General features: G+C 72.9%; 82 protein-coding genes and 2 pseudogenes (1 of these 84 only partly in view). 43 read left to right on the forward strand and 41 right to left on the reverse strand.

Going from position 1 to position 97,596, the window contains the following annotated elements; all coding sequences use genetic code 11:
* Positions 1-54, reverse strand: partial view of a hypothetical protein gene (locus ACIO3O_RS14230; RefSeq protein WP_401745154.1) — the 5' portion only. The gene continues 357 nt to the left of window position 1, outside the view; only the first 54 of its 411 coding nucleotides appear in the window; the start codon lies at positions 52-54; its stop codon lies off the left edge, out of view.
* 113 nt (positions 55-167) lie between these two features.
* Between ACIO3O_RS14230 and ACIO3O_RS14235 the strand changes: the two genes are divergently transcribed.
* From ACIO3O_RS14235 to ACIO3O_RS14245, 3 genes are all read left to right on the forward strand, one after another.
* Positions 168-584 (forward strand): hypothetical protein, encoded by a 417-nt coding sequence (locus tag ACIO3O_RS14235; RefSeq protein ID WP_401745155.1) that lies wholly within the window; start codon positions 168-170, stop codon positions 582-584.
* A 137-nt stretch (positions 585-721) separates the two neighbouring features.
* Positions 722-1,924, forward strand: a complete 1,203-nt coding sequence (locus ACIO3O_RS14240) for a PLP-dependent cysteine synthase family protein (RefSeq protein ID WP_401745156.1) — start codon at positions 722-724, stop codon at positions 1,922-1,924.
* Positions 1,921-3,231 (forward strand): MFS transporter, encoded by a 1,311-nt coding sequence (locus ACIO3O_RS14245; RefSeq protein ID WP_401745157.1) that lies wholly within the window; start codon positions 1,921-1,923, stop codon positions 3,229-3,231. The genes ACIO3O_RS14240 and ACIO3O_RS14245 overlap by 4 nt, the downstream gene beginning before the upstream one ends.
* Positions 3,232-3,343: 112 nt before the next feature.
* Here ACIO3O_RS14245 and ACIO3O_RS14250 read toward each other — a convergent pair whose 3' ends face one another.
* A complete protein-coding gene (locus ACIO3O_RS14250) occupies positions 3,344-4,981 on the reverse strand; it encodes a penicillin-binding transpeptidase domain-containing protein (protein ID WP_401745158.1) in 1,638 nt (545 codons plus the stop codon).
* 97 nt (positions 4,982-5,078) lie between these two features.
* A complete protein-coding gene (locus tag ACIO3O_RS14255; protein WP_401745159.1) occupies positions 5,079-13,421 on the reverse strand; it encodes a type I polyketide synthase in 8,343 nt (2,780 codons plus the stop codon).
* Positions 13,422-13,648: 227 nt separating this feature from the next.
* On the opposite strand from ACIO3O_RS14255, the gene ACIO3O_RS14260 reads away from it, so the two are divergent.
* Positions 13,649-14,281 (forward strand): TMEM175 family protein, encoded by a 633-nt coding sequence (locus tag ACIO3O_RS14260; protein ID WP_401745160.1) that lies wholly within the window; start codon positions 13,649-13,651, stop codon positions 14,279-14,281.
* A gap of 121 nt (positions 14,282-14,402) precedes the next feature.
* Here ACIO3O_RS14260 and ACIO3O_RS14265 read toward each other — a convergent pair whose 3' ends face one another.
* The 6 genes from ACIO3O_RS14265 to ACIO3O_RS14290 all read right to left on the reverse strand — a co-directional run bounded on the left by ACIO3O_RS14265 (position 14,403) and on the right by ACIO3O_RS14290 (position 22,126).
* Positions 14,403-15,638: a GNAT family N-acetyltransferase gene (locus tag ACIO3O_RS14265; RefSeq protein WP_401745161.1), complete on the reverse strand. Its 1,236-nt coding sequence runs from the start codon at positions 15,636-15,638 to the stop codon at positions 14,403-14,405.
* A gap of 107 nt (positions 15,639-15,745) precedes the next feature.
* Entirely contained in the window at positions 15,746-16,822 is a 1,077-nt protein-coding gene (locus tag ACIO3O_RS14270; RefSeq protein WP_401745162.1) for a peptidase C39 family protein, read from the reverse strand.
* A 113-nt stretch (positions 16,823-16,935) separates the two neighbouring features.
* Complete coding sequence (locus tag ACIO3O_RS14275; protein WP_401745163.1) at positions 16,936-19,056, reverse strand: iron ABC transporter permease; 2,121 nt, start codon at positions 19,054-19,056, stop codon at positions 16,936-16,938.
* Between the two features lie 14 nt (positions 19,057-19,070).
* Positions 19,071-20,138 carry an iron-siderophore ABC transporter substrate-binding protein gene (locus ACIO3O_RS14280; RefSeq protein WP_401745164.1) on the reverse strand — a complete coding sequence of 356 codons (1,068 nt, stop codon included), beginning with the start codon at positions 20,136-20,138 and terminating at the stop codon, positions 19,071-19,073.
* A gap of 79 nt (positions 20,139-20,217) precedes the next feature.
* Positions 20,218-21,081: an ABC transporter ATP-binding protein gene (locus ACIO3O_RS14285; protein WP_401745165.1), complete on the reverse strand. Its 864-nt coding sequence runs from the start codon at positions 21,079-21,081 to the stop codon at positions 20,218-20,220.
* Positions 21,082-21,235: 154 nt separating this feature from the next.
* Positions 21,236-22,126 carry a helix-turn-helix domain-containing protein gene (locus tag ACIO3O_RS14290; protein ID WP_401745166.1) on the reverse strand — a complete coding sequence of 297 codons (891 nt, stop codon included), beginning with the start codon at positions 22,124-22,126 and terminating at the stop codon, positions 21,236-21,238.
* A 441-nt stretch (positions 22,127-22,567) separates the two neighbouring features.
* On the opposite strand from ACIO3O_RS14290, the gene ACIO3O_RS14295 reads away from it, so the two are divergent.
* The 3 genes from ACIO3O_RS14295 (at position 22,568) to ACIO3O_RS14305 (ending at position 29,077) form a co-directional block, all read left to right on the forward strand.
* Positions 22,568-24,223, forward strand: coding sequence for an Ig-like domain-containing protein (locus ACIO3O_RS14295; RefSeq protein ID WP_401745167.1), 1,656 nt, complete (start codon positions 22,568-22,570; stop codon positions 24,221-24,223).
* A gap of 174 nt (positions 24,224-24,397) precedes the next feature.
* Positions 24,398-25,702 carry a DUF11 domain-containing protein gene (locus tag ACIO3O_RS14300; protein WP_401745168.1) on the forward strand — a complete coding sequence of 435 codons (1,305 nt, stop codon included), beginning with the start codon at positions 24,398-24,400 and terminating at the stop codon, positions 25,700-25,702.
* A gap of 525 nt (positions 25,703-26,227) precedes the next feature.
* Complete coding sequence (locus tag ACIO3O_RS14305; protein ID WP_401745169.1) at positions 26,228-29,077, forward strand: LPXTG cell wall anchor domain-containing protein; 2,850 nt, start codon at positions 26,228-26,230, stop codon at positions 29,075-29,077.
* Positions 29,078-29,117: 40 nt separating this feature from the next.
* On the opposite strand, the gene ACIO3O_RS14310 is transcribed toward ACIO3O_RS14305, so the two are convergent.
* Positions 29,118-31,094, reverse strand: a complete 1,977-nt coding sequence (locus ACIO3O_RS14310; protein WP_401745170.1) for an ABC transporter ATP-binding protein — start codon at positions 31,092-31,094, stop codon at positions 29,118-29,120.
* Between the two features lie 132 nt (positions 31,095-31,226).
* Entirely contained in the window at positions 31,227-31,907 is a 681-nt protein-coding gene (locus ACIO3O_RS14315) for an NAD(P)H oxidoreductase (protein ID WP_401745171.1), read from the reverse strand.
* Positions 31,908-32,011: 104 nt separating this feature from the next.
* On the opposite strand from ACIO3O_RS14315, the gene ACIO3O_RS14320 reads away from it, so the two are divergent.
* A complete protein-coding gene (locus tag ACIO3O_RS14320) occupies positions 32,012-32,950 on the forward strand; it encodes an AraC family transcriptional regulator (protein ID WP_401745272.1) in 939 nt (312 codons plus the stop codon).
* A gap of 32 nt (positions 32,951-32,982) precedes the next feature.
* Here the strand turns inward: ACIO3O_RS14320 and ACIO3O_RS14325 are convergent, their stop codons facing one another.
* Positions 32,983-33,429, reverse strand: a complete 447-nt coding sequence (locus ACIO3O_RS14325; protein WP_401745172.1) for an ATP-binding protein — start codon at positions 33,427-33,429, stop codon at positions 32,983-32,985.
* A gap of 378 nt (positions 33,430-33,807) precedes the next feature.
* On the opposite strand from ACIO3O_RS14325, the gene ACIO3O_RS14330 reads away from it, so the two are divergent.
* Complete coding sequence (locus tag ACIO3O_RS14330) at positions 33,808-35,067, forward strand: serine hydrolase domain-containing protein (RefSeq protein WP_401745173.1); 1,260 nt, start codon at positions 33,808-33,810, stop codon at positions 35,065-35,067.
* Between the two features lie 88 nt (positions 35,068-35,155).
* On the opposite strand, the gene htpG is transcribed toward ACIO3O_RS14330, so the two are convergent.
* From htpG to ACIO3O_RS14360, 6 genes and pseudogenes are all read right to left on the reverse strand, one after another.
* On the reverse strand, positions 35,156-37,075 hold the full coding sequence (gene htpG / locus ACIO3O_RS14335; RefSeq protein WP_401745174.1) for a molecular chaperone HtpG: 1,920 nt from the start codon (positions 37,073-37,075) through the stop codon (positions 35,156-35,158).
* Between the two features lie 91 nt (positions 37,076-37,166).
* A pseudogene (locus ACIO3O_RS14340) lies at positions 37,167-37,592 on the reverse strand (type III effector protein); the annotation flags it as partial.
* Between the two features lie 147 nt (positions 37,593-37,739).
* Entirely contained in the window at positions 37,740-38,333 is a 594-nt protein-coding gene (locus tag ACIO3O_RS14345) for a hypothetical protein (protein WP_401745175.1), read from the reverse strand.
* Complete coding sequence (locus ACIO3O_RS14350) at positions 38,330-39,364, reverse strand: DUF6286 domain-containing Asp23/Gls24 family envelope stress response protein (protein WP_401745176.1); 1,035 nt, start codon at positions 39,362-39,364, stop codon at positions 38,330-38,332. The genes ACIO3O_RS14345 and ACIO3O_RS14350 overlap by 4 nt, the downstream gene beginning before the upstream one ends.
* Positions 39,361-39,573: a hypothetical protein gene (locus tag ACIO3O_RS14355; protein ID WP_401745177.1), complete on the reverse strand. Its 213-nt coding sequence runs from the start codon at positions 39,571-39,573 to the stop codon at positions 39,361-39,363. Before ACIO3O_RS14355 ends, ACIO3O_RS14350 begins: the two co-directional genes overlap by 4 nt.
* A gap of 59 nt (positions 39,574-39,632) precedes the next feature.
* Positions 39,633-40,169 (reverse strand): Asp23/Gls24 family envelope stress response protein, encoded by a 537-nt coding sequence (locus ACIO3O_RS14360; protein WP_401745178.1) that lies wholly within the window; start codon positions 40,167-40,169, stop codon positions 39,633-39,635.
* A gap of 165 nt (positions 40,170-40,334) precedes the next feature.
* On the opposite strand from ACIO3O_RS14360, the gene ACIO3O_RS14365 reads away from it, so the two are divergent.
* The 5 genes from ACIO3O_RS14365 (at position 40,335) to ACIO3O_RS14385 (ending at position 43,963) form a co-directional block, all read left to right on the forward strand.
* The gene (locus ACIO3O_RS14365) at positions 40,335-40,958 is read left to right on the forward strand and encodes an RNA polymerase sigma factor (RefSeq protein WP_401745179.1); all 624 of its coding nucleotides are present in this window, start codon (positions 40,335-40,337) and stop codon (positions 40,956-40,958) included.
* Positions 40,949-41,704 (forward strand): hypothetical protein, encoded by a 756-nt coding sequence (locus ACIO3O_RS14370; protein ID WP_401745180.1) that lies wholly within the window; start codon positions 40,949-40,951, stop codon positions 41,702-41,704. Before ACIO3O_RS14365 ends, ACIO3O_RS14370 begins: the two co-directional genes overlap by 10 nt.
* Positions 41,704-42,081, forward strand: a complete 378-nt coding sequence (locus tag ACIO3O_RS14375; protein ID WP_401745181.1) for an Asp23/Gls24 family envelope stress response protein — start codon at positions 41,704-41,706, stop codon at positions 42,079-42,081. Before ACIO3O_RS14370 ends, ACIO3O_RS14375 begins: the two co-directional genes overlap by 1 nt.
* 154 nt (positions 42,082-42,235) lie before the next feature.
* Entirely contained in the window at positions 42,236-42,613 is a 378-nt protein-coding gene (locus tag ACIO3O_RS14380; protein WP_401745182.1) for a peptidoglycan-binding protein, read from the forward strand.
* Positions 42,614-42,685: 72 nt separating this feature from the next.
* Entirely contained in the window at positions 42,686-43,963 is a 1,278-nt protein-coding gene (locus ACIO3O_RS14385) for an MFS transporter (protein ID WP_401745183.1), read from the forward strand.
* On the opposite strand, the gene ACIO3O_RS14390 is transcribed toward ACIO3O_RS14385, so the two are convergent.
* Both ACIO3O_RS14390 and ACIO3O_RS14395 read right to left on the reverse strand, forming a co-directional pair.
* Positions 43,903-44,730, reverse strand: a complete 828-nt coding sequence (locus ACIO3O_RS14390; RefSeq protein ID WP_401745184.1) for an NAD-dependent epimerase/dehydratase family protein — start codon at positions 44,728-44,730, stop codon at positions 43,903-43,905. The two genes, ACIO3O_RS14385 and ACIO3O_RS14390, sit on opposite strands and share 61 nt — an antisense overlap.
* A 65-nt stretch (positions 44,731-44,795) precedes the next feature.
* Positions 44,796-45,599: an IclR family transcriptional regulator gene (locus ACIO3O_RS14395; RefSeq protein ID WP_401745185.1), complete on the reverse strand. Its 804-nt coding sequence runs from the start codon at positions 45,597-45,599 to the stop codon at positions 44,796-44,798.
* Between the two features lie 184 nt (positions 45,600-45,783).
* Here ACIO3O_RS14395 and ACIO3O_RS14400 point away from each other — a divergent pair, with 184 nt between their 5' ends.
* The 3 genes from ACIO3O_RS14400 to ACIO3O_RS14410 are packed head-to-tail and all read left to right on the forward strand — an operon-like array spanning position 45,784 to position 49,176.
* Complete coding sequence (locus ACIO3O_RS14400) at positions 45,784-46,734, forward strand: 5-dehydro-4-deoxyglucarate dehydratase (protein ID WP_401745186.1); 951 nt, start codon at positions 45,784-45,786, stop codon at positions 46,732-46,734.
* Complete coding sequence (locus ACIO3O_RS14405) at positions 46,731-47,987, forward strand: glucarate dehydratase family protein (protein ID WP_401745187.1); 1,257 nt, start codon at positions 46,731-46,733, stop codon at positions 47,985-47,987. The genes ACIO3O_RS14400 and ACIO3O_RS14405 overlap by 4 nt, the downstream gene beginning before the upstream one ends.
* A 4-nt stretch (positions 47,988-47,991) precedes the next feature.
* Entirely contained in the window at positions 47,992-49,176 is a 1,185-nt protein-coding gene (locus tag ACIO3O_RS14410) for a hypothetical protein (RefSeq protein WP_401745188.1), read from the forward strand.
* Positions 49,177-49,206: 30 nt separating this feature from the next.
* Here ACIO3O_RS14410 and ACIO3O_RS14415 read toward each other — a convergent pair whose 3' ends face one another.
* A complete protein-coding gene (locus ACIO3O_RS14415; protein WP_401745189.1) occupies positions 49,207-50,217 on the reverse strand; it encodes a hydroxyacid dehydrogenase in 1,011 nt (336 codons plus the stop codon).
* A gap of 355 nt (positions 50,218-50,572) precedes the next feature.
* Between ACIO3O_RS14415 and ACIO3O_RS14420 the strand changes: the two genes are divergently transcribed.
* From ACIO3O_RS14420 to ACIO3O_RS14455, 8 genes are all read left to right on the forward strand, one after another.
* Complete coding sequence (locus ACIO3O_RS14420) at positions 50,573-51,901, forward strand: extracellular solute-binding protein (protein WP_401745190.1); 1,329 nt, start codon at positions 50,573-50,575, stop codon at positions 51,899-51,901.
* Positions 51,898-52,875 carry a carbohydrate ABC transporter permease gene (locus ACIO3O_RS14425; RefSeq protein ID WP_401745191.1) on the forward strand — a complete coding sequence of 326 codons (978 nt, stop codon included), beginning with the start codon at positions 51,898-51,900 and terminating at the stop codon, positions 52,873-52,875. The genes ACIO3O_RS14420 and ACIO3O_RS14425 overlap by 4 nt, the downstream gene beginning before the upstream one ends.
* Positions 52,872-53,816 carry a carbohydrate ABC transporter permease gene (locus ACIO3O_RS14430; protein ID WP_401745192.1) on the forward strand — a complete coding sequence of 315 codons (945 nt, stop codon included), beginning with the start codon at positions 52,872-52,874 and terminating at the stop codon, positions 53,814-53,816. Before ACIO3O_RS14425 ends, ACIO3O_RS14430 begins: the two co-directional genes overlap by 4 nt.
* Before the next feature lie 151 nt (positions 53,817-53,967).
* Positions 53,968-55,314 (forward strand): alpha-L-fucosidase, encoded by a 1,347-nt coding sequence (locus ACIO3O_RS14435; RefSeq protein ID WP_401745193.1) that lies wholly within the window; start codon positions 53,968-53,970, stop codon positions 55,312-55,314.
* A 35-nt stretch (positions 55,315-55,349) separates the two neighbouring features.
* Positions 55,350-56,783 (forward strand): polysaccharide lyase 6 family protein, encoded by a 1,434-nt coding sequence (locus tag ACIO3O_RS14440; protein WP_401745194.1) that lies wholly within the window; start codon positions 55,350-55,352, stop codon positions 56,781-56,783.
* A gap of 202 nt (positions 56,784-56,985) precedes the next feature.
* The gene (locus tag ACIO3O_RS14445) at positions 56,986-58,431 is read left to right on the forward strand and encodes a polysaccharide lyase 6 family protein (RefSeq protein ID WP_401745195.1); all 1,446 of its coding nucleotides are present in this window, start codon (positions 56,986-56,988) and stop codon (positions 58,429-58,431) included.
* Positions 58,432-58,468: 37 nt separating this feature from the next.
* Entirely contained in the window at positions 58,469-59,263 is a 795-nt protein-coding gene (locus ACIO3O_RS14450; RefSeq protein WP_401745196.1) for a sugar phosphate isomerase/epimerase family protein, read from the forward strand.
* Positions 59,264-59,279: 16 nt separating this feature from the next.
* Positions 59,280-59,915 (forward strand): SGNH/GDSL hydrolase family protein, encoded by a 636-nt coding sequence (locus ACIO3O_RS14455; protein WP_401745197.1) that lies wholly within the window; start codon positions 59,280-59,282, stop codon positions 59,913-59,915.
* A 55-nt stretch (positions 59,916-59,970) separates the two neighbouring features.
* Here the strand turns inward: ACIO3O_RS14455 and ACIO3O_RS14460 are convergent, their stop codons facing one another.
* Positions 59,971-61,392, reverse strand: coding sequence for an oxygenase MpaB family protein (locus tag ACIO3O_RS14460; protein WP_401745274.1), 1,422 nt, complete (start codon positions 61,390-61,392; stop codon positions 59,971-59,973).
* Positions 61,393-61,445: 53 nt separating this feature from the next.
* Positions 61,446-62,243: a polyprenyl diphosphate synthase gene (gene uppS / locus ACIO3O_RS14465; protein ID WP_401745198.1), complete on the reverse strand. Its 798-nt coding sequence runs from the start codon at positions 62,241-62,243 to the stop codon at positions 61,446-61,448.
* Between the two features lie 353 nt (positions 62,244-62,596).
* Here uppS and ACIO3O_RS14470 point away from each other — a divergent pair, with 353 nt between their 5' ends.
* From ACIO3O_RS14470 to ACIO3O_RS14490, 5 genes are all read left to right on the forward strand, one after another.
* On the forward strand, positions 62,597-63,988 hold the full coding sequence (locus tag ACIO3O_RS14470; RefSeq protein WP_401745199.1) for a threonine/serine exporter ThrE family protein: 1,392 nt from the start codon (positions 62,597-62,599) through the stop codon (positions 63,986-63,988).
* 196 nt (positions 63,989-64,184) lie between these two features.
* Positions 64,185-64,340, forward strand: coding sequence for a hypothetical protein (locus ACIO3O_RS14475; RefSeq protein ID WP_401745200.1), 156 nt, complete (start codon positions 64,185-64,187; stop codon positions 64,338-64,340).
* 114 nt (positions 64,341-64,454) lie between these two features.
* A complete protein-coding gene (locus tag ACIO3O_RS14480) occupies positions 64,455-65,336 on the forward strand; it encodes a S1 family peptidase (protein ID WP_401745201.1) in 882 nt (293 codons plus the stop codon).
* Between the two features lie 170 nt (positions 65,337-65,506).
* On the forward strand, positions 65,507-65,902 hold the full coding sequence (locus ACIO3O_RS14485; RefSeq protein WP_401745202.1) for a PadR family transcriptional regulator: 396 nt from the start codon (positions 65,507-65,509) through the stop codon (positions 65,900-65,902).
* Positions 65,899-66,477: an HAAS signaling domain-containing protein gene (locus ACIO3O_RS14490; protein WP_401745203.1), complete on the forward strand. Its 579-nt coding sequence runs from the start codon at positions 65,899-65,901 to the stop codon at positions 66,475-66,477. The genes ACIO3O_RS14485 and ACIO3O_RS14490 overlap by 4 nt, the downstream gene beginning before the upstream one ends.
* A 76-nt stretch (positions 66,478-66,553) precedes the next feature.
* On the opposite strand, the gene ACIO3O_RS14495 is transcribed toward ACIO3O_RS14490, so the two are convergent.
* Both ACIO3O_RS14495 and ACIO3O_RS14500 read right to left on the reverse strand, forming a co-directional pair.
* Positions 66,554-67,600 (reverse strand): methyltransferase, encoded by a 1,047-nt coding sequence (locus tag ACIO3O_RS14495; protein ID WP_401745204.1) that lies wholly within the window; start codon positions 67,598-67,600, stop codon positions 66,554-66,556.
* A gap of 215 nt (positions 67,601-67,815) precedes the next feature.
* Positions 67,816-68,871 (reverse strand): Lrp/AsnC family transcriptional regulator, encoded by a 1,056-nt coding sequence (locus ACIO3O_RS14500; protein WP_401745205.1) that lies wholly within the window; start codon positions 68,869-68,871, stop codon positions 67,816-67,818.
* Between the two features lie 236 nt (positions 68,872-69,107).
* On the opposite strand from ACIO3O_RS14500, the gene ACIO3O_RS14505 reads away from it, so the two are divergent.
* The 6 genes and pseudogenes from ACIO3O_RS14505 to ACIO3O_RS14530 all read left to right on the forward strand — a co-directional run bounded on the left by ACIO3O_RS14505 (position 69,108) and on the right by ACIO3O_RS14530 (position 76,600).
* Positions 69,108-70,523 (forward strand): MFS transporter, encoded by a 1,416-nt coding sequence (locus tag ACIO3O_RS14505; RefSeq protein WP_401745206.1) that lies wholly within the window; start codon positions 69,108-69,110, stop codon positions 70,521-70,523.
* Positions 70,524-70,550: 27 nt separating this feature from the next.
* On the forward strand, positions 70,551-71,753 hold the full coding sequence (locus tag ACIO3O_RS14510) for a M20 family metallopeptidase (protein WP_401745207.1): 1,203 nt from the start codon (positions 70,551-70,553) through the stop codon (positions 71,751-71,753).
* A 198-nt stretch (positions 71,754-71,951) separates the two neighbouring features.
* Positions 71,952-72,041, forward strand: coding sequence for a K(+)-transporting ATPase subunit F (locus ACIO3O_RS14515; RefSeq protein ID WP_401745209.1), 90 nt, complete (start codon positions 71,952-71,954; stop codon positions 72,039-72,041).
* Positions 72,038-74,611 (forward strand): ATP-binding protein, encoded by a 2,574-nt coding sequence (locus ACIO3O_RS14520; protein ID WP_401745276.1) that lies wholly within the window; start codon positions 72,038-72,040, stop codon positions 74,609-74,611. Before ACIO3O_RS14515 ends, ACIO3O_RS14520 begins: the two co-directional genes overlap by 4 nt.
* Positions 74,612-74,918: 307 nt before the next feature.
* Positions 74,919-75,730 (forward strand): annotated as a pseudogene (locus ACIO3O_RS14525) (SDR family NAD(P)-dependent oxidoreductase).
* A 93-nt stretch (positions 75,731-75,823) separates the two neighbouring features.
* Positions 75,824-76,600: a GNAT family N-acetyltransferase gene (locus ACIO3O_RS14530; protein WP_401745210.1), complete on the forward strand. Its 777-nt coding sequence runs from the start codon at positions 75,824-75,826 to the stop codon at positions 76,598-76,600.
* Between the two features lie 38 nt (positions 76,601-76,638).
* On the opposite strand, the gene ACIO3O_RS14535 is transcribed toward ACIO3O_RS14530, so the two are convergent.
* From ACIO3O_RS14535 to ACIO3O_RS14545, 3 genes are all read right to left on the reverse strand, one after another.
* Positions 76,639-77,370: a GAF and ANTAR domain-containing protein gene (locus ACIO3O_RS14535; protein ID WP_401745211.1), complete on the reverse strand. Its 732-nt coding sequence runs from the start codon at positions 77,368-77,370 to the stop codon at positions 76,639-76,641.
* A gap of 301 nt (positions 77,371-77,671) precedes the next feature.
* Positions 77,672-77,884, reverse strand: a complete 213-nt coding sequence (locus tag ACIO3O_RS14540; RefSeq protein ID WP_401745213.1) for a helix-turn-helix domain-containing protein — start codon at positions 77,882-77,884, stop codon at positions 77,672-77,674.
* The gene (locus tag ACIO3O_RS14545) at positions 77,884-78,375 is read right to left on the reverse strand and encodes a DUF2975 domain-containing protein (RefSeq protein WP_401745215.1); all 492 of its coding nucleotides are present in this window, start codon (positions 78,373-78,375) and stop codon (positions 77,884-77,886) included. The genes ACIO3O_RS14540 and ACIO3O_RS14545 overlap by 1 nt, the downstream gene beginning before the upstream one ends.
* Positions 78,376-78,505: 130 nt before the next feature.
* Between ACIO3O_RS14545 and ACIO3O_RS14550 the strand changes: the two genes are divergently transcribed.
* Positions 78,506-79,195 (forward strand): HAD family hydrolase, encoded by a 690-nt coding sequence (locus ACIO3O_RS14550; protein ID WP_401745217.1) that lies wholly within the window; start codon positions 78,506-78,508, stop codon positions 79,193-79,195.
* A 48-nt stretch (positions 79,196-79,243) separates the two neighbouring features.
* Here ACIO3O_RS14550 and ACIO3O_RS14555 read toward each other — a convergent pair whose 3' ends face one another.
* A complete protein-coding gene (locus ACIO3O_RS14555) occupies positions 79,244-80,137 on the reverse strand; it encodes an NADP-dependent oxidoreductase (RefSeq protein ID WP_401745219.1) in 894 nt (297 codons plus the stop codon).
* 70 nt (positions 80,138-80,207) lie between these two features.
* Here ACIO3O_RS14555 and ACIO3O_RS14560 point away from each other — a divergent pair, with 70 nt between their 5' ends.
* The 4 genes from ACIO3O_RS14560 to ACIO3O_RS14575 all read left to right on the forward strand — a co-directional run bounded on the left by ACIO3O_RS14560 (position 80,208) and on the right by ACIO3O_RS14575 (position 82,145).
* Complete coding sequence (locus tag ACIO3O_RS14560; RefSeq protein ID WP_401745221.1) at positions 80,208-80,783, forward strand: TetR/AcrR family transcriptional regulator; 576 nt, start codon at positions 80,208-80,210, stop codon at positions 80,781-80,783.
* A gap of 203 nt (positions 80,784-80,986) precedes the next feature.
* On the forward strand, positions 80,987-81,256 hold the full coding sequence (locus ACIO3O_RS14565; protein WP_401745223.1) for a hypothetical protein: 270 nt from the start codon (positions 80,987-80,989) through the stop codon (positions 81,254-81,256).
* 129 nt (positions 81,257-81,385) lie between these two features.
* Positions 81,386-81,823, forward strand: coding sequence for a restriction endonuclease (locus ACIO3O_RS14570; RefSeq protein WP_401745225.1), 438 nt, complete (start codon positions 81,386-81,388; stop codon positions 81,821-81,823).
* A 139-nt stretch (positions 81,824-81,962) separates the two neighbouring features.
* On the forward strand, positions 81,963-82,145 hold the full coding sequence (locus tag ACIO3O_RS14575; protein WP_401745227.1) for a hypothetical protein: 183 nt from the start codon (positions 81,963-81,965) through the stop codon (positions 82,143-82,145).
* 61 nt (positions 82,146-82,206) lie between these two features.
* On the opposite strand, the gene ACIO3O_RS14580 is transcribed toward ACIO3O_RS14575, so the two are convergent.
* From ACIO3O_RS14580 to ACIO3O_RS14620, 9 genes are all read right to left on the reverse strand, one after another.
* Positions 82,207-83,640 (reverse strand): beta-propeller fold lactonase family protein, encoded by a 1,434-nt coding sequence (locus tag ACIO3O_RS14580; RefSeq protein ID WP_401745229.1) that lies wholly within the window; start codon positions 83,638-83,640, stop codon positions 82,207-82,209.
* 808 nt (positions 83,641-84,448) lie between these two features.
* Positions 84,449-85,900, reverse strand: coding sequence for an NADase-type glycan-binding domain-containing protein (locus ACIO3O_RS14585; protein ID WP_401745231.1), 1,452 nt, complete (start codon positions 85,898-85,900; stop codon positions 84,449-84,451).
* The gene (locus ACIO3O_RS14590) at positions 85,897-86,406 is read right to left on the reverse strand and encodes a phage tail protein (RefSeq protein WP_401745278.1); all 510 of its coding nucleotides are present in this window, start codon (positions 86,404-86,406) and stop codon (positions 85,897-85,899) included. Before ACIO3O_RS14590 ends, ACIO3O_RS14585 begins: the two co-directional genes overlap by 4 nt.
* Positions 86,407-86,893: 487 nt before the next feature.
* Positions 86,894-88,852 carry a putative baseplate assembly protein gene (locus ACIO3O_RS14595; protein WP_401745232.1) on the reverse strand — a complete coding sequence of 653 codons (1,959 nt, stop codon included), beginning with the start codon at positions 88,850-88,852 and terminating at the stop codon, positions 86,894-86,896.
* Positions 88,852-89,331, reverse strand: coding sequence for a GPW/gp25 family protein (locus tag ACIO3O_RS14600; RefSeq protein ID WP_401745233.1), 480 nt, complete (start codon positions 89,329-89,331; stop codon positions 88,852-88,854). Before ACIO3O_RS14600 ends, ACIO3O_RS14595 begins: the two co-directional genes overlap by 1 nt.
* A gap of 100 nt (positions 89,332-89,431) precedes the next feature.
* Positions 89,432-91,366 carry a VgrG-related protein gene (locus ACIO3O_RS14605; protein ID WP_401745234.1) on the reverse strand — a complete coding sequence of 645 codons (1,935 nt, stop codon included), beginning with the start codon at positions 91,364-91,366 and terminating at the stop codon, positions 89,432-89,434.
* Positions 91,366-92,088 carry a LysM peptidoglycan-binding domain-containing protein gene (locus ACIO3O_RS14610; protein ID WP_401745235.1) on the reverse strand — a complete coding sequence of 241 codons (723 nt, stop codon included), beginning with the start codon at positions 92,086-92,088 and terminating at the stop codon, positions 91,366-91,368. The genes ACIO3O_RS14605 and ACIO3O_RS14610 overlap by 1 nt, the downstream gene beginning before the upstream one ends.
* 52 nt (positions 92,089-92,140) lie before the next feature.
* Positions 92,141-92,563 carry a phage tail protein gene (locus ACIO3O_RS14615; RefSeq protein ID WP_189828657.1) on the reverse strand — a complete coding sequence of 141 codons (423 nt, stop codon included), beginning with the start codon at positions 92,561-92,563 and terminating at the stop codon, positions 92,141-92,143.
* A 52-nt stretch (positions 92,564-92,615) separates the two neighbouring features.
* Positions 92,616-93,071, reverse strand: coding sequence for a hypothetical protein (locus ACIO3O_RS14620; protein ID WP_401745236.1), 456 nt, complete (start codon positions 93,069-93,071; stop codon positions 92,616-92,618).
* Between the two features lie 88 nt (positions 93,072-93,159).
* Between ACIO3O_RS14620 and ACIO3O_RS14625 the strand changes: the two genes are divergently transcribed.
* Positions 93,160-94,011 carry a hypothetical protein gene (locus ACIO3O_RS14625; protein WP_401745237.1) on the forward strand — a complete coding sequence of 284 codons (852 nt, stop codon included), beginning with the start codon at positions 93,160-93,162 and terminating at the stop codon, positions 94,009-94,011.
* Between the two features lie 225 nt (positions 94,012-94,236).
* On the forward strand, positions 94,237-94,440 hold the full coding sequence (locus ACIO3O_RS14630) for a hypothetical protein (protein ID WP_401745239.1): 204 nt from the start codon (positions 94,237-94,239) through the stop codon (positions 94,438-94,440).
* Positions 94,441-96,339: 1,899 nt separating this feature from the next.
* On the opposite strand, the gene ACIO3O_RS14635 is transcribed toward ACIO3O_RS14630, so the two are convergent.
* From ACIO3O_RS14635 to ACIO3O_RS14645, 3 genes are read right to left on the reverse strand one after another with little or no spacing between them, the layout of a single operon-like run.
* Complete coding sequence (locus ACIO3O_RS14635) at positions 96,340-96,495, reverse strand: DUF6760 family protein (RefSeq protein ID WP_401745241.1); 156 nt, start codon at positions 96,493-96,495, stop codon at positions 96,340-96,342.
* Positions 96,492-96,980, reverse strand: coding sequence for a hypothetical protein (locus tag ACIO3O_RS14640; protein WP_401745242.1), 489 nt, complete (start codon positions 96,978-96,980; stop codon positions 96,492-96,494). Before ACIO3O_RS14640 ends, ACIO3O_RS14635 begins: the two co-directional genes overlap by 4 nt.
* The gene (locus ACIO3O_RS14645) at positions 96,980-97,426 is read right to left on the reverse strand and encodes a phage tail protein (RefSeq protein ID WP_401745244.1); all 447 of its coding nucleotides are present in this window, start codon (positions 97,424-97,426) and stop codon (positions 96,980-96,982) included. Before ACIO3O_RS14645 ends, ACIO3O_RS14640 begins: the two co-directional genes overlap by 1 nt.
* Positions 97,427-97,596 lie beyond the last annotated feature (170 nt).

Consider the following 97,596-nt stretch of genomic DNA (forward strand, 5'->3'; position numbering starts at 1 on the left):
GGACGGGTCGTCCGTGCCCCCGTGCGCCAGTGAGACCTCCAGGCCCGGAACCATTCCCGGCCTCCCTTCGTCGTGGGGCCGGATGCCCTGACCGTGGCAGCCCATGCGTCTCGGGAGTGCCGCGACCGTCGGGCACGCACTGCAATCGCACGGTTACGATGGGTGGCGTGTGGGAGTCGGTGGGTACGCGTGGTCCCCGGCCCGTGCTGTGGCGGCTGGTGCTGATCACGGTGCTGGCCGGGCTGCTGCACGTGCTCGGATGCGCCCACGGGCCGCAGTTCTCCGGAGCGGTCCCGGCCGACACCGTGACCGGTGCGGCGTCGTACGCGCAGGAGGTGTCGTACGCCCCGGAGGCTTCCCCGGTGTGCACGCACGGCGCGGACGCGGGGTGCGCCGGAGACGACGAGCCCGCTGCCTCGACGGGGCGAACGGACCTTCCCCTTCCGGCTCTTGGCGAGGGCTTGTCGATGCCCTGGAGCGGTGCGGGGCCGTGGGGGCAAGAGGGCTCGGCAGCTGTGGTGCTCGGCAGCTCACCGGGTGACCGGGGGCGGGCGCGGGCCGTACTGGGAGTCTGGCGGACCTGAGCGGCCCCGTCGTGCGGTCCCGTGCGTGTGGTGCGGGACCGGGCGGCTTCACGTACCCGACGGTTGTGCCCCTCGAACACCCCCGGCTGCCCGACCCGCGTCGTCCATGCGGCGGTGGCCGGTTGGAGAACTGTGCGATGAACCCCTCCCTGCTGTCCCTCCCCTCCGCCGTGCCGCCCTTCGCGGTGGCACCCGCTGCCCTGTTGCCCGGTGTCACCGGCCGCGCCCACACCCCCGCCGCGCTGGTCGGTGACACCCCCGTGCTGTGGGTGGGTGCGCCGTTCACGGCCGACGGGCGCGGCTTCTGGGCCAAACTGGAAGGCCGCAACCCCGGCGGCATCAAGGACCGCACCGCCCTGTACATGGTGGAACGGGCCCGCGAGCGCGGTGACCTGCTGCCCGGCGCGCGGATCGTGGAGTCCACCTCCGGCACGCTCGGCCTCGGTCTGGCGCTGGCCGGGATCGTCCACGGCCACCCGGTCACCGTGGTCACCGACCCCGGCATGGAACCCCTGGTGAGCGGCCTGCTCACCGCGTACGGGGCCGACGTGCACACCGTCCGGGTGCCGCATCCGGTGGGCGGCTGGCAGCAGGCCCGCCGCGACCGCGTCGGCGAACTCCTGGCCGCGCACCCGGACGCGTGGTGCCCGGACCAGTACCACAACCCCGACAACGTCCACGCCTACGCCCCACTGGCCCACGAGCTGGTGGCCCAACTGGGGCGGATCGACGCCCTGGTGGTGAGCGTGGGAACCGGGGGCCACTCGGCGGGCGTCGCGTCGGTCCTGCGCCGGTACTTTCCCGCCCTGAAGGTGGTCGGCGTGGACACCTGCGGCTCCACGATCTTCGGCCAGCAGGCGACGCCGCGGCTGATGCGCGGGCTGGGAAGCAGCATCCACCCGCGCAACGTGGACCACTCCCTGTTCGACGAGGTGCACTGGGTGGCGGCCGGGGAAGCGGTCTGGGCGGCGCGGGCGCTGGCCCGGTCCCGGTACGCGAGCGGCGGCTGGAGCGTGGGAGCGGTGTCCCTGGTGGCGAAACACCTCGCGGCGACCCTCCCGGCCGAGTCGAGGATCGCCGCGGTCTTCCCCGACGGCCCGCACCGCTACACCGGCACCGTCTACGACGACGCCTGGTGCCGGGCCCACCACCTGCTGGACCGCCTGCCGGCCGAGGCGCCCGACGAGATCGGCCACCCCGGCGAGCGGGCGGTGACCCGGTGGACGAAGTGCCGGACCGTGACGGACCCCGTGTCCGGTCGGCCGAGTGCGACGGACCCCGTGTCCGGTCGGGCGGGGGCCGTGTCCGGTCGGTCGAGTGCGGCGGGGGCCGCCCGATGAAGGCGCTGTGGGCCTCCACCCGGAGCTTCTCGCCCGCGGTACAGGTGCTGATGGGCAATCAGTTCGCCATCAATCTCGCGTTCTACATGCTCATGCCGTACCTCGCCGCCCACCTCGCCGGTCCGCTGGGCCTGGCCGCCTGGGCCGTCGGCCTGGTCCTGGGCGTACGGAACTTCTCCCAGCAGGGCATGTTCCTCATCGGCGGCACGATTGCCGACCGCTTCGGCTGCAAGAAGCCCATCATGGCCGGATGCCTGCTGCGCACCGCCGGGTTCGCCCTGCTCGGCATCGTGGACAGCCTGCCGGTGCTGGTGATCGCCTCGGCGGCCACCGGGTTCGCCGGAGCCCTGTTCAATCCGGCCGTACGGGCCTACCTCGCCGCCGAGGCCGGGACCCGGCGGGTGGAGGCGTTCGCCACCTTCAACGTCTACTACCAGGCCGGAATGCTGCTGGGCCCCCTGGTCGGGCTCGCCCTGCTGGCCGCCGACTTCCGCCTGGTGTGCCTGGTCGCCGCCGGGATCTTCGCAGCCCTCACGCTCCTCCAGGCGCGCGCCCTGCCCACCCGGCACCCCGGCGAGAGCGGCGGCGCGGAGGGTGAGAGCGGCGGCACGGCGGACGGGAGCGGCGGCGCGGCGGACGGGCGCGGGGTCTGGGCCCAGTGGCGCACGGTGGTGGCCAACCGGCCGTTCCTGCTGTTCTCCTGCGCGATGATCGGTTCGTACGTCCTCACCTTCCAGGTGTACCTCGCGCTGCCCCTGGCCGCGGACGAGGCGTTGCGGGCACGCGGGGCGCAGGTGACGAGCCTGCTGTTCGTGCTCTCCGCAGCCGTGGCCGTCGCCGGACAACTGCGGCTGACCGGATGGGCGAAGGCCCGCTGGACGCACGAACAGGCGCTGGTGCGCGGCCTGGCCGTGATGGGCCTGGCCTTCCTCCCGCTCGCCCTGTGCGCCGCGCCGGGCACGGGCGTTGCGGGCGGAGTGCAGGTGGCGGCGCTCGCCGTCACGGTCGCCGCGCTGTCGGTGGGCAGTGCGGTGGTCTACCCCTTCGAGATGGACACCGTCGTCGCCCTCTCCGGCAACCGCCTCGTGGCCACCCACTACGGCCTCTACAACACCGTCTCCGGACTGGGCATCACCCTGGGCAACCTGGCCACCGGAGCCCTGTGGGACTACGCCGCCCGCCACCAGGCCCTGTGGCTGGTCTGGGCGGCGCTGGCCCTGACCGGTGCGGCCTGCGCCGGGGCGGTGCTCGCCCTGGCCCGCACCGGCCGGCTGACGGCGTCCGCCCGGCTGCCCGCTGCCGCCTGATCTCGGGGCGGACGTGCCCCCGGAGCAGGGAGGGCCCTGCTCCGGGGCCGTGCCGGACGGTCCATCCGCCGTGCCCCGTGGGGTCCCACGGGCCGCCCCCGCATGCCGCCTCTCACCGACCGGTGTCGACCGCCTTCAGGACCGCCGCGACCAGTGGCCCCGCGGATTCACCGCCCCGGCCGCCGCGCTGCATCACCGCGGCAGCGGCGACGTCACCGTGCCAGGCCGCGAACCAGCCGTTCGGCTTCTCCTGCCCGATCACCTCGGCCGAACCGGTCTTGGCCCCGACGTCACCCGTCAGCCCCCGCATCGCGCCGGACGCCGATCCGGACGTGGCCGTCGTGTGCAGCAGGTCCTTCAACTGCTCGTGCGCGGCGGCGTCCAGCGGGCGCCGCGCCGTGGCGAGCGTCCGGCGATCGACGGCGGGCGCGATCAGGTGGGGCTGGGCGAACCGTCCCGTACGGGCGGTGGAGATGACCGACGCCATGGTCAACGGGTTCATCCGCACCTGGCCCTGGCCGATCATCGCGGCCGCCTTCGAGGCGGCGTGCTCCACGGGCACCGACCCGCTGAACGCGGGCAGGCCCACCGTCCACGGCGTGCCGATCCCGAAGACGTCCCGAGCCTGCCGGGACAGATCCGCGTCCGCGATCTTGGCCGCCTGGCTGATGAAGGCGGTGTTGCAGGACGCGGCGAAGCTGCTGCGGAACGTACCGCCGGCGATGTCGAAGTCGTCGACGTTGTGGAACTGCCAGCCCCCGTACGACGCCGTCTTCGGGCACGGATGCGACTTGTCCGACGCGGCCAGCCGCTTCTCCAGCAGCAGCGACGCCGTGACCATCTTCATCGTCGAACCGGGCGCGAGACGCCCTTCGAGAGCGGTGTTGGGGCCGCCCGCACGGGAGTTGGCGACCGCGAGGATCTCACCGCTCGACGGCTTCATGACCACGATCGAGGCATCGGCGCGCAGAGCGACCTCCCGCTCGGCCGCCTTCTGCACCCCGGCGTCGAGGGTGGTGCGCAGCCGCCCGGGCGCGCCCGCGGCGACGGACAGCAGCACCGCGTCGCCGGGCGGTGCCGCGTCCGTGCTCGTCACCGCCGTCGGCTCGATACGGAGTTGGACCCCCGGCCTGCCGCCCGCCGCCTTCGCGGACGTACGCCGCAGACCCTCCACGACCGGGCCGAGCGAGGGGAACTCCCGTACGTCCAGCACCTGCCCGTCCCGGGCCTCCGCACTGACCGGCGCGTTCCCCGTCTCCCGCACCGCGAGCCGCTCGCCCTTGTCCAGCCGGGGGTGCAGCACCCGCGGGTCCCAGTGGACGACCGCCCGGCCGTCCCCGGCGCGCCGCACGACCGTGAGCGCCGTGTCGTACGTCAGGGCCGCGCGCGCCCCCTCGTACCCGAACTCGGCCTTCACCGCGTACGGAACGCGCGCACCGACCGGTGCACCCGCCCGGAGGTCCCGCGCCGCGAGACGGCCGCGCTCCGTGAAGGCGCGCAGCGCGGCGTCGGCGGCCGTCGCGTCGTCGGTCTGCTCTGCGGCCGCCGCGAGGTCACCGTCCGACCACGCGGCGAGGAACGCGTCGGCCGTGGACCTGACCTCCGACGCGCTCGGCGGACCGGTCCGCGGTTGTTCCTCGCTGCCGAACGCCGTCCAGAGGCCGATGCCCGCACCGGCCAGCCCCAGCGAGGCCGCACCCGCGATCACCAAGGTCCGCCGCCTGCCGGTGTCGCGCCGCTTGCCGCCCACGGGGTCTCCGTCCTGCCGCTGTTGGGTCCCAAAGGTTCACAGTAGGGCGGGCCGCCCGCGGCCTCCCTGTCGGCATGAGCCGTTCAGGGTGCGGGCCTCACCGGGTGTCCTCCCGAAGCTGTCCGGCAAGCCAGGTGTGGACGGCCAGTGCGGTGGTGCGGGAATGGTCCTCCAGCACGGTGAAGTGGTCCCCGGGCACGGTGACCTCGGCGTACGGCAGGCTCCACGCGGCGGCCGGTTCGATGCCGGGGAGCGGGTCCGAGGCCCGGACGAACAAGGTCGGGGCCGACACCGCGGTGGGCTTCCAGCCCGCGTACAGCTCCAGATAACCCGCCATCGCGGTGAGCCGGTCGGTCTCGGGCGAGGCGAACCGCGCCGAGTTCTCCAGCATCCCGAGGGTCATCGCCGAGAGCGCGGGCCGGTCGCCGCCGCGCTCGCCGAGACCGTTGTCCTCCCCGGGATAGGTGTCGATCAGCACGACGGCGGACGGCCGCACCCCCGCCCGTTCGAGCTCCTCCGCGACCGCGTGCGCCACCCATCCACCGGCGGACCGGCCCAGCAGGACAAACGGCTCGTCCCCCGCGCAGGCACGCACGGCGGCCACCTGCGCGGCCACGAAGACATCCCGGGAGGCGGGCAGCGGTTCACCCGGCAGGAAGCCCGGGTTCGGCAGCACCGACACCGGACGCAGACCCTGGAGAGCGGGTCCGAAACGGGCGTACTCGTGCGGCCCTGACAGCGCGCTGAGGGCCGGGAAGCAGATCAGCCGGGTCGCGGGGCCCCCGGCGGCCAGGGTGACGGGCGCGGGCGGCGACACGAGGTCCGAGGAGGCCTCGAAGACCTCGCGCAGCCGGGCCGCCATCGTCAGCAGCGCCATCCCCTCCCACGCCTTGCCCCGGGAGCACGCGGTACGGAAGAGCGCAGACAAGGAGTCGCCTTCCGTGGTCCTCGTGGCCGGTGATCCTTCCGACACACTGTCCTGCCGCCCAAGTGCGGAAGGTTCGGCGGTCTCCTGCGCGGCGTGGATCTCGGCCAGGCGGGCGGCGACGCCGCGCGGTGTCGGGTGGTCGAAGAGGAGCGTGGTCGGCAGGGACAGGCCGGTGAGGGCCGCGAGACGGTTGCGCAGTTCGACGGCGGCCAGTGAGTCCAGGCCCAGTTCCGCCAGGGCGCGGTCCGGTTCGATCGCGGCGGCCCCCGAGCCGTGACCGAGCGCCAGGGCCGCTTCCGTACGGACGAGGGAGAGGAGCAGGCCGCCGCGTTCGGCCGGCGGTGCGGCGTTCAGCCGGTGGCGCGGGGAGTCCTCGCCGTGGTCGGCGGTACCCGGTGCGGCGAGCTTCCGTACGGGGCGTCGGCCCGGTACCCGGGAGAGCGGTGACCCGGGGGCGAAGGACGTCCCGGCACCCGCCGGATCGAGCCGAGCGGCGACCAGGACCGCGTCCCGGCCCGCGACGGCCGCGTCGAACACGGCGAGGCCCTCCTCGGTCCGCAGCGGCAGGAAGCCGGAACGGGCCATCCGCCGCAGGTCCGCGTCCCGCAGCCCGGCGGTCATGCCGCCGCTCTGCTGCCAGGGCCCCCAGGCCAGGGACGTGCCGGGCAGCCCGAGCGCCCTGCGGTGTGCCGCCAGCGCGTCCAGGAAGGAGTTCGCCGCCGCGTAGTTGCCCTGGCCGCCGGAGCCGAACACCCCGGCAACCGAGGAGAACAGGGCGAACACGCCCAGATCGCTGCCCCGGGTCAGCTCGTGCAGGGCGAGGGCCGCGTCCACCTTCGGCCGCAGCACCCGGTCGAGCCGTGCCCCGGTGAGTGCCGGGAGCACACCGTCGTCCAGTACCCCGGCAGTGTGCACGACTCCCGTCAGCGGATGATCCTCCGGTACGTCGGCGAGCAGAGCGGCGAGCGCCGTACGGTCGGCGACGTCGCAGGCCGCCACCGTGACCCGGGCACCCAGCGCGGTGAGTTCCGCGCACAGTGCGGTGGAGCCGGGCGCGTCGGCCCCGCGCCGCCCCACGAGCATCAGGTGACGTACCCCGTGCGCGACCACGAGGTGCCGGGCGACGGCCGCCCCCAGGGAACCCGATCCCCCGGTGACCAGGACCGTGCCGTCCGGGGCCAGTTGGCGCGGGATGCCGTCGGCCGTTGCCTCGGGCGCGGGGGAGACACGCACCAGACTCGGTACGTACGCGACACCGTCCCGTACGGCTGTCTGCGGCTCCGCATCGGCCAGCGCGCGGACCACGGCCGCCGCGGACGCCGTACGGTCGTCGATGTCGACCAGCGAGAAGCGGCCCGGGTTCTCCGTCTGCGCCGAGCGCAGCAGCCCCCACACCGGTGCGAGGACAAGAGCGGCCCGCCCGTCTCCGAGGCTTCCGTCCGCCTCTGTCCCGGTGAGGACGGCGTCCGAAGTGACCACGACGAGACGGGAGTCGGCGAGCCGCTCCTCGGCGAGCCACTCCTGCACGAGCCGCAGCGCCCACCCCGCACTGCGGTGTACGGCTGCCGCATGGTCGGGCCCGTCCGTCACGGTGGGCGGAGGGCAGGCCACCACGACGGCCGGTGCGTCCGCTCCCGCCGAGGCCGGATCGGCATAGGCGGTCGGCCGGATGCCCGACTGCCGCAGTGCCTCGCTCAGTTGAGCGCTGGGGGTGCCGAGGAACCCCCATGTGCCCGGCTTCTCCGGCAGCCCGTCGGCGGAGTCCGCCAGCGGTGTCCAGTCCAGGCGGAACAGGCTGTCCCGGGGCGTGCGTACACCGCTCAACTGCTCCGGGGAGAGCGGCCGCAGGGCGAGCGAGGCCACCGTGGCCACCCGTACTCCGGCCCTGTCGGTCAGTTCCAGCCGGGCGCTGCTGCCCTGCCCCCGGGACACCCGCACCCGCAGGGCACGGGTGCCGGACGCGTACAGCCGTACACCGTTCCAGGCGAACGGAAGCGACAGCGCCGCCCGGTCTGCGGACGTCCCGTTCCCGTCCGGGGCGGCCTGCTCCAGCGTCAGGGCGTGCAACGCCGAGTCCAGCAGCGCCGGATGCAGCGCGAAGGGGTGTGCACCCGGGGGAACGGCCTCCGGGAGTTCGACCTCGGCGAGGAGGTCGTCGCCGAGACGCCAGGCGGCCCGCAGGCCCTGGAAGGACGGCCCGTAGCGCAGCCCGTCCTCCGCCAACGCCTCGTAGAAGCTGGCCCCGGCACCGAGTGGCAGCGGAACGGCGCCGGGCGGCGGCCAGGAGGACGAAGCGTCGGGCGAAGGGAGCGGTGCGGGACGGCCGGGCTCGGTGGGGGACAGGACCCCCGAGGCGTGGCGGGTCCACGGGCGGTCTTCTGGCCCGGGAGCGCCGGGTCCGGGAGCGAGCGGCCGGGAGTGGAAGACCACCGTCCGGCGCCCGTCGGCGGTGTCCGCCCGCGCCACCTTCACCTGGAGCTCGACCGTCTCGTCGGGGGACAGCGGCAGCGGGGCCGTCAGCGTCAGTTCCTCCAGTACGGAGGCACCTGCCTGGTCCCCGGCATGAATCGCCATGTCGACAAAAGCGGTCGCGGGCAGGAGCACGGTGTCCAGTACCGCGTGGTCGGCGAGCCAGGGCTGGTCGCGCAGCGACAGCCGACCGGTCAGCAGCAGCCCTCCGTCGTCCGCCGTCGGCGTCACCACGTGCAGGAACGGGTGGGAAGCGGCGTCGCGTTCCGCGGCGGGTCCCGTCGGGTCGGCCTCCAGCCAGTACCGTTCGCGCTGGAACGCGTAGGTGGGCAGCGGGGTGCGCCGTGCGCCGCGCCCGGTGAAGACCGCGTGCCAGTCGACGTCCCTGCCGTGGGTGTGGAGTGCGGCCACGGCGGCGAGCAGCGCGCCCGTCTCCGGCCGTGGGCCGCGCAGGGTCGGCACGGTCACGAGGACGGGGCCGTCCCCGACGGGACCGGGGGCCACTTCTGCCGTGTCCGGCACGGGTGCCGGGCCGCTGTCGGCGAGGCAGTCCCGTACCAGGCCGGTGAGCACACTGTCCGGGCCGAGCTCCACGAAGTGGGTCGCCCCCTGCTCCCTCAAGTGGTGCACGGTGTCGGCGAACCGGACGGGTCGGCGTACGTGGTCCACCCAGTGGCCGGGGGAGCAGATCGCGTCGGTGCTCGCGGGCCGGTCCGCCAGCGCGGAGACGAGGGGAAGGCGCGGCGGGGAGTAGGTGATCTCCCGGGCGACCAGGCCGAAAGCGTCGAGCATGGGGTCCATGTGCGCCGAGTGGAAGGCGTGACTCACCCTCAGCCGGGTGGCTTCGCGGCCCCGGTCGCGCCAGTGCGCGACGGCCTCCAGCACGGCGTTCTCGTCGCCGGAGACGACGACGGAGCGACCGTTGACGGCTGCCACGTCCAGCCCGCGCACACCGTCGGCCAGGTACGCGGCGACCTCGCTCTCGTCCGCCCGCACCGAGGCCATCGCCCCTCCGGCGGGGAGGGCGTCCATCAGGCGGCCGCGGGCCGCGACCAGGGTGCAGGCGTCGGCGAGGGACAGCACTCCGGCGACGTGGGCCGCCACCAGTTCGCCGACGGAGTGACCCGCCACCAGGTCCGGGCGTACGCCCCAGGACTCCAGCAACCGGAACAGCGACACCTCCAGCGCGAAGAGCGCCGGCTGTGCGAAACGCGTCGTACGGAGCAGCCCGCCTGCGGGCGAACCCTCGGAGTCCTCCACCGCGAACACCACGTCGCGCAGCGGCTGCGGCAGCAGCGGATCAAGCAGCGCGCAGATCTCGTCGAAGGAACGGGCGTAGACGGCATGGGACGCGTACAGCTCCCGTCCCATGCCGGCCCGCTGGCTGCCCTGCCCGGTGAAGAGGAAAGCGACCTTTCCCGCCGGGCGGGGACCGCTCGTGCTCACGCCCGGCCGGTGGCGGCCCTCCGCCAGCGCGTCGAGCGAGGCGAGCAGATCCGCGCGGTCACCGCACACCAGCGCCGCTCGATGCTCGAACCGGGCGCGGGTCGTGGCCAGGGAGAAGCCGAGGTCCAGCAGGTTCGTTGCGGGGCGTTCGGCCACGTGGTCGCGGAGGCGGCGGGCCTGCGCCCGGAGCGCCGGGGCGGTCCTGGCCGACAGGGGGAACACCACGGCCGCCCGCGTTTCCTGGTTGGCCTGGTGCGCCTGTGTCCCGGCGTCCGCCTGCTGTGCCTGTGTCTCCCCGTCCGCCTGCTGCGCCCGCGTCTCCCTGTCCGCCTGCTGCGCCTGCGTCCCGCCGTCCGCTTGTTGCGCCCGCGTCTCCCCGTCCGCCCGCTGCGCCTGCGTCGCCGTCGGCGCCTGTTCGATCACCACATGGGCGTTGGTCCCGCTGATCCCGAAGGACGACACGCCCGCCCGCCGGGGCCGCCCGGTGCGCGGCCAGGGGACCGGGCGGGTGAGCAGCGACACCGCGCCCGACGACCAGTCCACGCCCGGGTTCGGCTGCTCGGCGTGCAGAGTGCGCGGCAGTACGCCGTGCTCCAGCGCCTGCACCGTTTTGATGACGGCGGCCATGCCCGCAGCGGCCTGCGTGTGCCCGATGTTCGACTTGACCGAGCCCAGCCACAGCGGGTGTTCGCGCGGTCCGGCGAAGGTCTCCAGGAACGCCTTCGCCTCGATGACGTCGCCGAGCCGGGTGCCCGTGCCGTGCGCCTCCACCGCGTCGATGTCCGCGGGCTCCAGCCGGGCGTCGGCCAGGGCCTGCCGGATCACCCGCTGCTGCGCAGGGCCGTGCGGCGCGGTCAGGCCGTTGCTCGCGCCGTCCTGGTTGACCGCGGAGCCGCGCACCACGGCGAGCACCCGGTGGCCCGCCCGCCGGGCCTCCGACAGCCGGGTCAGGAGGAGCATTCCGGCGCCCTCGGCCCAACCCGTACCGTCGGCACCCGCGCCGAACGCCTTGCAGCGGCCGTCGGGAGACAGTGCCCGCTGCCTGCTGAACTCGACGAAGGACTGGGGTGACGACATCACCGTGGCCCCTCCGGCGAGTGCCAGCGAGCACTCGCCCGCGTGCAGGGCCCCGGCCGCCAGGTGCAGGGCCACCAGGGACGACGAGCACGCCGTGTCCACGGTGACGGCCGGCCCCTCCAGGCCCAGGGTGTAGGCGATGCGGCCGGAGGCGACGCTGCCCGCGTTGCCGATGCCGAGGTAGCCCTCGACACGCTCCGGGGTACGGGCGAACCGGGTGGCGTAGTCGCTGTACATGAGCCCCGCGAACACCCCGGTGGGTGTCGAGCGCATCGAACCGGGGTCGATCCCCGCGTACTCGAACGCCTCCCAGGCGACCTCCAGCAGCAGCCGGTGCTGCGGGTCCATGGCCAGCGCCTCGCGGGGCGAGATCCCGAAGAACGCCGGGTCGAAGCGGTCGACCTCGGACAGGAACCCGCCCTCGCGTACGTAACTGCGGCCCGCCGCGCCCGGGTCCGGGTCGTACAGCCCGTCCACGTCCCACCCCCGGTCGGTGGGGAAGGGCGTGATGGCGTCGACCCCGTCCGCGACCAGCCGCCATAGGTCCTCGGGGCCGCGCACGCCGCCGGGGAACCGGCACGCCATGCCGATGACGACCACCGGGTCCTCGTCCGGACCGGCTGCCTCCGGGCGGCCGGGGACGGCCGGTGCCGTCCTCCCGGTGAGCCGCGAGGCGAGATGCGCGGCGAGTTCGGCTGCGGTGGGGAAGTCGAAGGGCGCCGCTTCGGAGAGGGGGAGGCCGGTCGCCGCCGACAGGCGGTCGCGCAGCACCGTCGACGTCAGCGAGTCCATGCCCAGGTCACGGAAGGCGGTGCTCCGGTCCACCTCGTCGGCGGTGCAGCCCAGTACGGCGGCGGCCTCGGCCCGTACCAGAGCCGTCAGCTCCGCCGTCCCGGCCGCCACCGGGACGGGATCGTCAACCGGCAGGGGGCGCACGGGCACGTCCGCGAGCGCGAACCGCTTCACCTTGCCCGACGCGGTACGCGGGATCGCGTCCACCTCGTGCAGGACGACGGGCACCTTGTGCGGGGAGAGCCGCTCCCGACAGGCGGCGAGGATCTGACGCCGGTCGAGGGCTCCGACGGCCGACGGGACCAGGTAGGCGGCCGGGACCTCACCGAGTACGCCGTCCGGGACACCGGCCACGGCGGCGTCCCGGACCCCCGGCAGCGCCAGCAGGACGGCCTCCACCTCGGAGGGGTGGACGTTCTTGCCGCCCCGGTTGATCAGGTCGCCGACCCGGCCCGTGAGGGTGAGCTCCTCCGAGGCGCTGATCCGGGCCAGGTCCCCGGTGCGGTACCAGCCGTCGCGCAGCACCTCCGCGGTGGCCTCGGGCTGCTGGTGGTATCCGGCCATGACGCCGGGCCCGGACAGCCACAGCTCGCCCTCGCCCTCGCCCTCGCCTTCGTCCGGGCCCGGGGTGCTGCGGCCGTCGCCGATACGCGCCCTCATCCCCGGCACCAGGTGCCCGCAGGAGCCCTCCGCGCGGTCCGCCGGGGGCGTACCCGGTGCCGTCATGGTGACGGGACCCGCCTCCGTACTCCCGTAGTGATCGAGGAACGGGACCCCGCAGGCCTCCTCGAAGGCCCGCTGGAAGGCGGCAGAGGCGGGCGCGCCCCCGCTGACACAGCCGCGCAGGGCCGGTGCTCCCAGCCCGTCGTCCCCCACGGCGTCGAGGAGCTTGCGGTAGGCCGCAGGCACACCGGCCAGCAGCGTGAAGGGGGGCTCACCGCCACGCAGTTGGTCCCGTACGTCCGTCACGGAGAACCGTGGCAGGAGCACGGCGGACGCGCCCGTCGCGGTCACCCCGAGGACGCACAGGACCTGGCCCATGGCGTGGTGGAGGGGGAGGGGCCAGAGCAGGCGGTCGTCCGCGCAGAGGCCGAGGACGGAGACGAAGGAGGACGCCACGGACGCGAGCCGGTTGCGCTGGGTGGACAGCACGCCCTTGGGCAGGCCGGTCGACCCGGAGGTGTAGAGGAGCCAGGCCACCTCGTCGAGCCCGAGGTCGTCCGGGGCGGGTGCGGGGGGATCGGTGGTGACCAGGGGCGCGTAACGCACCACGCTGTCGCTCGTCCCGGCCACCGGGGCTTCGTCCCGCCCACCGGCGTCCTCGACGAGGATCACACCCACCCCGGGGCGCTCCGGCAGCAACGGCCTCAACTGCCGCAGCGAGGAACGGTCGGTGAAGACGAACCGGGCCCCGCTGTCGTCCAGCAGATGCGCCAGCTCGGCGGTGGTGCTCCGTGCGTCCAGAGGCACCCCGACCCCGCCCGCCCTGGTGATCGCGAGGACGCTCTCGACGGCCTCCACCCGGCTGCCCAGCAGGACCGCCGCCCGTTCGCCGTGCCGCAGACCGAGGCGGACGAGGTGTCCCGCCAACCTGCCGGTGCGCAGCTCCAGTTCCCCGTAGGTCACGCGAGAGCGCTGATCCTGGAAGGCGATTTTGGAGCCGAGGTTCCGGGCATGTTCCCGGAGCAGGTCCGGCAGCGGGCGGAGGGCGGCCATGTGGGCTGTCACCGGGCGAACACTTCCTCTGGGTAAGGGAGTTGCTGCCACGACGATAGGTGATCGCTACAGGGGGCTTTGTGCTACGGCCGCGGGGTCGTGGCCGCCGGGTGGGCGAGGATGCCGACGACGTACAGGGTGACGGGGACGGTTGCGAAACGGACGTGATGCGGTCCGCGACTGTCGACGCCGGACTGCCTACCATCACCTGTACAGAGCCCTGAGGTATGGGAGTGCGGATGGAAGGCAGTACTCGCCCGGAGCCGGGGCTCTCCCCCGAGAGGCTCGTCTTCTTCACCGACGCGTTGTTCGCGATCGCCATGACGCTGCTGGCCGTGGAACTGGAACGCCCGGACGGGACGGAGTTGTCCTCGGCCGCCGAGCTGGGCCGCTTCCTGCTGGACCAGCGGGACTCGTACCTGGTGTTCGCCCTGGCGTTCGTCCTGTTGTGGTCGGTGTGGCGCCGCCACCACAGGTTGATGGACGAGGTCGTCGTCCTGTCGAAGTCCTTCGTGGGCTGGCACGCACCGTTCCTGCTGCTGGTCGCGTTCCTCCCGTTCCCGACTGCGGTCATGGGCGCGTCCGTCGGCAACCCGCTGGCGCAGACCCTGTTCGCCGGAACGATGGCGGCCATGGTCCTGTGCGAGGCCGTCATCAAGGAGATCGCCGCCGGCACCGGCCTGGTCGACGCGGACCCCGCGCAGATCCGGCGGCACGCCAACGGGTCCTGGGCGGTGGGCCTGTGGTTCCTGATCAGCGCGGGTGTCGCCTGGCTGGTTCCGTACGCCTTTGTCCTGTGGTTCCTCGCCCCGTTGGCCGCGCCGTACGGCGGGGGCCTGCTCTCCCGGCTGCGCGGTTCCCGTCCGGGGTAGCCGCACGGGGCAGGACGGGGTAGCCGCACGGGGCAGGACGGGGTAGCCGCACGGGGCAGGACGGGGTGCTGGGGCAGGCCCGCGCGTTCCCGGCGTACCCCGGTCAGAAGGCGTACTCCGGTCAGAACCAGTGCAGGCAGTGCGGGGGACGCTCGGCGGCGAAGAGCGCGTCCGCGAGGAGGGCGGCGCCCGGGTGGTGTGCCCGGACGTGTCCGGCGCGTACGAGCGTGCTCGGGAGAGTGCCGCCCAGGTAGAGCGAGCCCAGGTCGCGCACGTCCAGGGACAGGTCGGGCCGCCGGTCGGTGGGGACGCAGACGGCCCTGCCGTCGCGGACGGTCAGCAGGTGGCGGCCGTGCTCGCCCAGGAACGGGTCGTCGACGTCCAGGACGAGCTCGCCGTCCGTGCGCCAGCCGCGTGCGGTCAGTGCGCGCGGTACGTCGAGGAGGCGCACCCAGAGCCAGTCGGCGTGACCGCCGACCTCGCCGGCCCGGAGGTCGGCGAACTGCCAGCGCAGCGGGTGCTCGGGCGGGACATGGCGGAACACGACCTGGGAGACCAGGTCGTGGCCGAGGACAAACCGGGCCAGTGCCGTGAAGACCGCGTCGTCGACGGCGATCGTCTCGTCGACCGTCAAGGTGCTCCGGCCGTCCTGCTGGCCGAGGGAGTAGCTGGCGTAGCCGTCCGGGGTGCCGTCGGCGGCACGGTGGACGGCGACGTAGCGCGGCGCCGGTGAGACCGGCGCAGCCCCTGCTCCCCGGGCCCACCAGTGGTGCGGGCGGGACAGGGCGCCGGGCTGGGCGCGGCGGTACCGGTCGTAGACCTCTTCCAGGATCGCGCCGCAGTCGGCGCGCCGCAGCACGTCGACCGTGCCGTCGGCGGGAGCGGCGGCGGAGGCGTCCGAGTGCGCCCGTGGAGCGGCGAGGGCTGCCTTGTGGCGCTGCACCGTCAAGTGCGCGGTGGAGGTGGCGGGTCCGTAACCGAACCTGCCGTAGATCGGGGCCTCGGAGGCCAGCAGCACGGAGAGGAACTCGCCCCGGTCCCGCACCTCGGTGAGCTGTTGCCGCATCATCGCGCTGAGCACGCCCTGGCGCCGGTGCGAGGGCAGGACACCGACCGAGGTCACCCCGGCGACCGGGACGCGTGCCTGTCCGGGCAGGGTGAGTTCGAAGGAGTACGCGGCGGCGGTGCCCACGGGGCGGCCGTCCGGTGCCACGGCGAGCAGAGCGCGATCCATTTCGAGCGCCGACCACCAGCGCCCGCCCTCCCCGACGGGAGTCTCCGGGAACTGCCCGAAGGCCGCATGAACCGTGTCGACGAAGACCTCCAGGTCCTCGTCGGTGGTGGAGCGAATCTGCATGGCTTCCGTCCTCTTCTCGGGAGTTCGCGGGGGGTTCGCAGCTGTGCTGGTGGGCGGCGCGGACGCTGCGGTACGTGGAGTCGGGCTGTCGGAACGGGCGGGCCTGCTCACCGCTGCGGATGCCCGAGGGTCACCGCGCCGCGGAAGTCCCCGGGCGACATCGTCGACATCACATCGAGCGAAGCGTCCGGCACCGGCAGGAGGTGGGCGTCGACCCAGGTGTCCCCCGTCGCCGTGTTGGCCCAGGGGTCGTCGATCACGACGGCGCCGGGCACGACTCCGTGGCAGAGCACCCAGTGCGGCACGTCGAACCCCAGCATCGTCGCCAACGACAGCAGGAGCAGCACGTGCTCGCTCCGGCCGACCGCCTCCCGGATCCCGGACAGGGAGAGGTGGCGCGCGTCCACCGGTACGCCGAGGCGTTCGGCCTCCGTACGGGAGGTGCGCTGGAGCAGGGCGCGCCACTCCTGGTCCTCGGCCGAGAGGTGGTCGAGCAGGACGGGCCGGTCCGTGTCGAGGTGGACCGTGACCCGGGACGACGGCTGCGCCCTGCGCACGGCGACGCCCAGGCCGACGGGCTCGCACGCCATGAAGTTGGTCGCGTCGCGCCACAGCGTCAGCTCTGCCCGGCGGTCGAGCGCCTCCGGTGGCAGCACGCCCGCGTGCACCTGCGCGACCAGGGCGGTGACGGCGCCGCACGTGAAGTGGGTGCTCTGCCCGTAGTACGGGGGCGGTGCGGCCACGTCGTCGTGCACCCAGCGAACGTAACCGGCAGGCGGCCCGGCCGCGCCCTCCGCCCACGTGAGCGGAGTGTTCAGGGCGGCGAAGCCCGCGGCGGCGGCGTCCCCGGGGTGTGCCGTCCATCCCTCCCACTTCACCTGCGCGAGACCCTGACGGCGTGCGTGGCCGACGACGGCCGCGACGGCCGCCGGGACGTCGCCCACGGCGTCCACGATCTTCAGGTAGGCCGTGCCCGGACGTGCGGTCACGAGCGCGGCCGCCGTCCAGCCCTCCCCGTCGTCTCCGGGGACGGCCACGAGCTGCGGGGCCTGGGCGGACCGGTCGACCGCGCGCCAGCGTTCCGCCACGTCGCGGGGGACGAGCCCCGCCAGGTGGACCGGCCAGGCATCGGACGCGTACGGCACCACGGTGTTCCGTACGGGCATTTCCTGCGGGGACGACATGCGGGTGCTCCTGGCGGGTGAGAACGGGGGAAGGGACGGAAGCGCGCCGGAGGGCTCACGGCGGCCCGCCGGCGGTAGGGGTGGGGAGCCCGGGCTCCCCACCCCTACGGAGGTCAGGCGCGGGACTGCCGGAGCACCCACACGAAGTACGGTGCGCCGACCAGGGCGATCATGAGGCCCGCCGGCACCTGGGCGGGAGCGACCAGGGTGCGGCCCAGTGCGTCCGCCACGCACACCAGCAGTCCGCCGAGCAGCATCGCGACGGGGATCACCCGGCCCTGCCGGGCGCCCACCAGCGAGCGGGCGAGGTGCGGGGCGACGAGCCCCACGAAGCCGACGACGCCCACGGCGATCACACTCAGCGCCGCGAGCACGGCCGCGATCGCCAGCGCGGTGAAACGGGTGCGCTCCACCCTGACGCCGACGATCCGCGGGGTGTCCTCGTCGACGGCGAGCAGATCGAGCCGCTCGCGCAGCGACAGCAGTACGGGAAGGGCGAGCGCCAGGCCCACCGCGACCGGCACGACATCGCCGAACGTGCGGCCGTACGTGGTGCCCGAGAGCCAGGTGAAGATCTGGGGCGTGTCGTACGGGTCGGCGCGCAGCAGGAGGAAGGTGGTCAGGGAACTGAGCCCGTACCCGGTACCGATGCCGATCAGGACGAACCGGTCCGGCAGGAATCCGCCGCGCCACGCCAGCAGGGCGATGACCGCGAACGTGGCGAGCCCCGCCGCGACCGCGACCGCGACGAGCACCGGCTGTCCGCCGCCGAGCCCCGAGGTGACGACACCCGCCGCACCCAGCCCGGCGCCCGCCGTGATGCCGAGCACCCCCGGCTCGGCGAGGGGGTTGCGCACCGTGCCCTGCACCACGCATCCGGCCAGGCCGAGCGCCGCACCGGCGAGGACCGCGGCGGTCACTCTCGGCACCCGGTCGTCGAGCGCCTGTCCGATCAGGTCCGGGGCCGCGCCCTGGAGCCAGAGGACCACGTCTCCCGTCCGCAGCCAGAGGCTCCCCGCCAGGACCGCCACGAGCGCGGCCCCCGCCAGCAGCACCAGCGCGCCGGACACGACGAGCAGGTACGCGCGGGGAGTTCGCGCGGCGACGCGCCCGCGCGGGGGCTGCCGCAGCCGGCCCGTGTCACGCAGCCGCAGCGCGAGGACCACGATCACGACGGAACCGAGCAGCGCGGTCGGCACACCGGTCGGAATGGAGGCGGCCCCGTCCGCCCCCTGCACCGCACGCAGCACCGCGTCCGCGAGCAGGATGAGCAGCGCACCGAGCAGTCCGGCCGCGGGGATCAGGAGCAGGTGCCGGCGCAGCGCGCGCACCCGCCCCGCAATCAGCCGGGCCAGCACCGGGGCCCCGAGACCGACGAAGGCCATGGGCCCCGCGAGGGTGATCGCGGTGCTGGTCAGAAGTACCGCGCAGAGCACGGCGATCACACGGGTGCTGCGGATCGGCACGCCGAAGGTGGCTGCGGCGTCGTCGCCCAGGTTCATCACGTCCAGCCGCCGGGAGAGCGCCAGGGCGACCCCCAGCACCACGACGACCAGGGGGAGGGCCCGCAGGGAGGCGTCGATGTTCAGCTGGGAGAGCGAGCCGCTTCCCCAGGCGTAGAGACCGGTGGTGTTCTGGTGGAACAGGATGAGGAGCGTGCCGGTCGCGGCGTCCAGGGCCATCGCCAGCGCCGATCCGGCGAGGATGAGGCGGGTGCCCGCCGTGCCCGCCGCCCGGCCCGCGAGCAGGAGGACGAGTGCCGCCGCGACGAGGCCGCCGGCGAAGGCGAGGGTGCCCGACGCCCACAGCGGGACGGCGATGCCGAAGGCGGCGGCGAGCGTGAGGGAGAAGTAGGCCCCGGCCGAGACCGCGAGGGTGTCCGGCGAGGCGAGCGTGTTGTGCGTGACGGCCTGGAGCAGGGTGCCGGCGCAGCCGAGGGTGAAGCCCACCGCCACCCCCGCGAGCAGACGCGGCAGGCGCGAGCCGGTGAGGATCTCGCCGACCTGCGCGCCGCCGGGGTTCTCCCGTCCCCCGAGCAGGTGGCGCACCAGGTCGCCGACGCCGACTCCCGACGTCCCCTGGGTGAGGTGCCACAGGCCCACCAGGACGGTCGCGGCGAGGAGGGCGGCCAGCACGGTCGCTCCGGCCGGGCCGCCGCCGCGCTCGGCGCGCGGCAGCGACTTCTCCGCGGTCACCGCTGTGTGCCCGGACACCGCCGTGCGTTCGGATGTCACGGTCTTGACGGGGCTCACTTCTTGCCGAGTACGTCGACGTAGGCGTCGATGGCCTGCATGGTGGAGCGCGGACCGCCCGCACCCCACAGCCGTGCCGGGAACGCGTGGGCGCGGCCTTCCTTGACGGCGGGGAGGCCCTTCCAGATCGGGTTCTTCTGGATCGCGGCGACGTAGCCGCCCGCGCCGTCGTCGTTGGCGTAGAAGAGGTTGGCGTTGCCCACCGACGCGAGCCCCTCGACGTCGGTCTGCGCGAGGCCGTAGGCGGGGTCGACACCGCCGTCACCGTGCTTCTTGTTGACGTCGTCGGTCCACGCGGCCTTCATGCCGAGTTCCTTGCCCAGCTCGGTGAACAGGGCGCCGTCGCTGTACGGGCGGACGGTGAGGTTGCCGCCCTGGAGCCAGCCGTCGAAGAACACGAAGTCCTTCGTCGGCAGCTTGGCGTCGGTGACCTTCTGCTTCGCCGTCGCGAGGTGCTGGTCGAACTCCGTGAGCACCTGACCGGCCCGCTCGGAGCGCCCCGTCGCCTCGCCGATCATGCTGAACACCTTGCGCATGTTCCCGATCGGGTCCTTGGGGTCGGCCCCGCGCGTGGCCATCACGGGGACGCCCCGCTTCTCCAGCTTCTTGATCATCTCGTCCTTGGCGTCGAACGCCTCCACGACGACGAGGTCGGGCTTGGCCGCGTAGAGCGTGTCGAGGTCGGGCTCCTCACGGGTGCCGATGTCCGTCACGCCGCCGGGCAGCTTCTCCGCGCTGACCCAGGTGCTGTACCCCTTCGCGTCGGAGACGGCGGTCGGGGTGACGCACAGGGTCAGCGCGTCCTCGACCTGCTGCCACTCCAGGACCGCTATGCGCCGGGCGGGCTTGTCGAGCTTCACCTGGCGGCCGACGCCGTCGGTGAGGGCGACCGGCTTCGTGGAGGTCGGTGTGGTGTCCTGGGCGCAGCTCTTGGACGCGGGGGCCGCGGCGGGCCTGCTGCTGTCGGCCGTGACCTTGTCGACGTCGGTCGTACCGCAGGACGTCAGGGCGAGCAGGGCGAGGCCGGTCGAGGCCGAAGCCGCCAGGCAACGAACACGGTTCATGAAGGGTTCTCTTTCTGAAGCGAATACGTCGGAGCCGCGAACGCACGGTTCCGGGAGGGGGCGTCCCTTGCGGGGGAGTTCAGGACAGGTGTCGCCCGAGCGGATCGATGCGGAGCCGGCCGGTGCGGGCATCGACACCGACGTCGACCCGGATGTCGTAGACCTCGCCGATGTTCTCGGCCGTGAGGACCTCGGCGGGCGTGCCCGCCGCGTGGATCCGGCCGGCCCGCAGGAGAACCAGCGTGTCCGCGACCCGGGACGCCTGGTCGAGGTCGTGCAGCACGATCCCCACCGCGATGCCGTGCTCCTCGACGAGATCCCGCACCAGGTCGAGCGTCTCGAACTGGTACCGCAGGTCCAGGTGGTTGGTCGGCTCGTCCAGCAGCACCACGCCGGTGTCCTGGGCCAGGCACGCGGCGAGCCAGACGCGCTGCATCTCCCCGCCGGAAAGCTCCCCGACCTGCCGTGCGGACATGTCCCGTACTCCGGTGATGCCCATGGCGTGGTCGACGGCGGTACGGTCCCGGGCGGTCGGTCCGGCGAAGCCGCGGCGGTGGGGGTGGCGTCCGAACGCCACGACCTCCGCGACCGTCAGTCCCTGGGGCGCCGCCCTCGACTGGGAGAACAGCGTCACCTCACGGGCGAACTGACGGGAGGTGAGCAGGGCCGCGTCCCGCTCGGGCTGCCCGTCGGGGGCACCGAGCGTCACCCGGCCACTGGCCACGGGATGCAAACGGGAGAGCGCGCGCAGCAGCGTGGACTTCCCGCTGCCGTTGGGCCCCACGAGGGCCGTCGCACGGCCGGGCTCCAGGGTGAGGGAGACGCCGTGGACGACCGGCTCACCGCTGTGGCGCAGCAGCAGGTCGTGTCCGGTGAGCGCGGCCACCGTTCCGGCAGGTGCCGCCGGGGGAAGCGCGGCACGCCGCAAAGGGCTTGTGAACATGGCAGGTCCGGACGGTCGGAGGGAGTGACGAGGACTGCGGCACCCCTCCGCCCGGCCTTCACCGGCCGGACCGCACACGCTCCCGCGTACGGGCAGCACCGTGCACGGCGAGCAGCAACTAAGGGTTACCTAACTCCGGAACCATATATTCCGCTCAGCTGGCCGACAATCCGGTGTTCTGGCCACCCGATACGGAATTCCGGACACCCGCGCCCGCCCCGGCTGCCGTCTCGAAGAACGCACCCGGCGTGGTGCCCATGACGCGCCGGAAGGCGGCGATGAAGGAACTGGGCTGGGCGTAGCCGAGAACCTCGGAGACCGTCGTCACGTCGAAGCCGTCGGCCAGCAGCATCAGCGCCCGGTGCACCCGCAGCAGTTGCCGCCACTGCGCGAAGGAGAGACCCGTCGCCCGACGGAACGCGCGGGTGATCGTACGGTCGCTGCTCCCCAGCTCCCGCGCCCACTCCTCCAGGGAGCGGCCGTCGCCGGGATCGTCCAGCAGGGCCTCGGCGATCGCGTCGATCCGGGGGTCGCCCGGCAGCTGCAACGCGAGCTGGGGCTCCAGGGGCTCGATCACGTCGAACACGACGGATTCCGCCCGCAGCCGGGCCTCCTCGTCGAGATCCGTCCGGGACAGATGGGTCAGCAGGGACTCCAGCAACGGCGTCATCGCGATCGCTTTCGGTCCGTCGAACGCGAACGGCGTGCGGTCGGGAGCGAAGAAGGCATCGTGCAACCGGGCGCCTTCCGTCGCCCGGCCCGCGTGCACCGTTCCGGCCGGCATCCACAGCCCGTGACCCTCGAACACGGTGAAGACGCGGTCTCCCACCCGGGACGCCAGCGTCCCGCCGCGCACCCAGACGAGCTCGTGGGCGGGATGCGCGTGCGGCACCCACTCCGTGGGCGCGGGGACGATGTGGGACTCGGCGACGATGGCGCTGGAGGCCACCCGCTGCTCCGGGAGCGCCTCGGCCCGGCGCACCACGGTGCCCGCCTCGCGCCGCCACATCCCGGGGGCCGCCTCCCCACGGGACGATCTGATCATGCGGACGAGTCTAGCCCGGCCGCCGCCGGGGGAGCGGGCCGTGAATCCGCAGGTGAGCGGAGCGACACCGGCCGTCGCCCATCCGGGCCGAACTCGTCCGCGGCCGTCGGGCGGGCTCGTCGGCCGCGGGCCTACGCCATACGGAGCGAGTTTGAAAATACGATCAACGGTTCGCGTGATCTGGGCATCTATGGGCTGATGTGGTTCTGGGCGGCCGCGTGCCGACCGGTGACGACTTCCTTTCGCTACGGAGCTTGCGGGTGACGCCCTGTCATTCCCGCCTGAGAGAGAGGTGCGATGGAGATGCATCAGCCCGCGAGCCCGCCGACGCGCGAGGGACTTCGCGGCGAACCCCGCTGTCCCGCCAGGCCTTCGGCGGGGCGTACCGGTGCACGGCGCACCAGCGATCGCCGGCTTGCGTCCGTCCTCCTCGCGACCGCCGTGGTTGCCCTGCAAGCGGCAGCCGGTGTGGCCTTCACGGCCGCCCCGGCGGTTGCCGCGACCGCCCGGTGCACCCCGGGAGCAGGCTTCAACAACTGCCTCCGCTACACGTTCAGCGGTGGAGACCAGACCTTCACGGTGCCCAAGGGGTCCTCGCCCGTCCGGGCGAAGCTGTGGGGAGCCGGTGGTGCGGGTCGCACCGCTTCCAGCCGAGGGGGCGGCGGTGGCGGATTCACGCAGGGCACCGTCGGGCTCCTGACGGCCGGTCAGAAGCTCACCGTCACCTCCGGCGGCGCGGGCGTTCCGGCCGAGACGGTGAACCGCGCCTACGGGGGCGGCGGGCTCGCCGGGACCGGCCAGAACTTTGGCGGCGCCGGTGGCGGCATGTCGGCGATCTGGGCCGGGGCCTACGGCACGACGCCGCTGCTCATCGCGGGCGGCGGCGGAGGCGGCTCAGTGCTGCTGGCCGGTTCCTCGACCCGGTCCGGTGGCGGAGGCGGTGGTGGTACGACCGGGGCCGACACCGGAGTGGCCGACCCGGGACGCGGTGGTCCCGGCCAGCAGACCACCGGTGGAGCGCCCGGCACCGGCACCAACTGCCCGACCGCTCCCACGGCGGGCACCAAGTTCCGGGGCGGGAACGCCGGCTTCGCCCCCTTCGGCAACGCCTACTCCAACAGCGGCGGCGGCGGGGGCGGCGGCTGGTTCGGTGGCGGCGGCGGAGTCTGCGGCCCGAGTCAGGGCGCCGAAGGAGCGGGTGGCGGCGGCGGATCGGCGTACATCGGCGGAGCGGGCGTCAGCGCGGCCACCACCACCCCGGGCGGCGTGGCGTCCGGACCCGGCACGGGCGGCGCGGCGGGCGGAGCAGCCGACCCGCAGCGCGCCCCCGGCATCGGGGCCGGTGGCGCGCAGGGCAAGGGCGGCAACGGTGAAGTGGTCCTCCAGTTCACCCTGCCCGCCCCGGTCATCACCGGGCCGACCGGCACCGTCGGGGACGAGACCCCCACGATCACCGGCACCGGCGAGCCGGGCACCGTCATCACCGTCAGGGACAAGAACAACAGCCCCCTCTGCACCGCCACGGTGCAACCCGACAGGACCTGGTCCTGCACCGCCACCACCCCGATTCCGGCCGGACCGAACAGCTTCACCGCGACCCCCGTCGACCCGGACGCCCCCGACGCCACGTACCCCTCCAGCGCACCGGACAACGTGACCGTGGCACCGGAGGCCGACCTGGCGATGGTGAAGAGCACGGCGACCACCACCAAGGTGGCTCCCGGCGAGACCTTCGCGTACCGGCTCACCGTCACGAACAACGGCCCGTCCGTCGCGCGGAACGTCAAGGCGGGAGACCCGCTCCCGACGCCGTTGGGTTTCGTCTCCTCGGCCGACGGCTGCACCGCGACCGGGCAGCGCGTCACCTGCGGTCCGGAGGCGACGCTGGCCGTGGGCGCGAGCAGGACGTGGACGTTCACCGTCCGCCTCGACCCCGGCTACACCGGTGACGGCTCCGACGTCGGCAACGTGGCCACCGCCACCGCGGACACCGGCGACTCCCGCCCGGACAACGACTCCAACGATCCCGTCGGCCTGCCGGGCGGCGGCCCCGCCGACCCCCGGGCGGACATCGAGAGCGAGAAGAAGACCCCCTGAGCCGTGCCGTACGGACCTGAGCCGTGCCGTACGGACAGGAGCGGCGGCTTGCGGGACGCCGCTCCCGTCCCCGTATCCGACCGGCCCGTTCGGGCCGGGGACCGACAGTGTGGAAGGCAACACTTCATGCAGACGAATGCAGCAGCGCGACACCGACGGAGAGCCTCGTGCGCCGTGGCCCTCGCCCTGTGCACCGGGTTCTCCGCGTTCCCCCTGACCACGGCGGACGCGGCCGCAGTCGCCGAGTCCCGGGGCGATCGGGCCGCGGAGGGCATCGCGTACAGCGCGTCGGGCGGACCCCGTACCGGTAGCGTGCGGGCGATCCCGCCGGGGCAGCCGTTCACGTACACGCTGTCGGCGAAGAACAACGGGCCCTCGACGGCCCGGAACGTGAAGTCGACCGACACGCTCCCGGCGAACATCGAGTTCGTGTCCTCCGCCGACGGGTGCACGGCGGCCGGTCAGGTCGTCACCTGCGGACCCGAGCCCACGCTGGCGGTCGGGGCGACCAAGACCTGGACGTTCACCGCGCGGATCAAGCCGTCCTACACCGGGGACGGCAGCGACCTGGGCAACGTCACCACCGGTTCGTCGGACGCGGGCGACCCGGACCCGGGCAACGACGGGACGGACCCGGTCAAGCCGCCCGGCCCGTTCACCCCGCAGGCCGACATCACCACGCAGAAGGCCCACGTCGCCCCGGGGCCCGTCGCACCCGGGCAGGAGTTCGACTACCGGATCACGGCGTCCAACGCGGGACCCTCGGACGCGCGGCAGGTCAGCGCCACCGACGCCCTCCCCGCCGGGCTGACCTTCGTCTCCTCGGCCGACGGCTGCACCGCGGCCGGCCAGAACGTCACCTGCGGGGTCGAGCCCGCCGTCGCCTCCGGCGGAACCAAGGAGTGGCGCTTCCGCGTCAAGCTGGACCCGTCCTACGCCGGTGACGGATCGGACCTGACCAACGTGGCCACCGCCACGTCGGTCACCCAGGACCCGAACCCCGCGAACAACCCCAGCACCGCGGCCCCCGCCCCGACGATCGGCCGGCCGAACGCCGACCTGGCGACCACGAAGGCTCCCACGACGACCGCGAAGATCTCCGCGGGCGAGACCTTCGACTACGCGATCAGGGTGGTCAACAACGGCCCCTCGGCGGCCCTCAACGTCAAGGCGAGCGACCCGCTGCCCGCCGCGCTGAGCTTCGTCTCCTCGGCCGACGGCTGCACCGCGAGCGGCAGTACGGTCACCTGCGGACCGCAGGCGTCCCTCGCGCCGGGCGCCGCCAAGGTCTGGACGTTCAAGGTGAAGCTCGACCCGGACTACCTGGGCGACGGCTCCGACGTCCGCAACGTCGCGACCGCTTCCTCGGACACCGACGACTCCGACCCCGGCAACAACTCCAACACCCCCGCAGGGCTGCCGGGCGGCTCTCCGGCAGCGCCGAAGGCCGACATCGAAAGCGGCAAGACGGCTTCGTGAGCCGATCGGTCCCGCCTTCCTGACCGGGAGGCAATTCCCCTTTCCCTTCCCCTTTCCTGACCCGGAAGCAACGAGTACGGCCCAGAGGCTGCGGCCCCCGACGGGGGGTCGCAGCCTCCTCTCGTGCCGCGCGCTCCCGGCCGCCCGAAGGAGGCCCGGGGCCGGACACGCGGACGCACAGCCCGCCAACGTACGGCCAACGGCTCTACGTGATGCCACCGCCTTCCGCAACAGCGCGTCGGGCCCGTCCGCTCTTGGGCCGGTCCCGAGAGGGCGCGGATCGCGTGGTGAGCAGCGTCCTCCCGCGTTCGGGAGCGGGGTCGTGGTGTGCGGGGCGCGCCTTACTCCTCACGGGTGACTGAGGCTGTCGTACGAGTTGCGCCCCCACCTCATCCGTTACCGGACACCCCTGTACGTAAATACGCCTGACGACCAGTCACTGACCGTCCGCGTGCGCCTCAACTGTCCTGGTAGGTCGGCGAGCACCGTCACGGGTCGCTCGCAACGAAGGAAACGGTTTCCCACATGAGCAGAAACAAGCGGCGTTGGATCGCGCCCGGCGCCATGGCCGTGGTGCTGCTTCCGGGCCTCCCGGTGGTGCCCGCGCACGCGGTCGCCGCCCCGGGCGCTGGTGAGGAGGCGCCGAACGCCCGTCCGGCCGCGAAGAACGGCCGGATCGCCGCACCGGCGAAGGGTGCGGAACCGGCACGCTCGACGACTGCTCACGTGGCCCCGAAGGACCTCCCGAAGGCGCGACAGGCCCAGCTCACGTACGGCACGACCGGCGGCCCGCGGACTTCCTCGCGCCGCGCCGTGCCCCCGGGCCAGCCCTTCACGTACACGCTGACGGCGAAGAACAACGGGCCCTCGACGGCCCGGAATGTGACGTCCACCGACACGCTCCCGGCGAACATCGAGTTCGTGTCCTCCGCCGACGGGTGCACGGCGACCGGTCAGGTCGTCACCTGCGGACCCGAGCCCACGCTGGCGGTCGGAGCGACCCGGAGGTGGACGTTCGTCGCGCGGATCAAGCCCGCGTACCAGGGAGACGGCAGCGACCTGGGCAACGTCACCACCGGAACGTCCGACACCGACGACCCGGACCCCGGCAACGACGGGACCGACCCCGTCCTGCCGCCCGGCCCGTACACCCCGCAGGCCGATCTGGCGACCACCAAGACGGCCGTGGGCACGACTTTGAAGCGGCCGGGCGAGTCGTTCGACTACCTCGTCTCGGTCAAGAACAACGGGCCGTCCGACGCGGCCAACGTGAAGGTGACGGACACCCTCCCCACCGGGCTGACCTTCGTCTCCTCGCCGGACGGCTGCACGGCCGCCGGACAGGTCGTCACCTGCGGCCCGGCGGCCTCGCTCGCGGCCGGCGGCACGAAGAGCTGGACGATCCGCGTGCAGATCGACCCCGCGTACCGGGGCGACGGCAGCGACCTGGGCAACGTGGCCCGCGCCTCCTCGGACACCTCCGACCCCGACCCCGGGAACAACGACAGCCCGCCCGCGCGGCCCCCGGGCGACGTCGTCGCGAGGCCGAACGCCGACCTCGCCACCACCAAGGTCACGACCACCGACACACCGGTCCCGCCGGGGGACACCTTCGACTACCGGGTCACCGTGACGAACAACGGTCCCTCCACGGCCGCGAACGTCACCACGCGCGACCCGCTCCCCGCCGCGCTGAGCTTCGTGTCGTCGCCGGACGGCTGCACGGCGGCCGGGCAGGTCGTCACCTGCGGCCCCGAGGCGACCCTCGCCCCGGGCGCCTCCAAGACCTGGACTTTTACGGTCCGGCTCGACCCGGACTACACCGGCGACGGTTCGGACGCGCTGAACCTGGTGACCGCGACGTCCGACACCGACGACGACCACCCGGACGACAACACCAACCCGCGCCCCGGCACCCCGCTCCCCGGCGGGAAGCCCGCCCTGCCGAAGGCGGACATCGGGGTGACGAAGACTCCCGTCGGGAACACCCGGCCGACGCCGGGCACCACCTTCGACTACCGCATCGTCGTCACGAACGACGGGCCGTCCGCCGACGCCTACAACGTCACCGTCGGCGACAGCCTGCCCGCGCAACTGACGTTCGTCTCCTCGTCGCCCGAGGGCTGCACCGCCACGGGCCGGCAGGTCAGCTGCAAGCGACCCACTCCGCTGCCGGTCGGCGGCAAGCAGGAGTACCTGCTGAAGGTCAAGCTGGCCGCGGACTACACCGGCGACGGCAAGGACATCCTCAACACCACCAAGGTCACCGCCGACAACGCCGACCCCAACCCGGACAACGACGTCGCGACCGCCGGACTGCCCGGCGGCGGCGCGGGCGACCCGAGCGCGGACTTGACCACCAAGAAGGAAACGGTCACGAACGAGCCGGTCAAACCCGGCGAGACCTTTGACTACCGGGTGACCGCCACTAACAACGGCCCCTCGACGGCCAAGGGCGCCACGGTCGTCGACACCTTGCCCCGGGGGCTGTCGTTCGTATCCTCGCCGGACGGCTGCACGGCCGCCGGGCAGACCGTCACCTGCGGCCCCGAGGACATCGCCCCGGGCGCGTCCACGGCGTGGGTCTTCAAGGTCAGGCTCGACCCCTCGTACCTCGGCCGCGGTGACGACCTGGCGAACACCGCCTCGGTCGAGGCCGTCACCGGCGACCCCGACCCCGGCAACAACCCCAGCGACCCGACCCCGCCCCCCGGCGGCCAGACGTCCGCAGCCGACGCCGACCTCTTCCTGACGAAGTCGGCCCGGATGCCCGCAGGGGGTGCCGTCAAGCCGGGCGGCACCTTCGAGTACGTCCTCACCGTCACCAACAACGGTCCCTCCACTGCCGTCAACGTCCGGGCGAGCGACCCGCTGCCCCGCCAGGTCGGCTTCGTCTCCTCGCCCGACGGGTGCACCGCCTCGGGCGGGACCGTGAGGTGCGGCCCGGTGGCCGCCCTGCTGCCCGGCGAGTCGACGTCCTGGCGCTTCACCGTCCGGCTGGCCGCCTCGTACCGGGGCGACGGCACCGACATCCGCAACGAGGCCAAGGTCACCAGCGACACCTTGGACCGCGACCCGGGCAACAACACCAACGACCCCCAGGGCAGCCTGCCCCGGGTCAAGCCCGCACCGCCGGGCCACGTGCCGCCGCACGAGCCCCCGCCCACGCCCCCGGGCCACAAGCCGACGGGCCACAAGCCCACAGGTCACAAGCCCACGAGCCACAAGCCCACCGGCCACCACGGTCCTGCGCTCGCGGAGACCGGCTCCGACGGGCAACTGCTCGCGGTGGCGGGCGGCATGTCGATCCTGGGCGGCGCTCTCCTGTTCCTGACCCGACGCAGGAGTGCGGGACACGCCGGGAAGCGCCGGTAGCAGCACCACCTTGTCCCGCACCACATCGGTCCCCGAGAGCTCAGTCGGACCGGTACGCGGAGGCCTGGAGCGTGTAGAGCTCGTGGTACAGGCCGTGACGGGCCATCAGTTCGGTGTGCGTGCCGTGTTCGTGGAGACGGCCCTGTTCGAGTACGTAGATGCGGTCCGCCATCCGCACGCTGGCGAGCCGGTGCGTGATGAGCAGTACGGTGCGGCCGTGGGCCAGTGCCTTGATCCGCTCGAACAGGGCGTGCTCCGCCCGGGCGTCGAGGGCGGACGTCGGTTCGTCGCAGATGAGGAGCGGGGTGTCGCGGTAGAAGCCGCGCGCGATGGCCAGCCGCTGCCACTGGCCGCCGGACAGGTCGCGGCCCTCCTTGAACGATCGGTCCAGCAGCGTGTCGTACCCCCGGGGCAGCGTCTCGATGAAGCCGTCCGCACCGGCCTCCGAGGCGGCCCCGCGGACGCGGGCCTCGTCGCCGGGCGCGCCCAGGGTGATGTTGTCGCGGACGGTGAGGGGCCAGCGTACGAAGGCCTGCGGGACGGGGGCGACGAGGGAGGGCAGGCCGTCGCGGTCGGCCTCGGCCGTGGAGATGCCGTCGTAACGGACCTCTCCGGCGTCCGGGAGGTACAGACCGGCGATGATCTTCGCGAGGGTGGTCTTGCCCGACCCGTTCTCGCCGACCAGGGCCACGACCTCGCCGCGCCGCAGATCGAGGTCGACGCCCTGGACGGCGGGGGAGTCGGCGGCGGGGTAGGTGAAGGTGACGTCGCGGGCGGTGACGTGGGTGAAGGAGGCGGGCAGCGTGCGGGTGCCGTTGGTGATGCGGCGCGGGGCGATGTCGTCCCGCAGGGCGAGGAAGTCCGACACGTACAGCCCGTCCTCGTAGGCGGTGTTCACGGAGTGCGTGAGCCCGGTGAGGATCTGCTGGGCCGTGCGGACGGCGACCAGGGCGGTGCCCGCCGCGGCGAAGGGGATGCGGCCCGAAACCAGCAGCAGACCGAGCGCCAGGTAGATGGCGAAGGTGGCGATGCCGCCCAGGGCCTGGCCCTGGCCCTGGAAGCGGATCTGCTTCCCGGCCAGTTGCAGCAGCCGGTCGCACACCGCCTGCTGCACGCCGCGGAACTCCCGCATGAGGAAGTCCCGCATGCCGAACGCCCGCAGCTCGGCGGCCGGTTCCCGGTCGGCCAGGAGCTGGCGTACGACCTGCTCGCGGCGGTAGAGCGCGGCGACGCTGCTGTACATCCCGTAGCTCTCGCGTGCGGAGCGCACCGACGCCCACGCGGGCGGCAGTGCGGCCAGCAGGACAAGAGGCACCAGCACCGGATGCAGGAGGGCCAGGGTGCCCGCCACGGCGACCATCCCGAACAGGGCGGTCGCGATGGACAGCGTCACGCCGACCATCCGGCCGGTGCTGCCCGCCCCGCGTTCCTGCGCGCGCTGCACCTGGTCGTGGAAGTCGGGGTCGTCCAGGGCGACCAGATCGACCCGCCCGACGACGGCGAAGAGGGAGAGCAGGGCGGTCTGCTCCACCTGGGGGACCAGGCGCTGCTGGAGCCAGTCGACGGCCAGTTGGAGAGCGCCCCGCACCGTGATGATCACGGCGAGCCAGACGAGGGAGGGGACGGCCTCCTGGACCCGCTCGCGGGTGGGACCGCCGGTCAGCAGGGACTCCAGCGCCCCGTTGGTGGCGAGCAGCCCGAACGAGGTCAGTACGGCGGCGCTCACCCCGGCGATCAGGGCCGCTGCCGTGTCCCGGCGGCTCGCCTGCCAGGACAGCCGCAGACCGTGCCCGATGAGCCAGGGCAGGCGGCGCACCATCGTGAGGTACCCGGTTGCCCGGACCTCGGAGTCGAAGGCGTCCCAGTGGCGGCTCTCCACCGTCAGTTCCTGCTCGGGGAGCGCGCCCGAGGTGTCCGCCGGCTCCTGCTCGGGGAGCGCGTCCGAGGAATCCGCCGCGCTCGCCGGGTGGGCGCCGTCCGCCGCCTTCGCCGTGTCCTCTTCCCGGGCCCCAGACATGGGGCCATGATCACCCCCGGGCCACCGGCGGACCATTCGGAGCGCGCATCCGCGCGCGCCCTCGGGGCACGGTGCGGGATCTGCCCCGTGCCCCCGTCCTGGCCAGTACGCCCGCGCAGGCCGCCCCGCCGATCAGACCGCGACGAGTTCCTCGGCGACGAACCTGTCCACGAGCTCCTCCGCCCGGCGGTCGAAGTCGGCGTACTGCACCTCCCGTTCGGCACCCGCGACCGCGTCGCCGACCAGGAGGTTGCCCTCGGCGTCGACCCGCTGCGGCCGCTCCTCCGCGTCGGTGAGCAGGCCGACGGTGGACTGGGAGAACCCGCAGTAGTAGGCGATGCCCTCGCTCAGGTTGGTTTCGAGGACGGTCTGCATCCCCGCCACGATGGAGTCGTCGGACGTCGCTCCGGCCAGGCCCAGCCACAGCATGCGCTTGCCCGCGAGGCGGGGCTTGCTGCGGCCGTAGGCGAACCCGTAGTTCCATACACGGTCGATCCAGCCCTTGAGCAGGGCGGGCACGCTCTGCCAGTAGACCGGGAAGACGGCGACGACGACATCGGCGTCGAGGATGCGCTGCATATGGGCCTGCACTTCGTCCGAGTACGCCTTCTCCCGGTTGCCCCAGTCGGGTTCGTCCGCGACGTTCATCTGCGGGTCGAACCCCTCCGCGCGCAGGTCGAGGAGGTCGATGCGGTATCCGGCGGCTTCGAGCCGGGCGGCGGCACGGCGGGCCGTGTGGGCGGTGAGGGAGTCGGCGCGGTGGTGTGCGACGACGACGAGGGCGGTCCTGGCAGGGCTGTCGAGCTGAGTCACGGTCTCTCCCGGCTGGTGTCGTTCGGTGCGATGAACCCAGTACAGCCGCAGCGATGTAGATGATCCATGGGAGAAGCGCTACGGAACATAGGAGATCGTCTACGCTGTGGTCCGTGGACCCTTTGAGTACGCTCCTCAGCGGCATCCGGGCCGAGGGCTCGGTCGTCAGCCACGCCGTCCTGACGGCACCCTGGACCATCCGCTTCGCCGACGAGGCACCGCTCACCATGGTCAGCGTGCTGCGCGGCGGAGGCACCCTGCTGCTGCCCGACGGCACCGAGCGGAAGGTCGGCGTGGGCGACACGGCCATCGTGCGCGGCCCCGCCCCGTTCCACCTGGCGGACCGCCCCGGCAGCCTCCAACGCGCCTCTTCCGCCTACGAGATCGCCTGCTTCACCACGGACGCCGAATGCACCGCCCAGGAGCTGAGCGGAATTCGCTGGGGTACCGACACGGAGGAGGCGACCGCGCTGATCGTGGGCGCCTACCGTGCCTCCGGCCGCCGCCACGAGCGGCTGCTGAACGCGCTGCCGCCCGTCCTGGTGGTCACGGAGGACGCGGAGGTCTGCGGCTGGCTGGAGCAGGCCGCCGCCGACGCCGCCCAACTCACCGCCGGTTCCCAGGCGTTGATGGACCGGCTCCTCGACTGGGCCCTGGTGTGCACGTTGCGCAGCTGGTTCGACCAGGCCGGTGCCGACGCGCCGAGCTGGTACCGGGGCCTCGCCGACGACGTTCTCGGCCCGGCCCTCCAGGCCTTCCACGACCGGCCCGCCGAGTCCTGGACGGTCGCCTCGCTGGCCACCCGGGCGGGCGTCTCCCGGGCCCTGTTCGCCAAGCGCTTCACCGCACTGATGGGCCGCCCGCCCCTCACGTACCTCACGGAATGCCGCATGGACGAGGCCGAGACGCTGCTCACCGACACGGACCTCAGCATCGCCCAGATCGGAAGGTCCGTGGGCTATGCCGACGCGTTCGGCTTCAGCGCCGCGTTCAAACGCCACAAGGGCCAGAGTCCCCGTACGTTCCGCACCGCGGCGGCCTGAGACCGGAAGCTCGCCGACGGTCTTGTCCCGGGTCAGGCCAGGGGAATCTCCACCCGCACGCGCGTGCCGCCCGGTTCCTGCCGGACGTCCATCCGGCGGCTGAGGGCGGAGACGATCTCCAGACCGTGCTGGCCGACCCGGTCGGGGTCCGGGCGGTGGACGACGGGCGTGCCGCTCCAGCCGTAGTCCCGCATGGTGACCGTCAGCACGTCGGCCTGGACGCGCAGGTCGAGGCGGCAGGGCCCCGGGGCGTGCTTGCAGACGTTCGTGGCGAGTTCGCTCACCACCAGCCGGGCGATCTCCGCCGCGTCCACGGTGACCGGCCGACCGCCCACCGTCCGTACACGGCGCAGGAAGTCGCGCAGGAAGTCTCGGGCCCGGAAGATCTCTCCCGAGTCCATGTCGAAGGACATGGATGCCGCCACGACAGCGATGGCGGGATCTTTCCGGATGTCACTGTCGGGTGTGGTCTGCTTCATACCTCCGCCTGTGGGTCAGCGACATCGTCCGGCTCGCACCTGTTCGTGTTGCCCAGCCTGCACGGCCCACGTACCCCTGCTTCCCCTCTCCATGCGCGACACCCGCACCTCGCGTTCCACGAGTCCTGATGAGCCGTACGGGACCCGGCGAGCCCGCGGCGAGGCAACCGGCCCCGCCGAGGGGGGGCTCGTACCGGGACGTCAACGGGAATCCCTCGAACTGGATTTCCGCACCGCATGTCAGGAACCGACCCGCCGTCCGGGCCCTCATGATCGGTGAGGGCCCGGGGCCGCGCTCGGCGACCGTCCTCCCGGAATTCCCGGCGGCATTCCCCCAGGTGCGCCGCTCCCGCGACCAGTTGAGAACGAGGTTGTCCCATGCCCCTGTCGACGCACCGCCGTACGGCCGTCAGCGCCACCCTGATCGCCGCCCTGGCCTGCGGTCTCGCCCCCGCCACCGCGGCCGTCGCGGCACCGGCGGCCGCCACGGCCCCGGCCGCGGCGCAGACACCCCCCGCCCCCGACCTGGACGGTGTGACCGCGGCCCTGAACGCCGCCCTCGCCAAGGGCGCCCCGGGCGCGATGGCCCGCTTCACCGGCCCCGACGGTGTCCTTACCAGGACCGTCGGCGTCCGCGACCGCACGACCGGCGAGGCCATGAACACCCGGGCGCGCTTCCGCATCGGCAGCGTCAGCAAGACCTTCTCCAGCGTCGTCCTGCTCCAACTGGTCGACGAGGGGCGGCTGGAGCTCGACGCGCCCGTCAACCGCTACCTCCCCGGCCTGCTGCCCGACGACCGCATCACGGTCCGTCACCTGCTCACCCACCGCAGCGGCCTGGCCGACTACACCGACGACATGTTCGCCCGGACCGTGCCCGGCTTCGAGGCCGTCCGCAACCGGGTCTTCACCCAGCGGGAACTGGTCGGCCTCTCGCTGGCCCTGCCGCGCACCACCGAGCCGGGGGCCGCGTACAGATACTCCAACACCAACTTCGTCGTCGTCGGCATGCTCATCGAGCAGGCCACGGGCACCCCGGTCGCCCGGCAGTACGAGCGCCGCATCATCAAGCCCCTGAAGCTGCGGCACACCTCCTACGTCCACCCCGACACGCGGATCAAGGGCACGCACGTGCGCGGCTACCTCCACCCCGACGAGGAGGGCGCCCCGCTCGTCGATTCGACGGAACAGACCGTCTCCTGGGCCCAGGCGGCCGGTGCGGTCATCTCCGACCCCGCCGACCTCAACACCTTCACCTCCGCACTGATGCGGGGCAGGCTGCTCTCGCCGCGCATGCTGGACGCGATGACCACGGTCACCCCGACGGACACCACCCAGACCCGCTTCTACGGACTGGGACTGCGCCGTTACGACCTGTCCTGCGGCACCCAGGTCTACGGCCACACCGGTACCGTTCAGGGCTTCTACACCTACGCCTTCGCGACCCGCGACGGCCGCCGGGCGCTCTCCGCCATGGCGAACACCTCGAACCGGGGCGCGGTGAACACGGCGCTGGGCGGCACCCTGGAGGCGGCCTTCTGCGGCAAGCCCGCCCGGCCGACGGCATCCCCGACGACCCGGCAGCTCCACCCGCGCTCCGCCCTCCCGGCGGAGGCCGACCTGCCCGAGAACCGCTGAGGACCGCCCGGCCGGGACGGTCGGGCGGCGAGGACGGGACGGCGGGTGCGGCCCGGCGCATGAAGCTGCGCCGGGCCGCACCCGTCCGTCACAGAGCGCGGGTGAGGCGGTCGGTGAGCAGCCGGGTGAACCGGGCCGGGTCGGGCAGCTCGCCGCCTTCGGCGAGCAGGGCGCTGCCGTAGACCAGTTCGGCGGTCTCCGCCAGCGCCGGATCGTCTGCGTTGGCCTCGTGCGCCGTGCGCAGAGCGGTGATCAGCGGATGCGTGGGATTGAGCTCCAGGATCCGCTTCACCGGGGGCAGTTCCTGCCCCATCGCCCGGTACATCTTCTCCAGGGTCGGCGTGACGTCGTGGGCGTCACCGACGATGCAGGCCGCGGACGTCGTCAGGCGGGACGACAGGCGCACCTCCTTGACCTGCTCGGACAGCGTGCCGGTCAGCCACGGCAACAGGGCCGCGAAGTCCTGCTCGCGCCGGGCCTTGTCGGCGTCGCTCTCCTGGTCGCCGTCGGCGTTCTCGCCGAGGTCGACCTGCCCCTTGGCGATCGACTGCAGCCGGTGGCCGTCGAAGGCCGCCACCCGGTCCACCCACACCTCGTCGACGGGGTCGGTGAGGATCAGGACCTCGTACCCCTTGGCGGCGAAGGCCTCCATGTGCGGGGAGTTCTCCACCATGGCGCGGGTCTCGCCGGTCAGGTAGTAGACGGCGTCCTGGCCGTCCTTCATCCGCCCGACGTACTCGCGCAGCGTGGTGGGCTTCTCCGGGTCGTGCGTGGAGGCGGCCGACACCAGTTCCAGCAGGGCCTCGGTGTTGTCCGGGTCCTCGATCAGGCCTTCCTTCAGCGCCCGGCCGAACTGGGCCCACACCGTCGCGTACCGCTCGGCGTCCTTGGCCTGCATGTCCTTGACGGCGCCGAGGACCTTCTTGACCAGCCGTCGGCGTACGCCGCGGATCTGGCGGTCGTGCTGGAGGATCTCGCGGGAGACGTTCAGCGACAGGTCGTGGGCGTCGACGACACCCTTGACGAAACGCAGGTAGTTGGGCATGAGCGCGTCGCAGTCGTCCATGATGAACACCCGCTTGACGTACAGCTGCACGCCGCGCCGGGTCTCGCGGGAGAACAGGTCGAAGGGCGCCTGCGAGGGGATGAACAGCAGCGCCTCGTACTCGAAGGTGCCCTCGGCGCGCATGTGGATCGTCTCGGCCGGAGGCTGCCAGTCGTGGCTGATCTGCTGGTAGAACTCGTGGTACTCGCTCTCGGCCACCTCGGCGCGCGGCCTGGCCCACAGCGCCTTCATCGAGTTGAGGGTGTCCACGTCCCGGGTCGTGGTGCCCTCGGCGTCGGTGTGCTCCGTGGCCATCCGGATCGGCCAGCGGATGAAGTCCGAGTACTGCTTGACGATCTGACGGATCTTCACTTCGGACAGGTAGTCGGCGAGGCCGTCGTCGCTGTCGACGGGCTTGAGGTGCAGGGTGACCGAAGTGCCCACGGGCAGGCCGTCGACGGCCTGGAGGGTGTAGGCGCCCTCGCCGTCGGACTCCCACTGGGTGCCGGAGTCGGTACCGGCCCGCCGGGTGCGCAGGGTGACCCGGTCGGCCACCATGAACGCCGAGTAGAAGCCGACGCCGAACTGGCCGATCAGGTTCTCGGCGGACGCGGCGTCCTGCGACTCCTTGATCTTTTCGAGGAGTTCGGCGGTGCCGGACTTCGCGATCGTACCGATCAGCTCCACGACCTCGTCCCGGCTCATGCCGATGCCATTGTCACGGACGGTCAGCGTCCGGGCTTCCTGGTCGACCTCCAGCGCGATGTGCAGGTCGGAGGCGTCGAGCCCGGAGAGGCCGGAGTCGGTCAGCGATTCCAGCCGCAGTTTGTCCAGGGCGTCGGAGGCGTTCGAGATCAGCTCGCGCAGGAAGATGTCCTTGTTCGAGTAGATCGAGTGAATCACCAGGCGGAGCAACTGGCGTGTCTCGGCCTGGAATTCCATCGTCTCGACACTGCTGGCCACGGGGGCACCTTTCTCTGAGTACGTCATGATTTGTGGGGGACCGGGGGACCGGGGGACCGAGGGTCGGTACGAGCCGTACGGCTCAGCCGTCGTCGGCGGCGTTGGCACGGGCCCAGTCGGCGGCTGCGCGTTCGGCCGCTCTGGCCTGCCGGGTGGCCGTCACCCGCTGCTCGCCGGTGGTGCCGACGGCGCCAGGGCGGCCGCGCAGATAGCGGCGCTCGGCTGCCTGCCGGCTGGCGACGCCGAGCGGCCGGGCGAGCTCCGCCCAACTGGCGCCCGCGCTGCGGGCGGTCTCGATCAGGCCGGTCTCCCACCCCGCGAGCTCCTCACGCACCTGCCGCAGCAGGGTCAGGGAGTCGAGCGCCTGTTCGGCACCGGGCACGGCCGCGTCGGGAGTCTCGTGCCGGGCTGCGCGCAGCGCGTCGCTCATGGCGGCGAGGGCCGCCGCCGCGGCGACGAAGGATGCGGGGCCGTTGGTGCCGGTACGGCTGGTGGACGGCTGCCCGGCTGCGGTCACGGCCACCTCCCCCGACACTCGTTCCATCAATCACAACACCCCGATGTCATCCATTCGATGACATGGTACGACGATGTCGGGCCGCCGTTGCGTCGTACGGGGAACCGCGCTCCGCACTGCCCCGTTCCGCACCCTCCTGCTGCCCCCTCACCTCGTGCGCCGAGTCCCGTGCCGCCGGGCCCCGAGCCGCACCTCGGCCCGCACAGGGGTCGGCGCCAGGGCCGCCCGGACGCTGGACAGAGGCCCGGCCTCCACCTGCCGGAGCACCTCCTCCGGCAGGGCGTCCGGCTCCAGCGAGACGGTCATCCGGACGTGCACGACGCGTTTCGCCCGGCCCAGTGCGATCCGTGCCGCGCGCACCCCGGGCACCTGTGCCGTCTGTGAAGTCAGCGCGGCCCGCAGGGCGTTCGGCCGGAGCCACAGGCCGGGCCGCCCCAGCGGCAGGCGGGCGCGGGCGCGTGCCGTCCGTACCGCCAGGACGAGCATCCGTACGACTCCCAGCAGCAGGGCGAGCGACAGGGCCACCAGCACCGTCGGCGCCCACCAGGCACGCGTACCCGTCGCGCCCGCCTCGGCGCGCGGCAGCGGCCACCAGCCCGGCAGGTGGGAGCGCAGACCGCTCGCCGGGTGCACGGCGACATGGCCCACGACCAGCCACAGACCGGCCGCAAGGGACACGAGGGCCAGGATCAGGAGTGCGGCCCGGGTCGTGAACGTCGTCGCGGGCGTGGGCATCGTCATGTCCCTGTCTCCTCGGTACGGTCGGGCTCCTCGGCGCGGTGCGACGCGGCCCGCAGGCGGACGCGCGGACGCAGGGGCCGCGTCAGCCCCAGCGCGCCGACAGCCCCGTCGACCGCCGCCGTCAATCGGGCCTCAACGGCGGCGAGTTCGCCGTATCCGGCCAGTGCCCGGACCGTGGCGCGACGGCGGCCCGCCCGGACCCGGGCAGAGGTCACGCCCGGCACCGCGAGCGCCGTGTCGCGCAGCAGCAGAGCGATCGCCGAACGGTCCAGCACGGCGCGGGTGCCACCCGTCCGCACGGTCATCGGCAGGCGGTCGCGTCGACCCGGCAGCACGGCCGCACCCAGCAGCCACAGCCCGACGACGACCGCCACCAGACCCGCCACCAGCGCCGCCGGGTCCGCGAGGGACGTGGTCGCCACCCGGTGCAGCAGATCGGGCCGAGGCGAGCCGGGCAGCACGTGCCCGGTACGCCGGGCGACGCCCTCGGCAAGCAGGTAACCGCAGGCGGCCGTTCCCCCGCACAGGACCAGGAGCGCGGTGCCCCGGCGTGGGGACCAGGGGCGGCGTTCCGGCACGTCCGCCGCCGCTTCGACGGCACCCGGACCCTCCGGTGAACCCGCATCCGGTCCGCTCCCCGCCGCACCGGATCGCCGCGCGTCCTCGCCGCGCGGCCGGTCCAGTCGGCTGCCGGGTGCGGGCCCGGTCCCGGTCAGAGCGGCCACCCGTACCTCGGGAGGAGGCACCGTCAGGCCCGTCAGCTCGGCAGTGGTGCGTGCCACGTGCCGCTGGGCGGCTTGCGCGGTGCCGGCCAGATCGGCCGCGTACGGCAGGGTCACGCCCAGGGTGACGGCGGCGGTGCGGCCGCTGCGTACGACCGACGCCGACGGCAGCTCGGTGCCGCCGCCGGGTACGGCCTCCGCCCAGGACCGGGCGGCGATCCGGCGTACCGCCCGGTCCGTGACGGTGGTCGAACCCCGCTCGCCGGGCGGCACCGCTCCCGGCCCGAGCGGCGGCCGTGGCGCGCTCACCGGGTCCTCCGGCGGCCCTCGCCCGGTCCACCGGACCGGTCGAGCCGGTCCCACAGCCGCTGCCGTGCCTCCGCGTCCTCCAGGACGTGCCCCACGGCCCCGCCCGCGGCACCGCACAGCGCGACGACGAGGAAGGCGCCGAAGCCGCCGAACCAGCCCGCGAAACCCAGGGCGAGGCCCGCGAGAGCACCGATGTGTGACCTGTTCATGGTCCTGCCTTCTGTCCTTCCCGAGGACGGGAGGTAGCGCATGAGAAAGGGGGAGGGGATCAGGAGACGCGGGTCTCGGCGGTCCGGCCGTCGTCCTGGTCGTCCTCCGGGAGGTGGACGTCGTTGACCGTCACGTTGACCTCCACGACCTCCAGGCCCGTGGTCCGCTCCACCGCCGAGACGACGTTCTCGCGCACGTCACGGGCGACGTCGGCGATGGACACCCCGTACTCCACGACCAGTTCCAGGTCGATCGCCGTCTGCACCTCGCCGACCTCGACCTTGACGCCCCGGCCGACGCTCGGCCGGCCGACCGGAACCCGGTCGCGGACCGCGCCGATGGTGCGCGAGAGGCCGCCGCCCATGTCGTGCACGCCGGGGATCTCCCGGGCCGCGATCCCGGCGATCTTCACGACCACGAGGTCCGCGATGGCGGTCTTGCCCCGGGTGGCCGCGGGCTCGTCCGCGCCGGGCCTGCCGTGGCCCACCGGGGTGAGGTCCGGAGCGCCCCGGCCGGGGACGGCGGCCGGGGGAGTGCCGGGGCCCGTGGTGGTGAGGCCCGAGGTGGTGAGGCCGCCGGTCTGCTGCGAAGCCATGAGAAGTCTCCCGAAATAGCGCTGCTCTTGCTCGGTCACGTCGTTGGACTCCGTACCTGCCGATCCGTTACGCGCCGATTCCGGATTCCTTCTTTCCGCTTCTGTGCGTGACGGAACACGGCGAGCGGTGTCGAACACACGCAGGGCGAAGAGAGGAGTCGGCACGTGCCCGGAAACGGGGATGACCAGGGTGACGGCGGCATCGAAGGCGACACCGGCGGCGGTACGACCGGCGGCGGCAGGACGGACGCCATGCCCGACCGCCTGCTCGCCGTGCGTGCGGGCGAGGGCGACGAGGGCGCCTTCGAGGTCCTCGTACGACGGCACGGCCCCGAACTGCTGCGGCTGGCCGTCCGCATGCTCGGCAGCACGACCGAGGCGGAGGACGCGGTGCAGGAGGCCTTCGTGAGCGCGTGGCGCAGCCTGCCCGAATTCCGCGGCGACGCGGCGTTCCTCACCTGGATGTACCGCATCGTCACCAACCGGTGCCTGAACCAGCTCCGGACGCGTCGGCCCGTCACCCACCTCGACGCCGTGCCGGAACACGAGACGCCGGGACACGAGGGCTCCCCGGTGCGCGACGCCGAGGCGGGGGCCGCCCTGCGGGAACTCTCGCGGGCGCTGGAGGGCCTGTCGCCCGAACAGCGGGCCTGCTGGCTGCTGCGCGAGATGCACGGGCTGTCGTACGAGGAGATCGCGGATACGGTCGGCATCAGTCCGCAAGCGGTACGCGGCCGGATGTTCCGCGCACGCCGAGCTCTGATGGAGGCGATGGCGGCATGGCGATGAACGGACACGGCGGACCGCCGTACGACAACGGGCCCGGGAACGACCACGAAGGGGGTCCGGACGACGACCTGCTGCCCTGCGGACGGTCGCTGTACGAGGTGTGGGCGCAGCACGAGGCCACGCCCGACGCGTCCCCGCGCACCCCCGGTCACCCCGCCGACTGCGTCCACTGCGCGGCCGCGCTGGAGGATCTCCGTACCCTCGACGACTTCGTCCAGCGGACGCGCACGGAGGACGCGAACGCGCCCGCGCCGGACGCGTCGGCGGTCGCCTCCCGCGTGATGGACCTGGTGCGCCTGGAACTGCGGCCCGGTCGGACCCTCCCGCTCGGCGAACCCGAGGAGGACCACTGGATCGTGGAGGCGGCCGCGGCGAAGACCCTGCGCGGCGCCGCGGAGACGGTCGCCGGGGTACGGGCGGGAAGCTGCCGCGTCGCCCCCGCGGCCGGCCCCGGTGCGGGCGCGCGGGGCCCGGTGCGGGTCACCGTCGAAGTGGAGGCGGGCACCCGGCGCGCCCTGCCCGCACTGGCGGAGGCGGTACGCACGGCCGTGGCCCGGGCCGCCGACCGTGCGATCGGCATGCGGGTGAGTGAGGTGGACGTGCTGGTGGTGGACCTCTTCGACGAGGACGCCGCCGACTTCGACGAGGACGCCGCCGACCCTGACCAGGACGGCGCCGACGGTGACACGGCTGCTCCCGAGCGTGGTCGCCGCGACCTCCGGGGCGAGACGGATGAGGAGCTGTGATGACGGACGACGTGGGCGGGGCGGGCGAGGCGGGGAGCGGCGCCTCCCGCGAGACGGGCGAACGGCTGGCCCGGGCGGTCGCCTCGGCCGTTGCCGAGGTCCCCGGAGTGGCGTTCCTGCGCCCCCGGTTGGGCGACCTGCTCCGGGGCTCGGCGGCGGCCGCCCGCCTGCGGCGTACACCGGCGGCCGACCGGGCTCCGGCGGGCGTGCGGGTGCGCCGGGTCCCGGACACCGGGCACTGGCACGTCGAGGTGCAGTTCACGGTGCGCCAGGGCCACCGGGCGGTGGACGTCGCCCGCGCGGTCCGGGCCACGGGCGAGCGGGCGGCGGGCGGGCTGCCCGTGGAGCTCACGGTGACGGTCGCCGGGGTCGGGTGACCCCGGCCTCCCCGGCCTCCCCGGCCTCCCCGGACCGCACGGCGCTGCGGAATCAGGGGCGCCCCTGATGGAGTTCAGCCTCAACTCCCCGTACTCTACTGGGCGTTGATGCTCCGGTGCCGTAACCGGACGCACCGTACGGAAGGGCGGACACATGCAGCTGCGAAGGGCTCTGGCGGTACTCGTGGGCACGACCGCGTTGATGCTCCCGCTGACGGGAGGCATCGCCTCGGCCACGACGCAGGACGCGGCCGCCCTCCAGGTGTCCTGCCGGGGGGTGAGCACCGTCGGCTACTACTGCGGCTACTCCCTGTACGACAACTACCTGTCGAAGGGGGACCGGGGCTCGAACGTCAAGGAGTTGCAGGCGCACCTCGTCTGGCGGGGCTTCTCGGTGGGTTCCACCGGCATCGACGGCGAGTTCGGGACGGCGACGGAGAACGCCCTGCGCGCCTACCAGAGGTCCCGCGGCCTCGGGGCGGACGGGATCGCCGGACCCAACACCTGGAACAAGCTGCGCACCGTCCGCTGATCCTGATCCTGATCCTCTCCCGCTGTTCCGGAGACCGCACCACCGGAGCACCCTTCTGGAGCACCAGCGCCGATGAGTACGAGCAGCACGCCCGGACGGCGTGAACACGGCCGCGACTACCGGCAGTTCCTCCCGCTGGTGCAGGTCGCGACCCTGATCGAGTGGACCGGGACCGGCCTGTTCCTGGCCGTGTCGACCATCTATTTCGTCAAGGTCGCCCATCTCAGCACCTCGTCCGTGGGCATCGGACTGACGATCGGCGGCGCGGTCGCCATCGTCGCCGCCCTGCCCATCGCCCGGCTGGCCGGACGCTTCGGCCCCCAGCCCGTGCTGATCGGCGTCATGCTGCTGCGCGCCCTGGCCACCGTCGGCTACCTGGGGGTGGCCGGCTGGTGGAGCTTCCTTGTGGTCGTCACCCTCATCGCCGTCACCGAGCAGTCCTCGCCCCCGCTGGTCCAGGCGTACGTCGGCGCGCGGGCGCCGCAGAGCCTGCGGGCGAAGGTGATGGCCGTCCAGCGCACCGTCGTCAATCTGGGCATCAGCCTGGGCGGACTGATCGCCGGAGTCGCCCTGGGCTCGGGCTCGCCCGACGCGTTCCGGCCGCTGCTGATCGGCGGCGCGGTCGCCTATGTGATCGTGGCCGTGGTGTTCGCCACCGCACGCGACCGGGGCTCGGCCGACCCGGTCGGGACGACGGGTGTACGGGAACTGCTCAAGGACTGGAGGCTGTTGGGCTTCACCGCGTACAACGCACTGGTGTCGCTGTGGATGCCGGTGCTCAACGTGGCGTTCCCCCTGTGGCTGGTGACCGCCACCGAGGTGCCGGAGCGCTACGTCGGCATCCTGTACGCCGTCAACACCGTGCTCTGCATCACCCTCCAATACCCCCTCAACCGCTGCTACAACACGACCCGCCGGGCCTGGTGGTCGTACGCGACGGCAGCGGCGCTTTTGAGCGGCGGCGCCCTCGCGTTCGCCGCCGCGCCGGGCTTCGGGGCGGACGGCGCACTGCTGGTGCTGGGCGGCGCGGTCGTCCTGCTGACCTTCGCCGAGCTGTTGCAGGTCGGCGCGTCCTGGACGCTCTCCTTCGAACTGGCCCCCGAGGGGGCGCGCAGCGCCTACCTGGTGCTGTTCAACACCAGCCGCACCGTCGCCAACCGGGTCGCCGGCCCGGTCCTGATGACGGGTGTGGTGCTCGCCCTCGGCACGGCCGGCTGGATCGCGCTCGCCGGTGTGCTCCTGCTAGGCGCCTTCGTGCCCCTCGTGTTTCCGACCCCGGGGCGCGCCGATCAGGTCCTCCGGGGATCGGCTTCGCCGAGGGGGATCGTGACGAAGGGGCCGCCGACGTAGGTGGCGGCGGGGCCGGTGGGGGCCGCGGCGGTGATCAGGTCGGCGAACGATTCGGCGTCGTCCCGGGAGGTATACCCGAGGGCCTGCGCTTCGGCGAGGGAGTAGATGCGGCGTGTGTTGTCGGAGACGCCCCAGATGAGGCGGTAGCCGGGGGAAGGTGCGGCCAGGCAGGCCTCGAACAGGCGCGCCGCGTCGTCGGGGGAGAGCCAGGTGGCCAGTCCGCGCGGTCCGAGGTCCACCGGGGTCGGGAAGCAGGAGCCGATGCGGACGACGATGACGTCCATGCCGAAGCGCGCGTGGTAGAGGCTGCCGAGCGCCTCCACGGCCGCCTTGCTGACGCCGTAGTAGGTGTCCGGGCGGGCGGTGGAGTCGGCGGGCAGTCCCGACGCGTCGGCCTCGTCGATCCGCCGGAAACCCACGGTGTGGTTGCTGGAAGCCAGCACCACACGCGGAACACCGGCCGTGCGGGCGGCTTCCAGGACCGTCCGGGTGCCGTGGATGTTGACGTCGAGGATCTCCTCCCACGAGGTCTCGCGGCTGTGCCCGCCGAGGTGGATCACCGCGTCGACACCCGTGCACGCAGCGGCTGTCGCGTCCGGGTCGGTGACCGAGGCGTGCACCAGCTCGACGGCCTCACCGGGCTCGGCGGGCGGCTGTTCGGCGAGGTCCAACAGGCGCAGCACCCGGCCCTCGCGGCGCAGGCGCGGGCGCATGAGGCCGCCGACCAGGCCGGCCGATCCGGTGATCAGGATGCGTTGGTCCGCCATCGCAGTGCTCATTTCTCTACGTACCGACAGGGCGTGGGGAGGAACACGGGCCGGACGGGGACGACTCAGCGGATGCCCGCACGGCGCAGACGCCGCCCGAGTTCCGCGGTGGCCTCGGCGAGCAGTTCGCCGACGCGCTCCACGTCGTCGTCGGTGACCTGGTCGACGGGCATGGAGCAGCTCATCGCATCGGTGGCGGGGATGCGGTACGGAACCACCGCGGCCACGCACCGCACCCCGAGCCCGCCCTCCTCGACCTCGGCGCCGTAGCCGCGTTCCCGGGTCAGGGCGCACTCGGCGTGCAGGGCCTCGACCGAGGTGATCGTGTTCGGGGTCAGCGCGGTCAGCGGATCGTGCAGTACGGCTTCGATCTCGTCGTACGTCAACTCGGCGAGCAGCGCCTTGCCGAGGGCGGTGGCGTGCGTGGGCAGGGTCCGGCCGACGCGGGAGACCAGATGGGTGGACCTGGCCGATTCCCGGGTTTCCAGGTACACCACCTCCGCGCCGTCGCGGCGGGCGTAGTGCGCGGTGAACCCGGTCTTCTCGCGGAGGCTTTCGAGGGCCTCGGTCGCGTACGGGATCACGGGGTCCCGGTCGAGATACGCGGTGCCGCAGATCAGTGCCCGTACCCCCAGCCGGTAGCGCCCGGTGTGTGCGTCCGTCTCCAGCCATCCGGCGTCGAGCAGGGTGCGCAGCAGCCCGTGCAGGCTCGACCGGGGGAAACCGGTCCTCGCCTGCAGGTCGGCCAGCGACAGCCAGACCCCGTTGGCCGCGAAGGTCTCCAGCAAGTCGATGGCGCGGCGCGCAGATTTGACCCCCGCGGGCTCAACTGCCTTGTGTTCCGCCGGGGTTACCGCCTTCTGCGGCATGAAGCACTCCTCCGTCGAACCGTTGACACGTACGTCACGTCACATTAGCTTCTCGGGACAGCATTCGTAGACCTGAACGTCTATCACAAACGAAGACTCCGTTCACAAGCATGAACGCCCATGAGTGCCCATGAACACCCAGGAACAGTCGGGCACTTCGAGAACGAGAGAGTGAAGTGACACGTTGACGGCACACCCCCGGACCGAGCTCGACGGCCTGCTCGCGTTCCCCCTCACCCCCTTCACCCACGACTTCGCCCCGGACCTGGACGCGTTCGCCGAAACCGTCGAGGGGCACGTGGCGGGCGGTGCCGGAGCCCTGTTCATCGCCTGCGGGACGGGCGAGTTCAGCGCACTGGCGCCCGACGAGCAGGCGGCGCTCCTGCGCAGGGCACGCGAGGTGGTCGCCGGCCGGGTACCGGTCTGGGCGGGTGCGGGCGGCGGGGCGGCGACGGCCCGGGCCGGGGTCGCGGCAGCGCAGGAGGGCGGCGCGGACGGCGTACTCCTCCTGCCCCCGTACCTGGTGTCCGGGCCGCCCTCCGGCCTCCTCGACCACGTACGGCACGCCGTGCACGACACCACCGTCCCGGTGGTCGTCTACCACCGCTCCAACGGCGCATTCACCCCCGAGTCGGCGGTGCGGCTGCTCGATCTGCCCTCCGTGGTGGGCCTCAAGGACGGCGTCGGCGACATCGAGCTGATGACGAGGATCGTCACCTCGGTCCGCAGTGCGGACTCCCCCCGGGCCGGGGACTTCCTGTTCTTCAACGGCCTGCCGACGGCCGAGGTCTCGGCCCGCGCGTACCGGGCGATCGGCGTCGCCCGCTACTCGTCGGCCGTCCACTGCTTCGCCCCCGAGATCGCGCTCCGCTTCCACGGCGCCCTCGCGGCCGGGGACGACCGGACCGTCGACGCGCTGCTGGCGGGGTTCTACCTGCCGCTGGTGGCACTGCGCGACGAGACCCCCGGGTTCGCGGTCTCGCTGGTGAAGGCCGCCGCCCGACTGCGCGGGGACAGGGTCGGCCCCGTGCGGCCACCGCTGGCCGAGCCGTCGGCGGAGCAGCTCGACCGCCTGGCGAAGATCGTCGAGCAGGGGTACGCACTGCTCCCCACCCTGGAAGGTGACCACCGATGAAGATCGTCGACGTCGTCCTGACCCCGGTCGCCTTCCGCGACCCGCCGCTGCTCAACGCGATGGGCGTGCACGAGCCGTACGCGCTGCGCGGAGTGGTCCAACTGCGCTGCGAGGACGGCGTGGTGGGCCTCGGCGAGTCCTACGGCGACCTCGCCTTCCTCGACCAGGTGCGCAGAGTGCTGCCCGACCTCGCGGGCCACGACGTCTTCGACCTGCCCGGTCTGCGCCGCCTCGTGACCCGGGCGCTCGGCGGGGCGGTGTTCGCCGACGCGCACGGCCTCACCGGCGGCTTCTCCGTCAGCAAGACCGTCGCCAGCGTCTACTCCCTGTTCGAGGTCGCCTGCCTGGACGCCCAGGGGCACGCCCTGGGCCGCCCGGTGGCCGACCTGCTCGGCGGACGCGTGCGCGAGAAGGTCGACTTCTCCGCGTACCTCTTCTTCAAGTACGGGGCGCACGCCGACGGCACCCAGGACGCGTGGGGCGAGGTGCTGACCCCGGAGGCGCTGGTGGGCGAGGCGAAGCGGATGATCGACCGGTACGGATTCCGGTCGATCAAGCTCAAGGGCGGCGCCCTGGACCCCCGGCAGGAGACCGACGGCGTCCACGCCCTGGCCGACGCCTTCCCCGGCCACCCGCTGCGCATCGACCCCAACGCGGCCTGGACGGTGGAGACGTCACTGCGCGTCGCACGGGAACTCGACGGCGTCCTGGAGTACCTGGAGGACCCGACCCCGGGCATCGACGGCATGGCACGGGTCGCCGAACGGGCCACCATGCCGCTGGCCACCAACATGTGCGTGGTGCGCTTCGAGGACATCGAGGCGGCCTTCCGGGCCCGGGCCGTCGGCGTCGTCCTCTCCGACCACCACTTCTGGGGCGGCCTGCGCGACACCCAGGCACTGTCGAAGACCTGCGAGGCCTTCGGCGTCGGCCTGTCCATGCACTCCAACAGCCACCTCGGGATCAGCCTCGCCGCGATGGTGCACGTCGCGGCGGCGACCGAGCACCTGACGTACGCCTGCGACACGCACTGGCCGTGGCGCGAGGTCGACGTCGTCGCACCGGGCCCGCTGGAGTTCCGCGACGGCGCGGTGGCCGTGCCCGACGGGCCGGGCCTGGGCGTCGAACTGGACCCGGACGCGCTGGCCAGGGCGCACGAGGACTACCTCCGGTGCGGACAGACCAAGCGGGACGACGTGACGTACATGCGCAGGTTCGTCCCCGACTTCCAGCCCCGCACGGCACGGTGGTGAAGCGGTGCGCGTCGTCGGTTACGCCTACCCGTGGGACGTCCTGGACGCACCCGGCTTCGTGGACCGGGTGCGGCGGCTCGGGGCCGACGAAGTCGCCGTCGCCACGGCGTACCACAGCGCCCGCGCCGCCACCCCCTGGTCGCCCACGGGCAGCTCGGTGCTCGCCCGCCACGCGGCGCTCTACCGCCCGGTGCGGGAGGCGGCCTGGCGCGATGCCGTACTGCGCCCGGCCGCACCGGCCTGGGCGACGGCCCCCGACAGCGCGAGGGACGCCGTCCGCGCGCTGAACACGGCCGGGGTGCCCGCCGCCGCGTGGATCGTGCTCACCCATGACTCCCGGCTGGGCGCGCGGTTCCCGCGGTACGCCGTACGCAACTGCTTCGGCGAGAGCTACCCGTGGGCGCTGTGCCCCTCGCACTTGGACGTCCGGGCCTACGCGGCGACGTTGACCGCCGAGAGCGTGGCCGGGCTCGACCTCGCCTCGGTGGTTCTCGAAGCCTGCGGTCAGCTCGGCGCGGTGCACCAGCACCAGCACGAGAAGAGCGACGGCGTGTGGTCGCCCGCCGTCGAACGGCTCCTGTCGGTGTGCTGCTGCACCGCCTGCGCCGACGGCTGGGCCGCGTCGGGCGCGCTCCCGCAGGACGTCACCCGGGCCCTGCGGACCGAGATCCGCCGCCTGATGGACAGCGCCGACCTGAGCGTCCTGGTGGACGCCCTGCCCGCCGGGCTGCGGACCCTGCTCCTGGAAACCCGGCAGCGGGGCGCCGACCGGCTCCGACGCGGTGTGCTCGCCGCCGTCGGCCCCGGCACCAGGGTCGCCCTGCACGGATCGCTCGACCCCTGGACGACCGGAGCGCTGCCGGGCCTGACCCCGGCCGGGGCCGCCGGGGCCGATGCCCTGGTGCTGCCGAACTGGGCGCCGGGCCGGTCCAGCGCGGATGCCGTCGCACAGGCCCGACGGGACCTCCCGCCCGGCGTGGACGTCGGCAGTTACGTCTCCGCGGTGACGGCGGTGCCGGTCCCCGACATGACGTCGTACGTCACGGAACTGGCCGGGGCGGGCGCCGCCGAACTGCACCTCTACCACCTGGGACTGGCCGGGCCCGCCCGCTTCCCGGACCTGCTCGCCGCCACGGACGCCGCGCACGCGGCGAGTGTGCCGGGCCCGGCCGGAAGGAGCGGCGCATGACCCGGCACACCGGCCCCGAACAGGGCCGGATCAGGCCAGCGAAGCGGCACGGGCGGGGTCGACGGCGTGCTGGAGCGGCAGCCCCTGGACGAAGCGGCGCAGTTCGTCCAGGACGAGCAGCCCCAGACGTGCGCGTTCGGCCCCCGTCGCACCGCCGAGATGGGGCGTCAGGACGACGTTGGGAAGGTCGAAGAGCGGCGAGTCGTGGGCCGGAGGCTCCGGGTGGGTGACATCGAGCACGGCCGTGAGATCGGGCCTGGCGCGCAGCACCCGTACCGCCTCGGGCTCGTCGATCAGGGCGCCCCGCGCGGTGTTGATCAGCGTCGCGCCCGGCAGCAGGGAGTCCAGCAGCCCCGCCCCGACCGTGCCCCGGGTCTCGGGCAGCAGCGGCGCGTGGAGGCTGACGACGTGACAGGTGGCGAAGAGCTCCTCGACGCCGACGAGCCGGACGCCCGCCTGCCGGGCGGCTTCGGGGGTGGCGAGGGGATCGGTGGCGAGGACGTCCACGTCGAAACGCGCGAGGTGGGCCGCGACGAGCCGGCCGATGTGCCCGAGCCCCAACAGCCCCACCCGCGACTGGTAGGCACCCGGCACGGCGACGTCGCGCGGGTAGCGGCGACTGCCCGCCACCTCCCGCGCGACGCGGTGCACCTGCTTCAGCCCGAGCAGGACGTGGGCGAGCGTGAACTCCGCCACCGGGACGGCATTGGCCGCCGCAGCGGAGACGATCGGCATGCCGCGCTCCCAGAAGGCGGGCGTGGTCAGATGCCGTACGGAGCCCGCCGCGACCAGCACGGCCCGCAGCCGAGGCGCGTGCCCCAGCAGGGTCGCGTCCAGGACGGGCGCACCCCACCCCGTGAGCAGGACCTCGACCTCGCCCAGCACGGACGGGTCGGCGTCGAGCTGCTGCCGGGTGAGGGGCGGCCCCTGCCAGGCCACCAACGGGTCGAGCCGGGACATCACTTCGGGCGGATAGACGTCCGCCCGGCGTTCTTCCTCCATGACCAACAGGGCGGTCGCTGCGGTGGCCGAAGCGTTCATCCCGGGTGTCTCCTCTGCCTGTTCACGGGCGGCTGTCGGCCGCCGACGGCCCTGACCGGATCAGATGATCCGCAGGGACAATACATCGGATCTTTCGAGCGGTACCGCCCGAAGATGGAAGAGTCGTTTCTCGCCGGCCGAAAGAGCGGACCCGTTCGGGGATTTCCATGAAATGCCCATGTCCGCATCAGCTTCGGCCGCGTCGTTTCGTAGGGGAAAACGTATCCGCCGGACGTCTCGCTGAACAGTGAACGCCCCATATTCATCGGACTATTGACCACGGAAGCGGACGCCGTTACCGTCCGTGCAAGCGCTTTCTAGGCCCACTGTGCAGAGCCGCACAACAGGAGTTGTCATGCAGAGAACGCGATGGACCGGTGCGGGATTTCTCGCCTCCGCACTGCTCCTCACCAGCTGTACGTCCGGTCCTGCGGGAGTGGACGTCAAGCAGAACTCCAAGGCGACGCTGGAGCTCTGGACCAGGACGACACCGGGCGGACCGGGAGAGCAGGGAGCGCTCAAACTCACCAAGGCCTTCGAGAAGGCCACCGGCCACAAGGTCAAAGTCACGGCGATATTCGACGACTTCGAGACCAAACTGCAGCAGCGCGCCGCCCAGAAGAACCTCCCCGACCTCGTCATGAACGACGTCACGCAACTCGGCGCGATGAACAGCCAGGGCCTGCTCCGGGAAATCGACCTGAGCAAAATCAAGAACAGCAAGGACCTCATCGCCCAGGGCCTGGCCTCCGGAAAGAGCCTCGACGGCAAGCAGTACGCCCTGCCCTATTCCGCGCAGGCGTCCGCGCTGCTCCTGCGCAAGGACTGGCGGCAGAAACTGAAGCTCGACATCCCGAAGACCTGGGACGACTTCACCGCGATGGCCAAGGCCTTCACCACCCAGGACCCCGACGGCGACGGCAAGCAGAACACCTCCGGCCTCGCCGCCCCGCTCTCCACCAAGCGCGGCTACGCCTCCTGGTACTTCTCCAACTTCCTGTGGGCGGCGGGCGGCGACTTCCTCACCGAGACCGGCAAGGGCACGTACAAACCGGCCATGACCAGCAACGAATCCGTCCGGGCCATGCAGTGGTTCCGTGACCTCGGCTGCCGGGACAAGTCCGTCCAGCCGGGCTCGGTGACCATGGACACCCCGCCGACGAACGAGGCCTTCGAAGCGGGCAAGGCCGGCATGTTCGTCGTCGGCCCCTACCTGCTGCCGCGTTTCGACGCCTCGCTCGGCAAGGAGAAGTACGAGGTCGTGCCGATGCCCAAGGGCCCCAAGGACGCCACCGTCCTCGCCGAAGGGGGCTCCGTCTACCTGATGGCCGGTTCCGAGAACCAGGCCGGGCAGGACGCCTTCGTCGACTTCGCCATCTCCGCCCAGGGCCAGAAGGTCGCCATGGAGGGCGACACCGGCTTCGTCGTCCAGCTTCCCGTCAACAAGACGGTGAACATCACCCAGGTCCGCCCCGACCCCCGCTGGCAGACGTACGCCGACGTCTACCGCGACTCCGGCCGCTACGCGCCCTCCATCCCGAACTGGACCCCGGTGCGGCAGGCGACCGCCGACACCGTGAACGCACTGATGGCCGACTGCGGCCTGGACCTGCGCACCAAGCTGACCGAGCTCGACAAGCAGCTCGCCGGCATCCTCCAGGAGCAGGGGATAGCCGCGTCATGAGCCTCGACCAGGCCGACCAGGCCGATCCGGCCGCCCTCCCGGCGGCCGGCCCCGCCCGCCGGGCGGCGGGCCGCCGGGGCACGGGGGCCACCGGCCGCAGGAACGGCCGCAGGTCCGGCCGGTGGTGGACACCCTGGCTGTTCCTCGCGCCCGCGCTGCTCCTCTTCCTGTACTTCAAGTTCATCCCCATGGTCAGCGCGCTGACCATGTCCTTCCAGGACGTCCGGCCCTACCTGGGCAACACCTGGGTCGGCACCGCGAACTACGCCACCGTGCTCCAGTCCCTCGGCTTCCGCGAGGCCGCCTGGCACACCGTGGTCCTCGCCGCCGGACAGACGGCCGGTTCGATGGCCCTCGGCCTGGCCCTCGCACTGCTGATGGAGGGGCAGAGCCGCCGCCTGGGATTCGTACGCTCCGCGGCGTTCCTCCCCGTGGTGGTGCCCATCGCGGTCGTCGCCGAACTGTGGCGGATCATGTACCACCCGACCGAGGACGGAATGCTCAACTCCCTCCTGGGCCTGGTGGGACTCGGCCCCTCGGGGTTCATCAACGATCCCGACGCGTCGATGGCCTCGATCATGATCACCGGTATCTGGCGCGGCGCCCCCTACGACATGATGATCTTCCTCGCCGGTCTGACGGGCGTCGACCGGGGCCTGTACGAGGCCGCCAAGGTCGACGGAGCGTCCCGCTGGCAGCGGGTGCGGTACGTGACGATGCCCGGACTGCGCTCGGTGTTCTCGATCCTCTTCATCCTCGCCGCGATCCGTGGACTGCGGGTGTTCACCGAGGTGTTCCTGCTCACCAACGGCGGACCCGACGGCTCCACCGAGGTCGTCATGACCCTCATCTACAAGCTCGGCCTGGAGCAGAACCGGCTCGGCGTCGGCGCGGCCGGAGCCGTCCTGCTGTTCGTCGCGACGCTGATCCTGACCGTCGTCGTCCACCTGCTGCGGCGGAGGGAAAACAAGTGACCATGCCGACCGAGCGTGTACGACGGACCAAGGCCCCGCGGACCGGGCCCGCACCGGTGAAGGCCCCGCGGACCGCGACCGCGCCGACCGAGACCGCACTGGGCCTGTCCGAGAGCCGCAGCCTCGGCGGACGCGTCCTGAAGGCCGTCGTCCACCTGCTGGTCCTCGTCGTCTTCGCCGGACCGCTGCTCGCCCTGCTCGTCAGCGCCTTCGGCAACGTCAAGGACCCGACCCAACTGAGCGTCGTCCCCTCGGGAATCACGCTCGACAACTTCACCATCGCCTTCGACCAAGGCGTCCTCACCTACCTGCTCAACTCCTTCTTCGTGGTCGGCTTCGGACTGCTGCTCCAGGTCGCCGTGTCCGTCCTGGCCGGATACGCGCTGGCCCGCAAGGTCTTCCGCGGCATGACGCTGGTGCTCGTCGCCATCCTGGCCACGCTGATGCTGCCGGAGGAGATCCTGGCCCTGCCGCTCTCCCTGATCCTCGCCGACCTGCCGGTCCTCCACGTCAACCTCATCGGCACCCTGGCCGGAATGATCGTCCCGCTGGGCGCCTGGGGGTTCTCCATCCTGGTGATGACGGAGTTCATGAAGGACGTGCCCCGGGAGCTGGAGGAGGCCGCCCGCATCGACGGCGCGGGCGACCTGCGCATCTTCTTCCAGATCATCCTGCCGATGTGCAGGCCCGCCCTGGGCGTCATCGGGGTCTTCGGCTTCACGATGATCTGGGACCAGTACCTGCTGCCCCTCCTCGTCTCCGTCGACGCCTCCTCCTACACGCTCCCGCTGGCACTGCGGACCCTGCGCATCGACCCCGACGTCACCCCCGGCGTGGTGATGGCCGCCGCCCTGCTCGCCCTGCTGCCCTCCGTGATCGTCTTCCTGTTCTTCCAGCGCTCGTTCGTCAGCGGTCTGTCCTCGGGCGCGCTGAAGGGCTGACCGCACAACCCGCGTGCCCTCCGCGTACGGGAGTGAGTCCCGTACGAACCGGACCCCGGCCGGCGCCCACGACGCACCCGCCCCCCGACCCACCAGCAGCCCCCGGCGCACCGACCCCGCGCCGGACAGCGGCGAGAAGGAGCCGTCCCCCATGCCCCCGCACACCGACACCCCGCCGAACCGCCCGGCCGGAACCCCGGCCGCCGAAGCAGCCCCGGAGACGGCCTGGTTCACCACCGCCCGGTTCGGCATGTTCGTCCACTGGGGTCTCTACTCCCTCGCCGCACGGCACGAATGGGTCAAGAGCCGCGAGAAGCTGACCGACGAGCAGTACCAGGTCTACTTCGACCACTTCGACCCCGACCGCTACGACCCGGCCCAGTGGGCCAGGGCCGCCAAGGCCGCGGGCATGCGGTACGTCGTCCTGACCGCCAAGCACCACGACGGCTTCTGCCTGTGGGACAGCGCCCTCACCCCGTACAAGGTCACCAACACCCCCTACGGCCGCGACCTCGTCGGCCCGTTCGTCGAGGCGTGCCGCGCCGAGGGCCTCAAGGTCGGCCTCTACTACTCGCTCATCGACTGGCACCACCCGTCCTTCCCCGTGGACGGCACCCACCCGCAGCGCGACGACGAGGAGTTCAGGGCCGCGCACGCCGACCGGGACATCCGCGACTACCAGCACTACCTGCACGGCCAGGTCCGCGAACTCCTGACCTCCTTCGGCCGCATCGACTACCTGTTCTTCGACTTCTCGTACGCCGGACGGAGCTGGTGGGGCGGCAAGGGACCCGACGACTGGGACTCCCCGACGCTGCTGAAGACCGTCCGCGAACTCCAGCCGCACCTCATCGTCAACGACCGGGCGGGGCTGCCCGGCGACTTCGTCACCCCCGAGCAGTACCAGCCGTCCGGCCCCATGACGCAGGACGGGCGGCCCGTGCTCTGGGAGGCCTGCCAGACCCTCAACGGGAGTTGGGGCTACGACCGCGACAACCTCGACCACAAGAGCGCCGACCTCCTGATCCGCATGCTCGTCGACGGCGTGTCCAAGGGCGGCAACCTCCTGCTCAACGTGGGCCCCACCGGCCGAGGCCATCTCGACCCGCGCGACCTCGCGGTCCTCACGGAGATCGGCCGATGGACGGACCTGCACGACAGGGCGATACGGGGCTGCGGCCCCTCCCCGTACACCGCCCCCGCCGAATGCCGGTACACCCAGCGCGGCGACCGCCTCTACGTCCACCTCTTCGCCTGGCCCCTGCGCCACCTGCACCTGCCCGGCCTCGCAGGCACCGTGCGCTACGCCCACCTGCTCCACGACGCGTCCGAAGTCGTACGCGTCCACATCGACCCGGACCGGCCCGCGGTCAACACCGAGATGGGCGGACAGCCCGCCGGAACGCTCACCCTCCAGCTCCCGGTCCGCCGCCCGGACACCCCCGTACCCGTCATCGAACTCTTCCTGGACCCCTCGGCCGCACAGCCCACCCCCTGAGCCGACCCCGCTCCACCACACCTCACGGAGGCACCATGCGACGACGCACGTTCCTCACCGGCATAGGCATCACCACCGCCGCCGGAACAGCGCTCATCACCGGTACGCAGCATGCGGCCGCGGCGGCCCCGACAACCACCGTCGACTCACTGGAGGCACTCCAGGCCGCCATCGACCGGGCACGCCCGGGCGCCCGGATCGTCCTGGCCGACGGCACCTACACCGTCCCTCCCGGCCGACCCGTCGCCGTACGCGACAAACGAGGCACCCGGCACGCACCCATCACCGTCGCCGCCCGCACCCCCGGCCGCGTCGTCCTGCACGGCGAGCAGAGCTTCGTCCTCCAGGCCTCCGCCCACATCACGCTCAGCGGCTTCTCCTTCCGCCAGAGCAGCACCCTGGACATCCCCCCGGACTGCTCGCACATCAGGCTCACCCGCAACGACGTCCAACTCGCCGACATCGAAGGCCTCCACTGGGTGATGGTGCGCGCGGACGACAGCGAGATCGACCACAACCACTTCCACGGCAAGAGCACCCTCGGCATCTACCTCGGCATCGAAGGCGCGGGCGACACGGACATGGCCCAGCGCGTCCACGTCCACCACAACCACTTCTCCGACCACACCTTCACCGGGTCCAACGGCGGAGAGCCGATCCGGCTCGGCGTCAGCCCCCGGGCGCTCTCCCACGCCGGTGCGCTCGTCGAGCACAACCTGTTCGAACGCTGCGACGGCGACCCCGAGGCCGTCTCGGTGAAGTCCTCGGGCAACACCATCCGCCACAACACCTTCCGCGACAGCATCGGCGGGATCGTCCTGCGCCACGGCAACCGCAACCGGGTGGACGGCAACTACCTGCTCAACGGCACGGAAGGCATCCGCATCTACGGCAACGACCACGTGGTCGTCAACAACCACCTCGCCGGTCTGTCCGGCCGCGCCCTGGTGATCGGCAGTGGATCGGAGCGGGACCACCTGCCCGACGAGACGCCCGAGGCGCGCCGGGGCAACGACGCCCCCGACCGGCTCCTGATCGCGTACAACACCCTGCTGAACAACGCGGGCACCCTCTCCGGCGAGAGCCACCGCCCGCACGAGCCGCGCGACGTCACCGTCGCCGACAACCTCCTCGTCGCGGACACCGGTGACCTGGTCGCCATGGCCAACACCGTACGTTTCACCTGGTCGGGCAACCTCCTGTACGGTGCCGCCGCCGACGGCAACATCCCCGCCCACGGCGGTACCCGCACCGACCCGAAGCTGCGCACGGGCCCCGACGGCATCGCCCGCCCGGCCGCCGACAGCCCGGTCATCAACGCGGGCACACTGCGACGGCCGCCCGTCACCCACGACATCGACGGCCAGCCGCGCGGCCGTTTCCGGGACGTGGGAGCGGACGAATACTCCCGGCGGCCACCGCGACGCGGACCCCTGACGCGCACGGACGTCGGCCCCCGGGCCCGCTGAGCGCATCCCGTGCGCTACGGGGGCGTACGCGAAGCGCTCAAGGCCATCGGGCACGACGTCGGCACCGCGCACGTCGAGATCACGGTGACGGCGGGCCAGCCCCGCCTGGTCGAGATCAACGTCCGTACGGGTGCGCCCAGTTCGCCCCCCCCCGGCAGACCCGTCCACCTCACCGGCACACCCCACCTGCCCAGGAGGCACCATGCAACGCCGTACGTTCCTCAGAGGCACCGCCGTGGCGGCCATCGCCGCCGCACCCCTCACCACGTCCCTGTCCGGCAGTGCAGCGGCGGCCGACCTGCCGGTCGCCTCCCTGACCGCCCTGCAGAACGCGATCAACTCCGCCGCACCCGGCGACCGCATCATCCTCGCCGACGGCACCTACACCGTGCCCTCGGGCAGTTCGATCAAAATATCCGGCAAGAACGGCACCGGCACCGCGCCGATCACCATCGTCTCCCAGACCCGCGGCGGCGCCGTGCTGCGCGGCCAGCGCAGCTTCGTCCTCAGCAATTCGAGCAACATCACCATCAGCGGCTTCTCCTTCCGTCAGAGCACCACGCTGGAGATACCGGAGAACTGCCCGTCGATCCGGCTGACCCGCAACGACTTCCAGTTCGCGGACACCGGCGACCCGTACTGGCTCGTCGTGCGGGGGAACGGCGCGAAGATCGACCGCAACCACTTCCACCACAAGACCACCACGGGCATCTTCCTCATCGTCGACGGCCCCTCCGCACCCGGCCCGGACGGCCAGCCGCGCATGGCCCAGGGCGTGCAGATCGTCAAGAACCACTTCTCCGACCACGCCTTCACCGGGACCAACGGCGGGGAGCCGATCCGGCTGGGAGTCAGCGGCCGTGCACTGGCCGACGCCTCGGCGACGGTGGAGTACAACCTGTTCGAACGCTGCGACGGCGACCCCGAGGCCATTTCCGTCAAGTCCTCGGGCAACACCATCCGGTACAACACCGTCCGCGACAGCCGCGGCGGAATCGTCCTGCGGCACGGCAACCGCAACCGGGTGGAGGGCAACTACCTCCTCGACGGCAAGGACGGCATACGCCTCTACGGCAACGACCACACCATCGTCAACAACTACCTCAGCGGACTCTCCGGCGACGCCCTGGTGATCGGCAGCGGCTCCACCCGCGACCACCACCCCGGCGAGACCGAGCCCGAGAGGCGCGGTAACGACGCGTGCGACCGCGTCGTGGTCGCCCACAACACCCTGCTGAACAACAACAAGTCCCTTTGCGGCGAATCCCGCACCCACGCACCGCAGGACGTCATCGTCGCGGACAACCTGCTGGTCAGCGACACCGAAACCCTCGTCGCGATGGGCGCCACCACCCGCTTCACCTGGCGCACCAACATGCTGTGGGGCGCCGCCCCCAACGGCACCATCCCCTCGGGCGGCTTCCTGCGGGCCGACCCCCGGCTCACCCCCGGCGCGGACGGCGTCCAGCGGCTCTCGGCCACCAGCCCGGCCATCGGTGCCGCCACCCTGAGCCCCTCGGTCGTGACCGACGACATCGACGGCGACCAGCGCGGCAGCACACGCGACATCGGCGCCGACGAGTACACGACGACCCCTGCCCTCCGCCACCCCCTCACCCCGGCCGACGTGGGCCCCAACGCACCCTGAGCCCCCAGCACACCACCCCCGCCCGAAAGGCAGCGAAGTGACCGAGCACAGGAAGCACCACCCCGCGAACACGGCCCGGCTCGGCCTGTGCTCGGTCACCTTCCGCCGCCTGCCCGCCGCCGAGGTCGCACGGCACGCCGCCGACGCGGGCCTGGCGGTGATCGAGTGGGGCGCCGACGTCCACGCACCGCCGCAGCAGCCCGACATGCTTCGCGCGGTCCGCGAGGCCACCGAACGACACGGGCTCACCTGCTGTTCGTACGGCTCCTACTTCCGCGCCACCGCGGCGGACACGCCCGCCTTCCCCGCCGTCGCCCGAGCCGCATCGCTCCTCGGAGCTCCCCGCATACGCGTCTGGGCCGGCGGAACCGGATCGGCGGCCACCGCGCCCGACGCGCGTCGCACGACCACGGCCCACTTGCGTGAAGCGGCCCGGATCGCCGCCGACCACGGTCTGGAACTGGCCACGGAGTTCCACCAGCACACCCTCACCGACACCGTCGCCTCGACCCTGCGACTGCTGGACGAGGTGGCCGCCGACAACCTCCGCACCTACTGGCAGCCCCCGCTCGACACCCCCGACGCCGAGGCCCTGGCCGGACTCGCCGAACTCGGCGACCGGGTCGCCGCCCTGCACGTCTTCTCCTGGTGGCCGGGCAACACCCGCCGCCCGCTGGCCGACCGCGCAACCCTGTGGACCCGGGCACTGGCCCTGCGCGCGGGCCGGGACACCGACGCACTGCTGGAATTCGTACCCGACGACGACCCCACGGTCCTGCCCCGCGAGGCCGCGACACTACGACGCGCGACTGCCACCGCCCGCACCCGATGACCCCCGGACGGCACCCATGCACCTCACGGACGACGACACGCTCCTGTTCATCGGCGACTCCATCACCGACGCGGGCCGCGACCGGACGGACCCCGCCTCGCTCGGCAACGGATACGTCCACGCGATCGCGCAGACCCTGCACGCCCGCGCCCGCACCGGACCCGTCCCCTGCCCCCGGATCATCAACCAGGGCCTCAACGGCAACCGCGTCCACGACCTCGCATCCCGCTGGACCACCGACGTCACCGCCCACCGACCCACCGTGCTGACGGTCAAGATCGGCATCAACGACACCTGGCGACGCTACGACCGGGGCCTCCCCAGCCCGATCCCCGCCTTCGAAGCCTGCCTCTCCCGCCTCCTGGCCACCGCCCCCGCCGCCCACCTGGTCGTCATCACCCCGTTCCTGCTGCCCGCCACCCCGGAGCAGGAGACCTGGTTCGACGACCTGCTGCCCCGCACCGACGCCGTCCTGCGGGCCGCCCGGGCCCAGGGGGCCCACGTGGTGCGCGCGGACCACGTCCTGCACCACGCGTCACAGCAGCGCAGCGCCTCGGAACTCGCCCCCGACGGCGTCCACCCGAGCCCTCTGGGCCACCGGCTGATCGCCGACGCCTGGCTCGCCGCGATCGACGCCCGGCCCGCGTCATGACGCGGGCCGCACCCGGACAGCGTCAGGACGCGGGCCGCACCCGCAGCCCCTCGCCTCACGCCTCGGCGAGCAGCGGGTCGAACGGGGTGGTGCGCTGCCGCCCGGACATGAACGCCAGGAACTCCTTCACGAAGGCGCTCCGGGTGTACGTCGTCCCGTCGCCCCCCGAGGTGTCGCGGCGGAACGCCGTGCGGAACAGCGCACGGTACTCGGCGGCGTCGATGTGCTGGTTGCCGTCCTTGTCGGTCACGTCGAAGAGGACCTCGGCGACCCTGATGAGCGCGGGCCCGGCCAACGACGGCGCACCTGCCGCGTACTCCCGGGCGCTGATGCTGCCGTCGCCGTCGGTGTCCAGGGCCGCCTGGAGCTCCCGCCACCAGTCCGCGAACGCCTGGTAGAGCCTGGTCTCCTCGGGTTCGTCCAGGTCGAGGCGGCTCGCCAGCTCGCGGGCCATGGCGGCGAGGTCCGGCCAGTCCAGCGAGCCGTTGCCGGTCTGGTCCAGCACCTGCCGGAAGAAGTCCTCGGTCTCCTGCCGGTACGGGCGCGCCCCGGCGTCCGGGGCGGGTTCCGGCGGCTCGGGCAGCGGGGACAGCAGCCGGACCAGCGCACCGGCCCGCTTCATCCTGGCGTGCAGGGCCGCGAGCGTACGGGCGCGCGGGTCGTCGCTGTCGGGCGTCAGGGAGAGCAGGTCGATGACGTTCTCCGGCGCGATCCAGCGCGCGGGCAGGAAACGGGTCAGCCCGACGGCCAGATAGGCGCCCTGCATCAGCGTGTGCGCGCCGGGCAGTTCGGGCAGCCCCGCCCGGCGGCGGAACGGCTCGGGCAGCGAGGCCACGGCGATGACCCCGAGGACCGGGGCGACCAGGGCCCGGCCGGTCGCCCACAGCGTCGGCAGCCCGCTCAGCAGCGGGGGAGCGGGGAGGTGGTCGAAGAGCCGGTACAGGATGACGCGCATCGCCTCCGTGTTCTCCAGCTCCTCGGCCACCACCCTGTCGAAGTACGGCCAGAACTCGACCAGGGTGGCGGGCAGGTGGCCGGGCTCGTCGCCCAACGCGCCCAGCGTGCCCCGGAATTCGGCGTACAGCTCCTCCATGAACTCCTGCTCCAGGGGCTGCCCGCTCAGCCGGAACATCGTGACGGAGCTCTCGAAGAGGGTCGCCACCACCCAGGCCCGCGCGCCGGGGTCCATGGCGTCGTACGGCCGGTTCCTGGCATCGCTCCCCTGCATGCGGGCGTGCAGCCGGTTCAGCCGCGCCGCCTCCCGCTCACGCGCCTGCGCGTCGGCACCGACCATGCGCTGCATGCTCAGGTAGGTGTTGCGCAGGCGTCGCCACGGGTGCGCGACGAACGTGGAGTTCTCCACCAGCGCCGCCCCGATCGCCGGGTGCGCGGCCTCCAGCACGGTCGCCCGGACCATGGCCAGCACCCACAGGGGATCGTCGAAGAACGACGCGAACCGCGCGTCCGGGCCGGCCACGGGGCCCTTCCGCGGCTCGGAGCCGACGGAGGCAGACTCTTCCTGGTACGGGTTCACGGTCGGGATGCTCCGATCTCGCCCGGCAGCACGCCGCCGAAGCGGCGGTCGCGCAGCCGGTAGGCGTGCAGGCAGTCAACGAAGTGGGAGGCCCGGAAGTCGGGCCACAGGACGGGCGGGAAGACCCACTCGGCGTAGGCGACCTGCCAGAGCATGAAGTTGGAGATGCGCTGCTCCCCGGAGGTGCGGATCACCAGGTCCACGTCCGGCGTGTCCGGGTAGGGGAGGTGGTCCGCGAAGATCCGCTCGGTGACGGCGTCGGCCGGGACCTCGCTGCGCAGCAGCGAGCGCGCGGCCTCGACGATGTCCGCGCGGCCGCCGTGGTCGAAGGCCACGGTCAGCGTCATGCCCCGGTTCTCCCCGGTGAGCGTCATCAAGTCCTCGAAATCCCGGGCCAGTTCGGGAGGAATGCGGGGATCGCTCACGCCGAGGAAGCGGCAGCGGATGCCGCGTGCGTGGAGGAAGAAAGCGTGCTTGCGCACCACGCGCCGCACCAGCCGCATCAGGAAGTCGACCTCGCTGCTCGGCCGCCCCCAATTCTCGGTGGAGAACGCGTACAGGCTCAGCCACCCCACGCCGGCCGATCGCGCCGCCTCGATGACGTCGATCACCGACGCCTCGGCGGCCCGGTGCCCGAAGGTGCGCGGCTGCGCCCGCGACTGCGCCCAGCGGCCGTTGCCGTCCATGACACAGGCGACGTGCCGAGGCGTCCGACGCGGGGCCCCGGCCGCGTGGTGCTCTGCGTACGGAACGGCTTGGGGTGACGGCGTGTCCTCGTCGACTGCGTGCTGCACTTCCCTGCCTTCCCGGCGGTGTGATGCGGTGTCATGCGGTGCGGTGTGATGCGGTGCGGTGGGCTGATCCGATCAACGCGCACAGCATGGCACCGGAAGATCGCGGGGAGTGCGGACGGCCGACGGGTTCACTCTTGGCACGCCCGTCCGAGAGCACCGCTTCCTGTCCCGCCCCGCATTACACGCACTGCGCGCCGGTCGGCCGGAAATCGGCGGTCCGTGCCCCGTCGGCCCCGGCCCGAATACGCCACTCCGGTGTTCCTGGGCCCCGCCCGCCCGCCGCGACCGCCCGGAGGCGTGTCCCGATGTCATCGTCGTCCGCACGGCAAGGCAGGACGACACGAGGTGATCCGGTGGGCGAAGGGGAAGCGACACCCAAGGGCGACCGGGAGAAGGACGACGCCGAAGTCCTGGAACGGCTGAGGCACACGGCCTACCACGGCGAGGTGAAGACCGGCCGGACCGTGCTGACGGCCGAACAGGCCCACCAGGTACTCGACTTCGGGCTCCGGCTCGGCAAGGAGCTCACCCTCAGCGGCTTCGACACCCAGGCCGTCGAGTCCTCGGTGATCGCCGCGACGACCTCCCTCGGTCTCACCCACCTGGAAGTCGACATCGCCGCGCAGACCATCCACCTCCAGTACACCCCCCGGCGCGGCGCGCCCGTGTCGATGATGCGGGTGACGCGCGGCGCCGACACCCGCAACCTCCAGCGCATGGCCGCGCTGTACCGGCTCGTCGAGCGCATCGTCGACGGCGGCCTCGACGTACGGCGCGCGGCCGAGGCGCTGCGGCGGGTCCAGGCCGCCGAGCCGAGGTGGCCGTGGTGGGTGCGCGTCGCGGGCGGCGGCGTGCTGGCCGCCTCGGTCACCCTCCAGGTGGGCGGTTCCCTGTGGGCCGCGCTCGCGGCCTTCGCCGTGATGGCGGCGACGGACGGCACGGGGCGGCTGCTGACCCGCATCGCCCTCCCGTACTTCTTCGTGATGGCCGCCCAGGCGGCGCTGATCGTCGTGATCGGGGTCGTCCTGCTGGACACCGGCCACCTCTTCCCGTACGGCACCGCGGTGGTGGCGGCCAACCTGGTCGTCCTGCTGCCCATCGTGCCCCTGGTCGCCCTGCCCCAGGACGCCATCACCGGCTTCTCGCTGATGGCGGCGACACGGGCGGTGAACGTGACGCTGGCCTTCGCCGGGCTCATCACCGGTGTCGCCGTCGCCGTCTCCTTGATCGAGGAGGCGGGCAGCACCCTGTGGACGGTGGACATCGACCACTCGACGCTGCCCTTCGCGCTGGGGCTGCTCGTGTCCACCGTCGGCGCCGTCGGCAACTGCGTCTCCATGGGCGGCACCCGCCGCCTCCTGCCCGCAGCGCTGGCCGCCGGTCTGCTGGCGGGCGGGGTGAACATGCTCATGTCGCGGCTCTTCGACCTGGCCGCCCTGTCCGTGCTGTGTGCGGCGGCGGTGCTCGGGCTGCTCGCGGTGGTGTGCGGGCCGCGCCTGCGGATGCCGCCGGAGGCCTTCATCGTGCCGGGGGTGACGGGCGCGCTGCTGCCGAGCCTCCAGGTCTACCAGAGCCTGAGCCAGCTGACGGCCGGCCGCCAGGGCGCCATGAACGCCGTCCTCACGGCCCTGGTCGCGACGGCCGCGATCGGTGTGGGCCTCGTACTCGGCAAGGTACTGGGCAACAACCTCGTCCAGTGCGCCACACGCCTCGTGCCCCGGCAGCGCAAGAGCGCCCGGACCTGACGTCCTGGCCGGACGCCCTGGTCAGACACCGGACAGCCCTGATCAAACAGGTGACGCATGAGGCGCATGAGGTGCCGGGAGCCGGGCACATGATCGTCGCACCGCAGTGATCCCACGCCGAACCGGCGGGGCGCCGGTGCGGCCTCGCGGCCGGCACAAGGCCGTACGCAGCGAAGACTTGAAGATCGGAAACCTCATGATTGTCCTTGGCGTCATCCTCCTCCTCATCGGCATGCTGGCCCACGTCTCGCTCCTGACGACCATCGGCGGCATCCTCGTCGTGGTCGGCGCCGTGCTGTGGATCCTCGGCGCGACGGGCCGCGCGATCGGCGGCCGAAAGCACTACTTCTAAATCCGGCCGCGCGCCCTGACCCGCAGGGCACACCGCACCGAGGCCACGGGGTGGGGGGCTTCCCCCACCCCGCCCGGGCCTGCTGGCCGCAGTGCGGACAGGCCACTTGAGCGGATGGTTCCGCTCCTCTTGATCGCCGACGCTGGGCACACCACACCAGCTCGTCCGATCGGAGACCCCGTGTTCCGCCTCAACTTCTCCCGCCGCCCGATGGCGCGCACCGCCGCACTGGTTCTGGCCGGAGCCGCCTGCGCCGCTCTCACCACCGGCAGCGCCGAAGCCATCGTCAACGGGCGGGACTCCACACAGCGTTATCCGGCCATGGTGTCCATCCCCGTGTCGGGCGCGGACGACCCCGCCTTCCGGGGCGTCTGCGGCGGAACGCTGATCGACGCGCAGTGGGTCCTCACGGCCGCCCACTGCGTGGACCCGACCCTCGTCACCCTGGACGGCACCGTCCGGATCGGCAGTGCGTGGACGAAGTCCGGCGGCACCGTCCGGGCCGTGACGAAAACGGTGACCCACCCCGGCTACCGCCTGGGCACCCCCAACCGCCATGACCTGGCGCTGATACGTCTGAACCGCCCGGCCGCCGAGAAGCCCCTGCGCATCGCGGACCGGCCCGGGCCGCCCGGCACCCCGACCCGGCTCCTGGGCTTCGGCACCGTCGACGACGCACCCGACCCGGCGCAGTGGGTCTTCCCCGACCGGCTCCAGGAACTCGACGCGCGCCGGGGCGCGGTGTCCGCGTGCGCACCGGGCTACGCGGACCACACCCGCCTGTGCACGATCAGCCAGGTTCCCCGGGCCATGGCGTGCAACGGCGACTCGGGCGGCCCCCAACTCCAGCGCGACCGCAAGGGCCGCTGGGAACTCATCGGCGTCACCTCCGGCCCCGGCGCCCCGGGCGTGCGCTGCAGCGACGGACCGGGCCTGTACACGAGCGCACCCGCCCACGCGCGCTGGATACACGACGCGATGACCCGCAACGGCTGACCGGAAGCGCCATCCCTCCACAACTGCCGCCCCTCCTGCGGCAGTTGCTGGGACATCGGTCGACGCGGCACCGGGCACGGTCTCCCCGGCCGGAGCGGAAACTCCCCGGCCTGAGCGGAAAGCGGACTGCGCCCTTCCCGCTCCTTGCTCCGCCTGATACCTTGCATTGCATGGAACAGGGCGATCCGATGAAGCAGGCCCGCGCAGCAGCCCAGCTGCGCAAGGGCGTTCTGGAGTACTGCGTGCTCGCCCTGATGCGGGACCGCCCCCGATACGGCGTGGAACTCCTGCACGCCCTGGAGGAGTCCGGCGCCCTGGCCACAAGCCAGGGCACGGTCTATCCCCTGCTTTCCCGGCTCCGCCGCGACGACCTGGTCACCACCACCTGGCAGGAGTCCACCGAGGGCCCGCCCCGCCGCTACTACGCGCTCACCGACGGCGGACGGGCGGCGCTGGAGGAATTCACCCGCGTCTGGCCCGCCTTCCGCGATGCCGTCGACACCTTCCTCACCACCCCCCACGACCAGCCCAGCCCCCCGCATCCCCCCACCGGAGACCCCGCATGAAGACTTCCGCCGACCCCGTGCACGACTACCTCCACGCCGTTGAGCGCGAGGCCTCCGGGCTCTCCGCCGAGCGCCGCCAGGAACTCGTCGCCGACCTCGCCGAGCACATCGAGGTGGCACGCACGGAGCGCCCCGACGTCCCGATCAGCGCGATACTCGCGGAGCTCGGCGACCCCCGTCCGATCGCCGAGACCGCACTGGCCGAGGCGGGCCAGGCAACCCCGGCCCGCGCCGCCGCTCCCACCCGGCGGGGCAAGGTCCACCCGCTGATCCCGCTGGTGATGCTCACCCTCGTGCTGCCGTTCGCATGGGTCATCCCGGTCGGCCCCGGGACGCTGGTCAGCGTCGTGCTCCGGCTCGGCGGCGCGGTGCTGCTCTGCACGTCGGTCCACTGGACTCCCGTACAGAAGATCGTTGGCGTCCTGCTCACCGCGGTCCTGCCGAGCATCGCCGTCCGCGCCGTGAACGTGTTCGTCACGCCGGTCGGCGGCGCGGCCGTCCTGGTCGACGTCGCCGTACTCGCCGTCATCGCGGGCACGGCAGCATGGCTGTGGCGCGTCCGCCGCACCGTCTGACCGTCTGACCGCCTGACCGTCTGAAGGGAAGCCGCTCGGCAGCGGGTGCGCCGACGCGACACCTGGCGCAGGACTTCTAGGTGCGGGTGGCTTCGATGACGCACATGGGTCCCGCTGTCTCCCTGATGCCGTCGACGCGGAAACCGTTGCCGCCGAGGAGCGTGTTCCAGTCGCCGCGGGTGCGTTCGCGGCCGGTGAGCATGCCGAGCATGGTGAGGTCCAGGAGCGCTCCCACACCGGGGGCGGCGCCCGCGCCGAGGACGGTTTCCACCAGGAAGAGCCGTGCGCCGGGGGCCGCCGCCTCGTGGATGCGGGCGAGGATGCGCGCACACTGCTCGTCGTTCCAGTCGTGCAGGATGAAACAGGCCAGATACGCGTCGGCCCCGGCCGGCACGCCCGCGAAGAAGTCGCCGCCCTCGGTGTCCACCCGGTCGGCGACCTCGGCCCGTTCCAGGAGCGCGGGGGCCGCCGCCACCACGTGGGGCAGGTCGAACACGGTGCCGCGCAGCTCGGGATGACGCTCCGCGACAGCCGCCAGCGCGGTGCCGTCCGCGCCCCCCACGTCGACGACCCGGCGCACCCCGGTGAGATCCAGCGAGTGCAGCGCGTCCCTGCGCACGGCGCGCATCATCGAGGACATCGCCGCGCTGAACCCCGCCACCCGCTCGGGCTCCTGGGCCAGCCAGTCGAAGAACGGCATCCCCCACTCGTGCTCCGCCGCCGGCACCTCGTCGTGCAGGGTGGACCACAGGTGGGCGAAGGGACGGTAGTGGGTCTCCATCCACATCAGTGCCAGGTCCCGCAGGGAGTCGTCGGTATTGCTGAGCAGGGTGTGCCCGAGCGGTCCGAGGGCGACGGAGTCCTGGTCCTCGTCCCGTACGAAGAGGTGCTCCGTCGCCAGGGTGCGCAGCACCCGGCGCAAGGGCTCGGGGCGAAGCCCGGTGGCGCGAGCGACCTCGTCGACACGCAGCGGGCCGTCCGCGAGCAGGTCCACCACACGGGCGCGTGCCACGACGTACAGGGCCTGCGAGAGTTGGAAACCGCCGAGCAGACGCAACATGGCGACTGCCGGGTCGGTGGGGGGAGTCGGGGGAGCGGGGGCGGAGCTGTCGGGTGCGGCCATGGGCGGATTCCTACCAAACCCGACAGAGCGCGCCCTGCCGCCGCGCCGTGAATTCGATCGAGCGTGCGATGCGCTTCGGCTGATCGCGCGAGGGCGGCGCCGCGGAGACCGGGGCTCGCGCGTATCTACGGCGCTGAGCCGCACATATGTCGGCGCCACGAGCCTCCTCGTCCGCCTCACGAGCCCTCTGCCCCGCCATCGCGGACCTGTCCGCGTCAGGCGCCGGGGACGTTCCCCCAGACGTCCAGCGGCACCGCGTCCAGCCCCCGCCCGCCCGGGCCGATGCGGCGGCCCATCAGCTTGACCTGGCTCAGGGCGATGGCGCGGTCGAGCAGGGTCAGCTGGGGCAACCGCTCCGCGAGCTGTGCCTCCAGGCGCTGTACGTCGCCCACCGACCGCAGCCACACCGTGATCACCAGGTTGTGGGGGCCGGTGACCGAGGCGCACAGCCGGACCTCGGGCAGGGACACGATGCTGCGCGCGGTGGCCTCCAGACGGTCCGCCGGCACCCGCGCCCACAGTGTCGCCGAGACCGGCCACTCGGTCAGGTCGCGGGCCACCTCGCAGCGGAAGGCGAGTTCGCGGTCGTCGATGAGACGGCCCAGACGGCTGCGGACCACCCCTCGGCCGAGCCCGGTACGCGCGGCGAGTTCGACCGGACCCAGACGGCCGTCGTCGGAGAGCGCCGCCATCAGGGTGCGCTCGACGCCGTCCGGCAGCCGAGGACTCGCCCCGTCCCGGGTGCGACCGCGGACCGCGGAGGCCGTCTCGGCCAGTTCGAGCTGCTGCTGCTCGGACAGGGCGCGCAGCCGCCACCGGCTGCCCTCGCCGAAGATCCGGGTCGTCATCTGGGCGCGCGTGGACACGACCCCGGGGAGGACGCCGATGCGGTTCTGGAGCAACCGGCCCAGTTCACCCAGGTCCGGGGTGAACACGGTGAGGAGCAGGTCCCGCCCCCCGGCCATGTGCTCCACCGTCGCCACCCGCGGCAGGGCGCACAGGGCTTCGGTCACGGGCTCCAGCTGCCCGGCGTAACAGTCGACCTCGATCAGGGCGACCCCCATCCTGCGCTGGAGGGGCGGCCCCGGATACGCCGTGACCCACGCCCGTCCGTCCGTACGCAGTTGCTCCCAGCGCCGCGCCACCGTCACCGCGTCCACGCCGAGCACGGGGGAGAGCCGACTCCACGGGGCGCGGGGCGCGATCTGGAGGGCGTGCACCAGCTGCGCGTCGAGCGGGTCCAGGGGAGCGAGCGCGTCGAACGGCGTCATGGGGTCCATCGCTCTGCGCCCTGCCTCGTCCTGCCTCGTCGTGCCGTCCCGCTCCGCGCCATTTCCTGCACGAACCGAGCAACTCAGAACCCGAACCTGCGTCCGGGGCGGCAATTCTTCCCAGCTCCTGCCGCATCGGGCAGCGTCACCCCCGACCCCGCTGCCGCGCAACACCCTAACGCTCCGCCCGCTCCGGCCCGCCGCGGCCGAGCGGTGAGTGGAAAGGAGGGCCACCCATGACGACCGTGACCCGGGCGGACACCACCGCCGCAGCCTCCCCCGCCCAGGCCGACGCACGCGGCGGACGCCGCGAACTGCTCGCCGCCACCGTCGGAGGCGTCGTCGAGTCCTTCGACTGGACGATCTACGCGGTGCTCGCCCCGTACTTCGCCGCCCAGATGTTCCCCGGCGACAGCCCGGTCGCGCAGTTGCTGGGCGCTTACCTCGGCTTCGCCGTGGGCTTCGTCGTACGGCCCTTCGGCAGTTACGTCCTGGGCCGGATCAGCGACCGGCGCGGCCGCCGCTTCGGGCTGATGCTGTCGATGACCCTGATCTCGGGTGCCTCGTTCCTGCTCGCCGCACTGCCCACCGCCGCCTCGATCGGCGTCCTCGCGCCCGTGCTCCTGGTGGCGATCCGGCTGATCCAGGGGCTGTCGATGGGCGGCGAGAACCCGAGCGTGGCCGCGTACGTCACCGAGACCGCGCCCAAGCGGCTCCGCTTCCTCTACAGCGGCATCTCGTACGGCGGCATCGTCTTCGGCAACATCCTGTGCTTCGGCGTGCTGACCCTGATGCTCACCCTCCTCGGCCGGGACGGCGTGGAGAACGGCGGCTGGCGCATCGGCTTCGTCCTCGCCGGACTGCTCGGCCTGCTGTCGCTGTGGGTACGGCGGATGGCGGGGGAGTCGGAGGAGTTCGAGCAGTCCCGGACCCGGCAGAGCGACCCGGCGGCCGAACGGCGCAAGCGCACGCTGCTGTTCCGGCAGGCCAGGCCCAACATGCTCGCCGTGTTCCTGATGTCGCTCGGCACCACCGTCAGCTACTACCTGGGTACGACCTACCTGCCCCAGTACGCCGAGCGGCTCGGCCTGGTGCACGGCGCCCAGGGCACCGCCGCCATGATCCTCCCCCTCGTGGCGCTGATCGTGGCGATGGTCGCCTCCGGCAAGCTGGCCGACCGGTTCGGCGCGGCCCGGTGTTTCCGAGGCGGCATGCTGCTGCTGACCCTGCTCACGGTGCCGGTGTTCGGGGCGATGGCCACCGGAGCCCTCCCCGTGTGGCTGGCGACGCTGCTCCAACTGATGTGCCTGGCCGCTCCGTTGGCCCTCGCCAACGTGTTCTTCGCCCGCCTCTTCCCGGTCCGCATCCGCGTGGTCGCGATGGGCCTGCCGTTCACGCTCGCGGTCGGACTGTTCGGCGGCACCTTCCCGCTGGTCGCGGAGGCGCTTGCGGCGGCGGGCCGGATCGGACTGGTGCCGTGGGTCGCGGCGGGCGCGGCGGCGGTGTCGTTCGGCGCGACGTTCCTGATCCGCGAACCGGACGACAACGCGATGCCCGTCCGCGAACCGGACGAGAACCCGGCGCCCGTCCGCGAACCGGACAGGAACGCGGCCCCTGTTGACGCGTCGGACACGTCCCCCGACCCTCGCTGAGACTCCCCCCAACCCCAGGAGATCCCCATGCACCTGCTCGACGACGCCCACACCCTCCAGGACGACCTGGTCCGGCTGCGCCGCACCCTGCACGCCGCCCCCGAGACCGGGCTGCGCCTGCCCCGTACCCAGGAGACCGTCCTCTCCGCTATCGACGGCCTGGGCCTGGAGGTGACCACCGGCACCGCCGTGGACTCGGTGACCGCCGTCCTGCGCGGCGCCCGCCCGGGACCGACCGTGCTGCTGCGCGGCGACATGGACGCCCTGCCGGTCGCCGAGCGCACCGGGCTCGACTTCGCCTCCGACAACGGCGCCATGCACGCCTGCGGCCACGACCTGCACACCACGATGCTGGTGGGCGCCGCCCGGCTGCTCGCCCAGCACCGCGACCACCTCGCCGGCGACGTGGTGCTGATGTTCCAGCCCGGCGAGGAGGGCTTCGACGGGGCCCGGCACATGGTCGCCGAGGGCGTTCTCGACGCGTCGGGAACGCGCGCGAGCGCGGCGTACGCTCTCCACGTCATGTCGACGGGCTTCCCCACCGGGCTCTTCGCGGCCCGGCCCGGACCCGCGCTCGCCGCCTCCAATGTGCTGCGGGTGACCGTACGGGGCGCGGGCGGGCACGGCTCCATGCCGCACCGGGCCAAGGACCCCGTACAGGCGGCCTGCGAAATGGTCACCGCGCTCCAGGGCTGGATCACCCGCACCTTCGACGTGTTCGACCCGGTGGTGCTGTCGGTGGGCGTGTTCCGGGCGGGCACCCAGCAGAACGTCATCCCGGACTCCGCCACCTTCGAGGCGACCGTCCGCTCCTTCTCCCCGCAGACCCAGGCGCTGCTCAAGGACGGCACGGTGCAGGTGTGCCGGGGCATCGCCGCCGCGTACGGGGTGGAGGTGGACGCCGAGTTCGACGAGCTGTACCCGGTGACGGTCAACGACCACGCCGAGGCCGCCTTCGCCGCCCGCACCGTGGCCGAACTCCACGGCGAGGAACGGTACTTGACCATGCCGAACCCGCTGCACGGCTCGGAGGACTTCTCCCGGGTCCTGGACGAGGTGCCGGGCACGATGCTGGTCCTGGGCGCGACCCCGCCCGGCGCCGACCCGGCGACCGCGCCCAACAACCACTCGCCGCTCGCCGTCTTCGACGACGCGGTCCTCGCCGACGGCGCCGCCCTGTACGCGAGCCTCGCGGTGAACCGGCTGACGCGGGCGGACCCCGAACACTGACCGGCAGGACCGGCGTTCCGGCGCGGGCGAGGTCCTGGCGCGACCCGTACGGGGAGCGCCGGCCGGTGCCAGGGCCGCGTAGGGATTCCCCGGCGCGGCGTCAGTGACACGTCAAGACCGCGGCTTCTCCGCGTGCACCGGTCCCACGATGGACCACGTCGGCCAACTGGCCGCACCCGCAAGCACGTTGAGAGGGGAATGACCGTGGAGAACATCGTCGGGATCATCGTCGCCGTCGCTCTGGTGGGTTACCTGATCGCCGCCCGGGCCCACCCGGACAAGTTCTGAACACCGACGGCGCGGGGGCACGGCAGGGCGGGCCGGTACCCCCGCGGGGCAGGCTCAAGGTGTACCTGGGCGCCGCCCCGGGCGTCGGCAAGACGTACCGCATGCTCGACGAGGCCCGCCGCAGGGCCGCGCGCGGCACCGACGTGGTGATCGGTTCCGTACGGAGCCACGGCCGCCCGCACACCGAGGCGCTCCTCGACAGGCTCCTCGAAACGATGGAGTACGTCTCCCTCGACGACGTCCTGGTGCGCCGCCCGCGCGAAGTCCTGGTCGACGACCTCGCCCACCCCGCCGAGCCCGACGGTTCCCGGCCCGCGCACCGGCGGGTCGTCGAGGAGTTCCTGGCCGCCGGGATCGACGTCGTCACCACCCTCAACATCCAGCACCTGGAGTCCCTCAAGGACGTCGTCGAGAAGATCACCGGCACCCCGCAGCACGACACCGTCCCCGACGACGTCGTCCGCCGTGCCGACCAGATCGAGCTCGTCGACATGCCGCCCGACGCACTGCGCCGCCGCATGGCGCACGGCGACATCCACCCGCCCGAGCGGATCGACGCGGCCCTCGGCCACTACTTCCGCGAGGGCAACCTCACCGCCCTGCGCGAACTCGCCCTGCTGTGGGTGGCCGACCGGGTCGACGAGAAGCTGCGCGCCTACCGGTCCGAACACCGCATCGAGGGCGTCTGGCAGACCCGCGAACGCGTCGTCGTCGCCCTCCCCGGCGGTTCCGAGGGCGAGACCCTGATCCGGCGGGCGGCCAGGATCGCCGACCGGGCCGCGCACGCCGAACTGCTCGCCGTCCATGTCGTCCGCAGCGACGGCCTGGCCGCCGGAAGCTCGCACGGCGCGCTGGCCCGGCAGCGGCAGCTGGTGGAGAGCCTGGGAGGCACCTACCACTCGGTCGTCGGCGCCCACGTGCCTTCTGCGCTCGTGCAGTTCGCCCACGCGGAGAACGCCACCCAGCTCGTCCTGGGCACCAGCAGGCGGGGGCGGTGGGAACGGTTCCTCACCGGGCGGGGGACCGGGGACACCGCGGTCGCCCTGTGCGCGGACGCCGACATAGACGTCCGTACGGTCGCCCACGAGCGGGCCGGAGGGGGCAGGCTGCTGCCCTCGCGCCGCCGGACCCTGACCACCGCCCGGCTCGTCGCCGGGCCGGTCGCCGGGCTGGTGCTCCCCGTCCTGCTCACCTTCCTCCTCGACAGGTGCCGGGGCACGCTCAACCTCACCAGCGAGGCCCTGCTGTACCTGGTGACCGTGCTCGGCGTCGCCTGCATCGGCGGGGTCGCCTCGGCGCTCGTCGGCGCGGTCACCGCCTCCCTGCTGCTCAACTACTGGTTCATACCGCCGACCGGCCGGTTCACCGTCGCCGAGCCGGACAACCTGCTGGCGCTCGCGGTGTTCATGGTGGTCGCCGGGACGGTGGCGGCCATGGCGGACCGTTCGCTGCGGCTGTCGCGGCGGGCGGCGCGGGCGACGGCGGAGGCCGAGACGATGTCGGCGCTGGCGGGCAGCATCGTGCGGGGCGACCGGGCGATCGAGGCGCTCCTCACCCGGGCGAGGGAGACCTTCGCCGTGGAGACGGTCGAGTTGGCCGAGGAACGGTCCGAGCCGGACGGCCCCGGGATCACCCAAGTGCCGGTCGGGGACGGCCTGTTCCTCGTGCTGCGCGGACGCACCCTCGACGGCGCCGAGCGCCGCGTGCTCACCGCATTCGCCGCGCACGTCGCCGCCGCCGTCGAACGGGACCGGCTCGCGGAAGCCGCCGCCGAGGCCGAACCGATACGGGCCGCCGACCGGATGCGTACCGCACTGCTCGCCGCCGTCAGCCACGACCTGCGCACCCCGCTCGCCGTCGGCTGGGCGGCCGTCGGCTCGCTGCGCAGCCCCGACGTCGAGTTCACCGCCGAGGAACGGGACGAACTCCTGGCCACCGCCGAGGAGTCCATGGCCCGGCTCGGCCGCCTCATCGACAACCTCCTCGACCTGAGCAGGCTCCAGGCGGGAGCCCTCACCCTCGCCCTGCGGCCCACCGCGTTCGACGAAGTCCTGCCCGCCGCCCTGGAGGGGCTGCCGGAGGACGGGGCGGAGATCGTGGTGGTGGGTACGGAAGCGGCCCCGACGGTGCTCAGTGACCCGCCGCTGCTGGAGCGGGTGATCGCCAACGTGGTGAGCAACGCCGTACGGCACTCCCCGCCGGACCGTCCGGTCCGCATCTCCGTGAGCGCCCTGGCGGACCGTGTCGAACTGCGGGTGGCGGACCGCGGGCCGGGACTGCCGTACGAGGACCGGGACCGGGCCTTCGTCCCCTTCCAGCGCCTCGGCGACACCGACAACACCAGGGGAGTGGGCCTGGGCCTCGCCCTCGCCCGCGGCCTCACCGAGGCCATGGGCGGCACTCTCACCCCGGAGGACACCCCGGGCGGCGGCCTCACCATGGTGGTGTCACTGCCCGGGGCCGGGGGCCACGCGGTCAGTGCGGTGGACGCGACAGGGACAGCGGCAGCCGCACCGGACGAGCGGGGTCGAAGGCCACGAGGGCGGGCGTCATCAGCGCGTCAGGGATGAGCGGGAGTGCTTGCCCGGGACAGGGGCGGACCGCTTCCATGAAGGCGTGAACAGCGCGTGGCTTCTTCTGGACCGGCCTCCCCATCCGGGGTGCGGCCGCTCGCCCCGCTGCTCGTAACCGAGGACACCGCGCCCGCACCGGCTCGGCGCGTGCGCTCATCCCTCGCTCACGCCCAGGGACGCCGTGAAGCCTTCCGGCATGCCTGGGCCGGGAGCTCTGCCCCGACCCGTACCCCGGTCTCAGCGGCGTCGTACGACAACCCTCCGTCTCGACAACCCTCCGTCTCGACAACCCCTTGGAAAGATCATGGCTGCTGCCCCTCTCGCCTCCCGTACCGTCCTCGTCACCGGCGCCACCTCGGGCATCGGCCTGGAAACCGTCCGACAGCTCGCCGAACGCGGGGCCTCGGTGCTGGTGCACGGCCGTACGGACGACGACGCACGGGCCGCGGTCGACCGTCTCATCGCCACGTCGAAACAGCTCCAGGGCGCTCAACTCCACGCGGTGTCGGCCGACTTCGCCCACCTGGACGAGGTTGCCGAACTGGCCCGCACCGTCCTCGCCGAGTACCCGCACCTCGACGTGCTCGTCAACAACGCCGCCACCGCCGCCCCGGAGCGCTGCACCCTCACCGGCGACGGCAACGAGATCGCCTTCCAGGTGAACTTCCTCGCCCACTACCTGCTGACCTGCCTGCTGGAACCGGCCCTTACCGCCGCCCCGGACGGCGGCCGTTCGTCAACGTCTCCTCCTCCCTGCACCGCACGGCCGCCATCCAGTGGGCCGATCCGAACCGGACCCGCCGCTACTCCCGGCTCGCCGCGTACGCACAGTCGCAGCTGGCGCTGACGATCTTCGCCGCCGACCCTCGCGTGTCCGCCGTCTCCGTCCACCCGGGAGCGTGCACAACGCAGTTGCTCCCGCTGTACGCACACGACGGCGGAACCCCCGCGGAAGGCGCCTCCCACGTGGTGCGGCTCTGCGACCCGGCGACCGAGATCGTCAACGGCTCCTACTACGACCGGGCCGAACCGGCCCGACCGGCCGCCGCGGCGACCGAGGAGCGCACCGTCAAACGCCTCAACAAGCTCGCCGACCACCTGGTCGGCCGGTGCTGACCCCCACCACCACACAGCCCTTCCCAGAACGGAGCCGAAGGCACGTGCACCGAGGAATCAGCACCGACGACACGATCCGCAGGGCGGGACACGATGATTGAGCTGAAGGCACACCAACTCCCGCCGCTCGACGACTGGTTCCCCGCCGGACTGCCCGGCCCCACCTGCGTCGGCGAGCACGCCCTGTCCACCGGAACCGGACAGTGGTGGGCGGACCGGGCCGAACAGCCGCGGACGCTCGCGGTGTCCGTGGCCGGACACGTACTGCTGCGGGGCCGTCCCGCGGCGCTGACCCCGGAGGACCTCGCGCCGTTCGCCGATGCGTACGTCCACGCACCGGCCCGCTTCCTGCCCCTGCTCGGTGCGGCGTTCCCGAAGCTGTGCCCGTGGGAGCGGATGGTCTGGACCCAGCAGAGCGCACCGGCCCCCGCCACGCTGCCCCGGGGCGTACGGATACGAAGACTGGAGCCCGCCGACACCGACGCGGTGGCAGCGCTCGGCGTCCATGCCGCCTGGATACACGCCAGTTGGGGCGGTCCTCTGGGGCTGTGCGCCTCCGGGCACGGCTGGGCGGCGGTCCGACGCGACGGTGCGCTGCTGACCATCGCCTGCTCCTACTTCCGGGGCCGGCGGTACGAAGACGTCGCCGCCCTCACCACGCCGGACTACCGCCGCCACCGCCTGGCCCTGGCCTGCGTCACCGCCCTGTGCGCCGACATCCGGGAGCGCGGACGCACACCGGCCTGGAACTGCTCGACCCTCAACCGGCCGAGCCGCCTGCTCGCCTGGAGCGCCGGATTCCGCCTGGTCCAGGAGTACGTGCACTACGCGACCGGGGCGCTCGCCCCGGCCGCGGTGCTCCAGCACTGACCGCCGCACCGGCACCTCACCGCGCCGCGCGGGCAGGGTCAGCCGACGGGCGGCGTCGGCCTTTTCGCCGGTCGTTGGGGTGGCCCGTCCTCGACGGTGAGGGTGCCCGCGACGATGTCGGCGGCGACATCGGCGATGCGGCGCTGGTGGTGGCGTGCGTAGGTGCGCAGGCGCTGGAAGGCGGTGTCGGGGTCGGTGTGCTGGCGCGCCGTCAGGAACCCCTTGCACTGCTCGACGATGCTCCGGGTGGTCAGCGCCTGCTGGAGCTGCGCCGACAACGTGCGGTGGTGGTCCAGGGTGGTCTGCTGGAACAGGGAGATCGCGGTGGCGTCCGCGAGGGCGCGAGCCAGCTGCTGGTCGATTTCGGGCAGCGGGGCGGGGATGCGGCGGAACAGGTTCAGGACGCCGAGCGTCTCCTCGCGCAGGCGGACCGGGGCCGCGTACACCGACAGGTAGCCCTCCTTGTGGGCGCGGCCGGTGAACTCCGGCCACTGTCCGCTCACCGTGAGGTCGTGGGAGACCGGCACGCCGTCCTGGTAGGCGGCCAGGCAGGGGCCCTGTGCGGCATCCAGCTCGAAGAGCTCCACCAGCCGCACCCGCTCCGACGTCGCCGCCACCAGACGCAGCGGACCGCCCAAGGGTGCGAGCATGACACCCGCGTCACTGATGTCGAGCAGACTCGTGCAGTGCTCGGCCACCCGGTAGAGGAAGTCGACGGGGTCGAAATCGTCGACCAGAGTGTCGGCGAGGTCCACGAACGCGGCCGTCAACCGCCCCTCACGAGAAGATCCTGCACCCCCACCGGAGGGCCCCGTCTCGGGATGGGAGGGAGGCGGAGTGAACGAAGGAGACATGAGGGTTTCCGATCATCGGTTCTCAGCGACCGGGACCGGAAAGCACGCTACGGGGACTGGGTGGAACACCACCCGGAACCAACCACACTGAAGGACACCCAGCCTACGCCCCGGAACACGCCGAGGGCAGAGGATCCCGCCCTTCGACGTGACAGAAAGGCGCCGCGGCCGTGCCCGAACGCGCAGGACGGGTGGGGGTGTTCCGGTCGGGCGCAGTTCACCGGCCCTCCGCCTCCCAGCGGAGCAGGTCGCCCGGCTGGCACTCCAGTACCTCGCAGAGTGCGGCGAGCGTCGCGAAGCGCACCGCCTTGGCGCGGCCGTTCTTGAGTACCGCCAGGTTGGCGGGGGTGATCCCCACCCGGTCCGCGAGTTCGCCCACGGACATCTTCCGCTTGGCCAGCATCACGTCGATGTCGACGGCGATCGGCATCAGATGACCTCGTCCAACTCGGCCTGCAACTGCGTCGCTTCGGCGTCGCGGGCGACGGCCTGGGCGAGCAGCATCCGCAGGACGAGTACGATCAGCGCGACACCCAGGATCGCCAGACCGATCCCGCCCATGATGAGGGTGACGCCCGGGTCCTCCCGCTGGCCGGGCGCGTTCAGCGCCGTCACCGCGAACCACACCAGGGCGGCCGCGACGATCGCGCCGATGATGCGGTCCACGTACCGGAAGGCGGCGTGGGAGAACACGGTCCCGCGCCGCACCATCGTCACCAGCCGCCAAACGCAGACCAGGGCGACCTGGACCGTCCCGATGCCCAGGACCGTGATCACGCGCAGCGCGGTCAGCGGGAGCGACCCGTCCTCCGGGTCGTTCCCGCTGACCAACGACCACACCATCAAGACCTGCACGCCCACGGTTCCGGTGAGCACCACCGCGAGCACGGCGCGCAACGCGCGCACTGTCAGCTTTCCCATGACCCATCCTTCTATCGAGCTACGATATGAATCTATCGAATTTCGATAGGTAGGGCAAGGAGTGGGACGGGGCGGACCGAACCGCTCCCGCGGATCGACAGGGCGGCCCGACGGCCGTGAGACTGGACGGATGACGACCCGAACTCCCGCCCCCACGGATGTCCAGGCCGTTCTCCTCGACTCCGGTGGTGTGCTGATGCGTCCGGTCGGAGGCCGGTGGAACCCGCGTGCGGACTTCGAGGAGACCGTCCTCGCGCACGACCCTTCGATCACGGAGGACCGCTTCGCCGCCGCGATCGCCGCCGGAGACCGGTTCTTCGCCGACTCGCCCTCGACCCCCGACCACGACGACTACCACCGGGTGATGCTGCACAGCCTCGGGGCGGAGGCCACCCCGCAGCTCCTGGCCGACCTGCGCCGTGAAGTCCCCGCGGACAGAGTGCTGGAGCTGTACCCGGACGTGCGGAGCACTCTGGAAGAGCTGAGCAGGAGGCAGGTGCGGATGGCCGTGGTCTCCGACGCCTGGCCCGACCTGCCCGACCTGCGCGCCGCTCTGGGCATCCGTCACTTCTTCGAGGCGTACGCGATCTCCGCCGAGCTCGGCTGCACCAAGCCGGACCCGCGCATGTACCACCACGCCAGCACCGCGCTCGGCCTGACGCCCGGCCAATGCCTGTTCATCGACGACGATCCCGACCTGGTCCGAGCGGCCGTCGACCTCGGTTACGCGGGACGGGCGATCCACCGGAACCCCCCGCTCCCGGACGTCCCTCCCGTCCCCTCCATCACCACGCTGACGGAACTGCTGGAGCTCGTCTGAGCCGCTCGGGTGCCGCGTCGAGCGTTGCCGGGCGGGCAGGCGGCCTGTTCAGACGATCACGACGCGGCGCCCCCGGGTGTGGCCCGCGCGGCTGTCGGCGTGCGCCGCCGCCGCTTCCGTGAGTGCGTACGACTTCTCGACCGGGATGTGGAGTCTGCCGTCGGAGATCAGGCGGACGGCCTGGGCGAGTGCGTCAGGCACGCTCCCGGCCGTGCCGGAGAACCGGACGCCCCAGCGCGGCGCTTCGAGATCGGCGATGGAGGCGACCTTGCCCGGGTCGCCGGTCAGCCCGACGAGTTCGCGGATCACACCCGAGCCGGCCAGGTCGAGAGCCGCGTCGACCCGGCCCAGGCGCCGGACCCGTTCGACCCAGCCCTCCCCGTAGGTGGTGGCGAGGGCGCCCAGGTCGCGCAGGTAGTCCTGGTTCGCGGCGCCCGCGGTGCCGATCACCGTGATGCCGCGGGCGCGGGCGATCTGCAGCACCGCCGAACCGACGCCGCCCGAAGCGCCGCTGACCAGCAGCGTCTGCCCGGCGCGCACGCCGACCTCGCCCAGGATGCGCAGCGCGGTCTCCACCACCGAGGGGTACCCGGCTGCCTCCTCGAAGGTCAGCCGCTCGGGCATCCGGGCCCACGCCGACAGCACGGCGAACTCCGCGTACGTGTCCGTGCCTTCGCCGAACACGTGGTCGCCGACCTCGATTCCCTCGACGCCCTCGCCGACCTCGTCCACCACACCGGCGGCGTCCAGCCCGACCCCGGCGGGCAACTCGACCGGATGCGCTCCCAGGACCTGGCCCTCCCGGATCCGCCAGTCGACGGGATTGACGCCCGCCGCTCGTACGGCGATGCGTATGCGGCCGGGCCCCGCGTGGGGCTCCTCCGCTTCCACCAGTTGCAGAACCTCGGGGCCGCCGAACGCGGCGAAGGAGATCTTCTTCATGCGGCCGAACGTAACACTAACGGTTAGGAGTTCACAACGGTTGTGAATTCGTACCTGATATCGTCCGGCCATGACCGCCGTATCCGGGCGCCGTGAGCGCAAGAAGGCCGCGACCCGCCAGAACATCGCCGACACCGCGCTGCGCCTGTTCCTCGAGCGCGGATACGAGGCCGTCGGCATCCGTGACGTGGCGGCCGAGGCGGACGTGGCCGTCACCACCGTCTTCGCCCACTTCGCCTCGAAAGAGGCCCTCGTGTTCGAGCGCGACACGGACTTCGAGCAACGTCTCGCGCAGGCGGTGACCGACCGGCCCCCGCACGAGTCGCCCCTGCCCGCGCTGCACCGCGAGGTCCAGGCGCTGGTGCGGCACTGCACGGCGGAGGCCGGCGCCCCCGTCCGCCGCATGATCGAGGAAGCGCCCTCCCTGCGGGAGTACGAGGAGTCGATGGGCCTGCGCCACGCGCAGACGCTGGCATCGGCACTCGCGGCCGACCCCCACCTGTCCCGCAGCGCGACGGCGTGCCGGGCGACCGCCCGGTTCGTCATCGACGCCTACGCGCTCGCGTGTCGTGCGGACGATCCCGCAGCCACGGTGGACGAGGTCTTCCGCATGATCGAAGCGGCCTGGGAGGCCACCGCATCCTGAAACCGGGGGCCGGCGGCGCACACCGGCGGTCCCCTTCCCGGGCCGGCCGGCCGTCGTCCTCACCTGCCGGCGTGAGCAACTGACGGCCAGCGGACTGCCGTTCGGCCGCGTCCACCGGCCGCCGCCGGGCAGCGCCTCGCCGATGGCTGCGAGTTCCGGGCTTGTGGCTGATCGTCCGGCCGCTCACGGGGTAGACGCGCGACATGACAGCATCCCGACCTGCCACGTACCCCCTCTCCGTCCGCCGTGCCAGGGCGGTGCGGCACGCAGTGTGGACGTTCACCGCGCTCACCCTGGTCTGGGCCTACGCCGTCGTGTGGGGCGTACGGGCCGGGGAAGCGGTCGTGCCGAAGGCCGTCGCCCTGGCCGCGATGGCGCTCGCCGCGGCGGTCTCGGCCGTTCATCTGTACCGGCACACCACGGCGCTCCAGACGCGCACCGCGCACCGCGACTTCAGGACCCGGCGGGCCTGAGCGGCCCCGGGGACCCGACGGGTTCCCGGCGGCAGCCCGGTGGCACCAATCCGTGGGCGCCGCGGCTTCGAATCAGATGGGGAAGCCGGGCACTGGCCCGGCACTTTCGCATGCGGCGGGAGCGTACCGATGACCCTGACCCAGGGAGAAGCACCCGGCTCGTACAGCGTGCTGCACGACCCGGACGGCGAGCTCGTCTCGCGCATCCCGCTCGACCGCGCGCCCCACGAGCGCCTGGCCCGGCGGGTACTGGACTGGCCCAGACCCCACCACGGCCTGCGGCCCGACGACTACGCGCAGATCGCGTACCGGCTGCGCGCCCATACGCGAGCCGTTCTCGCGGACGTACGTCTGGGGCTCGACGCCCTGCCCGACGGCGACCCGAGACGTTCCCTGACGCGAACGGCCTTGACTGCTGCGGTGCGAGCGCTGTCCGCCCCGGTGGTCGGCACCGAGGACTGCACCCGCTTCCAGGCCCACACACTGTGCGCGACATACGCCCACCTCGACCTGCTCACGACGGAGCATCCGGCCGCCCGCCGCACGCGGACGACGCCCCCGGAGTGACCGTGCCGCAGTACCGGAGGGTGCGGTTCCGCCGGAGAGGGGCTTCGGACCCCCTGACGGCCCGGCGGTCCGATGAACGGCGATTTTCGGGGCATCCGAGGGGACGGAAAACGATGCGTCCGGACCCAGGGAGAGCGTCATGTACGAAGAGATCCTGCAGTCCTTCCCCGCCGGTTCGCCGCAGGCGGCCCGCCGCGCCGACGACTACGCCCGTGCGTGCCGATGCGAGGGGATCGTGGCCACCGTGGTGATGGACCTGGAGTCCGACTCCTTCCTGGTCCTGGCCGACCGGGTCCGAGAGGCTCTCCCGCTCGCGGCGTGATCCTGCCCGTACGCGGTGCGCCCGACGTCGGCCGGGCGCACCGCGTACGCGTACGGGTGGGTCAGGGGCAGGTGGCCAGAAGGACGGAGACGACGGTGCAGGTGGCGCTCGCGGTGTCGTTGGCCGCGTGGGCGTCGGTGGGCGCGGAAGCGGTGCGGGTAGCCGTGACCTTGACCTGGCCCAGCGTCAGCAGGCTCAGCGGGACGCGGAACGTCCGGTTGACGCTCGCACCGTTGGCGATACTGCCGTAGGTGCAGGTCACGGTCCCGGTGGCGGTGGTGCATCCCGCGGACAGGTTCGTCGCGCTCGCGCCCTGGGGCAGCACGGCCTTGAGGGTGGCGGAGGTGACCGGGGCGGGCCCGGTGTTGTGCGCGGTGAGCGTGTACGTGAGGTACGGGACGAGGATGCTGAGCTGCGGCTTCGCCGTGAGGTTCACGTCGATGTCGGCGGCCTGCGGTGCCGCCGGGGCCGGGGTGACCGCGACACTGGCCGGGGTGCTGCCGACCGGGACGGTCGCGGTGACGGTGTTGGCCGCCGTGTCGATCACCGAGGTGGTGTCGCCGCTCAGGTTGGTGACGTAGGCGCGGCTGCCGTCGGGGGTCGTCGCGACGCCGGTCGGGAAGTCGCCGACGGGGACGGTCGCGGTGACGGTGTTGGTCGCGGTGCTGATGACCGAGGTGGTGTCGCTGCCCGCGTTGGTGACGTAGGCGCGGGAGCCGTCGGGCGAGACGGTCACCCCGTAGGGCCGGCTGCCGACCGGGACGGTGGCGGTGACGGTGTGGGTGGCGGTGTCGATGACGGTGGCCACGGCGTCGTTCTGCGAAGTGACGTACAGACGGGCGCCATTGGGGGTCACCGCGACGGCGTTGGGCGTGTCGACGGGGACGGTCGCGATCACCGAGTTGGTCGCGGTGTCGATCACCGACACGGAGTTTCCGCCGCTGTTGGCGACATAGGCCTTCCCGGCGTCCGGGGACAGCACGACGCTCTTCGGCCCGTCACCGACCGGGACGGTGGCGGTGACGGTGTGGGTCGCGGTGTCGAGGACGGTGACCGTGTCGGCCGGGTCGTTGGTGACGTAGACCCGGGTGGCGGAGGCGGCCACCCCGTTCGGCCCGGCCCCGGCGGAAACGGTGGCGGTGACGGTGTTGCTCGCGGTGTCGACCACGGAGACCGAGGAGGAGGCCTCGTTGGTGACGTAGGCCTGGGTGCCGTCGGGTGTCACGGCCACCCCGGCCGGGGCCGAACCGACGGAAACGGCGGCGGTCACGGAGTTGGTCGCGGTGTCGATCACCGACACGCTGCCCGAACCGTAGTTGGCGACGTAGGCGACCGGGGTCGCGGAGAGCGCCGGTCCGGACGCGGCGGCCGGTGCCGCGCCCGTCGCGGACAGTCCGGCGGCACACAGGGCGGAGCCGGACAGCAGCGCGGTCAGCCGCCGTCGCAGCCGTCTGCGGGAGGAGAGGCGTTGGGCGGATCTGGTGCCAGAAGACATGGTGATCTTCCCCTTCTCGACGTCCGTGCCGACCGGCACGGACCGGGTGCCCCCGCGGCCTGCCCGCGGGGGCGGTTGCGCAGAGGCGGGTGCGCCCGAGGAGGAACCGGTGGGGGACGCAGGGCTCGCAGCCCCTTCGCCTCGACCGCCCGTCCAAGGGACGGAGCCTTCCCGGTCCGCGCGGCACGCACCGCCGACGCGGCGCGTCAGTCGCGCCAACGCGCCCAGCATGACAGCCACTTGTAGCGCAGGGGAGTCGATTGGTCACATCGGGAGACCTGTGCGCCGCGTGAGGTGGGGAGGTCTTCTTCACCGGAGTCCGATTCACCGGAGTCCGACAACGGCTTCGCGCCGCACGCTGCGGACGTCCCTGGTCCTGCCCCTGGGCGCGCTGGGCGTGCTGGTCGCGGCGGGTGCCTGGCGGCTGCTGCACGATCCCGCCCCGGACCCGGCGGACCTGCCGTACGCGCCGAGGTCCGGACCGAAGGCCACGCTCACCTGCCCGCGCACCGGTGTCGGGGGCACCGAGGACGAGGGCGTGCGCACCTTCCTCCAGGTTCTGGTGCAGCGCATCGCGGAGGGGGCACGAAGGGGTGAACGCCCAGGCCCAGGGCCCCCGGACGGCGTCGCCGTGCACCGGGAGCCCTCCGGCTTCCCGACCCCGTACGCGCCTTGGGCCCGCACGGCCCCGGTGTCCGTCCGCCTCTCCCCGACGACGGACGCCCACCTGCGACAGCCGGTCGGCAGCACGGCCACGGCCGACCTGACCTCCATCCGCCCGGGCGTGATCGCCCGCCCGTGCCGGGCGTCAGAAGCGGCCCGCGGAGGAGGGGCCGAAGAACTCGATCTCGGCGAGAGCCACCTGCTTCGTCGCCGAGGCCGCGTGGGCGGATTCCACCGTGAAGCGGACCTTGGTGACCTCGCCGACGCGGAACGGCCGGCGCTGGGCGCCCGCCCCTTGGTCGAGGACCAGGTCTCGGGTGGTGGTCGTGCCGTCCTTGCCGGTGATCGTCGCCTTGACCCGGTGGGGCAGTGCGGACTCGCCGATCTTCTCCGGGCGGCTGGAGACCCCCGGTGTGATGATCACGTCCAGCAACCGGGTCGGCTCACGGAAGCCGACCTCGATCCACTCGCCCTGGCCGGACTCCGCGCGCCCCGAACCCCACCAGGTGTTGCTCCTCTTGTCGAAGACCAGCTCCGGCTTGTGCCCCGGGAACGTGTGCGACGCGAGGACGGTGTCCGGCGAGACCGGGGCACGCTTGGCGAAGTGGTCGCTGGTGGCTCGGATGCCGTCCGGCAGGAAGACGGCGGCAAGGACCACCAGGGCCAGCGCCACCGCGATGCCGATCCAGGTGCCGACGCGGTCCAGCGCCCGGCGCAGCGGCGGCCGGTCGCCTGCCCACGGGGTGTCCTGCCGCCGACGGCCCAACAGCCGCCGCCACCAGGGGAGTCGGGGCGTCGCCTGCTCGTCCGCCTCCTCGGCCAGCGGCATCGCGCAACGGCAGCAGAAGTGGCGGCCGGGGCGGTTGGGCGTGGTGCACCAGCGGCAGGGCGGGCCGTCGCCGGTGTCCCGCCGGGGTTCCGGCGTACGGACATGGGGTCGCTCGGCGTCCGGCCGGCCGGGCAGGACGGGGGCGACGGGCGGCGCACCCCTCGGCGCCTCGGGCTCGGCCACCGGGACGAGCAGCGAGCGGGCGCGTTCGGCGGCAGCGTCGGGACCGGGGGCGTCGCGGGGGCCGGGGCTGCGGCGGGGGGAGGGGTCGGGAGCGTCCCGGAGGCCCGCGTGGTCAGCGGCCCCGGGCCGGGAGTTCATCGACGGGGCGCCGGTGGCCGGGCCCCGTGCGGGCACCGGGTCCTGGGGGAACGTGTCGTCGTCCGCCCCGGCGGGCCGGGCGTCGCGTGCGACCGGTGCGGGGACGTCCCACTCGGGTCGGGGCACGTCCGCCGGGCGGGAGTGCGCAAGGTCGGCGGCGTACCCCTGTTCGGAGTCGGTGGCGTACCCCTGCCCGCCGTCGCCGGGCGTCGGCCCGGTTCGCCGGGCGGAAGCCAGGCCCGTACCACCGGAACCCGGCCGGTCGAAGGCGTTCCACGGGGTGCCGCGCTCCGCCTCGGGGGCCGCCGGGGCGGCGGGGGCCGCAGCGGCCCCCGAGGCTGCCGGGCTGCCGGGCCGGTTCCAGCCGAGTACGGCGCCGCAGGCGTCGCAGAAGGACTGGCCCGGTTCCGTGCGGGTCCCGCACTCGGGGCAGTTCTGGGCGGTCATCGCTCCAAGGTCCTTTCGGAGGCGGTCACTTCGACCGTGTAGGGCATGTGGGCGGGGCGGGCCGCCGCGACCAGGGAGTCCAGCCGGTGGACGTCCGTCGTCGTCGGGGCGGGCAGCCGCAGGGTGACGTGCAGATGGGGGCGCGGTGCGCCGGGGAAGGGGCCGAGCGGGCGGGCGTTCCAGTCGGCGCCGCCGCTCTCGCTGATGTGGGGCACGACGCCGAAGGCGAGCCGTACCGCCTCGGAGAGACCCTGTCGGGTACCGCGCACCCGGTGCAGGGCGGCCGCCGAGGCGACCGCGTCCCGCAGCCGGGGCTCCGGTTCGGTGCCGTCGGTCTCCGCACCGACCCAGGTGCCGAGCCACTCGGCGAAGTCGAGGGGGGTGAGGGCGGGGTCGAAGTAGGTGTCGAGGCAGTCGAGCACGTGCAGGATCGGTGCGAGGACCTCGTCGAGTCCGGCGACGAAACGCTGGGCGAGGTCGTCGTCGGCGAACACGGCGGGGAGCATGGCCCCGAGCGGCGCGGACGACCCGAGGCCGTCCACCCCGGCCCGGCGCCCGGTCGGACGGCGTTCGTCGTCGCCCGGGGAGCCGGGCGAGCCCGGGGAGTCCGGGCCGCTCGTGTCCGCCGGACCGTGGCCGTCGCCGATGCCGCCGTTCACCGGCCACCTCCGAGGTGGGAGGCACACGGGGTACGCGGAACGTAAGCGTACGGCGGGACACCTGCCCGACGACGCGGAACGCGTGCCTCTGACAGCACCGGCACCGCCCGTGTGGTGCGGCGGCCCGGTGCATCCGGTGCGCTCCGCGGGGCCTGCGCGTCAGGTTGGGACCGGATGATCGGCGTGGCGCGCGCGATGCCCCGGACGTGCGCGGGCCGCGCGGTGAGCCTCCCGTTCAGCCGGGCGTACGGGCCGTACGCCCCGCGTGCCGGGCACGTGCCGTACGCGGAGCGGTCGTTGCAACCGTCACCGGCACCCCTCACGACGCGTCGCCTCACGACGTACCCCCCACGACCCGGACCCGGTGGTCGAAGGAGAACACCAGGGCCGGGGCCCGGAGGTCGATGCGGTCGGTGGGGTCGCCGCGTTTGCCGGTGAGCGGGTCGGCCGGGTGCAGGATCACCTCGTCGACGAGTTCGACGCCCGGCACGCGCTGGAGGACGGCGAAGATCTCACCGGCCTGTACGGGACGGCCGAACGGCCAGCCCCGGCCGTCCGCCCCGCCGGTCAGCGGGTCGATGTGGCGGAACAGCGCGTCGTGGGCCTGCCTGCGCACCCGGTCGGTGTCGACGCCGCGGAAGGCGTGGACGGTGGCGACCACCGTGACGCCCTGGTAGTAGGGCGGGCCGACGGCCAGGCGGGTGCCGATGAGGCGGCGTTCGTCGAGGTGGCGGGTGATCCGGCCGAGGAGGTCGTCGCCGGGGACGAGCTGCTCGAAGCGGAGCCTGCCGCCGGGGTCGGGCACGGCCTGCGGGACGACCAGGACCCGTACCGCGTACGCGCCGTGCTCGCCCTCCTCGCCGGAGAGGCAGGTGATCCGGGCGCACTCGGGGGCCGCCCGGCGGGCCAGCTCCTCGTAGTCCCGCAGGGTCACCGCGCGTTCCTGGGCGCGCAGGGTGATGGGCGCGCGCAGCTTCGCCTCCTCGACGGTCTCGCCGTCGACACCGCCGCGCGCGGCCTCACGGTTGACGACTTCGGAGACGTACGGGATGGAGGTGCGCAGCACCCGGACGGTGCCGCGCGCCACGTTGCCGGAGCGGCCGCCGCCGGTGCGGTAGCGGCGGGCCCGTACGACCGAGCCCTTGGGGGCGACGGCCCCGTACTGCCGCAGTGTGCCGTCGGGTTCGCGGACGGCGGGGCCGAAGGCGATCTCGCCGGTCGCGGCGTCGAGGGTCACGTGTGGGTCACCGGGGCCCGACGCGCCGAAGTGCGGCACGACCTGCCAGTCCACCCAGCCGTCGTACGCGGCGGTCTGGAGCAGCAGCGGCGGGTCGTCGCCGACGACCGGCGCGTGCTCCAGGCGCAACCGCTGTCCGGGCAGGCCGGTGGACTCGCCGAGCGCCTCGTCGTACACGGTCTCCGCGTGCACGGCGCGGACGGTGCCGCCGACGGTGAACGCGTCGGCGGCCCGCAGGGTGGGGGAGGTGGTGTAGAAGGGCTGGCCGGAGAGGGGTTCGGTGACACGGCAGCGCAGCCAGCCCGCCTCGTGGCCGCCGGTGCGGGAGAGGACGTGCCCGCCGGGGACGTGCAGCACGATGTCGCCGGGACGGTTGAGGCCGCCGGTGCCGTCCCGGTCCACCTCGCAGGCCTGCCAGCCGTCCTCGGTCCACGCCTCCCACGCCAGCGGTGGCTGACGCGGGTCGACGCCGACGCCGTCGACCCGGCTGTCGAGTTCGAGCGCGACGGCGCAGTGCGGGGTGGCGGCGGTCAGGCCGATCAGCATGCAGTCGCCGGGAACGGGCGCCTCGGAGAAGCACGGCAGGTCCTTGCCCTCGGCGAGATCGTCCGTCCGGTCGGCGACCGGGGCACCCTGGCGCTGCACGACGAGTCGGCCGAGCCCGCACGGCACGACGGTCAGGTCGTGCTCGGTGGCGAAGACGACGGCCTCCTCGCGGTCGGTGCGCTGGGTGGCGACCTCCGTGCCCGTCGCGATGTCGACGGGTTCGTCCTGCGGGGCGGACAGCCAGAACGTGACGTCGGTGCGGGCCGCCGTCGGCGGGAACAGCGTGATGCCCACCAGGTCGAGGAAGGCCAGATGGTTCTTCTCCGGGACCCGGTTGAGCCGGTAGACGATCTGGTCGGCCATGTGGGCGACCGTCTCCACCAGTGTGATGCCGGGGTCGGAGACGTTGTGGTCGGTCCACTCGGGCGCGCGCTGCTGGATGTAGCGCTTGGCCTCGTCGACGAACTGCTGGAAGCGCCGGTCGTCGAGGTTGGGGGAGGGCAGGGGCATCAGCGTTCGCTTTCGGGGAGGTTGCCGGGGCCGTTCGAACCGTGGGGGAGGCCCGGTCCTTCGGCGGAGTCCGGCAGGCCGGGCTCGTCGTGGGAGGGGATGACGTAGAAGGGGAAGACGAGGCTGCGCGGGTTGTTGGTGCCGCGGATCGAGTAGCGGACGTCGATGTAGAGCACGCTCTGCTCGCTGCCCGCGGAGACCTCCACTCCGTGCACCTCGATCCGCGGCTCCCACCGGTCCAGGCTGATCAGCACCTCGTGCTGGATGCGCCCCGCGGTCTGCTCGTTGACCGGGGCGAACACCAACTCGTGGACCCCGCAGCCGAATTCGGGCCGCATCGGCCGCTCGCCCGGCGCGGTCGCCAGCACCAGCCGGATGGCCTCCTCGATCTCCCGCTCGCCGCTGACCATGGCGATGCCGCCCGTGGGGCTGATGCGCAGCGGGAAGGACCAGCCGGAGCCGACGAACTGTTCGGCCATCAGTGAATCTCCCGTTCGTTTCGGTACGTCGAGTGGGGGCGCGGCGGTCGGACGCGGCCCGGTTGAGGACGCGGCGATCGGACGCGCCCGGGCAGCCCGGTCACGGGATCGGGTACGGCTTCCTGTTGACCATCAGCGGAGCCACGGTGTCGATCGTCGTCATGCCGCCCTTGAGCGCCAGCGTCACGGCCTGCACGCTCACGTTCGCCACCGAGTTGATCTGCACCGACCCGGTTCCGGTGAGCGTCGCCGCGGCCGCCGCGGTGAGGCTGAGCGCCGCCCCGGCACTGACGTTGAGCGCGGCCGCCGACCGCACGCTGACCATGCCCCCGCCCTGCACGGTGACCATGCCACCGGCCCGGATGCTGAGATTCCGGGTGGCGTTGAGCGTCAGGTCGGCGCCCGCCGAGACCGACACCGAACTGCCGCCCCTGATCCTGACCTCGCCCGCGCTGTTGACGGTGATCTCCGTCTTGGTGCGGTCCAGGTTGACGATCAGTTTGTCGTTGCCCGTGGCGATCCGCACGCCCTGCTTGCGCCTGCCGGTCTGCTCGCTGAGCAGGTCGACCCGGTTGCCCTTGCGGTCGGACAGGGTGTGCCGGATGGCGCGTTTGCGCAGTCCGTCGTGCAGGTCGACGTCCTTGACCTGCGTCGGCTTGTCCCGGCCGTTGTAGAGGCCGCCGATCACGAAGGGGTGGTCGAGTGCTCCCCGGTCGAAGCCCACCAGCACCTCGTCGCCGACGTCCATGGGGAAGACCCCGCCGCCGCCCTTGCCGCCCAGCTGCACGCTGCGCACCCAGTCGCTGACGTACGCGTCGTCCAGCCACGGGAAGGACAGCTTCACCCGCCCCTGCTCCAACGGGTCCTTCACGTCGACCACTTGGGCGTTGGCGACACTGGGCAGCTTCGCGCCGCCGCCGTCCGAGGCGCCGCCCGAGGCCAGCCCGTACAGCGAACGCCACTGTCGGCCGCTGACCGTCACCCACGACTCGTAGCGGTCCCCGTCGCCGAAGCTGTGCCGCACGGAGGTCACCGTGTACTTGCCCTCGAAGGGCTTGCCGACGGCGGCGAGCGCCACCGGGATGCCGGGCCGCAGTTCGGGGTTGCCGCGCGCGGCGATCTCCAGTTCGGCGAACGACGACGTGACGTCGGACGCCAGGGCCTTGGCCGCGTACCGGACGTCGGACTGCTGGTCGTACGGCACGTGCGTCTCGACGAGCGTGGCGGGCTTGAACTTGGCCGCGACCGTGCCGGGGGTCTCACCGATGGTGATGCCGGGGTCGGTGGTGATCGGCCGGCGCTCGACGAGCTTCTTCTTGGTGGTCACGTTCCAGCCGCGCGACTCGACCTTGCTGACCTGGTCGGACGCGGTGACGGCGGCCCGCAGCCGCAGGATGTCCTCGCCCGCCTTGAGGATGAAGGGGCTGCTGTCGGCCTTCGCCTTCGGCGAGGGCGCCCCGGACGACGCCTTCGGCTTCACGAACTGGAAACGCCCCTCGGCGTCCAGCGACATGACCCGGTCGTTCTCGTCCGCGAGGCGGGCCAGGAAGTCCCAGTCGGAGACGTTGGACTGGCTGATGAACTCGTACAGCCCGGGTGTGGCGTCGATCTTCCCGATCGGCACACCGTCCTGGCGGGCCAGCTTGCGTGCGATGTCGGACGCCGTCTGGTTGGTGTACGCGACCACCCTGCGCTGGCGGACCAGCCGGTGCCCGTAGTCGTAGCCGCGGATCACGGTGTAGGTGCCGGTGCCGTCGTAGTCGGCCTCAAGTCCCGTGATCTCACCGGTCAGCAGCGGCTTTCCGGCACCCTGGCCGTCCGCGATCGGGGTCAGGACCACCTTGGTGCCGAACGTGGCGTTCAGCTCGCCCAGCACCAGCCGCTTCGGATCGCGGAACGTCAGCCGGAACGCGGCGGGCACCCCCGCACCCTGGTCGACCCAGCCGTCCACGAAGTACGGCGCCAGTTCGGCGGTCAGCTTCTTCGCCCCGCCGATGCCGACGTGGATGATGCTGGAGAACGCGGGCTTCACCATCAGCGACGCACCTCCCCGGCGGCCGGCATGAGGAGTTCGGCCCCGGACGGCAGCCGGGACGGGTCGTCGATGCCGTTGGCCTCCGCGATGGCCCGCCACACCGTGGCGTCGCCGTACTCCCGCCAGGCGAGCGACTGGAGGGTGTCGCCCGCGACGACCCGGTGCACCCGCTGCGCGGTCAGCGCGCCGGACGTCGGATTCTGGTTCTTCTTGTCGCTGGGGACCTCGTTCAGCTGCATCCGGCAGGTCGCCCTGATGGGCACCCCCGTCGTACTGAACAAGGTGTACGAGGCCTCCACGGACGACACGTACGCCACGAACCTGGCGGTCGAGAACGCCCCCCACTCCAGCACCACCCACGGCGGCGACGGCTGGTCGGCGTTGATCGACTGCTGGGTGGTCTCGCAGCAGCTCAGCAGCGTCTCCACCTGCTTGAGCACGGTGTCCGACGTCGGCTCGGCGGAGGTGTCGAGGAAGATCTCCACGTTCATCTCCCGCGCGTCGGGCCCCAGGAACTCGGGCTTGGCGCCCTCCCGCACCGCCGGAGCGGTCGTCACCCGCCACTGCGCGCGGCGGCTGATGGTCAGCTCCGCCGGGTTGAAGGAGAACGGGAACGTCTTGATGATCCCGCCGGGCGTGGTGCTGGTGCCCAACGGCGGCTCGTGGATGGCGAGGGAGGCGCGTACCAGGCTCTTGCCCGCGCCCTTGCTGCTCTTGGCCATGTGCTCTCGGTGGTCTTCCTCTGTGGTCGTACGTCGTCGCCGGGTGCGGGGGTCAGTCGGTGAAGCCGTGGTGGGCGATCTCCAGGACCTCCGTGGCGACGGCCGGGCTGTCCGGGCTCAGCGACGGCCCCTGCCAGCTCACCGGCAGCACGTCGATCAGCCCCCAGCGCGCGACCTCGGACCCGTCCGCGCGCAGCGCCGCGATCTGGGCGGTGGGCCGTTTGATGCCGGTCTGCACCGAGGAGATCCACTTGGCGACTTTCGCGGTGTCCGGGGTGAGCGGGCGGGTCAGCCGGATGGTGGAGAAGGTGATCCGGGTCGGCAGCGTCCACACGAAGCCGTTGTTGCCGCCCTCCTGCCGGTGTTCGACCTCCACCTGGGTGGCCAGTCCGTCGCACCCGTTGAAGTAGCCGAGGCTCTCGCCGTCGATGGTCAGCGTGAACCAAATGGTGGAGCCCGGGTCCTGACGGGGCATCGGGGGCCTTTCTGTTCTCTCCGGGGTGGCGGTACGGGGGTGGCGGTACGGGTCAGCGGCGGGGGTCCCGGAGGCGGCCGACGCGTTCGCGGTCCATCCGCAACTCGGTGCGGACGTGCCGGGTGATGCGGCCGATGATCCGGTGCACCAGCGCGTCGAGCTGGAGGTCACTGAGCTTGTCCGGGTCGAACCCGCCGGGCGGCACCGGGGTGTACCCGGGCAGTGGCTCCCCGGCGGTGGAGGCGGTCGCTTCCGCGAACGAGGGCGGCGGCGGGTCCTGCGCCGCGCTCTCGCCGGAGGCGGGCGGCGGAACGGCGGGCGGGGCCTGCCGCGAGGACGACCGCGGCCGGAACCGCTCCAGCGACTGCGAGACGGTGGCCGCAGCCGCCGAGGCGAGCGCTCCGGTGACCCCGCCGCCCCGCATGCCGAAGGCGCGCTGGACGGCGTGCGTCTCGGAGCCGCCGGGTGCCGTGGGCGGCGCGAGGGAGGCAACGGGCAGCGGCGACAAGGCGGTTGAGGTGGTCGGATGACGGAGCGGTACGGGTGCCGTGGGCGGCCGGGTCGCCGTAGAGCGAGTCGCTGTGGAAGGTGCCCTGGTGGGCGCGGTCGCATCGGCCGCGGGGGCCATCGGCCCGGAAGAACCCGGGGTGAACGGCGGAGCCTGCGGCGTCGACGGCGGAGCTGTGGGCAGGGCGGCCGGGGCGGTACGGGTGACGGCGCGCTGCACCGGGACGGGGGCTTCGGTGCGTACGACGCCGACCGACAGCGGGGGCGCGGCGGCCGGACCGCCGAGGGGGGCGCTGTTGGCCGGGGGTGCCGGGAGCGGGGCTCCCAGAGGGGAACGGCGTCGGGCGGGCGCTGGCGTCGAAGTCGCCGACGGCGTCGGGGAGTTGGCCGGTGACGCGGGTGCGGTACGGGTGACGGCTCGCTGTACCGGGGCGGTTCGGGCCGGGCTCGGCATCGGGGGCGTGGCTGCCGGGACGGACGCGGCGGAGGTCCGGGCGGCGGGACCCGTGACGACGGCATCCTCCGGCTTCCGCGACACGGGCGCACCGAGCCCGGCACGCGGCGCGGAGGCGCTGCGCTGCACCGGGGTGCCGTGGCCTGCCGACCGGGCGGGGAGCGCCGGAGGGGTACGGTCCGCACCGGGCTCCGGCCGCTGGACCGGGGCGGCGGCGGGGGTGCTTCCTGCGGCGGGTGCGGGCTCCGTGCGGTGCTGCTCGGGCTCTCGGCCGGACGCGACGGAGGAGTCCCGGGAGACGTCCGCCGCACGGCCGTCGCTGCGAGGGGCGACGGGCCCGACCGGTGCTCCGGGTGCCGTGCGTGGCCCGGGTGCCGGGCGCGCTTCGGCGTCCGGCCGGGAGCCCGACGCCTGGACGCGCTGCACGGGGGCGGCGGAAGGCGCGCCGGTACGGGGCTGGGTGTCCGAGGTGGCGGAACTGGCCTGATTCGGACGGGAGTTGTGGAGCGATGTATTTCCGGCGGGTTGCTGCTGACGCGTTGGCGTGGTGGTGGACGTGCTGTCGGGCGTGCCGGACTGCCGCGCCGACGCGATTCGCTGTACGGGGGCGCTTCCGGACGCCTGCTCCGGGCGCGGCCCGGTGAGGGGGAGGCCGGGGCTGGAATCGAGAGCGGCCGGAGCCGGACCGGACGCCGCTCGGCCGGAGGGGGCGGTGTCCTGCGGCGCGGGCTGCGGGCGGCTGGACGGGGAAGAAGGCGCGGGGGTGGTGCTGTGCGCTGCGGACGCGGATGCGGAGCGCTGGACGGTGGGTGAGGCGGCCGGGCGTACGGGCGCGGCAGCTTCGGCCGGGGCCGGGGTCTGCCGTACGGGCCCCGTGTCCGACGTACCGCTGATGGGCGTCCCGCTGCCGGACTGAGCCGACGGCGGGGCACCCGGGGCCCGGGGGGCCGTAGGGGCAGACGATGCGGCCGGGCGCGAGGGCCCAGCCGAGGAGTCCTGCTTCGCGATGCGCTGTACGGGGGCGTTTGTGGGGTGCGCTGTGCTGGCGCTCTGCTGGAGGCCGCGCGCGGCGGTGGTGCCGGGGCTGACCGAGCCACCGGTGCTCGGTGTTTCGGTCGGTGCCGGTGCCGGTGCCGGTGCCGGTGCCGCAGCTGGGGCCGGGCCGGGCGAGCTGGGACGGGCGCTCGCTGTGCTGCTGGCGCCGGCTCGGCTGCCGGTACGCGGTGCGCTGCTCGGGCCCACAGGGCTGTTCGCGCTTGCCGGGGTGCCGGTGCCGGTGCTGGTGCCGGTGCCGGGCGCATTGTCCGGGCGGCCCGTGCTGCTGGTGCTCGTCGGATCGCTCGCCTTGCCCGGGCTCGCGGGGGAACCACTGCGGGGCGTGCTCCTGGGACTCGCCGTGCCGCCGCCCGTACTGCGTACGCTGCCCATCGAGCCGCCGTCCGGGCCCTGCGTCGAAGGCCCGCCGGTGGCGGAGTCGCGGGTCACCCGCTGCACGGGGACGTCGGTCGCCCTGGCGCCCGTCCGGGCTGCCGGGGTGCCACCGGTGGTGTTGCCGGAACGCGGAGTCGAGGGAACAGGGGAGGGCGCACCACCCGCAGGCCGCGGCGAGTTCTTCGCCGGAGGAACATCCGGACCCGCCGCCGTGCCGCCCGAAGGCCGAGCGGAAGAGGCCCCCGAGCTGTCACGGCCCGCGCGCTGCACCGGGGCAGCCGCCCGCTGCGCGGAAGGAACGCCAGCCCCGCCCGCCCCTGTCGCCTCGGTTCGGCGTACGGGAGAGCCACCCGACGTACTACGTGGCGCCCCCTCACGGCCAACAGCCTTGCTGCTAGCCCTACGTGACGAGGCGTCCGTTATCGGGCCGCCGGACGCACCCGCCCCGTCCCGCACCGTGCGCTGGACCGGAGTCCCGGCCCCGGATGCCGCCGCACCCGCCCCTCCACGTACCGGAGTCGTGGACGAACCGTCCACCACCGGCCGTACGGAACGAGAGACAGGAGCCGGAGCCCCGCCCGCAGGCTCCTCCGATTCGGGCGCGCCCGAGCCGCCCCGCCCGCCCTCACCGGACCGCGAGGCCGAAGCGGTCGGCGCGGTCGACGGGGCCGGGCCCGGCCGGGGCTCCGCAGTCCGGGGAGAAGCGGGCAGGGTGCGGCGCTGCACGGCCGTTCCGCCGCTCGGCGCCTGAGTCAGGACATGCCGGGGCCCGGCCACGGCGGCGGCCGGTACCGGAGCCACCCGCACGCCCCGCCCGGAAGCGGACGCAGGCTGCACAGCCGGGCCCTCGGGCGGCACCGGGCGCGCCCACCGCACCCGCTCGGCGCGCGGCCGGGGCGCGGCCGAGGGCGCGTCCGGCGTACCGTCCGCCACCGGAATCGCGCGCAACGGCGCGACCGGCATCCGTTGCACCGGCGGCGCGGACGGGGGGACCGGAGCCGTGCGCGGCAACGGCCGCGACGCCCGCTCCAGGCCCGTGGCCGGACGCGGCCGGGGCGACGGCGCGGTGAACGCGTCCGAGAGCAGCCCGGCACTCGCCACCGGGTCGAGCACGGCGGGCGACGACGTGCCGGTGAACGACGGGTTCTGCCAGGTGGGCAGCCGCCCGCCGAAGCCGGAGTCGGCAACTCCCGTACGTGTCAGGCCCGTTGACGGTGACATCGGCGGCATGCCGGGCCAGGCGGCGAGGCGGGCGGGCCCGGAACCCGTGTCCGCGGCGCCATCGACCGCAGCGGACGTCGCCTCCGGGGCAGGCGAGTTGGCGGGTTCGTTCGGTCCGTCGACGCCTCGGCCGCCCCGCAACCGGTCCAGGAATCCCACCGGTTCAGCCCTCCGCACCCCGCGTCACCAGGGACGCGATCTGTTCCGTGTACTGGCGCCGGTCGTGGTGTTCGAGGTCGAGGATCGACTCCAGGTCCCAGTGGAAGTGGTAGGCGACGTACGCGATCTCCTCGTTCAGCCGGTCGGTCGCGTACGTCACGATTCCCCCAGGCGGCTCCCGCCGAGCTCCACCTCGAAGGGCTCCGAGCAGTGCGGGCAGTGGACGGCCGCACGGGTGTGGCCCTCCGCGTTGATCTGCCGGTAGAAGTCCTGGAGGAACGCCAGGTCCGAGGCGAACATGTTCTCCACGATCCCGTCGTGCACCATCGGGAGCGTCCCCAGCTGGGTGATGACCCGGCCGAGCAGCACCACCGACAGATACGCCGGGTTCTCCTGGACGCGCACGTCGCGCAGCGGGACCAGCTCGTCGCGGGCCGTCGACAGGCGCATCACGCCGTGCTTGTGCACCACGTCGGAGTCGTCGACGTACCCGCGCGGCAGCTCGAAGGGGAACTCGGTGCGCAGCTTCTCCTGCCGCACCGGCGGGGCCGGTTCCGGCACGGGGGCCGGTGCCTCGGCCGACGACTGGTCCGGGACCCCGCTGGGCGCCGCCGCGCCCCGCGTCCCGGCGGACGTGCGCCGCACTACTCGATGACCAGTTCTTCGAAGACGATCGTGACGGTCTCGGTGAGCGCCGAGGCCTCGCCCGCCTTCACGGTGCTGGTGTCGATCTTGCTGCACCAGGCGTTGCGCAGGTTGTAGCGCTTGACCGGGTTGTCCTCGAAGTCCATCACGATGATGGAGGCGTTCTTGCGGGCCGTGGACATCCGGCCGTTGATCGAGTCGTTGATCCACGTGGTGAACGAGGACGACTGGGTCATGCCGCGCACGACGGTGCACTGACCGTCCTTCTGCGTGCCGGGCAGCAGCGACACCTCGCTCTTGCCGGTGGAGCCGTTGTTCTGCTGGTACTTGATGACGTCCATTTCCAGGGTGAGGCCGCTGACCTCGGCGAGGTACTCGACCATCACGCCGTCGATCTGCAGCCCGAAATTGTGTGAAGTGAGGGCGTCGCCCGGCTGGAGACTCATCTGTTCGCTGTCCTAGGAGATCAAGGAGTGGAAAGGGGGAGGGGTGGGGGGGGGGGGGGGGCCCCCCCCCCCCCCCCCCCCCCCCCCAAGGGCCCCCCCCCCCCCCCCCCGCCGCCCAGAAGCGACCCCCCCGCCCCCAACAAAACCAGCGCCCGGAGCCGGCCCGCGCC

This window comes from Streptomyces sp. NPDC087440, from assembly GCF_044744005.1.
In the GTDB taxonomy this organism is placed as follows: domain Bacteria; phylum Actinomycetota; class Actinomycetes; order Streptomycetales; family Streptomycetaceae; genus Streptomyces.

What these genes read in the sequence shown, in the direction of transcription:
- ACIO3O_RS14325 (WP_401745172.1), bottom strand. Translation starts at nt 33,429, where the DNA reads ATGAAGCAGACCACACCCGACAGTGACATCCGGAAAGATCCCGCCATC.
- ACIO3O_RS14345 (WP_401745175.1), bottom strand. Translation starts at nt 38,333, where the DNA reads ATGACGATGCCCACGCCCGCGACGACGTTCACGACCCGGGCCGCACTC.
- ACIO3O_RS14500 (WP_401745205.1), bottom strand. Translation starts at nt 68,871, where the DNA reads ATGACGCCGTTCGACGCGCTCGCTCCCCTGGACCCGCTCGACGCGCAG.
- ACIO3O_RS14555 (WP_401745219.1), bottom strand. Translation starts at nt 80,137, where the DNA reads ATGAAGAAGATCTCCTTCGCCGCGTTCGGCGGCCCCGAGGTTCTGCAA.
- ACIO3O_RS14370 (WP_401745180.1), top strand. Translation starts at nt 40,949, where the DNA reads ATGGCGATGAACGGACACGGCGGACCGCCGTACGACAACGGGCCCGGG.
- ACIO3O_RS14480 (WP_401745201.1), top strand. Translation starts at nt 64,455, where the DNA reads ATGGTTCCGCTCCTCTTGATCGCCGACGCTGGGCACACCACACCAGCT.
- ACIO3O_RS14415 (WP_401745189.1), bottom strand. Translation starts at nt 50,217, where the DNA reads ATGAACGCTTCGGCCACCGCAGCGACCGCCCTGTTGGTCATGGAGGAA.
- ACIO3O_RS14435 (WP_401745193.1), top strand. Translation starts at nt 53,968, where the DNA reads ATGCCCCCGCACACCGACACCCCGCCGAACCGCCCGGCCGGAACCCCG.
- ACIO3O_RS14540 (WP_401745213.1), bottom strand. Translation starts at nt 77,884, where the DNA reads ATGCCGATCGCCGTCGACATCGACGTGATGCTGGCCAAGCGGAAGATG.
- ACIO3O_RS14395 (WP_401745185.1), bottom strand. Translation starts at nt 45,599, where the DNA reads ATGCCGCAGAAGGCGGTAACCCCGGCGGAACACAAGGCAGTTGAGCCC.
- ACIO3O_RS14605 (WP_401745234.1), bottom strand. Translation starts at nt 91,366, where the DNA reads ATGGTGAAGCCCGCGTTCTCCAGCATCATCCACGTCGGCATCGGCGGG.
- ACIO3O_RS14375 (WP_401745181.1), top strand. Translation starts at nt 41,704, where the DNA reads ATGACGGACGACGTGGGCGGGGCGGGCGAGGCGGGGAGCGGCGCCTCC.
- ACIO3O_RS14330 (WP_401745173.1), top strand. Translation starts at nt 33,808, where the DNA reads ATGCCCCTGTCGACGCACCGCCGTACGGCCGTCAGCGCCACCCTGATC.
- ACIO3O_RS14265 (WP_401745161.1), bottom strand. Translation starts at nt 15,638, where the DNA reads ATGCAGATTCGCTCCACCACCGACGAGGACCTGGAGGTCTTCGTCGAC.
- ACIO3O_RS14645 (WP_401745244.1), bottom strand. Translation starts at nt 97,426, where the DNA reads ATGAGTCTCCAGCCGGGCGACGCCCTCACTTCACACAATTTCGGGCTG.
- ACIO3O_RS14455 (WP_401745197.1), top strand. Translation starts at nt 59,280, where the DNA reads ATGCACCTCACGGACGACGACACGCTCCTGTTCATCGGCGACTCCATC.
- ACIO3O_RS14545 (WP_401745215.1), bottom strand. Translation starts at nt 78,375, where the DNA reads ATGGGAAAGCTGACAGTGCGCGCGTTGCGCGCCGTGCTCGCGGTGGTG.
- ACIO3O_RS14425 (WP_401745191.1), top strand. Translation starts at nt 51,898, where the DNA reads ATGAGCCTCGACCAGGCCGACCAGGCCGATCCGGCCGCCCTCCCGGCG.
- ACIO3O_RS14440 (WP_401745194.1), top strand. Translation starts at nt 55,350, where the DNA reads ATGCGACGACGCACGTTCCTCACCGGCATAGGCATCACCACCGCCGCC.
- ACIO3O_RS14560 (WP_401745221.1), top strand. Translation starts at nt 80,208, where the DNA reads ATGACCGCCGTATCCGGGCGCCGTGAGCGCAAGAAGGCCGCGACCCGC.
- ACIO3O_RS14280 (WP_401745164.1), bottom strand. Translation starts at nt 20,138, where the DNA reads ATGAACCGTGTTCGTTGCCTGGCGGCTTCGGCCTCGACCGGCCTCGCC.
- ACIO3O_RS14290 (WP_401745166.1), bottom strand. Translation starts at nt 22,126, where the DNA reads ATGATCAGATCGTCCCGTGGGGAGGCGGCCCCCGGGATGTGGCGGCGC.
- ACIO3O_RS14475 (WP_401745200.1), top strand. Translation starts at nt 64,185, where the DNA reads ATGATTGTCCTTGGCGTCATCCTCCTCCTCATCGGCATGCTGGCCCAC.
- ACIO3O_RS14610 (WP_401745235.1), bottom strand. Translation starts at nt 92,088, where the DNA reads ATGGCCAAGAGCAGCAAGGGCGCGGGCAAGAGCCTGGTACGCGCCTCC.
- ACIO3O_RS14585 (WP_401745231.1), bottom strand. Translation starts at nt 85,900, where the DNA reads ATGACCGCCCAGAACTGCCCCGAGTGCGGGACCCGCACGGAACCGGGC.
- ACIO3O_RS14445 (WP_401745195.1), top strand. Translation starts at nt 56,986, where the DNA reads ATGCAACGCCGTACGTTCCTCAGAGGCACCGCCGTGGCGGCCATCGCC.
- ACIO3O_RS14490 (WP_401745203.1), top strand. Translation starts at nt 65,899, where the DNA reads ATGAAGACTTCCGCCGACCCCGTGCACGACTACCTCCACGCCGTTGAG.
- ACIO3O_RS14505 (WP_401745206.1), top strand. Translation starts at nt 69,108, where the DNA reads ATGACGACCGTGACCCGGGCGGACACCACCGCCGCAGCCTCCCCCGCC.
- ACIO3O_RS14515 (WP_401745209.1), top strand. Translation starts at nt 71,952, where the DNA reads ATGACCGTGGAGAACATCGTCGGGATCATCGTCGCCGTCGCTCTGGTG.
- ACIO3O_RS14580 (WP_401745229.1), bottom strand. Translation starts at nt 83,640, where the DNA reads ATGTCTTCTGGCACCAGATCCGCCCAACGCCTCTCCTCCCGCAGACGG.
- ACIO3O_RS14595 (WP_401745232.1), bottom strand. Translation starts at nt 88,852, where the DNA reads ATGCCCCTGCCCTCCCCCAACCTCGACGACCGGCGCTTCCAGCAGTTC.
- ACIO3O_RS14495 (WP_401745204.1), bottom strand. Translation starts at nt 67,600, where the DNA reads ATGGCCGCACCCGACAGCTCCGCCCCCGCTCCCCCGACTCCCCCCACC.
- ACIO3O_RS14240 (WP_401745156.1), top strand. Translation starts at nt 722, where the DNA reads ATGAACCCCTCCCTGCTGTCCCTCCCCTCCGCCGTGCCGCCCTTCGCG.
- ACIO3O_RS14355 (WP_401745177.1), bottom strand. Translation starts at nt 39,573, where the DNA reads ATGAACAGGTCACACATCGGTGCTCTCGCGGGCCTCGCCCTGGGTTTC.
- ACIO3O_RS14565 (WP_401745223.1), top strand. Translation starts at nt 80,987, where the DNA reads ATGACAGCATCCCGACCTGCCACGTACCCCCTCTCCGTCCGCCGTGCC.
- ACIO3O_RS14245 (WP_401745157.1), top strand. Translation starts at nt 1,921, where the DNA reads ATGAAGGCGCTGTGGGCCTCCACCCGGAGCTTCTCGCCCGCGGTACAG.
- ACIO3O_RS14405 (WP_401745187.1), top strand. Translation starts at nt 46,731, where the DNA reads ATGAAGATCGTCGACGTCGTCCTGACCCCGGTCGCCTTCCGCGACCCG.
- ACIO3O_RS14550 (WP_401745217.1), top strand. Translation starts at nt 78,506, where the DNA reads ATGACGACCCGAACTCCCGCCCCCACGGATGTCCAGGCCGTTCTCCTC.
- ACIO3O_RS14310 (WP_401745170.1), bottom strand. Translation starts at nt 31,094, where the DNA reads ATGTCTGGGGCCCGGGAAGAGGACACGGCGAAGGCGGCGGACGGCGCC.
- ACIO3O_RS14360 (WP_401745178.1), bottom strand. Translation starts at nt 40,169, where the DNA reads ATGGCTTCGCAGCAGACCGGCGGCCTCACCACCTCGGGCCTCACCACC.
- ACIO3O_RS14420 (WP_401745190.1), top strand. Translation starts at nt 50,573, where the DNA reads ATGCAGAGAACGCGATGGACCGGTGCGGGATTTCTCGCCTCCGCACTG.
- ACIO3O_RS14270 (WP_401745162.1), bottom strand. Translation starts at nt 16,822, where the DNA reads ATGTCGTCCCCGCAGGAAATGCCCGTACGGAACACCGTGGTGCCGTAC.
- ACIO3O_RS14485 (WP_401745202.1), top strand. Translation starts at nt 65,507, where the DNA reads ATGGAACAGGGCGATCCGATGAAGCAGGCCCGCGCAGCAGCCCAGCTG.
- ACIO3O_RS14600 (WP_401745233.1), bottom strand. Translation starts at nt 89,331, where the DNA reads ATGGCCGAACAGTTCGTCGGCTCCGGCTGGTCCTTCCCGCTGCGCATC.
- ACIO3O_RS14510 (WP_401745207.1), top strand. Translation starts at nt 70,551, where the DNA reads ATGCACCTGCTCGACGACGCCCACACCCTCCAGGACGACCTGGTCCGG.
- ACIO3O_RS14590 (WP_401745278.1), bottom strand. Translation starts at nt 86,406, where the DNA reads ATGCTCCCCGCCGTGTTCGCCGACGACGACCTCGCCCAGCGTTTCGTC.
- ACIO3O_RS14285 (WP_401745165.1), bottom strand. Translation starts at nt 21,081, where the DNA reads ATGTTCACAAGCCCTTTGCGGCGTGCCGCGCTTCCCCCGGCGGCACCT.
- ACIO3O_RS14570 (WP_401745225.1), top strand. Translation starts at nt 81,386, where the DNA reads ATGACCCTGACCCAGGGAGAAGCACCCGGCTCGTACAGCGTGCTGCAC.
- ACIO3O_RS14305 (WP_401745169.1), top strand. Translation starts at nt 26,228, where the DNA reads ATGAGCAGAAACAAGCGGCGTTGGATCGCGCCCGGCGCCATGGCCGTG.
- ACIO3O_RS14615 (WP_189828657.1), bottom strand. Translation starts at nt 92,563, where the DNA reads ATGCCCCGTCAGGACCCGGGCTCCACCATTTGGTTCACGCTGACCATC.
- ACIO3O_RS14380 (WP_401745182.1), top strand. Translation starts at nt 42,236, where the DNA reads ATGCAGCTGCGAAGGGCTCTGGCGGTACTCGTGGGCACGACCGCGTTG.
- ACIO3O_RS14390 (WP_401745184.1), bottom strand. Translation starts at nt 44,730, where the DNA reads ATGGCGGACCAACGCATCCTGATCACCGGATCGGCCGGCCTGGTCGGC.
- ACIO3O_RS14385 (WP_401745183.1), top strand. Translation starts at nt 42,686, where the DNA reads ATGAGTACGAGCAGCACGCCCGGACGGCGTGAACACGGCCGCGACTAC.
- ACIO3O_RS14575 (WP_401745227.1), top strand. Translation starts at nt 81,963, where the DNA reads ATGTACGAAGAGATCCTGCAGTCCTTCCCCGCCGGTTCGCCGCAGGCG.
- ACIO3O_RS14260 (WP_401745160.1), top strand. Translation starts at nt 13,649, where the DNA reads ATGGAAGGCAGTACTCGCCCGGAGCCGGGGCTCTCCCCCGAGAGGCTC.
- ACIO3O_RS14530 (WP_401745210.1), top strand. Translation starts at nt 75,824, where the DNA reads ATGATTGAGCTGAAGGCACACCAACTCCCGCCGCTCGACGACTGGTTC.